The sequence below is a fragment of the Paenibacillus sp. AD87 genome (assembly GCF_001659845.1).
GTDB lineage: Bacteria > Bacillota > Bacilli > Paenibacillales > Paenibacillaceae > Paenibacillus > Paenibacillus marchantiae.
Map to the genome: position 1 here is coordinate 3621190 of NZ_LXQN01000007.1, position 115343 is coordinate 3736532.

A 115343-nucleotide genomic window follows, 5' to 3' on the forward strand; every position below is an offset into this window, starting at 1 on the left:
AAGTCTGGTTCTCGACACACGAACACCCCCTAATCAACCACCTGATTATATCATATATTTCCTTATTATGGTTTACGATCCAAATAAAAAAAGACGCTCCGGTTTTTAACCGAAAACGTCTTTGGTTTTGCAACTCAATTCTACTTTTTCGACAGGAATGCGTCGAGCTGTTCTTGTTTAGCTGCAATGATTTTATCAATACCTGCGGCTTTCAGCTTCTCCAGATATTTCGGGATCATCTCGTTCGGATCTACTGCACCCGATGTCATACCCGGTTTGAACTGTTTGTTCACGTTGTTGACCGCAGCAATTTCGTTTTTGACGGATTGGCTATTGAACGTAAAGCCCAGTGCAGGTGACTTAACGCCTTTGGCATTAAACTCTTTGAACTTTTCCCATTTCTGCGGATCTTCATTATCCCAGAGGTAGTTCAGGAACTGGTTACCTAGCTGCCATTGTGCACCAGGATTATATGTGCGACTGTTCGCATCTACACCTTCCGGCAAGGTAATAATGTTGTTCTGGCCGTCTTTCTTCACATAATGTGTGCCTTCAATTCCGAAGTTGAGCAGGTTGTTGATTTCTTTGTCGGAATGCAGCAAGTTAATGACTTGCATCGCCTTCTCCGGCTGCTCAGAGGAACGGGAGATCGCGAGCATCGCACCGGAAGCATCCCCGGTTGTAATAGTAGGCTGTGTCATCTCGATCTGGGTCAATGGATATCCGACATACCCTTCTTCTTCCTTATCCTTGCCCGGCTTCATGCCATCGGTCCACAGGAAGGCCTTGCCTGCCTTCGCCTGATCTTTCGGGAATACATTGGAAGTTGCTGCATCACTGTTAATGTATCCAGCCTGATACCACTTGCGTGCAAGCTCAGCCGCTTCCTTGAATTCAGGGGTCTCCACTTCATTCAGTACCGTCGTTGTACCCGCTGTTTTGGAGATGACGCCTGGAACGGATGCATCACCAAGATAATCCCAGTCCAGATTTTCTAACAGCCCGTTACCATTGGTATTGGACATATAGAATGGAGTGATGCCTGGTTCGTTTTCCTTGATTGTTTTGAGCAGCGGCTCCAGGTCAGCCCATGTTTTTACTGCGGTCAGATCGAGCTTGTATTTGTCAGCCAGATCTTTGCGTACGAGTACACCACGCGTCGCAGCCAGCTCCTTGTTGGTAGGAACGCCATAGTTTACGCCATCCACCTGAGAACCTTCCAGAAAGGCTGGATCGAGATTTTTCTTGATATCCTGCCCATACTTGTCAAGCAGATCATTGAGCGGCAAGAAAGCTCCTTTTGCCACATTGACGGTATAATTTTGCCAAGCCGCCGTGAAAATAATGTCTGATTTTTCGCCGGAAGAGATCATAAGATTCAGCTTGTTATCCCACTGACCCCAGTCGATCGCATTAATCTTGAGTGTTGCCCCGATCTTGGGCTCCATCTTTTTGTTGATCTCGGCTTCCACCAGAGCTACATCTTTCTGTGGTGTCCCTGGATAATACAACGTCACTTCATAGGGCTTGCCCCCAGTCTCCGCTCCACCGCCACCCTGTGCTTCCGGTGTTGTTCCGCCTTTGTCTGATGAGCAACCTGCCAGCACCAGGCTCAGCGCCATAACTGCTGCCGCGAAACGCGGCCATACCTTAAACGTTCTAACCAAGTGAACCCCTCCCGTCATATGTTGGACCCTGCAACCGATTGCCCCAATTCGCAATGTTCCCCAATCTGCAAAAGTCCGTTCGCTTGCCGGCCCTCCGGCGTGTCTGTACTCGCTGCTTTTTGTATATGCCCTCTCAGGTCCATCTTCAATTATCCGTTGCCCTCTCCGCTAACCGGCCGGAGTTACCCCTTCACTGCGCCTACGGTTAGGCCTTTGATGAAATACCGCTGGAAGAATGGATATGCCAGTACGATTGGACCAATACCGACAACAGCCATCGCCATCTGCAGTGTTTTATTCGGCAGATTCAGCAACCCGCCCTGTGAGGAAATCTGTGAAGAGACATTGGAGTTGGATGTTAAATATTGAATATCGAGCAGCGTCCGGTACATAAGGTACTGAAGACTGATCGTCCGGTTATCAGATATAAAAATCATGCTGAGATACCAATCGTTCCAGTAATTCAATGTGCTGAACAGTGCAACGGTCGCCATCACCGGAAGGGAGAGCGGAAGCACAATACGTGTAAACGTTCTCAATTCACCCGCTCCATCAATTCGTGCCGATTCAAGAATCGATACCGGAATGGAGTTAGCGAAGAACGTACGCATGACCAGCACGAAGAAAGGTGACAACAGCAGCGGCATGATCAGTGCCAGAATCGAGTTTTTCAAATCCAGTACGTTCACATAGACGAGATACCACGGGACTAGACCGCCATTGAACAGCATGGTGAAAAAGATGAAAAAGGCGAACCACCCGCGATACGGCAAATCTCTTCGGGAAAGCGGATATGCGTACAATGCAGTCAGTGCAACACTCGTTATTGTACCTATCACGGTTACGATAATTGAAATGCCATAGGAATGGATGATCTGGTCCATGTCCTTGAACAGAAATTCATAGGCAGTCAGGCTAAACTTCTCCGGAATCAGCTTATACCCGTTCGCAATGACCGTGGTCTCGTCCGAGAATGAGATCGCGAAGACAAGCAGGATCGGCACGATGCAGGCAATGGCATAGAATATAAACATAGCGTGTATGAAAGACGCGGAACGCCGCGACACGGCTAATGGATCACGTGATTTCACAGCTGGCTTGCCTCCTCTCAAAATAATGCATTATCTTTGTCCATTCTCCTAACGATGGTATTGGATACGAGAACAAGTACAAATCCGACAACAGCCTGATACAGCCCGGCTGCCGAGGACATCCCGATATCGCCTCCAATAAGGAAGGTTCGGTACACATACGTATCCAGAACGTTCGTGACCGGGAACAATGCGCCCGATTCCAGCGGAACCTGGTAGAACAGACTGAAATCCGCGTAGAAAATACGACCGATCTGCAGCAATGTCATAATCACGATCAGCGGTACGAGAAACGGAACGGTAATGAAGCGAATCTGATGCCACTTGCTCGCGCCATCCAGCACGGCTGCTTCATAATATTCCTCATCGATGCCTACCACTGCTGCCAGATAAATGACGGCATAATAACCGATATTCTTCCATGTGTTCACCAGTGGCAAAATGTACGGCCAATACTTGGGCTCCGAATACCAGTCAATTGGTTGTCCGCCAAAGAGCTGAAGAATCGTTGAGTTCATGAAACCCGAATCCTTGCCGAGAAACGCGAGCACCAGATAGCTGACTACAATCATCGACAGAAAATACGGAAGCAGCATGAGTGACTGATACAATTTGGACATCGCCTTGTTTTTCACTTCATTCAACAAAATCGCAAGCCCTACACCTACAAATAAATTCAGAGCAATAAATACCGTGTTATATGCGAGCGTATTACGTGTGATCTCCCAAGCATCGCTGGTGGAGAATAAATACTTGAAATTATCCCAGCCGCTCCACGGACTGCCCCAAATACCGTCGGCATAGTTTACATTTTTGAATGCAATCAGAACGCCGAACATCGGCATATAGTTGTTCACCAGCAGAAACAGAATGCCTGGCACAAACATGAGATACAAAACCTTGAATTTACCTAGATTGTACAGGACAGACTTTCGTTTTCGAACCGATATGTCCCTTCCATCCGATAGACGTGCTGCCTTACCCGCCTGGGGTTGTGTCTTCATAACTTGTTCTCCCTCACTCCTCTTGAATTTCATCCTCAGGATGAAACACCGCTGTGTCTCCTGTGGTTCAAGTATACGGCGGGGCGTTCAGGACCAATATCTGCTGTGGTGACCTGTTCACTGATCAAATTATGACTTTAGGGCACAAAAAAACAAAAGACGCAGCATGCTGCGTCAAATCTGTACCGTTCGAGACTGTTTGCGAAACTCCTGTGGGGTAATGCCCGTGCACTTTTTGAACATTTTCGTAAAATGAGAGTAATTGTAGTAACCGACCTTGCCTGCGATATCCGTCACTTTCACAGTAGACTGGGACAATAAGGTCTTCGCTTTGGCTACTCTGCGCTGGAGAATAAATTCGGAAAGCGACATGCCCTTTTCTTTACGAAAAAGGCGGGATAGATAGGCCGGATTAAATCCGGCAAAGGATGCAAGTTCTTCTCGCATCAGCTCTTCACCAATATGATTTTCAATGTAAATGCATAACTGGTCCACAATCGTCATTGGACTGTGATCGTCCGGATACAATACCGGGATGGCACGACTAATCAGATCTGATGTCCACTGTTTCAGTTGGGGCAGCGAACGTGTCACAACGTTTTCTTCCGGCTCCCGTTCTCCAGGATACAGGCTGCGTACAGATACATTTTTCTGATGCAGCAACGGGTAGATTACATGCAGCATCGCATGATAATACAAGCGCAGAATTTCCGGTGACAAACGCTCCTGTGAAGCCAGTAATTCAAAGATTTCGTCCACACGCTCGCGCAGGTCGTCAAACTTTCCCGTTTCGAACAGGATGGACAGCTCGGAGAACCACGGTATTGGCAGAAAACGATCCTCCGTATCTCGGCCGACCTCGTCATAGATAAAGACCCCTTCAAGCTCGTTAATATTGCGACGCTCCATGTCCATCAGCTCATTCAGCATCCCCTGTAAATCTGTAACTGCTACCGGGACTCCGACGTAACAGGACAATCGGCAATAAAAGTAGGTACCGCACTCTTGAATATAACTCTGACATCCTTGTGCCATCTCACTCGCCGTAGGTATGATCCCGTCCTGTTCGTATGCAAGCACAATATTTAGTCCACTGTGATCCTGAAACACTTCCCCAGGTTTGTCACCAAGCAGCATTTCCTTGGCAGCATTGCGGAGCGCATATTCCAGCACCTCCTCGTCACGCAGATCGAAGTCTCGCACCCATTCTTCGACGGAAATGACAATCGGCAACACGCGCACGTGCGGATCAATCTCGGCTCCATAGACCTCGGCCAGCTCCTGCAGCTTTTGCTGGGTTAAGGTTACGCGCTGTGAGATGGCGTCTTTCCAGAAACGCTCGGTCAACAGTGGTTTATGCGTTTGCCAGCGTTTGTACACCGTCTCATATACTTCATTGGTGCGGGAACGCTGCTCGTCATCCTTGATTTTGTCCATTGCCTGGCTCACAACCTTGATCAGCTGGTCTGCGGGAGCAGGCTTCAGCACATAATCGAAGCTGTTCAGCTTGATTGCCGTCTGGGCATAATCGAACAGGGCATGACCTGTAAGAAAAATCGTCTGCATGCCGGGATCATGCTTTAACACCCAGCTTTGCAGATCCAGTCCCGTTTCACCCGGCATCTCAATATCACAGATCATAATATCAATGGGATGGGCTCTCATCAGCATTCTCGCTTCTTCCGCATCACCAGCACTGAATACCTGGTCGATTCCGGCCAGGCTCCAGTTCACCCCTTCCACCATCGCTTGCAAGGCGTATACTTCATCATCCACGATCAACAGGTTCCGCATAGGCTCTCCCTTCTTCTTCTTCCGTCTGAGCGGGCATATGAATATGGACTGCTGCCCCTCCTTCAGTCTGATTGCTGAACTGCAATCCGGCATGTTCGCCGTACTTTACAAGCAGCCGATGAATAACGTTCCAGATGCCAATGTGCTGTCCACCCGGATCTTCGGCGTATTGCCCCTGTTGCAGGCGCTCCAGTATGTCTTGCTCAAATCCAACACCGTTATCTGTAATTGAAAGTTGAAGAACCGAAAACAGTTCAGGATCAGATAACGTTTTCGACTTCCGTGCTGTTATACGAATAACAAAAGGTTCTGTGCGACGCTGAAAGCCATGAATAATGGCATTCTCCACAAAAGGTTGAATCGTTAAGGGCGGCAGCACATAATGCCCCAGATCTGGTTCAACATCCAGAACGAAATCCAGCTTGTTGGGAAACCTCAGCTTCTGAATCTCCAAATAATGACTGATATGTTCCAATTCTTCATCCAATCGAATAACACGTTTGCCTGCACGCAGGCTGAACCTGAAATAATCTGCCAGATGCCCCGCCATCTGCTGCACCAGCTCATGCTTTTGCAACGAAGCCAGGCTATGAATGATATTCAATGAATTCAGGTAAAAGTGAGGATTAATCTGCATCTGCAATTGTTTAAACTCCGCTTCCCTCGTGCGCAATTGTTCCTCATACACATCTATCTTCAGATGCTGGATCTCACTTGTCATCTGATTGAAGCTGTGCGTGACAAACTCCAGTTCAGATGAAGACGGCGTCTCAAGCCTCACATCAAGTTCTCCTCGGCTAACCCTTCTCATCCCACGTATGAGCACATTCATCGGACGGAATAGGAGCTGCCTGAGAAAAATCATAGCTGTGATCAGAATGACCGCTGCACCAATTGGAAGCAGGCGAATGATCTGCTGAAAAAATGGCAGGTTTCGCATCATATCCTCCTCTGGCAGCAGGACAACATAGTTCATCTCAGACATGGCTGAGGGAATGCCAAGCATCAGGTACTGACGTGCACTGCCTATAGACGTCACTTCAGAGATCACCTGGTACGGATTATTCAATCCAGTGATATGGGCTGCGGCCAGTTTGATTTGTGCCGAGTTCAGGGCTGAATCGGACAGCGCCCCGCCATCTGCTCCCAAGATGACTGCACCTCCCCGGTCACCGGACTCCGTGAATTGCTCGGGGTGATTCAGTGCATTCATGTCCACCAGCGCTCCCGCATAGAACTGGGCATTGATCCGCACCGTTTTGACCAAGGCATTCCAAGTGCCTCCCCGAACGATGCTCCACTCTGGCTTCTGGATTTCCCCCTCCAGCTGCTGCATTTGTACCGGCATGCTCTCCTGCACAATCGACATTTTGACATCATAATTGCCTGAGGTAGCGAGTAACAGATCATCATTCACGGCATCGTACAGAAAAAATGAATCGATCAGATTATAAAATCCGATATCGGTCATGAATTTGTTCATAATGCGCTGTTTCGCAATAATATAATCGCCGCTGCCGTATTTGAGAAAAAACAGGGAAATAATGTCCGGGTCTCGCTCGCCCAGACTGTATAAATACCGATTGGTCTCCTGCAGCACACGCTCGTTCTGCTCCACACTCTTTGCAAGATGATTCATATTGGTGAGAGACACTTGATCACGTACAACTTTCATGGCATATACGTTGTTGTAATATAGCAGCATGAATAGTGGCAGCATGATCAATGTCAGACCCACAATAAACTTAAAGCGCAGTGAACGGATGAAATTCATGAATTCCCGCCCTTTTGTTTAATCTAGATTTCAGTTCTTTTGCACATTGTTGTAACCGCTATCAAAATCAAGCGATTTCTCCTGTTTTTTTGATGCTCTACCACTGTATTTCTTCCATCTTATTCCTTATAATGGCATGTTTATTGTAGTCATACTTGCTTGCATCTGTCTATGTGGTTCCGTGACCTGTCAGTGTCAATTCTGGTGACTTGCTCTTGGCTTACAGTACGTGTTCGAGGGTCCATGCTCTAATTAGTTCTCCATCTGTAAAAAAAATCCTGCTCCACACTCCACGAACGCCCGGTGATGACATGCATACGATATATCACTCCTTGGATTGACATCAAGGATGTAAGGAGGCATGTCCGATGAATATACAACTCGTCCCATTGCATTATGTATATCTGGCTTTTATCGTCTTGATTATCGCCGTCATGGTTCGGCGTAGAGACACAACCATCATTTGTGTCGCAGGTATCATGACCATTGGACTCCTGGCGACTGAAACATTAAGCGGATCAGTTTCCGGAATCTTCAGCAGTTTTATCTACGCAGCCAAGGAGCTGCTCAGCACCATTTTTATCATCTCGATCATTGTCGCCATGAGCCGGGTATTAATCCGGACGGGGATCAATGAAGTCATGGTGACACCACTCACCCGGTTCATCCGTTCTCCACAGGTCGCCTATTGGGGAATTGGATTCATTATGATGATCGTATCATTGTTTTTCTGGCCCTCTCCTGCCGTTGCCCTGGTTGGAGCTGTACTTCTTCCGGTAGCAGTACGAGTCGGACTTCCTCCCATCGGCGCTGCCATTGCCATGAATCTGTTCGGTCACGGCATTGCCTTATCAGGGGATTACATTATCCAAGGGGCACCCAAACTGACAGCTGATGCAGCTGGCCTTCCCGTTACCGCTGTTATGACTGCAAGTATCCCACTTGTCATAGTGATGGGGACGGTGTCTACCGTAACGGCATTCTGGATGCTGCGCAAGGAGATGAAGTCAGGTTCCCCCGTTAAACTCAGTGATCCGATCTCTGGTGAAGCAGTAACCGTTCATCCACCTTCGTCAGACTCTGCGCCGATTTCCGAGGAGCCAGCCGTTCAACGTCAAGCAATGCCCCCACGTTTGCAAAAGGCATTCGCTCTGATCATCCCATTGTTATTCTTAGTCGATGTCATTCTGATGTTTTTACTTAAATTACAAGGCGGTGATGCCACAGCACTAATTGGTGGAACGGCCGTGCTCATTCTGATTGCCGTATCACTTGCCGCGCATCGTCATACAGGTCCGGAAGAAACAACAAACTATTTAATTGAAGGATTTCAGTTCGGATTCAAGGTGTTTGGTCCTGTTATCCCGATTGCCGCTTTCTTTTATCTTGGGGATGCTGCGATCACAGAACTGTTCAACAACCCGCTGCCTGCTGGATCACACGGGATTGTGAATGATTTAGGGGTTGCTCTTGCAGGGCTAGTGCCATTGAATAATACGGTAGGTGCTATAACGATGACTGTGACCGGAGCGGTCACGGGAATGGATGGTTCGGGGTTCTCTGGAATATCCCTGGTCGGCTCCATTGCGTCCATGTTTGCAGGCTCGGCAGATTCCGCACCTGTATTGACGGCACTGGGTCAGGTCGCCGCCATATGGGTAGGCGGTGGGACCTTAATTCCATGGGCCTTAATTCCAGCTGCTGCCATCTGTGGAGTCAGTCCATTTGAACTGGCACGACGCAATCTGAAACCGGTACTGCTGGGATTAACAGTTACTACTATCGTTGCTATCTTTCTAATCTGATTACTTAACCGTGCTATTCGAACTGAAAAGACGTACGCAAGCGGGCCAATTGCCAAAGCTCATCCTTACTCATTGCGGCCAGATGAAGCATTTCCTCATACGGGTCTCCCTGAAGTCCTAATACAGTAGCGAATGCAGGCTCCGTCTTCAAGCCTTCCAGCTTCAGTTTGCGAATTTCCCGATGTCCTGCTGCACCCCAGAGTTGCAACAATCCCCACTCTACCAGCATGTGAATATAAGCATTCTGCCTGCGTACAGATAGGGACTGAGCGAAAATCTCTACAGGCCAGTTTCCAATTTCCACACTACAGGTCACATAAGGACGCTGGCCAGCACGGCCATCCCCCCTGTCGCATCGAAAACCCTGCATTCCGCCCAGTTGTTGGTGCACCAATGTTTGGAACGCCTCGAGATCCGCTGCCTCACATAATAGATCAAGATCACTTCCAGGAATATCAATATCAATCGGCACTGTTCCAGCCGGATAAGGCTGATAAGCTGCCAATATGCTTAACAATCCACTGGATTGCAACACCTTATACGCATCCTGCTGACGCTCGTTCCCCGAGGCCAAATGTGCCATTACATCCGTAGTTGTAATCATGTCACACCCTCGGGTAGCGGCTCATTCTGACGCTCCTGTAACGACTTGTTTCACTCGACCCACCTGTCCACTGGTCAAACGTACTTTGATCCCATGCGGGTGTGTGGGCGATTTGGTCAACAAATCCTTCACGATACCGCGTGTCAGTTTGCCTGTCGGCTGATCTTGCTTGAGCACGATATCCACTTCAAGACCCGGTTTGATATTTACTCGTTGTTGTCCATTCATGGGTTTCCCTCTCCTCTTCAACGTATTCCATGTCATGTAGCCATAATTTACAAAGCTTCATCTATTGTAGACGTTTTGGATTGAAAACGAAAGCCATGACCAATGTTCAAAAACATAACTGAACTGTTATTTCCGCTTTGAAGAGGGATCAGAAGATTTGCTTTTCATCACTTTCAGAGCCGATCGATAGACTTCATCTGCACTCTTTTCAGGTTCTTTTGTCTCCGTCAGCACCGTTTCGTCTTCCACTTCGGCAGGTTTACGGAAATGAAGCAATGCTTGGCGATAAGCTTGATCACCATCTGTAGTCTGCGTCTCTCTTTTCTGTGGTGAAGGGGGCACTTCCGATGTAGAATCCATCTGATGAATTTCTGTTTGCCTACGATCCTCATGTTCCAAAACTTCTTTATGCTCTGCCTGTTCGTAAATTCTGTCTTCCTTCCGGGCTCGGTCTTCTTCATGCAGCAGGACAGGCCCTTCATCCACCTCTGTTATTTTGGAAGCTCTTGCTTCTGCAGCCTTGCGGGACGATCTGGAGTTATAAATCATCAGAAACACAACCCCAATAACAACAATTACCACCAAAATGATCAACATATGAGCATCCTCCTTATCATCCGCCTGTAGGCAGCCTTAATCAATATATTGGTGCCCTATTCTGCGAATAATATTTCACCTTGTTTCGTATAGAGCGACAAAGTAGCGGGAATGCTCCAAACAGGATTGTCAGCAGAAGACTTTCAGCACCAAATCAAAGAGAAGGTTTACAGAAAACCGAATTGAGGAGGAATGATCAGCATGAATTCACGTGCCATTTTGATCAATATCATTGTTATACTGGTGATTTTGGGAGCCGGGGCTGCCGGGATCTACTATTACAACCAATCCACCAGCTACGTTAAAACCGATAATGCGCTTGTTACCGGGCAGCCTATCTCCGTGGCTTCCGCTGTAGGTGGTGAACTTCGATCCTGGAAAGGCAAGGTAGGTACAACATTTAATGCAGGGGATACTGTTGCCACCGTCACCGCTGCGGGAAAATCAACATCCGTGACGATGCCTGTTGATGGCACCATTGTACAACAGACCGCCGTCGAAAATTCACTAGTATCTGCAGGTACGCCCCTCGCACGGGCCTATGATTTCAATAACCTATACGTGACGGCCAATGTAGACGAGACCGCGATTGATAAAATTAAAGCAGGTCAGATCGTCGATGTATATGTCGATGCATTTCCAGACACCACATTGACTGGCAAAGTAGACCAGATCGGACTTGTCACTGCGTCCTCCTTTTCACTACTGCCGTCGTCCAATACCAATGCGAATTACACCAAAGTAACACAAGTCATCCCGATCATCATTACGATCGAAGGATATAAAGGACTGGGTGTGGTTCCCGGCATGAGCGCTACCGTGCGCGTTCATATCTAAGGCTGCTGATGGATAATCAAAAAAACCAACTGCCACTTGGAAAAACCATCGCTGTCTTGCTACTTGGCGCATTTATCGCCATTCTGAACCAAACTTTGCTCAATGTAGCCATCCCCCATCTGATGAATGACTTTAACGTCTCAGCAACGACCGTGCAGTGGCTGTCCACAGCTTATTTGCTGGTGAACGGGGTACTCATTCCGATTACCGCCTACTTGATCGAGTCGTTCGGAACCCGCAAATTGTTCGTGACTGCGATGCTGTTGTTTACGTTAGGTTCGTTGATCTGTGCCATCAGTCCTGGATTTACGGTTATGCTCATCGGTCGTATCGTACAAGCCAGTGGGGCCGGTATTATTATGCCTTTGGTTATGAACGTGTTTCTGACTGTGTTTCCTCCAGAGAAACGGGGAACCGCCATGGGTACGATGGGTATTGCCATGATGTTTGCTCCGGCCATTGGCCCGACATTATCTGGATGGATCGTGGAACATTATACATGGCGCATTCTGTTCTATATGGTCATTCCGCTTGCCTTGCTTGATATTTTGTTTGCCTTCATTTGGCTGAGAAATGTGTCCAAGCTTACTTCGCCGAAATTTGATGGTTTTGGCGCATTATTCTCCACCATCGGTTTCGGCTTTCTGTTATATGGATTCAGCTCTGCCGGAGATAAAGGCTGGACCAGCGCGACAGTGCTGTTGACACTCATTATCGGAGTGCTCTTCATCGTCTTCTTTGTCCTCCGAGAAACGGCTATGAAGAACCCCCTGCTGGAATTTCGTGTATTCAAATACGACATCTTCACCATCTCGACGCTAGTCAGTGCAACGATTAACATGGCACTCTTTGGCGGGATGCTGCTGTTACCGATCTATCTGCAAAATATAAGGGGATTCTCTCCCCTGCAATCCGGGTTGTTGTTGCTGCCTGGTGCATTGCTAATGGGCGTCATGTCTCCCATCTCAGGAGCGCTGTTTGACCGGATTGGCTCTCGCCCCCTAGCCATTGTCGGCTTGATCATTACCGCCATCACCACCTTTGAGTTTAGTAAGTTGACGGGGGAGACGCCTTATGGTCACATCATGATGCTCTACACGTTTCGTAGCTTCGGCATGTCCATGCTGATGATGTCTGTACAGACAGAGGGGTTAAACCAATTACCACCTCATCTCACCAGTCATGGTACGGCCATGTCCAATACGGTCAGACAGGTCGCAGGTTCAATCGGGACCGCCCTGCTCATTACTGTGATGGCGACACGTGCAGGTATTCATTTGGCGGATTACAGCAACACCGTGACTACAACCAATGTAGCACTGACAGAACAAGTCGGTATGCTTGGCACACAAATGGCTACTGCGGCAGGAATGCCGCCTGAACAAGGCACCAGTCTAGCATTACAGCAGCTCTATGGTATCGCTGTTCAGACGTCAACCATTGAAGGCATTAATGATGCTTTCATTGTAGCGACCTGGATTTCGATCATTGGTCTGTTTCTGTCGTTATTCCTGCGGCGGGCTCGCTCCCGTCCTCGTAAAGTCAAAACTGAACGCTAAAATGGCGTTGGACCACCCTATATCCCCTATACAACCCTGTATCACAGATCAGATCCGCAAGCTTCACTTAGATCAATTGAAACAATAAAAAACCGCAAGTCTCTTTAATCCAGAGACCTGCGGTTTTTGGCTTGCGCTATGGATGCTGGGGTAAGGATGAATTGTCATCCTTGGCAGCCTCTCTCGCCTTAACAGCAAGCAGTTCCGATACGGTTACAAAACGATAACCTTGCTCCTGCAGCTTAGGCAGAATCGTTTTTAGCGCAGCAACCGTCTGGGACTTGCCCTCCACCTTGTCATGAAACAGAACAATGTCCCCGTTACGTGCGTTCTTCAGCACTTTGTTCACAATGGCTGATACGCCTGGTGAAGCCCAATCACGTGTGTCCTGATGCCAGGACCATAGCACAATCGTATAGCCTTGCTGCTTGGCGACCTGAATGACCATGTCATTGTAATAGCCTCCCGGGGGTCTAAACAACGTAGGACGCTGCGCCCCTGCTCCAACAATGGATTTCTCCGCTATGTTCATTTCATGGCTGTACTTATCCGCCCTTGTTGACCTGACCGCGTACGTATGTGCATACGTATGATTGGCGATTTCATGTCCTTCCCGCTGCTCCTGTTTAATCAGGTCAGGAAACTTTTCCGCCCATTTGCCAAGCACAAAAAAAGTGCCTTTGGCCTGATACTGCTCGAGTAAAGCCAGAATTTGCGGGGTCTGGACCGGATCTGGCCCATCATCAAAGGTCAGTGCGATGAGTTTGTCATGTGTGGGAACCTCCCACACAATCTCTCCCCGTTCCTCATAATACTGTCGGTTCTTCTGCACAGGTTTGGCGTAGGCAGAACTGCTGCCAAGCAAAAAAACCAGCGTACACAATCCGATGCATCGGGCTGCCTTCAGGTTCATGTTTATGTCCTCTCTTTATCTTCAAACGTAAACTCCCTGTTAGCATTTCCCGATTCACCAGAACTATTTAACGAAATATTTGATCAATGACTGCAATTTCCTCAGCTGTGAGCTCAACATCCAGTGTTTTCAGATTGTTGATGACCTGTTCTGGTTTCTTGGCACCAGGGATGAGCGCATCAATGGAGGGCTGAGTCAAATACCAGGCCAGAACCAGATGCGCGACCTCAGCATCCTTGGACTGTGCAATGCTGCGTAGTTGTTCCACTTTGTCCAGATTCTGAATAAAGGCTTCTCCAGTGAATAACGGGTTCTTCGCCCGTCCATCCTGGAAGGTTGTATCCCGATTATATTTTCCACCCAGCAGACCTGCTGCCAGAGGGAAGTAAGGTACAAAAGAAATATCATGCTCTGCCGTATAAGGCAGCAATTCCTTCTCCGCTTCTCTTTTGAACAAATTATATTCAGACTGCAGCACATCCACATCTCCATTCCGATTTGCCTCACGCAGCTGATCAATGGAGAAATTGGAAACTCCGATGGCACGGATTTTACCTTCGTCCTTCAAACGTTTCAGCGCACCTACAGCCTCATCCTTCGGTGTAAGTTCATCCGGGAAATGAATATAGAACAAGTCAATATAATCTGTCTGCAAGCGTTTCAATGCCTCATCTACAGAGGTTTTGAGGAAAGCAGGCGAGTTATCAAAGACTACGTTGCCATCCACGAATTTATGTGCAGCTTTCGTTGCTATAATAGTATCTTGACGCTGACCCGTTTCTTTCAGCACTTCACCAATTAAGCGTTCTGAATGCTCAGGTCCATAGATGAAAGCAGTATCCAAAAAGTTAATGCCCTGTTTCAAAGCTGTACGAACGACATCCTTACCTGTCTCATCATTCAGCATATTCGGATAGATGTTATGTCCTCCTACTGCATTAGCCCCCAATCCAATCGGGTTAACAATCAGTTCGGTTTTGCCCAAGCGAGTACGTTGTTCTGCCATGTCTCATCCATCTCCTTTTCTGAGCGTTGGTAACTCACATATATTATATCAGAGGCTTAAGCATATTTAAAATATCGGGTTTATCGGATTAGGTGTTTTTCAGCGCTGTAGCTTCCACATCATTGATGAAACGGCGGAGTTTTGCAGCCACATCGCGGTTAATTTCGCCATTTTCGTATAGCTGCTGTATGGTATTGCGCTGCTCCTGCATCGCCACCATTTGCAATTCCAGCTTTTCCTGATCAAATGGATCTTCCGTTTTGCCCTGATTCCAGGTGCGTAATTTGGCAATTACCCGCTCATATCTGGAGATGACCGACAGAGCCACAATCCGGTTACTATCGTTCATATGAGCACGAATCGCCTTGATCGCTGCTTCAGAGGTACGCATCTTCACTTGACGGAACAGATCCGCATTTTCAATCATAAATGGCTGATCCGGCTTCCGTGAACGATTCGTAAACACATGTCCAAACACTCGTCCAAATTCACTGAGTGAGAACATCATCTGTGTATTCGTGCGGTTTGCAAGCATCATTTCCTTTCGATCCAACCAGCTGTTACATCTAAAGGCGGCTTCCGAAGCAATTACATTTTCATCCATCATATTCTCAATTTCCTTACGTTCAGCCCGCGTACCGATGAGATTAATTGCTGTTTCCTGTTTTAAAATGTCCTTGCGCTTACCGGCAGTAAGCTCGCCAGCCGCCTGCCTGATATATTTCGACAGATCGGAAACTACCGCAAGCGCAGCAGCTTTGTTCTGGTCGTTCATTTCCGACTTCACTGCACGAATGGCAGCATTCAGCATAATATCCTGTGCTTTTCTTTCTGTCGTTTGCGGTGTACCTTCTTCCGCTTTATCTTCGTTCTTCGCAAGAATAGGAAGGAACACACTTGCAGCAATCAGAGTGAACAGTATCACACCTGCTGCCAGGAAAATGATCAAATCCCTTTCCGGAAAAGGAGACCCGTCTTGGAGAACATAAGGAATGGAGAATGCCCCCGCCAGCGTTACAGCCCCTCTCACACCCGAAAGAGTAATGATCGTAACTTCTTTCAGCCGAGGCTTCCCGCTGGACAACGCCTCACCGGAATTTTCATTTCCTTTCCAGAACAGATAGATCCATACAAAACGAAGTACCAACAATAGCACTGAAATGAGGCCCACATATCCGAGTACTTGAAGGTTATCAAACGAGACATTCTCGAAGATGGTACTCAGCACATCCGGGATCTGTACCCCCAGAATGACAAAGACCAATCCGTTCAAAATAAATAAAATGACAGACCAGGTACTGGCAGATACCACCTGCATCTTCAGTTGTACAGACTCGGTCCGATCACGCTCAATAGCATGAATGATCCCGCCAGCGACGACCGCAAGAATGCCCGAAACACCGACCTCTTCACTGACCAGATAAATGACGAAGGGCGTTAGAATTTGCAATAACATATGAATCGTTACATCTTCCATCCCCAGACGCCGAATCCAGACACCCAATCGGATCAACAGGAATGATAATAAGGCACCAATCAGCAACCCGCCAATCGCGATAAGTATAAAACTAAATGACGCCTGAGCCAGGGAAAATACCCCTGTAACCGTGGCGGCAATCGCAAATTTGAATGCAACCAGACCGGATGCATCATTCATTAATGCTTCTCCCTCAAGAAGCCTATGTATGCTCTTGGGTAAATGCACACGACCTGCCATAGCGCCTACAGCCACAGCGTCTGTCGGGGACAGAATTGCCGCAAGTGCAAAAGCCGCAGGAAGCGGAATGGTTGGAATGAGCCAGTGAATGGCATATCCTGCCACGACAACCGTTACAAATACAAGGCCCAGGGCCAGCAAAAGGATGGGCGCTCTTAGATTCCACAGCTCGTGCCTCGGTGTTCGCTTCCCGTCGTTGTACAGCAACGGAGCGATAAAGAGTACGAAAAACAATTCCGGATTCAGTGGCAGATGCACACCCGCAGGTAATAGTGCAATGGCTACACCGAGAACAATCTGAATCAACGGAATGGGGATAAAGGGTACAAATCGGTTCAAAATATTCGATAAACCGATCAGTACCAGCAAAACAAGCACGGCGATAAATAGTTCCATGATGACAATCCCTTTCCGAATAATGAAGTGGTGAAAACCATTTTGTGTACCTTATTTTAACATAAACCAAAGTTTATTATAAAAATGTTGTCATATTAATACCCGTCCAAAGCGAATGGACAACAGTCCGATTGCAGATTTCTGATTGGTTCTGTTTATAAGATGTTACAATATGCTCAGGACAATACCCGTTTGGAAAGGAACTTGGTGTCTATGGCATTTGGAATTAAACGACAGGAGCTGGCCGAGTGGAAAGAACTTGTATCTCGTGGCGACCTTGCCTATCTCACTCATTTCTGGATCGACAACCGTTTTCCGGGCATTACCAGTGTGACCAAAGTGGGCTGTTCGGATCTGAAACGGCTTGAGGACTGGTGTAGAGAGCATGGACTCGACCCACGTTACATCCATCGGCGTCAGCCTTTCCCCCATTTTGACCTGCTCGGTAAAAAACAGAAGGAAATTCTGATCCAGGAAGGTCTGACCGATCACATTCAACGTTTCCATCTTTAATTGAAAAAATTAAAACGCCAGCCTTCAAGATTCAAGTCCCAAAGCGGGCTCAAATTCTTGAAGGCTGGCGTTTTACACACCATATATTTAGCGATGCGTTTGTTCCAACGTTTTCATTTTTTCCAGCAGTTTCAGCTCAATCTTCTTCAGCATGCCAAACATCTGCAGTTGTTCCTCTTCCGTAAGCGCCTGCAAAAGTTCCCACGTCATCCGACCGCGATTATTAATCAACGTTCTTGCAAGCTGCTTCCCATCTTCAGTTAAAGACAACCATACAATTCTTCGGTCCTCTTCACTGCGCACCCGCTGGATCAGACCTTCGCTCTCCAGTTGATTCAGCACAATTGTGGTTGCTCCAGAAGATAGACTAAGTTGTCTGGCCACATCCACAGCCATACAGCGTTCTTCACGCAAAATCATGCCCAATATATGACTTTTCGTCGGATTCAATTTGCAGTTTGTTTCATTTCTTTGCTGCTGATCTAATACTTTATTTTTATATCTGAAGAAGGCCTCCAACAATTGATCGACATTTGCCAATTGAGAGTTTCGCTCCGTATCCGGGCTCATAAACGTTCCTCCTACCTTTGATCATAACCTACCTTATATTGTAACATATTTGTACTATTTTGTTTGTGAAAAATGCGCTTGTTTCCCAAAACCCTTTACTTGTCTGTAAAGTTCATGCTTATTTTGCCGTTTCATGTGACAAGCTACCTTATAGCATGAACAGATAACCACACAAGGAGGAATCAAGCAATGAACATTTATATTGTTTTCGATAGTGAAGGCGGTCATACACGAGCGCTTGCCGAGTCGATTGCTGCTGGCGCAGCCAGCGTGCATGGTGCAACCGTTCATTTGCATTCCACAGAAGAAGCCGACATTTACAAGCTGGTGGAAATGGACGCCATTATCTGGGGCTGCCCCGGACATTTTGGCTCCATCAGCTCGGGGTTGAAAAATTGGATCGACAAGCTGGGCTACCTCTGGGCTGAGGGCAAGCTTGTAGACAAAGTAGGTGCGGTGTTCTGTACCATCGCAACCGAGCATGGTGGACTGGAGTCAACGTTGATTCATCTGCTGACACCCATGCTCCATCAGGGCATGATCATTACCGGACTACCTGGAAACTTTGCAGATAATGCATTATATGGCTCCTATTATGGTGTTGGGGTGACGTGTCCGGTGGACAGTGATGATCTGCTCAGCGAACAGGGCATAGCACTGGGTAAAGCTCTGGGAGAACGCGTGGCTCGCATAACCAACCGACTGATCACATAGATATCAGAGTATTTCCCTTAAAAGAATTTGCTGTTCTTATCAAGCCTGCGCTCATAAGCTGAAAAGCAGTACCGCAGGCTTGAATCCTCCTTCCTGTAGAGAAATAGAAGGATTCTATTGCATTATTGGATTAAATTTGTTTATAATAACGTATATCTTTAAAGTTACTTTTAGTTACTTAATGATTTTTATAAATCTGTTATTATAAAGTAATAGGTTATTCATCCATTATATTGCAAGGGAATTTTACACATGAATCAAAATGCGTATTTAAAAACTGACGTTTGTATTGTGGGAGCTGGCCCTGGAGGGGCGCTACTCTCATTCCTGCTGAAACGGCAGGGAATATCCACCATTCTGATCGAGCGCCAGCCGCACCTTCTTAAGTCGTTTCGTGGCGAAGTGCTTAATGCAGATGGTGAACATGTATTGAATAAACATGGGTTATACCCTTCTGTCACCCAGCGTGGCGTGCTGCCTCTGGAGCAAATTCAATATTGGGAGAACGGTCAGATCATCCACACCATTTTCCCTGGAGAGCAAGAATCCCATGTGGGCATTCATGTGCCTCAGGATCATCTGCTGGAAGTCATCGTGTCACAATCACAGAACCAGGAAAACGAACAAGTCCTTTATAATACGGTTATGACTGGATTATTACGGAATAAGGCTGACCACACGGTTGGCATCAACATTCGGCAAGAAGGACGGCCTGCTTCCATTGAAGCAGCGGTTATTGTTGGTGCAGATGGCAGATATTCAGCTGTACGCAGACACGCTGGTCTGACCCCGGATATCCGCAAACATGGATACGATCTGTTATGGGCTCGCATTCCTGCTCCAGCAGGCTGGGAACCTGCTGTTCGAATGGCCAGTATGGATGGTCAGCAGTTGGCGCTATTCTCACAATTTGGAGGATACGTACAGATCGGATGGAACATCCCGCAAGGGTCCTTCTCCAAGCTGCGTGAACAGCCTTTTGCTCCCTTTGTACAGAAACTCGTGGCGGCCTTCCCCTGTCTCGCTGATTCGGTAGCTCAACATATCCAGACATGGAGTGATTTTGTTTTGTTATCCGTAGAGAGCAGTTTCGCCGAATTATGGGCGCAGGACAACGTTGTCTTGCTTGGTGATGCTGCTCACACAATGACTCCAACGGGCGCTTTTGGATTGAATGCCGCATTGGAAGATGCGGACGTGCTCGCTGAGCTGCTCATTGATATGGCAGCCGATCAATTCACTTCTACAGAACGGCTGCAAGAGCTGCAGGCCCGACGTGGAGAAAAAGTGAAGCAGCAGTTGGCTAGGCAACTGGAGATGGAGTCTTCGTTCCAGCAGCGGTACGAATCTTTTCAATAATGGGGCGTGTTATTCACGCACCGCGTAAATTAACAAACAGCCGATGACTCCCTGTTGGGGAAGCATCGGCTGTATTGTTCTTTTATAGAGTTAGACTGAATGTCTCTAATTTAGGTCCGTAAACATTCATGAACTATAAATAAATGAATAGATAAGTTCTGATTTATTTCATACTGTCTTTCACAAGTGCTGCAAATGCTTCCGAACCTTCCTTCGTCAGATGTACGCCATCTTTTTCGAAATATTCGTCATGCCCCTCGCTTGCAGTGTGCCAATCAATAAGAGATACATTGCTATAATCGGAAGCCGCTTCGTTCAGTGCTTTATTCACGGTTCGTTCCCATGGGCGAGGAACTCGCACGGTAACCAGATAAACATGTTCTTCATCTTTCAAATAATCCAGCACAGAATTCAGACTTTTGGAATTAAAGGAACCGTTTGTTCCAAGCTCCAGTACGACCTGACTGCCCATTTGGTTATTTCTCTTCAGGCCATCCAGTACATCGGCAGCCTCCCACATCTGACGGCCGATATGACCGTCCACGTGCACGCCCGAAATGGTTTGTTCAAGATAAGGCTTGGCGTCCAAAATAACTGAATCTCCAATGACCGTATAATGAATCTTTCCGTCTTTGGCTGGAGGGGCTGTTTCCTCTTGCTCTTTAGACGAATCTGATGTATTGACAGGATCCTCCGGTTGGTCATTACCGTTGTCTTCTGGATTTCCCGGATTGTCGGTGCTTCCTTTGGGTTTACCAACAGCATGGTTTGAATCGCCAGGAGTTGATCCTTTCTGCTCACCAGAAGTTGGTTCCTCAGATTTGGGAGCATTACCTGGCTTCTCCGTTTGCTGTTCTTCTTTGCCTGGTGGATCTCCAGCGTTCGCCGCTGGTTTGTCGTTTTTCTGTGGCGCAGGTTGGTTGTCTACCCCGGAAGTGCTCACTGTTGCCGGAAGAACGTCCTGCCCCTTTTCCTCCGTTACGGAATGATCTCCATTCAGCGTGGCCGACATCGATACCGAATGGGAATCAGAATTCGCTGCAGACGTAATCATCATCTGTGACACCGTAAAACACATCAATAGTATACTCATCAGCAATCCAGCGCGCTTCCACCATACGTTGAGAATACCTGTTGTATTGCGCCCTCTTCCCCATAACCGGGACCAGGAATCACGGAATCCGTTATGACGAATTGGATTTTCAATATATTTAAGTGACAAGGAGGCCAGTGCAACCGTTGCTGCAACCTGCAAAACCATTTGCACAGGACGTGCTCCACCCGTATCTACTGTTGGACTCGTCAGAATAATGACAGGATAGTGCCACAAATATAATCCATAGGATCGTTCCCCGATCCACCGCAATGGCTTAGCGCCAATGAGTCTTGCCAGGAAGGATGATGGATGAGCCAGTACAGCTACGAGCAATGTCGTCGCAATGGCCTGAAGCACCATTCCTCCTCGATACAATGAAGGGTCGTACTCGCTGCTATTCAGCATCATGTAGATTAACCAAGCCAGCGCAGCTAAACCTAACACATCCAGGACAAGCCGATTTATGCGGGCAAGAGATGACGATAGCTTGCGACTCGGCCATACGACGGCCAGTGCAGCACCAGCTAGTAGTGCAAATGCTCTTGTGTCTGTTCCATAATAAACACGGCTCGGGTCCAGATCCGGATTATACATGATGGCCATTGCACCAGCAGACAATTCAGCTGCCACGACAATAAAGACGACCAGCCATCCCTTTCTTTTGAACAAAACGATTGCTGCGACCAGTAGAATAGGCCATACAATGTAAAACTGTTCTTCCACAGCCAGCGACCAGAAATGTCCAAAGGGTGATGGAGGGCCGAAACTTTCGAAATAAGAAACATTATGAAAGATATACCACCAATTGCTTATGTATAATACTCCCGAGACAATGTCACCACGTAACGCAGCCAGTCGAGACGGATCTGTGCAAAGCAGCCAAATCATCACTACTGCAGTCATCGTGATCATGCCAGGTAACAAGCGCCTTACTCTTCGCACCCAGAAATCACCGAGCGAAATACGGCCATGCTCCTGCCATTGTGTCAAAAGAATATCTGTAATTAAATACCCTGATAAAACAAAGAAAATGCCTACTCCGAGCAACCCGCCCGGAATAAAACCTAAATTCAGATGATACCCTATTACTGCAAGCACAGCGATGGCTCGCAAACCATCCAGTCCGTTCATATGCCGCTTGCTTTTCAACGATTGTGACATGTGAGCCCCTCCTTGACATTGTGAGTCGACATCATCCATGTCTGGGGCGTTCGAGAACTCCTTGTGGTTCTGGTTGTCATTAACATACGTATTGCACCTTCCATCATTCATTTACAACATAAAGAAGACGTGTTACTTAACCATGATGTTTTATGATTACGATTTCTTTATATCTTTGTCGTTATGTCCCGTTTAGCATTATACGCCCGAAAGATTATTCACAAATTACAGTAATAGTTACAATCCAGTGAAACGATGTAACCTTTCCTGCCAAGCATATATAGCTGTAAAATCATACTCTAATTTTATTGTTAAATACAGCATTTTTCATAGAATGGCTAATATTACCTTACCTTTTATTTCATAATATGAGCAGATCCCTCTGAGGGTCTGGAGTGTACACTTATGCCAATAGGAAAAGGCTGCCGACTTGCTCAGCAGCCAATAACCATTATAAACCTATCTCTTGCCGGATTGAAAGTTTTGCTCATAATTGCATCTTGGTGCCTAGGACCCTAGAGGTAAAACGGATGAACCTTCTCCTCCGCACTCCCATCAAGAATCCGATAAGAGGATCGTCCTACGTACATTGGAATCTGCAATTTGTCCAGATTAACCATTCCATTTTCCAAGAAGTATTCCGGGTCTTGATACCGCTGTAACACTTCACCTGCAATCCATTCATGATCCCCATACGTTGTGATATCGATAACCTTGCACTCGTAAGCAAAATAAGCTTCGGTCAGAATGGGTACATTCACTTTGATTCCTTCTTCGTATGTAATCCCGAATTTCGAGAATTTGTCTGTGTCTCTTCCACTGAAGGTTCCCGCAGCCTGAATCCACTCCGAATGATGACCCGGAAGAAAGTGTATCCCGAATACTCCACTCTGATCAATCAATTCATAAGAGTACGTTTCCTTCCTCAGCGATATCCCGTAAATTCCGGGAGACGATCCAATATAAGTATGCCAGCCTGAGGCCATCACATTCTGCATTCCCTTATGACGGGATGTTACTACCGCCACCATGCCGGGATACGAATAAAACATAGGTTCATCTATCGGTTTCCGCACCTGATCACCTCTTCGTTTTCAATTGGCCCCAAAGCTGTAACAGGCCGTTTTCTCATCCATTATTATACAATATAAGTAAAGGATGAAAAAGAATTACTTCCTTCATGCCGGTCTCTAATGCTAATACCCGATAGTTATCTTCATGTCGCAACGTCTTCGACCTTTGCCATTGCCTCGCCAAATACACCACTCTCTTTTTCTAATCTATCTGTAATTTCAATGATTTTGTCGATGACATCCTTCTCCTGATTCGCCACCCTTTCACTCGCAATCTGAGCAAGTTTCTCATGTTGCCCAACACAAATGGAACGACTGGCATACTCAAACATGGGAATATCATTCGCATCATTTCCAAAAGCAATGAAATCATGGGGAGAGACCCCAAGTGCTTGCAAACCTGTCCATTTATTTACACCCTCAGGACTAATATCAATGATATGCTCTGTTCCATGCATGTAGGTCACCACAGGAAGGTTGTGCAATGCCTCCAGCATCTCCTGGTGATTGCGGCTGCTTAAGACCACTATCTTCACAATCTCGGTTAATTCCTCCAGCAGCACGTTCTTCGCTCTGCACTCAGGGTCCAGATTTCTTCGAATGGGATGTTCCGGGTTGCCTGAATAACAGTAATCCCATTGACAATCAATGAGATACTCTGCTTCATGCTGCTTCAATAACGCCAGTATATGGTGAGCAATGGATGCTTCCAAATAAACTGTGGAAATCTCAAGACCACTACGATACACAAAACCTCCATTCCCCCCTACCAGCGGGAATTGTTGCATATGGACGGGCAGTATAGGCAATAGATCGCGGATCGGTCGTGCAGAGGCAAAAATAAGTTCATGACCTTTCTCCACAAGAAAGTCCAATGCCTGAACCATTTCTCTGGTTAACGGTTTTCCCTGAAAACAGATCGTTCCATCGAGATCAAACACAAACTTCATCATCATTCCCCCTCGTTTTTCTAATCATATCAAGTTCATATATAATGAAAAGGACCGATGTCCATTCGAGGTGAAAAAAATGAAAATGTACCGGGAATATGAAAAAATACAATCTTATATGACCCTTTTTAATTTGGAACAAATCTTTGCTGACGCTGCTTCGCTTCCCATTCAGCTTCGGGAGTATGATTCAGATGAATATGTTCTCACGGAAGGCGATGAGCTAGAAGGGCTTTATTTCCAGGTGGAAGGTCTGACCAGAGTCTCCTCAAGTGTTGAGACTGGCAAGTCTCTTTTGCTGCGTTTCTGCCACCCCTTATCCATCTTTGGTGATATTGAATTGATTCAGAAGGTGGTTGTACAATCACAGGTTCAAGCTGTACAGCCCTCCAAATTCCTGTTTATAAACATACAAACCGTTGAACAAAACTTAATGCAGGATTATCGTTTTTTGAATGAATTACTTAAACATCTGTCCTATAAATTGCAGACATGTACAGCGGCATCCCGTATCAACTCACTTTCCTCCGTTGAAGAACGGTTTGCCATCTATTTGATGTCCACTCGTCTACCCAAAGAGTTCGGCAAGGAAATTAGCACGCCTCACATTCCAGAAATAGCATCCGTGATCGGTACAACGCCCCGACACTTAAATCGCCTTATTCAGAAACTGTCCGATCTGGAAATCCTGTGCAAAAAAAGAAAAGGTTTTGTTGTGCTGGATTGGGAGCGGGTGGATGAACTATCAAATGGATTGCGTTATGACTAGTATTCATAGTAATCTTGATTAAACACAACTGAGAAATGGGGAATAGCAGTGATTGAAAAAGCAACGTTTGCCGGGGGATGTTTCTGGTGTATGGTAAGTCCCTTTGAAGAGCAGCCCGGCATTCACGGGATTATATCCGGATACATGGGTGGAACCGTAGAAAACCCTACATATGAGCAAGTATTGACCGGGGAAACGGGGCATTTGGAAGTTGTGCAAATCTCGTTTGATCCAGCCATTTTCCCATATGAGAAATTGCTTGAGCTGTACTGGCCGCAGATCGATCCCACAGATGCCACGGGTCAGGGTAATGATCGCAAAAGCCAATATCGGGCTGCCATCCTGTATCACAATGAAGAGCAACGCCAATTGGCCCTGAAATCACGAGAGGAACTCGGCAAAACAGGCCGATTCGATAAACCTGTCGTTACTGCCATTGAGGAAGCCTCCGTATTTTATCCGGCAGAAGAATATCATCAAAATTTCCATCGCAAAGATCCGAAATATTATAAAGAATCCCGAATTTATTCCGGACGCGATGAAATTATCAAGAAATATTGGAGTTAATCTCTTTAAATAATTAATTAATAAAGCGGCCACATGGGCCGCTTTTTTGTTGCATCCATTTTACAGTACACCGATAAAAGTCTTCAACTCCTCAATGCTATCAATAACCCGATCCGCCTGAGCTATTTCATCGGCTTGAGCAAAGTCAAAATTACATCCAATGGAAATTAAATCATTATCCTTCGCAGCCTTAATGTCAGACAATCGATCCCCGATAACCATCCCATGAGTGATCTTATATTTCTCCACGATGGAGCGTACTAGATCAGACTTATTTTGTGATGAAATCTGCTGTATGCTGAATGTTTCCGTTACCCACTTATCCAGATGATAATAGTTTACGATGGCATTCAAGTATTCGATTTGTCCATTACTCGCTATGTATATCGGTATACTCTTCTCTTTGCAGTAGTGAAAGAACTCTTCTACGTACGGGTACAGGGCACCATGGCCTGCGTCGATATTCGCAATCAACTTCTCATGAAACCATTCATTTGCTTGTTGTCTAATCTGGTCCGAGTATCCGGGCAATAAATTCTCCCAGACGACGGGCAGAGGAACTCCCATAATCTCACGATACTTTTCTATTGGCGTATTCTGCTCCCACAATCCCTTTGATCTCAGATGATTAAAAGTGTCATGCAGAGAAGTTTCCAATATTCGATCTGTCTGAAATAGCGTACCATCCATATCAAAAATCAATGAAAGCATAAACAGATTCTCCTCCTTCATATTCAGGATATAGTTTGAGATATAATAGTCACTCTACTTAAGTAAAGTGACTATTCATCAACATACGTGAATACCTATCATTTTACAACCCTTCCAAACTTTCTGATTGAAATCACCCCTTATTCCAAGGTTGGTTATGAACTGCCTCTCATTCGTCCATACTATTACCTACGAATAAACCGTCATCACGAATGGCAGGGGAGGAAGCACCATGAACCGGAAAAACCCGCATCAAATTAATCAACCTGCAGCAGAACTACCCGTTCCGCTTGAATTCGATCGCAGCTGGATCACCCAACTGGAGTCCAGACTCGATAAAGGCGGCCCTTGGGGCGATTACAGACTCTTTCAACTTGGCATTCAAGCTGAAGAGACGAATCTGATTCCCAACTTTGATGAAATCCAATGTCTGAAGCATTTACAGGGACTCACTCCTCTTCCACACCAGATGGATACTGCACGCAGAGTACTGTTTGAAATGTCAGGCCGTGCCATTCTCGCCGATGAGGTTGGACTTGGCAAAACGATTGAAGCTGGCCTGATTTTGAAAGAATATATGGTCCGTGGACTTGTATCCAAAGTGCTCATTCTCGTGCCTGCGTCCCTTGTACTGCAATGGGTTCGGGAGCTGAATTCCAAATTTGGCATCCCTGCGATTGCACAGAAAAAAGCCTATTCCTGGCAAAATGAAATCGTGGTTGCCTCTATGGATACAGCAAAGCGTGACCCCCATAAAGATATGCTGCTGAATACGGATTACGACATGATTATTATTGACGAGGCTCATAAGCTCAAAAATAAAAAAACGACGAACTATCAATTCATGCTGAAATTGCGAAAAAAGTACTGCCTGCTGCTTACCGCCACACCGGTACAGAATGACATGAGCGAGCTGTTCAACCTCATTAATCTGCTCAAGCCAGGACAGCTTGGCCGTCAGGGTGATTTTGCAGCCAACTTTGTCGTCGACAAACGTATTCCGAAAAATCAGGAGCAGCTCAAGGATGAGTTGTCCAAAGTCATGATCCGTAACCGTCGCGGTGAAGGACCTGTTCAATTTACCAAACGGAACGTGTCCAATGTGAATTTGCAGCTTTCGCCTGAAGAACAAGCCCTTTACGATGGGGTGACTTCCTTTGTGAAGGATCAGTACCAGGAAGCCGGCGGCAATCTGAGCAGCATGCTTTCCCTGGTGACGTTGCAGCGAGAAGTATGCAGCAGCCGGGATGCCGTGTTTGTGACGTTGGTCAATCTGTCGAAGAAGCTTCCACTGGACTCCCCACTGCGGGATAAGATTTGGGAGCTCGTTGCCCATATTAAAGCGATCAAGGAAAATACGAAAGCCGAAAAAACGATGGAACTCGTTCGTGACATGAATGAGAAGGTTATTATTTTCACCGAATACCGTGCCACGCAGGAGTATTTGCTCAATTATTTTCGCAACAACGGCCTAACCGCTGTTCCCTACCGGGGCGGCATGAACCGTGGTAAAAAAGACTGGATGATGGACCTCTTCCGTGGTCGCGTACAAGCGATGATTGCAACCGAGGCGGGCGGTGAGGGTATCAATCTACAATTTTGCCATCACATGATCAACTTTGACCTGCCCTGGAATCCCATGCGTGTCGAGCAGCGGATCGGTCGCGTTCACCGATTGGGACAGCAGAATGATGTGAACATCTACAACCTTTCGACGACAGGCACAATCGAGGAGCATATTCTGAATCTGCTTCATGAGAAGATCAATATGTTCGAGATGGTTATTGGTGGATTGGATGTCATTCTGGAGCGGCTGGAGAAGAAGGAATCGATCGAAAAAAGCTTGTACAAAATCATGCTTGAATCACAAAACGAAGAGGATATCCGCCGTAAAATGGACTCGCTTGGACAATCGTTGAACTCCATTCAGCGCGAAGTCGCAGATGAGGCACCAGCCATATCCGGGCTTGATATTCGTAAAGGAGGCCTCTGATCATGACCATGTCACCCCATGAAGTGCAGGCATATGTGCTCACTTACCTGGAAACACTTGATTGTCAGATTATGGAGCGTTCTCCTGCCCATGTTACGGTAAAACTTTCACCTGAAGCCGACAAGGCATTAACCAACCGTCCGTATTATTGGGGATTTGTGGAGCGAACCGGCGCACCTGCGGAGACGATGTCCTTTACATTCGTCTTTGATCCGGATGCCCATCAGCAAGCGTTGGAAGCTGAAGAAGCAAAAGCTGCACAGTTAGCTCCTCCAACCTCACCAGGTGCCGGTACCCCCGAGGCTCCCAAAGAGACTATTCTAGGTCGATACTTCGGTATTGTCCCTTCTCTGCCTCAGCTGGGACCCGGACGGATTTTGAAAGAAGATGTTGTATATGGCAGTCGCAGGTTGCAACAGATCTTCAATGCAGCGCGTGAAGGCGGCGCATTCGTGAACCTGTTCGAACAGGCTGCAAAAAGGCAATTGCGAGCTACCGCGCCAGCAGTATATGAGCCATGGCTTGGTGTGTGTTTTAAAGTGGAATTCGCCTGTGATCTGAAAAAAGAGGAACTTCATTTTATCGGCATCTCCCTCAGAACAGGGGAAATTGTCGAGAAGTTTGGCTCGAAACTGAACAGGCGTGACCTTAGCCCAAGGCTGGCGGAGAACATGCACGTACAGACCGCCAAAGTATCGCTAGCCGATGCCGGGGCAGCTCTGGAATCGCATTTGACAAATCGCTTGCTGGAACTCGACTATAGCTGGGCAGAGAAAGCCAAAGAACGGCTTGATCTGGAGCTTGCTGTTGTGGATACGTACTATGAAGCAGTTCTTAGAGAGGACACCCCTGAAGTCGACGTTGATACAACCTCTGCCTCCAGCACAGACGGTAGTTCAACGGATCAGGAACATGCAGGGACCGGGCCATCTCCCCAGATTCAGACTTCTCGCTCCGGCCCTACTCGTATCCAGAAAGCACATCTACAGCCCGTCGAACCAACTAGCGTGATGATTGGAGCAGATGTCGAACTCGCTGCTGAAGCTGCTGTTCAGGCAGAACCAGAAACGGACCCGGAACAGGAGAAAGCCCGCCAAGCGGTCCTGGACCGGGAAGCTATGAAGCTGCAATATGAAACACGGCGTACCGAAATGATCTGGCAATACGAGCCCAAAGTGAAGGTGACCGCAATTAGCAGCGGCATGTTTCATTTGAGATAGACGACGAAGACACTACTTTTCCCGCAAATGACGGCAAAAGTAGTGTTTATTCATGAGTGGCAGCCCGACAGGTTGCAGCAACCTTTGCATAACCTGTCCTCTAAAATGGAATTAGAAACGATCACGTAGCGAAAATGGAGTCCGTTTTGTCAGGATATGTACCCCAGAAAAGTAGGTGTTAGCATGAAACGACCCTTCCACAAGGGATGGAACGTGATTCGCCGTATAACCGGCATTGTAATGTGTTTTCTATGTATAATCACCCTGCTCCCCTTACTGCAAGCTGAAGGTGCTGGAATCCAAAATGCAACTAGGTCCGTACTACCCACTACATTGGCCACAAGTACGGCGGAACTTCATTCCGACACACTGGCTCCTGATGCAGTACAACAATTTGCTCGCGAGCAAGCCATCATTCTAAGTACTGAACATGAGGGGAACCATTGGAATCATGCTCAATTGGACTTTTATCCCCTCGGTCCAGGCACACGCAGCTGGTTGGTATACGCTAATGTTGGAGAGTCACCCGTTGGTTATATGATCATTTCCGCTAATGACCAAGGACAATTTCAACTTACCGAGTACGGTCAGGGAGAACAACGACCGTACAACATTTCCTTGTTGGATCAAGCTCTGGATCGACAGCAACTGGACTTGAAGAAGATGATTAATGACGGAGGAGGGCTTCAATTACGTTATGCGCCTCCCCTGCTCGCTTATTGGAAAGTGGAGAGACCTAACGATGATGCAATCTATATTGACGCAACCAACGGCGACACCTTACCAACGGGTATTTTGGATGCACTGGATACGGACTCACGGCAGGCTACGAGTCGAATGAAGTTCATAAGGTCAATATCTGTACAAGCTGTCGTGATGACGCCCGAAGATTCGCCTCAAGTCTCCTCGTTGTCCGTTGACTCCATGGATCTTCAACCTCTCTTTGATCCCGCGGACAATCTCTTATGGATCACGTCAAAAGCACTTTCGATCAATGGCGTAAAGACATTGAATCAGCAATGGAAAGAGCATAAGAAGATCATTTTCTCTGCAGATGAGAAAAATGTCTTGTATGGCGGGGCTTTGCCTGTCAGTGGTTATCAAATCTGGCGTGACGACCGTGGAACCGTTCAAAAACAATATGTAGCTATTGGCGGGAATACTTCGGTAAGACGATTTGTACCTCTTCACACTTTGCTGCGGGACGGGCATTTCTATGCTGTGAAACCTTGACCTATCTATACAACAAATAAGACGCCTTCCTCTGGTTCTTCATAGGAATGCGTCTTTTTCTTTGGAAGAAGCTACTACCTATGTTGGTTCTTGATTCACCCTTTACCTGAAGAGCTTCGTTTCTGCATTTTCCCCTGTGAATTCATTGCTTTTTCCTTTTTTCCAACCCATAGAGATACAGCAAAAGGAATCATTCCAAACCACTTCATTGTCCACGGCTCTTTGGCTTTGGTGCGTCCTTTACGCTCATCCTTCGGAGTGTCGATATAATGAACGACTCGCTCCGTAATGTATTTCACCAGCTCATCACTTTTGGCCATAACCTCTGCCTCCTTAGCTCCGGCAAAGCCGGGGCTTATGTTATCTCTATTGTGTGCAGAAGGGATCATCAATAAACATTTTTTTTGCTGCAAGAGTATGAAAAACAGAAGAATGCACAGTCTAATGCCAAAGGTATCCATCCACTCACTTTATGGCATAAGATGCCTATTTCAAGAAGGAGCGTGTATTCTCATGTATAAGCTGCTGGCCGCATCGATGGCATTGCTAATCAGCATCAGTTCCATCCCTCTGACTTCCCATGCCAGCGCGGCAACATTCGCCCTGACCGACCTGCCTACATTGCATTCACAACAATCACCCATAAGCCCATCCATGTTGCCGGTAACCGATGGGGATGCCTATCACTCCACTCATCATGCGTTTGCAGCACCTGTCATCCTTCTGGACGTTGGTCACGGCGGCATTGACGGTGGAACAACAGACCATGGCGTACTGGAAAAAGACATCAACCTAGCCATTAGCCAAAAGGTGTATCTTCTGCTTCGCAGCAAGGGTTATGCAGTCATCATCAACCGACTCGGCGATTATGCGCTTAGTGACGAGAATCGCTGGTTAAACAGTCGCTCACGCCATCGCAGGGATTTGGCTCAACGCAAAAGCCTTAGCGAAGAGGTCAGCACCGACCTCGTCGTCAGCATCCATGCCAACTGGAGTCCAAGATCAGCTGCACGAGGCCCGGTTGTTTTACATCAGAACGAAGGACGAAGCTACATGCTCGCAAGCTCCATTCAGAATCAGCTTAATCAATTGTACGAGACGGAGCGCGATGTGGTATGGGGTAAGCCCTTTTACCTGTTAAATCATGTGAAGCAACCCGCTGTAATTGTTGAAACCGGATTTCTGAGCAATGCACTCGATCGCGCAATGATCAGCGACCCGGGCGAACAGAAACGGATTGCACAGTCCATTGCTAATGGCATTATTTATTATCTGTCGGCAGTTTAGGCTCAGCTTGCCAATGCCACACATCTCGGACCAGATCGCTAATACCGACGAACTCAATCTGACCTTTGAGCCGAGATACGGATTCATGGACGACAGCAGAGGTATTTAATCCGGTATGACCAACGTGACCGATCACTACACACACATCTTTGTCGAGAGCACGTTGGGCCGCCAAATCCATTTGCTTGCGTATTTGTTGTTTGGAATTGTGGTCATCTAGAAAAATATCGTTGCCGACGGGTGGCATGTTTTTGGTGATGGCCAATTCCCCTACCACAGAGCGAAAATTGGTACGACTGTCCACAAAAAATAGCCCGCGCTCTTGACATACATCCAATACAATGGACATGATCCGTTTATCAGACGTAATTTTGGAACCCATATGGTTGTTCATGCCGACGGCATAAGGAACTTCATCAATGGCTTTCTCGACTCGCTCACGCACTTCCTCATCCGTCAGGTTGGATGTGATCGCACCTGGGCCAAGCCATTCCGGTCTTCCCTTTTTGGGCTCCATTGGCATGTGAACAATCACATCCATTCCTTTTTCATGTGCGGCAATCGCATCTTTCTTCGTCGTTGGCAGGAATGGCATCACGGCCAACGTTAACTTAACCGGGGTCGCCAAAATTTCAGAAGTACCTTTCATGTCATTCCCCGCATCATCAATGATGATCGCCATTCGTTTACGCTGCGATTTGCCTGCCGGAGTTGGTGATATCTGACCTGAAGTTGAACCAGGTATTTGTATTAAGGTTTGCTCCGTTAACATTTGCTCTGGCTGCTCTGAACGAACTTGTGATTCCGCACTGCTGGCAGAAAAGCCAAAACCATAAACCATGAATATCGTACCTGTGAGTACCACTGACATTTTAAATTTCCAGGTGCAGGACCACCCTTTTCGTCCGGCCTTATTCATCCATCGTTCCCTCCTTTGTTCTGTCCCATCATTATTTGAACAATGAAGGGGGAATATGTAGACAAAAAAAGCCTGTTCATTCCAATGGAGCGTTGAAGGTCGCTGTGTTGGAATGATGTAAGCGATATTGGCGAGGAGCCTGACCAGTTAGTTGATGAAAAAGGCGGGAGAAGTAATGAACCGAGCTAAAGTGATATTTTCCAGCAATTTGAGTGATATTTAATGTCGTGTGAAGCAAATCGTACTTCGCCCGTCCAATACGAAAGTGATTCATATACTGGATGGGTGAGTATCCGGTAGATTTCCTGAACAGCTCGAAAAAATGACCACGGCTCATATTGAGGCTTTTGTAATAGATATCCAGCGGCTTGGGTGCTCCGTAAAGTAAGTCCTGCTCCAAAATTTTAAGCATATGGGCTATCCGGCGATCGGGGATTACATGGCCCTTCTCCATGCAGCAGTTCAGAAAGTAGTCGATAAACGTTTGAAAATGACGCTGAATCGTCAAGCTTCGCATAAAAGTCTGCTCATTGGTGTATGAACCACTTTTATAAAAGTCTTGGAACAGATCCTGCCAGATTCGCAGCGACTCCACCTTTGAAATCTCCCTAAGTTCATATGGAAAGGCTGGGCCAACAAAAGCTTGTTGCAACACCTGCGGCGGATAACAGATCGGACAGGCCGTATCAAATACGGCTTTTCGCTCCACATAATGCCAATCAAAGTAACAACACAGGTGAACCATAGGGTTATCCGAATCAGCCACCCATTCATGTAATTGCCCTGCTGGAATATAGACCAGCGAACCAGGACCGAGCCTGCTGCTCAGACCATTTGTACTTAATACCCCATACCCTTCGCTGATCAAGTAAATGGAACTGGTATAACAAATTCGTGTAGAACTCGACTGTCCCTTCGCAAAAGGGTATCGGGTCGCCAAATATACATAGGGATGCAAGGAAGCAAAATTCATTGGAAGTTTCCTTTCCGACTCCGTTTTTCTCGATGTTAACCTTTCATCTCCATCATCGAAAGGTACAATTGGGGACTAGAGGTACATATCAGCAGAGCACCAATTGATCTGACGATCGTGCAAATCATGGACGTCTTGCTAAATACAGCAAACTGCTGTTCAGATACAGTAATAACTGTACATCGCATGACTTCATGAGGAGGACGACTTGTGCAGAAGAATAATAAGCAACCGAAAAGAAGATACGAATTAAACAAGAACAAAGGCTACGAACGTGCCAAGCAGCATCCCATTTCCTTCACTGGTCCTGCTCCGGATTTTTTTGAAGGCGCACTACTGGGCAATGGAGGACTGGGTATTGTCGTAACAACCCGTCCTGACGCTGTGATGCTCCATTTTGGACACAACAATGTATGGGATATTCGTCTCGCCGAAGAACACCGTGAAGAGCTCATGACTTTCCAAGAGGTATATGAAAGATTTGCTGCTCTGCCAGCAGATTTGCCGCAATTAACGGATCATCCGTGGTACAAACAGTATTGTGAGATGGCCGGGCAAAATTACAGTAAGGCATATCCCAAGCCCATGCCCTGCGGGTCACTACTGCTGCGGTATGATCGGCGAAAGGACGAAGTCATCGGCCATACCATGGATATTGCCAACGGCCTTTGCACGATTGATTTCCTGATCGATGGCAAACCTGCTGTATTCGAACTCTTTGTGGAAGGAGCGCACGACCGGGTCTGGATGAAAGTAAGCGATGCCGCGACGGGTGCTCTGGTTCCCTTATTCGAGGAGATCAAGCTCATTCCTGATCCCGAAACACCGCCTGAATTTCCTCAAGCAGCAATCGTAACCAGTGAAATTACGGGTATAAAGTCATTTACGCAAATTTTGCCTCATGTGGAGCATCCCGCTACGCCCTATATCACACATGAAAAAGATAGAGCTTTCCGGCTCGCTGTTCGCTCGTCTGGATTAACAGCATTGAAGGAACATGCTTTGCATCATCAGACGCTCGCATCCAACGGCTGTCCTCTGGGAGAACCTGAACTCGGCTTTTTGGCCTGTGCAGAGCTCTGGGAAGGCCTTTACAGTGAACTCAATATTGAGGCCGACCCGCCAAAACTGTCTTCCTTTAGTCAAGCTAAGGAAGAATCGAATGTAATGTGGCGTGATTATTGGAGCCGCTCCTCCGTCTCTCTGGAAGATGAATTTCTGGAGCGTATCTGGTACCACAATCTTTACTTTTTTAATTGTGCCGTGAGAGAGGGCGTTACCTGTCCAGGCCTATTCGCCAACTGGAGCTACCGTACCATCGGTGCAGACTGGCATGGGGATTACCACATGAATTACAACACACAGCAGCCATTTTGGCTCGCATTCTCCAGCAATCATCTCGACAAACATCTGCCCTACGTGGATATGGTTGATCATGTACTTCCCATCAGCCGAGCATGGGCACGTGATTATTACGGACTAAGCGGAGCTTATTTCCCCCACTCAGCCTATCCTGTTGAGATGTCCATGATGCCCTACCCTGTCCCGCACTGGGGATGGGAAATCTGTGAGACGCCTTGGACCGTACAAAGTCTATGGTGGCACTATCGATATTCCATGGACGAGACGTTCCTGCGTGATCGTGCATTTCAACCCATGAAGGAAGCCGTGCTGTTCATGGTCGATTACATGAATCGTCCGGAAGCACAGGGTGAACGCTGGGGAGATGGTAATTATCACATTTTTCCGACGGTGGTGCCGGAGCTATATGAGATTTCACCCGGCTTTGCCAAAAACAAAGACTGCCTGATCGACCTGACTCTGACACGATTTCTGTTCAATGCGTTCACCCAGGCCTGCGGTGTTCTTGAAAGGATAAAATCGGAGCAGGAACTGCTAGAGAATGTAGAGGAGATTTTAAACCAGTTCCCTTCTTATCCCACAGCCGAATCCCGCAACGGTCCAGTCTTTGTGTCGGTGGAGGGGGAAGATCCTGACGTGGTGTATAACGTCCCGATTCCTATTACGACTGTATTTCCAGGTGAAGATCACGGGCTTCATTCGTCAGAGGAGGAATATCAGACCGCAGTAAACTCCTACCTTAACCACCGCAACGAAGGCGGGAATGAACTGGTATTCTTTCATCTTGCCGGAGCCCGGCTTGGCGTGTTGGATCTGGAACGCTTCAAGCGTCAAATCCAGTATTGTCTGCTACCAAACGGTACTTGTACAGATCGGGTCCTGATGAGCGGTGGTCGCTATGCTGACACGGAGAACTTCGATTTCATGTCACGCATGGGCATCTGGTTCGAAAATTTCTCCCTGCCTGCCGTTATCAATGAATGCCTTCTTCAAAGTTATAATGGCACCCTGCGCTTCTTTCCCAACTGGCCGAATGGACAAAAAGCAGAGTTCCATACTCTCCGTGCTGTGGGAGGCTTCCTTGTCAGCGCGGCTTTTGTGGATGGGGAGACGGATTGGATCGAGATTGAGAGCGAAACTGGTACTTCCCTAACCTTCTATATCCCATGGGCAGAAGGGGCATTGTGCACAGTTTCTTCTGGTGAACAATATATGTTTTCTGGTCAGGTTGGCAAGATCTCAACCGTAGCAGGAGATATCATCTCCATTGTTAAAGCGACGTTTTAGCGTATCTTGTAGAATGTGACCATAAATAAGAAGCGTCCCTGACCATCCCGGGACGCTTCTTAGTACCAAATTTACTCTTCAATTACTTGGAAGACCACAGTTCCATACGCTGAGCATATTTCTCGTTAATGATATCTTCCACTTTCTCATCGCCAGCCTTCTTCATATCCTCCAGCATCTTGTCAAATACGGAGTTGGCTTCAGCTTCACTTGGAGCAATAATGGCTCTCGTAATGCTCTGATCCATAATATCCTTCACCTTCTGGGCCGTCAGTGCTTGAGGTGTTCCCCCATCCGGATTCAGGTTATCATACTGTGCTGTATCCCATACGGAATCACCAAGACTCTTGAGGGCCAGTTCATCCACTTCACTGCGTTGGAATTTAACGGCCATGTCGTACGGCTGTCCATTTGGATCCAGGCCATTTTTGACAAACCATAACCATTTACGAACGCCACTTTTCTTCACCGTATCATCCCAGTTATCCTTGAAGCTTTTCAGGAATGCAGGGTCCGGTTGTCGCTTGCCATCCACCATAGTGTATTGCTCGCCTTCCTTGCCCCACAGCAGCAAATGCTGTCCTTCATCACTCGCCAGATAATTAAACAGCTTTATGGTTTCTTCCGGGTGTTTGTTGTTTTTGGTAATCGCAATGGCATCCCATCCAAGCGAGCTTCTTGGGCCAAATGTTGTTTGAGCCGGGTCTACACCTGGAGCAACAACCTTGTATGCGAACAACTGATTTTTTTCCCCGCCATCTTTCTTCAAGGCGCCATTGCCGTTACCTGGGTCCCAATAGGCACCTGGTGTAGAGAATACTGCGCCAGTCGTCAGCTTTTGAATCCAAGTCTGTGTTTTGCTGATCGCAAATTCCTTCTCAATCAGACCTTCTCTATATAAGCGATTGATATATAACAGCATCTCGCGATATTTGGGGTCTTTAACATCATATTGCAGACGTCCATTGTTGTCATAGTAGGCTTTTAAGCCCCACATGCCTTTGAATGTTCCCAAATTCGCGCCCATGTTCTCACCGTTCATCGTCATGGGAATGGACTCTTTGCCATCAATCGTGTTGTATTTTTCTTTAAAATTTTTCAGGAGTGCTTCAAACTCATCCGTTGTGAGTGGCTTTGAACCATCTGCTTTATCTGGAAGAAACTCTTCCAGCAGGTTTTGTCTCATCAGCATACCGAAGACCGGATCACTGTCAAGTCCATACCAGTTTGCCAGATAGTAGTTCTTGCCGTCTGTATAACGTGTTTTGGTCAAGGTTTCGCCATACATCTCTTTCAAGTCAGAACCATACTTTTCAATTAACTCATCCAGTGGAATGAATGCACCGCTTGAAATGTACTTATCAAGTGAAGCGTCTCCCCGACTCATGACCACCACATCCGGATAGTCACCACTGGCGAGCATCAAGCTTAGTTTTTCCGTTGGATTACCTGTTGGTTGTTGGATGGAGATCTCTATGCCCGTCTTTTTGGTAATTTCCTGGGCAATTGCATCGGTAAATGGTTCTCCTTTGGTATTGCCATCAAACCACGTCAGCGTAATCGGCCCTTGTTTCCCATCTTTACCCGCTGTATTATTCTCCCCATCATTGGAGGAGCAGCCCGCAAGTAAACCAACGACTAATGCAGCCGTAATTCCCATGGTCATCCATTTTTTTGTCTTTATCATTGACACCCTAATTCCTCCCAATGAATAAATTCCTGTAGTGCTAGATTGAGCATTTCCAAAACGATCTTTGCCCACCCCCTTTCAGGGAGAAGCCACCGGACAAGCCTTCCCTGCAACCGGATCACGGAATAGATTAACTCTTAACAGCTCCCAAAGTCATGCCTTTAACAAAGTATTTTTGCAGGAACGGGTACACCATAACGATTGGTAAGGTGGCCACCATGGTAGCAGCCATTCGAATGGTATCACTCGAAACAGCATTTCGTTTAGCAGAGTTGGCCAGCATCTGCGATTGTGAAATCATGCCGCCAGTCTGAAATTGATTCAAGATTTTGACGAGCACGGCCTGCAGGGTCTTCAGGTCCGAGCTGTAGGTGAACGCATAGGAATCAAACCAGGCATTCCAATGCCCAATCGCTTGAAAAAGTCCTATTGTGGCAAGTACAGGTGTTGTCAGCGGCATCACAATCCGGAAGAAAATCGTCAGATCGTTAGCCCCATCTACCCTTGCCGATTCTTCAATCTCATGGGGCAGCTGCTCCATAAAGGTACGGACAATAATCATATAGAAGACATTCATCAAACTTGGCAAAATGAACACCGAAAATGTATCGATCATGTTCAGTGCCTTAAGCACCATGTAGAACGGAATGAGTCCACCACTGAAATACATGGTAAAGATAAAGTACAGGTTCCAGCCTTTGCGGCCAACCAGATTCCGCCGACTTAGCGGATACGCAAGCATCGTAATGACGAGAACCGATAGCGGTGCGCCAATCAGCGTCCGTTTGACGGTTACCCACAGCCCGTTTAAAATCTCACTATCTTTCAAAATCTGCTGATAGCTGTCCAAGGTCAGGTCCCTGGGCCACAAGTAAACGCCGCCCCGTACCGTATCCTCCGCGCTGTTCAATGAAAGAACGAGTATATTCCAAAACGGAAGAAATGTAACCAGTAATACGAGAATAAGAATGAAATACACAATAATTTTGAAAATACGATCCCCGAATCTGTTCAGAATCATCACAAGCGCTCCCCTCTGTCTTTTGTAGTTAGAACAACGCCTGGTCGTTCACTTTTCTGGAAATCCGGTTCACGATGAGGACAAGAATAAAGGCAACAACGGATTTGAACATCCCCACGGCAGCACCGTAAGAGAACATGCTGTTCTGTAGTCCGTATTTGTAAGCATAAATATCAATAACTTCGGAGTATTCAAGCACGGTATTATTTTGCAGCAGATATTGCTGTTCAAATCCTGCATTCAATATGCCTCCAACCGCGAGAATAGCCAATATGACAATAGTAGGGCGCATGGATGGCAGCGTTATATGCCACATTTGCTTAAATCGGCTGGCTCCGTCTACCCTGGCCGCTTCGTAGAGCTCCGGATTTATGGAAGCGATTGCGGCGAGATACATAATGGCGCTAAACCCCATCTCTTTCCACATGTTCGACAATGCGATAATCCACCAGAATAGAGGCCCGTTCTGCAAAAATGCGACTGGTTCTTTGACGATGCCCAGCAGAACCAGAATATTGTTAAGCATTCCATCCGAAGCCAGCAGCGTAATTACAATGTTGGCTGCAATAACCCATGAGATAAAATGCGGCAGATAAGAAACCGTCTGTACAAAACGTTTGAAAAATCCCTGTCTCGCTTCATTAAGTACAAGCGCGAGAATGATTGGCGCAGGAAATCCGAAGAACAGCGTCAGCAAGCTTGTCGCAAGCGTATTACGCATAACCCGATAGAAATCCCCTGTTGTAAAGAAATACTCAAACCACTGGAAACCTACAAATTCGGCATGGAAGAACTGGTATAAAAAAGATCCCCCACCCGGCTGATAATTCGTAAACGCCATATACAGTCCGAACATCGGACCATAGGAAAATAGCAATGTCGCAATGAAGGCAGGAAGCATAAGCACGAATAACCATTTTTGCTCTTTTAGTCTGCTTATCAGATTATTGCTCCTGACTGTTTTGATAGCGCTTACCTTATGCATTAAGTACCCTCCCTTTTTCTATACAGCAGCATGGCCGGCCATATCTTGATTCAACTTCTCTCCTACTTATCATAAATTTGACGCAGATCGCTTGCCATAGTCGAATTCTCCGAAAGATACCGCTTTTTAAAGATGTTTTTGTAAAAAGAGAGGATTGGTTTTCCATATTTACTCTGCTATGATGAATTGTGCAACGAATAATCAGTCAAGAGAGGGCTTCCGAATGCGCCAATTCTATCGAAAATACATATACATGCCTTTTGTTAACCTGAGCTTTCGTTCCAAACTATTTATGGTATTTGTACTCGTCACCATCATTCCAATGATGCTATTGGTTTATTTTTCCTATGAACTTACCAAAACGAAACTTACCGAGCAGATCTACATCAACATGACGAACTCCACAGCTCAGATCACTAAAAATCTGGAGAATAAACTGGATAGCTACGAACATATTTCCGCCTCCATTTATTTGGATAACCGCCTTGCCAATTACCTTACGAACGAGTATCAGGATGATCCGTCTTATTTGGATGTCTATAATTATATTGGCAATCGAATCGATACCGTAATGGCTGCCTACCCTGATTTTGATAGCGCATTCATTTATTCGGACAATCCATCTCTGCCCAAAGACAATTATTATATCCGGCCGATTACATCCGAAGTTAAGAACACGGAACTGTTCCACAAATTGAAACAATCCTATGGGAACATAATTCATCTCTCATCGCCGCAGACAGAGAATAGTCCCGCCATGTTTACGCTTGCCCGGCTGCTGAACAACAATAGTAATCAGTATCCCTACGGGATGCTGGTCTTTCAAATTTCCGAGTCTGTCATCTACTCTCTCATGGAAAAAGAAGCAGGCGGCAAAGATATCTTTATTATAAATGACAAGGGCATTATTCTTTCTTCAGCGGACAAACAGTTAATCAATACAAGCTTGCCCGAATTGCTTCATCAAAATTTTGACGAGACGCCTTCGGGCAGATTTGATACAACGTATCAAGACGTGAAGGCTCTAGCGGTCTATAACACGCTTAAAAATGGCTGGAAAACGGTGTCCATCTTCCCTTACGACAGTATTATCAAAGATGCCAAATCTCTCTCTCAGCTTATTATCAAAATTTCACTGGGCTTCATTGGCGTGGCGCTGTTGCTCATTTATATTACCGCATCGCTGTTCAGCAAACGCATCAGGACGTTAATACGGATGATTCGGCGCATTGAACGGGGGGATTTCAACCCTACCCATGAGGAACAAATGGGCAGTGATGAGATAGGACAGCTTCACTTTGCATTCGAACAGATGACAACCCGGCTGAAAAGTCTGGTTACGGAGGTCTACCAGAAGGAGCTACAGAGCAAGGAAGCCGAGCTTGACCTGCTTCAAGCTCAGATCAATCCTCACTTTCTGTATAACACACTCGGCTCGATCTCCTCTCTGGCCGTAAAGCATCAGGATCCCCAGATTCAGGATATGGTCCTTCACCTGGCCAAGTTTTATCGGATATCCCTGAATAAAGGAAAAAGCATCCTGACTATCAATGAGGAATTGAAATTGACGCAGAGCTATAATGCCATTCAGCTTATTCGATTTAAAGGCAAGCTGAATATCATCTACACGATAGATCAATCGATCCTTCCCTACTCGACCGTAAAGCTTGCGTTACAGCCTTTTGTGGAGAATGCAGTGATTCATGCACTTTGGAACCAGGATCGGCCCCTAAATATCCATATTAAGGGCGTCATCGAGAACAATAGTATTATCTTATCTGTTATAGACGATGGAATGGGCATGCGGCGTGAGACGCTTCAGTCTTTGTTTGAAGAGAAAGAAGGACGCGGCTATGGCATTTCAAATGTGGATCGGAGAATTAAGCTGAAATTCGGTGAATATTACGGTGTAAAAGTGTATAGCAAACTAGGCATGGGAACCACGGTCCAAATCCGTCTGCCACAAAAAGAGATCCAATAAAAAAGGAGTGCGATGCAGCCACTATTGGCTTGCAAAGCACTCCTTTTAATCCATTCTACAGCATCCTTTTATACCTGCTCACGGATACGATACACTAGGCTGTCGAAATCGCCACGTAGAGGCAGCTCCACCCCAATGTTCATCAGCGCACGGCCACTGACCGATAATCCCAGCTCTTCAATGAGATAGGTCTTGTTAGCCTGAAGACCTGCCAAGCGGAGTCTAGGCAACGGTTCACCCAGCTTCTGCGAGTGAAGAAAAGCGAACAGCACATGATCACTTCCTGCAGCATCGCTGTACTGGACAGCCGTAACCCCCTTATGTCGAAGCGCAGTCAGGCGGAATTGTCTGCCGAATTGTACGAGGTGGCGAATGGCTTTGTACTGTCCGATGAATTCCCCGGACTGCCCAATCCATTCATCACTCCACTCGTTCAGATTGGAGCCAATACCAAGCGTGCCCATCATTGCACTGTGGAAACGATACTTCAGGGAGACGTTTCGACCGTTCATTCCTGTAGGTGACTCGGTTACCCAACAGGTCATCATACGTGGTGCATACGTATAGGAGAAGCCTTCCTGAATGCTCAGACGGTCGAACGCATCCGTATTGTCACTCGGCCAGGACTGGTCGGCATAACGGAAGATACCCAAATCAATCCGCGAGCCACCTCCTGCGCAAGTCTCAAACTCCACATCCGGGAACTTGGCTCTCAGCTGTGCCCATATATCATAGAGACTCTGGACATGCCTTACCCATACTTCCTTCTGACGGTTAATAGGGTGACCATTCATGCCAGGCTCCGTGATGGTCCGGTTCATATCCCATTTAATGAACTTAATCTCATGGTTGCCAAGCAGTTCGGTCATAAAATTGATAATGTATTGCTTAACCTCCGGCTTGGAAATATTGAGAAGCAACTGATTGCGAAGCTCCGTACGTCCCCGAGTCTCAAAATGATATACCCAGTCTGGATGTTCTCTATAGAGATCACTATCCGGGTTGACCGACTCCGGCTCTACCCATATGCCGAATTCCATCCCAAGTCCGTGAACCTGGTCAATCAGCTCAACAAGTCCGTTCGGGAACTTCTCTTTATTCACGTTCCAGTCGCCCAACCCCGCACGGTCGGAATGCCGCTGCCCAAACCAGCCGTCATCCACGACAAATAGTTCCACACCCATCTTCGCTGCCCGCTCGGCAAGCGCCATTTGGTCCTGTGCGTTAACATCGAAGTAGGTAGCTTCCCAGGAGTTGTACAGCACTTTCCCGATTTCACTGCGAGGCAGTATGTAATTGTATTGATATTGATGCAAGCGGTGGCTCATTCCGCCAAAGCCTTCTGGGCTGAATCCGCCGACAAAGATAGGCGTCTCAAACGTTTCGCCCGCACCCAGCAACCATTCATTGTCAAAATCATTGATGCCACCTGTTACCCGCACATGTGTGAATGGGGTCTTCTCAGCGACAATCTTCCAGTTGCCGCTCCAGGCCAGAGCACCAAACCATACCCCGCCGCCGCTTTCTGTCGAAAGACCATCATCAATCGCAAACCATGGGTTGGCATGACCGTCCGTGAAACCTCTCCGCGATTCAAGTATCTTTTTCCCCTCTGTCAAAACGGTATTGCGCAGTTGGAATTCACCCGACCATTTCCCCGTAACATGCGTCAGGCGGTAATCCTGGAGATATGGCAAAGTCCAGGCTGCAGATTGCATGCTTTCCAGCACGATATCCTCCTGTCCCGTATTTACGATATTGGCGTAACGCTCCACCAGGTCGAATTCCGGAATGACCCGATATACCAGCTGCGTTTCAAGTGCATACACCTGATCCTTCAACGTGATGATCAACGTCTGTCTGCCATCCTGTTCAATGATCTCATGACGGTCATACCTTACCTGAAGATCGCGGACACCATCAGGCATACGCAGTTTCAGAGATGGCTCTGTATAAGATGCACCTCCCCAGAAGCTATATTCCTCCATCTCTCCTTCCACTTCCGCATCAAAAGAGCTATGGGATTGTAGATGGAGCAACGGAGCGCTGTCCTCGATGTCTACGGGGTCACCCCAATACAGATGCTGGAGGTGTTCTCTCTCATTGATTCCGAAAATGTAGGACGAATTTTGCGTCTGTATTGCAAATATACGTAGTTGTTCATTATATTGAATCGTCAAATTGATCATCCTTTCGAGTTCCTGTTACCCTCGTGCTGTGTGTTGTGAACATACATATTATTGTAGGAAGCAGGAGTTAAATTAGCCATATCGCATTCTTACAATCCATAGGGGAAATCATCTCTCATTTCAAATTATGAAAATAAGGCTGCGATGCAATTCGCAGCCTTAAATCTTACTTCAAAATCAGGTTATAGATGACCTGAGCCGCCTCTGCACGGGAAGCTATCCTTTTAGGCACAAACTGCCCCTGTCTTTGGCCTTGAACTAGTCCTAGTTGGGCTGCATCCTTTACCGAAGCAGTTGCCCATGAAGAAACCTGAGCCATATCTGTAAACAAGATGTCTGTAGAACCAACAGGCACTTTCCCATCATTCAGTTTGTATGCTTTCATCAGCATCACCGTGATTTCCTCTCGGGTAATCCGTGCGTCCGGCTGGAAACTGGTTGTGCTTCGGCCGTTGACAATACCAGCTTGGGTCGCGATCGCGATAGGTTCCGCGTACCAGGCATCTGTCGCTACATCTGTAAATTGTACTTCCCCTGCTACGGTCAGTCCCAGAGAATGAACGAGCATGGCGGTGAATTCAGCGCGAGTGACTGCACGTCCTGGCTCAAATTGATCTTCGTTTGTGCCTTCAACATACCCCTTTGCTGCTAACTCCTTGATTACAGAGCTAGCCCAATGATTGGCCGGAACATCGGCAAACGTCCGATTCAGTTCCAGAACGGCATACTTGCTGAAGTGGCTCACTTTAGTCGTTAATACGCCATTCACGTAATCCGATTTGAGAAATTCCAATTTCCCATTTTCGTTAATATAATAAATCCCCCCCTGTGAAGGGTCGAAGCCTTCAGCCGCTTCCAGACTCAGCGTAACCGGATGATCGAACGCAGAGAGTGTTTCGGTTGTACCAGATTTAGTTGTTACCGAAAGGCTGAATTCATAGATTTCTCCCTTAAGGGAAACCGTTGCCCGGGAAGATGATTCCACTGCAGCAATGACCTCCTTGGCCTTGCTGCCAAGCGGAACCATTTTCAAGGAAATGGTACTATCTTCCTGTTGCCCCGCTGGTAGCTTGCTCAACAGCTGCTGGAATAAACTCGCAGGTACTTGCAGGGTTAATTTGCCTGATTTCACTTCCAGTGCACGGTCGCCGAGCTGGCGTAAAACAGCAGATGACAATTGTAGATCCTGAGTACCAGCCTTGATGTCCACAACGGCTTTGCCTGCCCCATTGTCCACTTTCAGCATATCCGCTGTGATGACCAGTTTTGCTGTACCGTTCTCCGGGGTCGAGCTATTTCCGGAGTTCCCGCTAGTATTATTGGTATTGCCATTGTTGCCAGGGTTGCTTGGATTACCTGGGTTGCCTGGGTTGCCTGGATTTTCCGGATTGACTGGTTTTTCGGTCAATTTAACCAACTTCGATTCAGCCGGTCCAAGCGAGATGGACCATGAACCCATGGCTGACGAAGATTCACCTGTCCACAAATCTTGTAACGTGTAGGATTTGGATTCATTCAATCCGGCACGACCCAAATTAATCGTTTTGTTCGCTGAACTATTGGCGCTGTAATTAAATACGGCAAGGTAATAATTATTGCCGTCTTTCAGAACAAACGTATCCGCAGCATTTGCATTCGTATTCCCTTCAAGCGGCTTGAATGCTTTTCCTTTCAGCGCCACCTGAAGAACATCCGTGTTATTGTACAATGCTGTCATGTATTCCTGTGCCTTGGCATCGTTCACATCATCGGAATCCATCATCACCGTGCCGGCAATCACACCGGAATTTACCCGACTACGGGCTTCCTCCAGGCTTGAAGCACTGCTTAATGCCAAATGATCTGGGTCTGTATAAGAATAGATCGTTCCATTTTGCCAGAAACCATATGTCAATGAATTGAGCATATACTCCGTTTCATTGATTTTGCCATAAGTGTCACAAGAGATCCGTCTGCTATGCGCATATTGACTTGGAAAGATCGGTGCAATGGACGCACTAATAAACATTTTCCCATCCAATCGCTCTTCAACATAACGCATCCCTTCATTGTAAGCCTGTATTCCTGTCGTCACGGTTGTATCATAATGCTGGCCTTCCAGTGAGCCGTGGGTTAGGAAATCCAGTTTGATGAATGTGAATCCAAGTGATTTAAACTTATCCAAAAAATAATTCATACGCATTTGACTTCCCGGATGTGTCACATCCAGTGCATATGCTCCATCCAGTGTAGGCAGAGGTTCCCCCTCAGCATCCTTAAGCACAATATCACCATACGTATATTGCCCGTTGGTACCATCTACTTTTTGGCTCATATCGTTGCCCCAATACACAAATGGCCCCCAATAGATGCCTGCATGCTGACCATTGTCCTTAATTACAGATACGGCTTGAGCAAGCTCAGCATCACTTAGATTATCCCAGTATGAATCCATGTTAATGAATACATTACCATTATTGTTGAACTTCTTAAGATTGTTCTTGAAATAATTGGACACGTCCACTACGTTCTGATACGAAAGCCCGCTATCATAAGCTCCCCAGCTATTCCAACCTACTGGAACGCCTTGTGGCAGCTCCGGATTCAACGCCAGCGGAGGTGTAATAATCGCATTTGCTTTTCCGTATTCTTCAAGTCCTGTGCGGTAATCACTGAAACCACCTACCATAATCAGTGGTGAGGACAGTTCAGTACCAGTCAGGCTGCCATGTGGCTGAGTATCGCGAGTAACGTCACTCGCTGCACCACCATACACAACAAATTCATTCAGACGATTAGCTGAGCCTCTCCAGTCAATACCGGTCTTCCAGGTGTCATGGGTTACTGAACCAATCACGAGACCGTTACGTGTTGAATTATTGAATACCGTTGTCATTTCGTAACTGGTATCCGCCCGGTTCATCGTTTGAGATTTATAGCGAATCCAGGCGTCATTGTCAAAAGGTACTGTAAGCACACGGTTATCCGAGCTGACGCCGATATCCACACCACCCGTATTTTTCACAGTAATTGGTGACATGTAATTACTCTGGATCTCTGTATCACTGATGGCATCCAGACGGTTGAGGAAATACGACTTATCTTCATAAAACCGATAGACCTGCTTCAGGGTTGGTTTGCCAGTTGACGTATGAACGAAATTCAACTCAATGCCTTTGCCAAATCCATCCTGAATCTCCAGCGGTGCTCCACCGCTCGCATGACTCTCATAACCTTTGGTTTCCACAAGGCTCTCACCAAGTTTAATGCTGCTGAAAATGCCCCGCATCTTCTGCCCTTCTGCCCAGCTATAGCCGACGAATCCAGTTTGGGTATTATAAGACACTTCGTATTTTCCGTTCGATACCAGAAGGCCATGCGTGTAATCAGTCACCGTGATATCCCCGTATTGTTGCGAGTCACCCGGTGTTCCCAGATCGTCATCTCCTTCACCTGGATTTTCGGGTTCTGTCTCTATCGCAGGCTCTACGATAATCCGGTCCAGATCGGGAGAATAGCCATTGTTGTCTGAAAAGGTGATTGTATTCTCGCCTTCAGTTAATGGGAGTGTAAGATCATACGTACCTACCGTATCCCAATCCGGGGTTTTAGGCAGGTCATGGAACTGTTCTTCCCCACCATTCGCATGGACATAGAAACTCCGTGGATCACCGGAAAAATAATCTACCTTAACGCGGTAATCACCTGTCATGGGGGCTATAATTTTATTGAATGTCAAGGAGCTTCCGCCATTCAGATAGCCGACCTTTTTGCCGCCGGAAGCATTTGGACTCTCTGTTACACGCGCTTCACCGGTCAGCGTATTGCCCGAATCTTCGGCTTCATAGCTAAGCGTATACGGGATTACTTCAATTCGGTCAAAATCGGGGGAGTACCAATCATGATCCGAGAACGTAATGGTATTAACTCCCTTATGGAGGGAAGCTTCCGCATCATACGTGCCTACCGTATTCCAGCTTGCCGTTTTGGGCAGATCAATCATCTCATCCGTACCATTGTTTACCTGCATATAAACAGGACGCTGGTCACCGGAGATATAAGATATTCGAATCAAATATGTACCATCTGCCGGTACAGTAACATTCGTAAATTGCAGTGAACTGTTTTTGTTCAGATCCGTTACTTTTTTTCCGCCTGAACTGATACTGCTGTCCACCACCTTGGCATTGCCTTTCAAAATATTGTCGGCTGCTTCTGCCTCAATGATTGCACCATGCAGATTTTTCTTCCAGTCATCTCCGCCCCCTTCGCCTGGGTGGCCACTGTCCAAACCGCGGATCACAATCTTGTCGATGTCGGGAGAATACCAGTTGTTGTCATCAATCAGGATTGTGTTGGTACCAGCGTTCAACGGAAGAGTCACATCATATGTTCCCACCGTATCCCAGTCGACTGTCTTGGGTGGTTCTTCAAATTGCTTGTCCCCTCCATTCGCACTAATATTGAACGGCCGCGAATCACCTGAAATGTAGTAAACGGAAATCTTATAATTTCCTGTCTCACTTACAGTAACATTGTTAAATTGCAAGGAACTGCCTTGGTACATGCCTCCGACCTTTTTGCCTCCTGAAGCCGTCGGGCTATCAGAGATTTTCGCGTTGCCAAGCAAAATATTCCCCTCGGCCTCGGCTTCATAGGTATTCATATCATCAGCGTGAGCTGTTCGGACGAACTGGCCCCCGCCAACTACCAAGCAAAAAATGATAAAGAACACAAATCCTTTTTTCATCATCCGTCCCAACATAACATGCCTCCATTTTCTTATGATTGAGTTAGGTCTCCATATGCCTATCCTGCAGTGGTTCACAGCCATTATCTGTAATCGCTTTCATAAAGAGCTGTTAAATCCCATCTCTCCTCCTTCCTTTCCTATATGCCTAATTGTAAAAAGGAGGAGGGGGATGTTCCATACCACAATGTTACTATTCATACAGGAAAGCCTCTTTCATTTGCCATATCATGGGTTAGTAAGAGGGAACCTATCCAAATCATGTTTAAGGAAAACAGGAGGATCAACATCATCATTACCAAACAGCCTGTATCGTTAAATACTTTTCCTGTATTCGTTGGGTGTTACGCCCTGTGTCTTCAAGAACAGAGAAATAAAATAGGATGTACTTTCATAGCCCACGTTCTGCGCGATATCGTGAATCTTGAGAGAACCATCAGCCAGCAGTTCCCTGGCTTTATCCAGTCTGATGCGTGTCAGATAATCGTGAATTGTCATCCCTGTTTTGTCCTTAAAAATGGATCTCAAATAGTTCGGTGACAAATAGACCTGATCAGACAGGCTGTTGATGGTAATCGGCTGATTATAATTCTGATCGATGAGGGTACGGACCCTGTGAATCAACTTTGCATTTTTGTCCATAAACCGCTCACCCAGCATACTCACGGCATCTTCCGCAGTACCGAGAATCAGATCCTCGATCTCATGCAGAGTCAGTGCATTATAGATGGAATGATACAGCTCAGCCCGTTTCGGAACAGGTTTATGAAGCTGCTCCAACAGCTCATTAACGAGATCTATTGACCAGTCGCAGATGATTTTTTTCTTAACTCGCAGTGTTGCCAATCCCTCAATATACCCGTGCAGCTTCTGTGCGGCCCATTCAAAATCCAGTCGGTTAATGGCCTCAAACCATTCCTTTTGTTCAAAAGGGGGCATATGCTCCGTATAAAACTGGTTCGAAAGCGACTCCGCATGAATAATGGTGCCTGTACCTTCATAGAAACGCTCATTCAAAACGATGCGTGTCTGTTCGTACAGACAGTGAATATGGGATAACTCTGTCTCTTGTCCTCCTACAGCTGCCGTCACCGTAAAATCGAGGGCACTACGAATAGCCTCAGCCAAGTCTTCCCACGCATAATGTCCCGGCTGCTGGGCCGCTTCCATAAATACACCCGTCTCTCCTTCCTTGTAATCCACAAAGATCGCTTTCAGGTTCTTCGCCTTGAAGAAATGGTCGAGAAAAGACACCAGCCGTCCTGTACATTCCTCCAGACTTTGCTGTTCCTCTTCAGCCTCCTTGGGATCGATACTGAACAAGGCCATTGCATATCGGGTGGTCTCCGGTTGTCGGGTTAGACGGCTGTAACTAAAAGCGAGATCAAGAGCACGATCCTCATTTTTTTCGTAAGATAACTCCTTCAGGATATTGGCTTTGGCTGCCTCCATGGAACGGTTCTTCATTGCAACTTCTTCACAACGCTGTTTAACTTTACTGATAACGCTTTCAATTTCGTTTAAATCCAAAGGTTTTAGCATATATCCCACGGCCCCTACGTTGATAGCCGATTTTACATATTGAAATTCATCGTGCCCGGTCAGAAACATCACCTGGATCGAGTCGTAGCTCTCATGTATCTTTCTCGCCAGATCAATACCGTTCATTATCGGCATCTGAACATCGGTAAGAACGATATCAGGCTGGGTGGCCTCAATCTTCTCCAAGGCCTCCCTGCCGTTACTCGCCGTTCCCATGATATAGATACCCATCTCTTCCCAACGAATGTAATCCCTCATCATCTCAAGTCCCAGTTCTTCATCGTCTACCAAAAAAATACTGTACATCAACGTCCCCTCCCTTTGTCTCTTTCTGTCTCTATTATATGTTTTTCCCCCCGTTGGACCATGGTCCATATAAATGAAAGTTATTTTCAAGTATAGATCGTTATTTTACCAACTCCAGCTCGCTATTGAAATAGTAACTTTCGCCTGCTTCGGCATGAAGGATCGTTCTATGGTTGCCCCAACAAATGGTGAACGTTCCCGGCGAGAAAGTGTGAATGTTCGTAGAGGTCAGCTTTCCATTCTCCCAGACGATATCAACCTCGGCATTCCCTTTTGCCCGCAGACCGGAGATAGATCCTGTGCTCCATGCCTGTGGCAGCGCTGGGAGGAGGTGAATCTCGCCCTCATAACTTTGCAGCAGCATCTCCGCTACGACAGCTGTACCGCCGAAATTTCCATCAACGACGAAAATATTACTCTCTGCTCCAGCAATTCCAGACTTGGAATAGGTGAACAGATTATCGAAGCACAGGCCGCCGATCAAATGTGAGAGGTGTTTATATGCCGTCTCCCCATCGTGCAATCTCGCAAAACCCAGTCCAAACAAAGCAGCTGTAAATTCAACATCCTCCAGCTCTTCCTGGACCATGCGGTTCTCCAGCGTTACTCGTGCTGCAGTACTGAGTTCCGGTGTATGGTCAGGTGTAATCTGATTGTCAGGATACAGCGCATACATATGAGACAAATGCCGATGCTCCGGCTGCACCTCCTCATAATCCTCCAGCCATTCCTGTAACTGGCCTTTCTTGCCGATCTGTAGAGGTGGTAGCTTGCTGATTGCTTCTTCCAGCTTGCGTCCAAGTTCCTCGTCTTTGTTCAAAAGTTCAACTGAATTAAGACAAAATTCGAAGAGCCTGCGCACCAGCATCTGGTCCATTGTCGTTCCCATGGACAGCTGCTGTGCCCCCTCTCTCGAATTATCAGAATAGAAATGATTTTCCGGCGAATTGGAAGGACCCGTCACCAGCCAACCGTTCCGAGGATGCTCACACATGTAGTCCAGATAGAAAGCCGCGGATTCCTTAAGTACAGGATAGGCCACATTCTCTAGGAAAACACGATCCTGACTGTACTCATAATGCTCAATCAGGTGTGTAGCCAGCCATAATCCGCCTGTAACGTTCAGCCCCCATGAGGTCTCCCATCCAGGCAACGTAAAGCCCCATACATTGGAGAAGACATGAGCGACCCACCCATCGCATCCATATACATTACGAGCCGTTTCCCTGCCCGCCTGTGCCAGATCCTCAACATACCTAAATAACGGAAGATGGCTCTCTCCTAGATTCGTAATCTCTGTGGGGTAATAATTCATCTGGGTATTCATATCAAGGTGATAATCACAGCTCCAGCCCATTCGGCACGCTTCACCATCATTCCAGATTCCTTGGAGATGGAGTGGCAGCGGAGAGTTCTCGCGAGACCCCGCAATGGTCAGATACCGTCCATATTGAAAAAACAATGCGTACAGCTGCGGATCTTCATCCCCATTACCCTGTTCCAACAAACGAATACGTTGATCTGTAGCCAGACCCGATTTCCCCTTGAGCCCCAACTGAATATCAATCTTGTCATATTGCTTGCCGTAATCGCGGATATGATCCTCCCTAAGCAAGGCATACCCCTTGTTTAAAGCCTTCATCAGCGTATACTCGTTCTCTGTTTTCCAATCCTGATCTGTACGGCGATAATCCGTGCTTACACTAAAATAAATCCATGCCTCATCCGCTCCGGTCACGTTCAATCGACCATCTCTACTTACGATGGTACCCCCGGATACAACCAACTTGACCAAACCCTTGGCCCATACGCCGCAAGTCCCATCACTATGTACATTTTCCGTTGCCTGCCCTTGGAATTCAAGCGTGTTGTCATCTAAGGCTACTACCTTGAATGAGTCCGTGCCTGCCTGCAAGCCAAGTGTAAAGGATACGCAACCCTGAACATTGCTCCAAATTCTTGAGGCCACTATATCATCGGCGTGAGAAGCGAAAACTTCACGAAGAATCGTGATGTCATCATCTTTCCAGAACGCCCCGGCCAGCGCATGAGTCAGATCCAGCTCGCGTTGGAAGCTTCCAGTTTCATCAGAACCCGAATTCTTCTTCCCAAAATCAATAACAACATCACATAATCCAAGATGGGTGCCGAAATTACGTTTCTTTGGCTGTAAATGCTGCTTGGCAAGACGGTCTCCTCCATCATAATCCCCAGAGAAAAAATGATCTCGCATCTCTTGAAGTGCAGCCTTACCTCCTTCGGAAGGGTGCTCCGGATCAATTCGACCCGACCAGTAGGTAACCTCGCTCATACTCCATACTTCTCGATGCGAAGACGCCATAACAACCGCCCCTATTCTTCCATTACCCAGCGGCAGGCCTTGAGACCAATCCGCTGCAGGGGTTGAATACCACAAAGTAAAATCGTTCATATCATGTCCTCCAGTCCAATAATGATTATCTTTAGAAATAGACTCATTCCCAAAATAGACAAACGCGCGATCTGTGAGATACAAAAGCGCGCGTTTGACTTTGTTTTTATATCCTAAAACCGATCACAACTCTGGATAGTCGTTTCGCCCAGGTCAGTTTCCCTTCAAGGTCAATCTGAAGATTTTGGATTCCGCCGGTTCCAGTGAGACCGTAAGCTCTCCAGACGTTTCCCCTTGTGAGCCTTCCCACAGATCTTGCAAGCTGTATACGGCATTGACGTTTAGCCCGGCCCGCTCCAGCGAGATGGATTTAACCGCAGCTTGTTCAGCATCAAAGTTGAAGACGGCGAGATAGAAACTTTTCTCTTCCGACGATTCAAGGACAAACACGTCAGAAGACAGCTTCCCAAAATCACCTTCAACTGGTCGGAAGGTTTTGCCCATACGAGCAACGTTCAAAATATCCTTGTTTCCAAGCCATTCTTTTGCTCGTTCGGCAGCTTCCTCTTTACGGAAGTCATCCCCGAGTAGAAGCACCGTACCGGAAATGACTGAAGCAGTCAGACGGCTACGTCCTTCATGCCAGCCGGTAGCTTCCTGGTTGAAGCTCTTGTATAACACCGAATGATCCGGATCATTGTAGCGATAGAGCGTATTGCTCATCCACCAACCGTGTGTCAGCGAGTTCAGCAGATATTCCGTATCCGCAAGTGTACCGAAGACATCACAGGAAATACGGCGGCTGTGGGCAAAAGCATATGGAAATAATGGAGCGATGGACAAGTTAATGAAAAATGGCCGTCCGATTACTTCTGGCGAGAGCTTATGCTGCAAATAAGACATGCCATAATGATAAGCCGCGATCCCTGTTGTAATATTCGGATTGTGGTGCTGTCCCTCCAACGAGCCATGTGCCACGAAATCCAGTTTGATATATTCGAAACCTTCCGAGATGAATTTATCCGTGAACCAGTCGATTCTTTGCAGGTTGCCAGGATGTGTCGGGTCTATCGCCAGACCACCGTCTACATCTGGCAGAATTTCGCCCTCACTGTCACGCAGCAGGATATCTGCATAGGTGTACTTGCCGTTCGTTCCTTCGACCGCTTGACCGAACTGATCAGGTCCTCCCCAGAAGGCAAATGGGGTCCAGTACGTTCCCGCTCTATGTCCGTTTTGCCGTACTCGGTCCAGTGCGCTCTTCATCTCTTCCGGCGTGAAATTGTCCCAGAAAGCATCAAAGTTGATATATAACGTATCCTCATTCTCGAATCCAAGCGGCTGCACTTCATTTTTCAGAAAATCGCTGGTCGCTGTATATAGATCATAGTCCAGATCACTCATAGCCGCAGACCAGCTGTTCCATCCGATGGGGACACCGCCCTCCCAAGGTAATTGAGCCTCAATCCAGCTATTAGCCTGACCGTAGGCTTCAAGACCTTCACGGTAGTCTTCATAGAACCCAACGAATACCAATGGAGATTCAACTCTTTTTCCCTTCACATAACCATGAGGCTGGGAATCGCGAGTCAGTTCACTCACGGCACCGCCATACAGATCAAGTCCCTCGATATGTCCGCTTTTTTCGCTTTGCATACGAATCCCTGTTTTCCATACCTTATGCGTAAGGGAACCCATCACAATTCCCCGGCGGCTGTCGGGCGCGAACAAGACTGTCGCCTCGTAACTCTCCACATCAAGCGGCGGCTTAACCACCGTATATCTGACCCATTTATCGTTGTCAAACGGAACACGCAGAATGCTTGGTTCATTCTGGTCGGATTCTCCGCCGAGTGATATGGTTTTGGATTGGATGACAGCCATGCGATTCGCCTTAAGCTCTTCATCACCGACTATAGCGGTCTGCACCAGTACATACGGTGAGGATTCATACATATAGAAATGCTGCTCCAGTTGCGGCAGCAACGATGCTTTATGCAGAACAACCAAGCGGATGCCTTTTCCAAAACCTTCTCGAACAATATCTTCCTGTGCCGTCAGCTCATGGTTCTGATAATGATCCGTGCTGTATTCCCGGCCCTGCCAGCGAAAAGCACTACGAATGCCCTTTACATGGGAAGAATGGTTGCCGATAAAGGACACTTCACCATTTTCAAGATTGATCTCCAGGCTCACGTGGCCATTTGTAACGCTTACAAGATTAACATTCTGTTGCTGCACTTGTACGGCTGTATCGCTAGTTAGCATCATATGCCTCCTTATTGTTGCATGCTGTGCCCTGAGCGGAGCTGATCATGTCTCTCCTGCCCAAGTCTGCCCTCATTATAAAGACCGAATAGAGCATTTTCCATGCAACGATCTTCCGATCCATAATGCGATTTAACTCAACTTAATCTTGTAAGTACGTCCTGCAAATGTAGGGAAACCTATGATATTTGAATCGGTTTCCTCCGTTTCAACCACGCTGCCGTCAAGCGTTACCACAATTGGACCTTCACCTCTAAGCACACACTCCCGACCCAGGTGTGAAGTGATGTGCGCTTCTGCAAGTTGTCCGTTGTCCCACCGGATACTGACCTCAAATCCGCCTCGGGCACGCAGGCCGGAAACATTGCCCTGCTGCCAAGCATCCGGCAGTGCAGGTAGCAGTTCCATATAAGGACGGTGAGATTGCAGCAGCATCTCAGCTATCCCGGCAGAGGCCGCGAAGTTGCCGTCGATCTGAAACGGAGGATGTGCGCCCAGAAGATTCGGATATACACCGCCATGGTTGTATTGTTCCGACGCTCCATCTCTGACCAGACGCAGCATGTTGGAGAGCAGATGCAGGGAACGATTTCCTTCCCTGAAACGGCTCCAAAGTGCAACACGCCATCCCAGGCTCCAACCCGTGCTTTCGTCTCCCCGCCGCTCAAGGGAGGTTCTGGCGGCGACAAACAACTCTGGTGTCTCTTCGTCCGAAAGCTGTCGACCCGGATACACGCCTACCAGATGCGAGGTATGCCGGTGGTAAATGTCCTCATCCTCATAGTCCTTCGCCCACTCCTGCAATTGGCCATATTTCCCGACTTGCAGCGGCAGCAGACGCTCACGGATGCTCACCAGTTCTTTTCTGAAATCCGGGTCCGCTCCAAGGATCTCCGAGGCTTCAATACAGTTGGTAAACAACTCCCAGATCAATGAGATATCCATGGTTGAACCCGGACTGACCGCTGCTACGCCTTCCTCTGTCCGGAATTTATGCTCCGGCGAAGTTGAAGGTGAAGTCACAAGGTGACCGCTACCATCGTCAATGAGCCAGTCCAGTGCGAACAGCGCAGCTTCCTTCATCACTGGATAAGCGGAATTTCGCAAAAACGTCTCGTCTCCGCTGAAGGCATAATGCTCCCATAAATGCTGGGTCAGCCAAATACCGCCCATCGGCCAGAAGGCCCAGCTTGGATCACCGTCACCATAATTGCCCACCGGAGCCGTCTGTCCCCAGATATCTGTGTTATGATGCGTGGTCCAGCCTCGGGTGCCATAGTTGACCTGTGCGGTCTCAGCGCCCTTCTTCGCCAAATTGCTGATCAAGTCCAGCAAGGGCTCATGGCATTCAGCCAGATTGCATATTTCAGCCGGCCAATAGTTCATTTCAGTATTAATATTCAGCGTATAATTGCTGCTCCAGGGAGGACGAGTTACTGCATTCCATATGCCCTGAAGATTCGCAGCCTGCGTTCCCGGACGGGAGCTTGCTATCAGCAAGTAGCGCCCATAATGAAAGAGAAGCTCCACAAGCCCCGGATCCTCCGCCCCATAGGTCGTAATCCGCTGTTCAGTGGACATCTGCTCCGGAGCAGGTGAATTCCCCAGCTGAAGCTTCACCCGATCGAAGAGCAGACGATAATCCGCAATATGGGAGTCAAGCAGGCTGTCATATGGCTTGGCTACCGCCTCATTCAGAAATGAACTTGCAGTGAAGGAAGCATCTTTCCCCTCGACTCCCGGAATGGCATCCATACCATTAAAACTTGTTGCCGCACTGAAATAAAAAGTTGCCGTTGTCGCACCCAATACATGAATTCCACTGCCATCCACAGTTACCTGTCCGTCCTCTGTCTTTACCGCTAGCTGTCCTTCAAAGACCATGCCCTTGTTATTTCCGGGGTCACCGTATCGGATCGGATCGTCGCTTGCAACATAGCTGGGATCGACATGTTCAGGGGCCGTTCCTTCCATAACAAAGCGGCCTTCCCTAACACTAGTCACATGCCGAAGCGGGCTATCCAGTGACGCATGTACATTCAACGCACCTTCCACACTCGCAGCCAGCCGCAGTACAAGTACCTGATCAGGATGCGACGCAAACATTTCACGGGTATATATAACATGGCCAATCTGATATTCAAGGCTGTGCACTGCATGTTCTACATCCAGCGTCCGCTTATAGGAATGGTAGATGTTCCCGTGCTCAAAACGTAGGAGTAAATCCCCGAAAGGCAGGTACGATTGAGTGTAAGGTCCCATCATTTCTCTGGTCAGCGTGTCCGCTTCTGTATAACGTTCCTCCTGTAACAGCTTGCGGACCTTTGGCAGAGCGTCCTTTGCGCCAGGATTGTTGCCGTTCTTCGGATAACCGGACCATAAAGTATCCTCATTTAAGCTGATTTTCTCCTGCTCCACTCCACCAAAGATCATACCGCCCAGACGGCCATTACCAATGGGAAGCCCTTCCGTCCATACATGTGCAGGTTTGTCATATTGAAGTTTCATGTGCACTCTCCCTCATGATTTCTCAATTGCTAGTCAATACCTTCTGGAACATTAGTGAACGTATTATCCGCAATGTCAACCTCGCTGCAGGCTATTGCATAGACTGCTTCTTCAACGCCGGATAACTTTCCTGTCTCGCTGGAGGAACATATTTTATTCGACTTGAAAACCAACCCACAAGTGGATTTGGCGCTTAGAATCGGGACATCACTACAAGTTTCGAAACGATTATTCAGGATAACGACCTGTCGGTGGACCGGAGCGCTCTCATCAACCACCACATTCTCCGGGGATATGAATATCACGGGATGCTCACTGCCGCCACATTCAATAAAATGGTTATCGGAGATCGTCACATCCTCTACCCTTCCGGACTCATACCAGGACTCCGCATCCACCGCAATCAAAATAGCATTCATGGACATGCGTTCAAACGTATTCCCGCTAATCAGCACTTTCCGACGAGTCGTTACGAGTATGCCTCGTGTTGGTACTCGGGCAAAATGATTATTTGTAATTTCCACTTCAGGTGTCCAGGTTACATTCTCAATGACATCATGGTTGCCAATACCGTCCGGTACCGGATGAGCAAGAGTCAATAAAAGCTCACGAGCACTTAAACGCTCAACCGCAACCACATTGTTGGAGGCGTAGGTCGTCAACGAACCGGAACGGATAAATTCGATTTCATCACCAGGATAAAATGCTGGAAGCCCATACGTCTGGGGATGCATGAATCGAACCTTCACACAATCTACTGCTGGCTGATCTACAATTCGTAAATAGGTACCGTGGACATTGACAGGATCATCATGCGAACCGGAAAAATAGCTGTTCCTTACGGTAACCTTGCCTCTGCAGCTGGAGATGTGCAGAAAATCTGCAAAGCTGGCAACTGTCCGTTCCGTTTCGGTGCGGGGAGCCAGGTTCATCCGTGAGAAGGTCAGATTTGTGCTGAACTGTCCGACGACCCCGAGTCCGTGCAGAAAATGCAGACTCACGTCTCTCCATGTTATATCCGAGCATTCGGTCATAAAAGCTCCAACTTGATCACGAATGCCATCGCGGTTTTGTAGTACATGCCCAGGGACCACATCAGGTTGAAAATTAAAATGCAAACGGATGGTCATGGGCTCAAGTTCTTCCACAGATTGGGTCAACTCCAACCAATTGTCGATTCGCCAGGTTGTATTCTGCAATGGATCATAGGTTTGCATAGGACCTTCCGCAAAACTCCAGCCTTCACCGAGCCAGGTTAGCCTGTTGTCCCGAATGTGATAACGGGAATCGGGGTGAACCCGCGCATCGAAATAATGCTTTCCACTTGCGATAATCGTCATCTCGGTCACCGTCGGCTGGTGATAGTCTGTACGCAGGTTGCGAATCTCTACATTTATGCAATTGTCCAGCAAAAACAGGGTCTGTTTACCGTGGAAAATAAACAGGGAGCCGTTGCCCTCCAGTGTTACATCGTTCAAACCTTTCAGCAAAATGGCAATAGTCTTGGTTACGTCTGGATTCTCTTCTTCACTCGTCGTATTGGAGATATAATAAGGCGCCCGAATCGCCTCCTCCGGGTAGAAATGATATCTGCCTCTAGCACAGTCCAGCACCACCGGACCAGGGATTTCGGCCGCCGCCTGAATGGCACGAGCCATGGCTGGCTGGGTGTCCAACTCAGAGTCCGGCACAGCGCCATAATCCGTCAAACTTATCGTCGTGAAATTCGTGATATCTTCTTGTTCTGTCACAGGAATGATGATCCCACCCTTCTTGGTATGTAACACATCCATTGCTTCTTCTATCATCTATCATCACATATACTCCATCATCATACTTCGCTTCTGCCTAAATACAAGGAAAATCAGGTGCCGGTACATCATAGGCACCTGATTCCGATATCCCTCTTAATTACTTGCTTGTGTCATATGCTTTTTGCAAAATTTCCAGATAACGATCGAGCTTCAGGTTCTGTAAACCTTTCACATAAGCATCCCAGTCCTTATTCAAGTCCTTGTTGCCTGTGATGAATTGCAATTCATTTTGCTCAATGTAGTTTCTGATGTTGGTTTGCAGTAAACTGGCTTCGTCAATTTCGTTTGGATCAATCCAGACGGACCAGATCGGGAACAACTCTTTCGGCTCATGCCCTTCGTACAACAGCGATGCGTCATATAATCTGCGCTCATAACCATTGGATGCATAAATATCTGTGCCTTGAACGAAGGTATCACGATATTCTTTTGGCATATAGAAGTGAGCCATACCACTCCAGCCCGCATTACGTGGTGCCTCACCTTCAGCCATAGGGATTTGTTTCACTACAGGTTTAACGTCTTTACCCAGTGCCACATCACCTTCCACCGGGTCAGTCCAGTCAATCCCCTTCATACCACTTGCACCGTTTGTTTGGCCTTCTGGTGTGAACATGTAATCAACCATTTTGATCAGGGCAATCTGCGCTTCTTCACTTGCCTTGTTTGTGATTACAAATTTCGCTCCTGGAGATACACCGCCCGCATCATGCGTCGCATAGGACACACCCTTTGGTCCAGAAATCGGTGCCAGCGGGTTATAGTGCGCCGAGCGAGTATTGCCTTCGTCAATGTTTACGAAAATTGCGGGATGCATAGCTGCACCAGCACCCAAAATTTCAGCGTCAGCATTTTCACCGATTTTCTTGAACGCTTCTGCATTTTGTGTGAATGCGCCAGGGTCAATCAGACCTGCATCAAAGAGGGACTTGATGTAAGTCAATCCGTCTTTCCATTCTGGTGTAATTGCCGCAGATTGAACTTTCCCATTTTCCATTTTCAGGTAATTTCTGTCATCATCATAGACAAATGCATTCATCAGGAACGGAATAATCCGTACGCCGAACTCCTCTATGGAACCACTCAGCGGCACCTCGTCTGCTTTGCCGTTTCCGTTCGGGTCCTGCGTTTTAAATGCTTGCAGCACGTTTTTGAATTCTTCGGTAGTCTTTGGCATTTCCAGATTCAGCTTTTTCAGCCAATCAGTATTAATCCACATCTTGCTCGGATAGGAGCAGTGGAAACACTCCGTATACGCAACAAGTCCATAGATATTGCCATCAGGTGCTGTATTAAGCGTTTTCAAATTAGGGTTCTTCTCCATAGCTGCTTTGATGTTGGGAGCGTATTGATCAATGAGGTCGTTCAAAGGAACGAGCACACCCTGCTTGCCATACTTCAGCAGATCTGCCTGAGAGAATTGGTCTATATAGTGGGTCAGCAGATAGGCATCAGGGTAGTCGCCGCTTGCCAGCGAGATTTGCCGCTTTTCCTTGGCTCCATCCGATGGGTTGATCTCCCAATTGAATTTGATATTGAATTTGTCTTCCACAAATGCAGTGAATTTATTGGTCGGAATATCAATGCTAGAGTCCTGAACCGCGAACACGCTAATATTCACCTTGCCGCCCTCTTCCGAGCTCCCCTGTTGTGCAGTAGATGAGCTGCCATTGGAACACCCGCTCATGACAACTGTGAATGCCACTACAAGCATCAATAACGTTACCATACTTTTCTTCAAATCTGATCACTCCCTTTTTGTAGTTTACCAGTTGAGACGATGGTACCTTGCGTATGAACTGTCTATATCTTCTTTCTCCATACACCGAATCTAAGGATCAACCCTTAACGGAACCGACCAGCATCCCCTGTACAAAATGACGCTGTACAAATGGATAGATGACAAGTACAGGCAAAGTGGCGACCACAATTAACGAATATTTTAACAGTTCGGTAAGCTGCTGTCTTTCCACCATTTTCGCGACGTCCATGGCACCCGAACCATTATTTTGAATGATGATACTTCGCAAGATGAGTTGCAGCGGGAACAGGTCTGCCGATTTGAGGTAGATCAGGGCATCAAAGTACGCATTCCACTGCCCCACAGCATACATGAGAACCAGCACGGCGATGATCGGCTTCGATAACGGGAGTACAACACTCCAGATAAATCGCATATCACTACAGCCGTCAATTTCACTGGCTTCCAGAAGCTCCCCCGGAATAGAAGATTGAAAGAACGAGCGAGCAATAATGACCTGCCATACCCAGATTGCATTCGGGATCAGTAACGCCCAGCGAGTATCAATCAGATGAAGCTGCTTCACAACCATATAAGTCGGAATCAGCCCACCACTGAAAATCATGGTAAAGGTAATGATCATCATCAGGGTGTTTCTGCCGAAAAAGGTTTTGCGTGACAACGGATAAGCAATCATGATGGTCAACGCTACACTGATCAGGGTACCTGCGACCGTATAGAAAATGGAGTTACCGTAGCCGATGAGAATCTCAGGTGTATTAAATAATGCCTTGTAACCGTTGAAGGAGATATCTACGGGCCACAGCCATACTCGACCGGAAGTTACTGCTGCCGGGCTGCTGATTGAGCTGCTTACGATAAATATCAGTGGGTAAATGACCACCAGCGCCACGATACTGAGCAAAATGTAAATTGTAATCAGAAACGTTTTGTCCACAGCGGACTCTTTAATCTTGGTTTGAACGTTTGCAGCCATAGGTGAACTCCTTTCCTACCAAATGCTATTCTTAGTAACTCTCTTCGCCAAACCATTCACCGTAACCAGTAAGACCAGATTGATCAGTGAGTTGAACAGCCCCACCGCAGTTGCAAAGCTATAGTTGGCATTCAACAGGCCGACTCGGTAGACATAAGTTGCAATGATTTCAGAATTAGCCAGATTGAGCGGATTCTGTAGCAGGTAGACTTTCTCAAAGCCAATCGCCATGACATTTCCGACATTCAGGATCAAAATGATGACAATGGTTGGCACCAGCCCGGGCAGATCCACGTGACGAATTTTTTGAAAACGCGAGGCTCCATCGACTTTGGCCGCTTCGTACAATGTGGGATCGATTCCGGCAAGTGCTGCCAAATAAATAACCGCACTGTAGCCCGCAGTCTGCCAAATATCGGACCAGACATAGATCGAACGGAACATGCCCGGCTCACCCAGAAAATTCACGGAATCCAGCCCAAAGAAGTTCATGGCGATGTTCACAAATCCAAGCCGTGGTGCCAGGAACAGCATAATCATGGACACCATCACGACTGTTGAGATGAAATAGGGTGCAAAGGATACGAGTTGGACGAATTTCTTGAACTTTGCTCCGCGTACCTCATTAATCATGAGTGCGAGCACAATCGGAATTGGAAATCCGGCCAGCACTAAATAGCCGCTAAGTAAAATGGTGTTCTTCACCAGGGTCCAGAATAATGGGTTCTCAAAGAACAGACGAAAGTTTTGAAAACCAACCCAATCACTTCCCCATATCCCCTTGATGACGTTATAGTCCTTAAAGGCAAGAACCGCATTGATCATCGGATAATACTTGAAGATGAGAAAAAATAGCAAGGGCGGAATCACCAGTAGATGTAACTGCCAGTGCTTCATCATTCTTTTGCGGGCATTGGTCAGAAAACCAGGTGCCTTCGGCTGTGTTGATGTCTTGTGATTTAATACGATTTCCTTCTCCAGAACAATCCCCCCTTACTAGCTGTCTGCGATGCGTAATTTATGATAGCGCTTTCTTGATTCTGATCATAGTCGATTTTGATGTCCCATAAACAGGTACACCTGCGACGTTAAACGTACAATTATCCTGTTTTTGGGGGCACACATCCGCAGTACGACAGCCATTTCCCCATTACGGGGGCGTATTTGCAAAAAAAAGACCGTATTGTCCGGAACACGGACAACACAGCCTATAGGTCTTCCTTTCATTTAATCGTCAACCGATTGTCTATACACACTGGGCGAAACGCCATTCAATCGTTTGAAGGCCCTCCTAAAGGAGTGAGAACTATTGTAACCTACCCGTGACGCAATTTCGTCCACCGTATAATTACTCTCTTTTAATAAAATCACAGCCTGATCCATTCGGACTTTGATCAGGTGATCGGAGAAATTAACCCCCGTAAACTCTTTGAATAATTGAGAAATGTATTTCTCAGGCCGCTCCACATGCTCTGCCACCCGATACAGAGTCAGCTCTGTATCTGAATACATTTTCGCAGTATATTCCTTAATCTGTTTGATGATTTGAATATGAGCATCCTTCTTCTTGTTTGCAATAACGAAGCAGAGCTCTTCCATGATTTCATAAAACTCAGCTTTGATCGTTTCGAGCGGCTCCGAGGAACCAATATCAATGACCCTCCGTTTCACATTCTCGATGGAGGCATATTCCGTAAACGCCTTTTGATCCAGCAACTTGAGAAAAGTCCCCTTCATTTCTCCAACAAGTTGATGCTTCATTTCCATGGACAGTTCCCGCTGCTCCATGTTCTGCACAATGATTGCATCGACAATCCGTTTGGCCTCTTCAAGTTCTCCTGCACGAATGGTGCCAATCAGTCGCTGCTCCGAATCCAGCGGGTAATAATACGTTGTATTTTCGGTTTGGGCTTCGTTGTTCCACATCATACCTTTTTTGTTCATGTAGACTGCATACTCCAGCGCTTGGTTGGCCTGATCAAAGGAAAGGCTGACCTCTGTCAACGATGTGAAGAGATTTCCGAATCCTGACTGGATGGTGATCCTGTATTCATTGAACACATACTGTGCCAGATTCTCCATGATATGCGTGATATCTTCCTTTTCACGATCCAATTCGGAGTCGGTTTCCTTGGAAAAGAACAGGATGACCACTTTATCCGAGCCCATATCGGTCATCAGGACGTCCACGTCCAGTTCAGCCAGAGCCTGCTTCAACAGTAATCGGGAGGCATTCAGTTCATTCAGGATCTCGACGCTGTCCATACTGGCATAACCCTTAATCTGGACAATTCCAGCATATCCCGTGCCTTGATACAAATTAATATCTGCCTGTTCGGCAGCGGAAAGAATCTCATCCCGCGATTTGAATTCGCCGGAGATCAGCCGCTTCAGGAAGGCATCCCTGACCAGTGGGAGCTGGCGATTTAATTCGGATTCAAGCAGCTTGTTCTTGGTGAGCATAGCAGCGATATTTCCACTCAAAAAGTCAAATTCATTTTTGGGAGCCGATTCATCCTTCCCAAACTGCTCTTTCATTACACTTAACAGTCGATTGATTGGAACGCTGTTGCGATAAGCCAGCACAAGTCCAACAATCAGTCCGATGAGCAATGTGCCGCCCGTAATCAGCATCGTCATCCCCTTGATCCTGTTTGCATTCTCCATCAGGACATGACGGGGAATACCCGCTTGGTATACCCATCCGTTCTTATCAGATCTTGTAGTGATCACGAGATCATCCCCATAGAACTGGCTGACTCTGCTTGGGTCAAAATGAGAGTCCGAGGCCATTTTCACCATCTCGGGCTCAGAGCTCCCTTGCAGCGCAATGGTATTGCCCTCCGCATCGCTGATATGAACCCAGCCACCGTATCGGTCATTCAGGCTGGACAACAGACTAAGAATCATTTTCTCGTCAATGATTACAACGGCGACTGCCGGTGAAGAATCATTGAAGCTGTCCAGAGGCAATGACTGCATATATGTGATTACCGAAGTCTGCTTCCCCCTACTGACATAGGAACTAAGCGGTTTAATCTCACTCCGGTGGGTCTTCCCCAACACGTCCTTCATCCATTCTTCCAACGAAAGATCGTTATAACGAAAATCAGTATAATAGTGATTCGGTCTGTAAGAAGAGCCCGGGGTCAAAATTAGATTGTAATTCGCAAGATAAATATAATAATTTTGCAGAAAATCATTGGTCTGTCCAAAGGTTAACACATTCTCCATCGTTCTCCATATTCCATATACGTTGGTTTCGTTGTCCCTTTCATTCATCAGAACGTTCAGTTCCTGATTAACTGCAAGCTGTCGGGTGAAGCCCTCCACTTCCGCCATGCGGCCCTCCAATATTTCCTGGCTTTTCTGGAGTTGGGTAACACTATTCTCAATGGAAATGGACTGTGTTACGGAGATGGAAGTTAGATAAGACATATAACCGCCAATGCTGGGTATAACCAAAATGATCACGTAGGAAATTAAAAATTTACGAAAAACATTGGAATATTTAATGGGTAACCCTCCTCCCCCTCCTTGAGGTATTGGTAGCGTTATCAAAGATAATAATATTTTCCGGGTTAGTCAATTGTTTTATCTCATTCTTCAATCGCGTTTCATTCGGGAATGAATAAAAGGCAACGATAAAAAGACGATTATCATTGCTTTTTTTAACATTTCCGAAGTTCTTTGGTTTGAGATGATAATTCCTTATCATTCAGAAAAAAGGGGCCACGATGGCCCCCAATCCTAGTTTACATCATTTCTTCTTTGGTTCTTCCACCTCTGATCGGGCTTTTACAACCTGATCGACAGATGCTGCTTCAACATCGCCAAAGGCCCAGTGTGTGGAAGGAACATCCTTCCACTGTGGCTGCGAAACGTTCGTGAGCGGTGCTCTGCCCAAAGCTCTGTTGATTGCTACAACGGCTTCCGCTCTTGTCAATAAAGCATTCGGTCGAAAAGTTCCATCTTTATAGCCTTTCAGAATGCCTGCGCTTTGCGCTTTCAAAATGGCTCCCTTGGCCCAGTGGCTGCTGATATCAGAAAATCCATCGCCTGAATTCTCGGAATCCGGACCGAGAAGGGCTACGAGAGTGGCCATCTCTGCACGAGTCAATGGCTGATTTGGCTTAAAAGTCCCATCCTTATAACCATTCATCAACCCTATCTTGCTTACCTTGGCAATAGCGTCGGCTCCCCAATATTCTGACTTAACGTCACTGAATGCAACAGCAGATCCTGTGCCTTCTTTCTCAGATACCATTGCGAGTATGGTTGCCATCTCTGCACGGGTGAGTTTGTTATCCGGCTTGAACAACCCGCCCGGATATCCTTGAATATACGCCTTGTACGGAATATCTTGACCACCCTTTGTTCCTGTTGTCCCGTCTGTAGTTACGGATTCAGGAGTTGGCGCAGGCACAGAAGTGTCTGAAGGCTGGACGACTGGAGTCGATGGTCCACTTGGATTGGATGGACTACCTGGATTCGACGGATTCGTTGGTTCACCGTTTCTAGTAGGGACAGTAAACTTCAGTTGATCGGCCAGCATGAGCTCACCGGATTTCTTCACAGCTTTGAATGTATGCTGGCCTTTCGACAGTCCCGAGATGCTGTAAATCTCCTGCTGAATCTGCCGGCTTGGACTGTAGGCGTTCACGGTCTGCACCAGCTGTCCGTCTACATAAATATCCACTTCGCCTTGTTCAGGTCCGGTAGGTGTAATCATGCTTATTCCAGTGCCCTTGAAGGTGTATTCGAAAGAATCCCCGTCCACCACCGTAGAATGCACATCATTGAGATAATCACCGCCGAAGGCAAAGCTGAGGTTCAGCGTCCCCGCTGACTGCGCAGCAAGATACGATTTTTTCAGTGTAACTCGGTTCCCTGCAACTGTATAATCGGACCCCGGAACCAGATCAAGTGATCCGTTAGTAATACCACTAAAACTTTCCGCCTGTTGCAGCAGCGTCACATCAATGTCCGTCTGAGCGGAAGCTGACTTGTCGAAATCCGCGGTTACCGGATTAATTAGATTCGGAAGCTCAACTTTGAGCATATCGAGCAGCATGTAGTCACCCGATTTCTTCACTGCCTTGAGCGTGTGCTGCCCATCCGGCAGCCCCGAGATGCTGTACAGGTTCTGCTGTGCCAGCCGACCGTTACGATGGGCGCTGACTGTTTCCTTGAATTGGTCGTCAACATAGATATCCATGTCTCCCTGTGACTGGTCAACCTCCGTAAATAACTGGATCCCTGTTCCCTTGAAGGTGTATTCAAAAGAATCATCGTTTTTTTCGGTATACTGCACATCGTCTTTATAGTCACCCAAACCTCTGCCAGTGCTTCGTGACCAGGAGCCGTTGTACTTGATTGCCGGATCGTCGTTATTGATCATTATAAATCGAATGCCCGTAGTATCGTTGATCCTTATTGCCAAAGACTGGGGATCACCCGCGCTAAAGATTACGTTTAGACTCGTTGTCCCTATAGGCAGCTGCGTGAGGTACTGCTTCCTGATAGTCAGCTTGTCATTGACCACCGTGTAGTCGTCTTCACTGAGCAGCGCCCCGTCATTTTCAACGCCGGTCAGCGTATTGCCGTTCAAGGACAGCCTCACGGTGACATCCTTCTGTTGTTCCGTCTCCTTGTCAAAATTTGCAGAGGTCGGACTAATGGTGCTATTCTGCCCTCCAGGAGGAATTTCCATGGTTACTCTAAGCGCATCCAGCAACATATACTGGCCCGAGCCCTTGACCACCTTCAAGGTATGTGGGCCGTTGTCCAAATCAAGTTTGCTGTACAAAACCTGCTGGACTTCCCTTTCTCCACTGGTATAGGCGTTTACAGTTTCAGGTACTCCATTATCGAGGGTGACAATCATGTCTCCTTGGTCTTTATCCTTCTCCGTCAGTAGTTCAATGCCTGTGCCCGTGAAACTATACTCAAAATAATCGCCGTCTTTTTCAGTAAAATGCACATCGCCATTGTAATCACCGTAACTTCTGCCGGTATTGGAGTTCCATGAGCCCGTGTATTTAATACTGATGTCATCATCATTAATGTAGACCTCATTGGTAACACTGGCATCTTCCACGGAAATTGAATTTGCAGCATTGTCAGCTTCAGCGTCCAAGGTACCCCCTTGACTGCTATTCGCTGGACCAGTGCCAGAGGAATCCTTAATTGCTATGCTCAGATCCTGTCTCCCATCTGTCTGCTCTTTGCCCCCGTTGCGCTGCCAATCCCCGCTATAGAGCATGCCTGTATCATCGTCATTGACGGCTGATGTGCCGTTCAGTGCGGTTACTTTAAGCATCCGCGAAGCATGGGGTTCCAGCACGCCACCACTGAATTCATGATTAAAATTCCCCAGCTCGGAATGGCTCCAGAGATCACGGACAGAAGCCGGACCGTTGAGGCCAAGATCGCTCCATTTGACTTTAACCTCCGCACTCTGGTCGCCCAAATTGAACAAGGCTACACTGTAAGTACCATCTCCGTTATTGGCATACCAAACCTGCTGCTTGGTCTCCATGGAAACCGGATGGCCTGGACGTCCGGTCTGATTGACGGCAATGACTTCGTCATTCGTAAGCAATTCCAATCCATAGCTGTCCAGCCTTGTTAAATCATTACCTGTATAAAGCGGTGCTGAAGAGATAGACCAGAAGGTCGTGGCCGTTTGCCGCTCAACCTTGGTCAGACCATCCATCGAGCCATTCCCGACATTCAGTGAATCGAAGTCGTTCCAGCCTCCGGGACCTGCATCCCGCCACCAGAGGGCAGCGATGGGGAACAAGCGGGAAATACTCGACCATTCGGTCAATCCCTTACTGCTGTCGTAGGCTTCAACGTCCCAGTCGATCCTCCAGCCGTTTGCATACTTTTTCCAGAAGTCCACGTAATTGTGATCAAGCGCCCAGGAAAGCTCAAACCAGATGTTATTTCTGTCCAGGGCTTTGGACCATGCCTCCACATCACCGCGTGCATCCCGGCTCAGGTTATTAATTCCCGATCCTGGCGTCACACTGTCGAATTTGACAAAGTTGATTCCCCACTCGCCAAGAAGATCCGCGATGGAGTCAATGTACTTCAGTGAGCAAGGGTTCGAAAAATCAATTTTGTACGTGTACGAATCCCAAGCATCCATAACAACGAGCGGTTTTACTGCAATATCTTGCATATGACATGCCCCGCCCGTACCATAAACCTCAAGGTTTTTATCATAGGCTGTGATTGATAATCCAGGAATCAGATAGATTCCGATCTTCTGTCCGTTATTATGGACATAATCAATAACCTCCTGAAATCCATTTGGATAAAGAACAGTACTCGGAATTGGACGGCCGTATTCATCTTCGTCACCGTTCCAGCCAGCATCAATATTAATGTATTCATATCCATGGGCTTGCAGCTTCTCGTGCATGGCATCCGATTGCTTCTTAATACTCTCGGCCGATGTCCAGTTACCCGCCCCGTCATATACCTGCATGCTGTAACTACTCCAACCCATATACGGCTTTTGGGCCAGACTCTTATCTGCTGCTTGTGCCACATTACCTGTCGTTCCCATAATTCCGAACTGCACTGCTGCAATCATGAATACCATGAAACACATTGCCATCCTTTTTCCGATTCGTTTCAAATTATCCCTACCCCCTCTGAATTTGGTCGTTCAAATCCTTGTTGATAGCGCTTCCATACGAGAAGAGAATAGTGGATGATGGATACTCAGGATAGGTACAATTCGGTATTTTACGTACAATAAACCTGAAATATAGGGGCAAACCGTCGCAGAACAAACACATTTCCATTAATGGATAAATAAACAAATAAAACTTCATCTTTGCTCAAGTCGAGGGAAAGGGTTGAAAACAATTATGATGAGCAAATATCAAAATCTGCAAACAAATAAAAAAGGTTCCGAGAGTGGCAGCAATGCCATTCTCGGAACCTTTTTCGTGTTACATATGATGCGGTCGAGAGGACTCGAACCTCCACGGGGGTTAGCCCACACGGACCTGAACCGTGCGCGTCTGCCAATTCCGCCACGACCGCGTATGTCTTATCTCCGAGAAATTATATCGCGGCGACAAGAGATAATATATCATGTGCAGGTAATTAGTGTCAACAAAAAAAATATAATTTCGCCTTCAATGATAAAGCTTTTTATAAATTATATCTTTGAAGGCCAGTTGCCATACCAGGCATACCAACCTCTTCTTTCCTTATCGATATCGCTGAGTTTGTATTTCACAACCCCATCACGTCCTACGAAGATCGGTTTATCCGTTCCAATTTCGTAAAAACGTGCCCAAATTGGCGATGCACCTGAATCAGCTACGAGTTTGCTATCTCCGTTTTCTCTGACATACTTGTATCCTGTAATTTTCACGTTGTTGAACCAGGCTTCTGCCGCTTGAATGGAAGCCTTAATTTTCGAGTTCGACGGTCTTGTTTTCAAAAACTTTACAATCGTACTGCTCTCTCCAGCACTTAGAGAAGGCACTTCATATATCCTTGCTCCTGCAGGTTTTAGGGAGCTGGAATCATGCTGCTGTCCCCATGCAGTCAGTTTACCATTTGCTACAACCTGTGTATTGAGAATAGCATCTACACCTTTGGCAACTGATTTTTTACTGCGATCCGCAAGAGAGCTGTCGATGAATGAGAAATCACCTTTACGTGCACCTACTTCATCCAGCATGTACATGACATTAATCATGGCATCGTCGTTGAAGGTAATGTGTTTGTGATAGCCTGAGCTCTGGTATACTTGTGGCCATCCTCCATTGGAGTACTGCATATTTAACAAAAAGTTGATTCCTTTGATGGCAGCAGCCGAATATCGCGGATCATTTGTCTTTTTAAATTCCTTCGCTAATCTTCTAATTTCTGAGTATGTAGCTTTATTATCAATCGTAGATTTGGCCCACTCACCACTTGTTTCTTTGTAATCCTTCTTCCATCCCCCGTCAGGACGTTGATTCTTCAAAATATCTGAGATACTTGCTGTCGTTCCAGATGCGTCTGCAGCAGATACCTTAGCAGCAGGCTGAAATACCATTCCGACAACAGAGAAAATCATTGTACATGCCATTACCAAAGATGCAAACCTTGCTTGTGCCTTCAACATCGTTTAGAACACTCCCCAATTCATTTTCTGCAAACTGTTTTCCTTGAGCGTCTCCCCTCCTTATATTTGTTTTTAAACTCAAACTATTTCTTTTCATCCAATAAGTGGATTATACAAAAAGAATTCTATGCAAAACAATGAATTTTGTTAATAATTGCAACAATATGTAACAAATTCTTTGTCTTAACCTATAGGTATCGTCTAATCGAAATGTGAGAAAGCCAATAAATTATCCAATTTTTCTCCATTTGAAACAGTAGTTACTTTTTTGTCATCTATTAAAACCCAATATTCGAGTTATTTCTACATAAATAGCGATAATTCCGTTAACATTGAGATGATAAGAAGTGTTCAAAATCGGTTTGACATTTTCGCATTTATGCAATATAGTTTCAAAAGGTTACAAAAACTTAATTATTCATTTGCCGAGTTTCATGTTTGAAAACGGGGGAACCATTTTGGGTGAATTATTCTTATACATAGGAAATATAGGGAACCTTCTACCGAACCCTTAGCTAACTCCGTAGGCATCGAAGGGAGAACAAAAATTTTGAAAAAGCTTATCATCTCCATTTTTGGAGCAGCAGTTCTATTTACATCCGGTGCAGCAAGCACAGAGGCAAGCAGTATTAACACCGTCGTTAACAACATGACTGGCATACCTTACAAATGGGGCGGCACAACAATGGCCGGATTTGATTGCTCTGGATTTATGAGATATATTTTCAACAAATATAGCATTGAATTACCACGCACTTCCCAGCAACAAGCTAAGGCCGGAACTCCGGTATCCAAAGCTAATCTGCGTACTGGTGACATGGTATTCTTTAATACGATGGGCAATGGCATTTCACATACAGGTGTATATATCGGGGGCGGACAGTTCGCTCATGCTTCAAGCAGCAAGGGTGTCAGCATCACACAATTATCCAATCCTTACTTCAACGATCGTTACGTAACAGCACGCCGGGTAACAGGACAATTTATGTATAACAAAATGCTGGGCAAAATATAAGTTTGATTTGATATAGCGCAAAGAGGAGGCTCCGGGTGAATCCGGGACCTCCTCTTTGTTTGGGGCTTTTGTTTACAAATCCGGTGTGCTGTAGACTTCTATACTTAATGTAAAGCCTTCTGTACTCTCATTGCACCCTGAGACAGCGCATGGCCTCCGCCTACCGCTCCAGCCACAGCAACCGTCTCCATAATCTCCTGATCGGTCGCTCCTTTGGCACGTGCCTCTTCCACATGGTAAAACGTACACACCTCATTGTTCGCAAACAGTCCAATACCCAGCGCAATCAGCTGTTTGGTCTTGGCATCAATCGCCCCTGCCTGAAAACATTCTCCAGTGAACTCATGATAAGACTTCACCACAGCTGGCAGCACATCGCTTAATTCACCAATCTGATCTTTATAGGCATGAACCTTATCATTCATCAGTGTCATGGTTACCGCACATCCTCTCGGCTGATATGTTACAAGCTCTCACTGTACCTATCTTCTCTCCGGAGAGGTGTAATTATGCCAAAACATCCATGGTAAATGAACCTAAATAGGCATGTCCTATTCTTCGAGCAGGCTCTCGCGTGGTTCGCTGAACAATTGATATCGGTAATTCCGATCAAGCTTGACCACACGCCGATTCTGACGGCGAATGAGTACCTGCTCCCCGTCCCAAGCCACTACAATACCTGTCACATCATTGGACTGAATCTCGTCCCGTACTACCCTTACTTTTTCACCCGATAAACGCAGTGCATCCAATTGTGCATCACTGATCATATTTATGGCGCCTACTTTCCCAAAAAAATTATTTACAAAAAGAGACCTAAATGAAAAGTCATTTAGGTCTCACGTGACTGTATTGGACTGTCATGTCATTCGAAAGTATGTCCCGACTGAAAGTTACCGCTGCGCGTGCTCTTTGCTGTCGTTCTTCTCAAACCAAAAATCAAGCACTTTGGCGGACATCACACGTTCTTCAAGGTACTCCACTTGATGCGGTGTAAATTGTTCTTTCCAAGAGAAGGACAACTCTTCGCACAAGCCTACAATCGTCAGCAATTCTGACCAGGCAACGTAGCGTTTGTACCAGAAAAATTGAGGATGTTCAATCATATAGGGATAAAGGTCATCGAATTCCGTATGTTTACAATCCAGGGCACGCTCAAAATGTACTTTCGATTCCGCCAGCTTATCAATAAAAAATTGTTCTGTTGCCGGTTGGTTACCCATGGTGTTGCCTCCTCTCCCTAACATAACCCCATTATAAATGAAATCAGCGGTCATGCAAAGGCATTGTTATAAAAATAGGCACTTTTTCCTTTAAAAAGTCACAATTCGTTATCGTCAAATTGCACGGTGCCATCGTTCAGTGAACGAATGCGCACCAACGCTTCAACCGGGATGCCCTGCTCACGAATAGTGCGCGCTCCGGCCTGAAAACATTTTTCGACCACGACACCGAATCCAACCAGTTCCGCACCCGAACGTTCGATAATTTTGATGACACCACGAGCGGCATCACCATTCGCAATGATATCGTCAATAAACAAAATACGGTCATTCTCATGAATATATTCACGCGACACCATAATATCCGTTACGATCCCTTTGGTAAAAGAAGGTACTCTTTCACAGTAGGCGTCGGGGTCAGCCAAAAGTGTTTTTTTGCGACGAGCAAATACCAGCGGAACACCCAGTTCATGTGCGGCAGCAAAGGCGACCGGAATCCCGGAAGACTCCACTGTAATGACCCGAGTTACACCACTTTCACGAAAACGAGCGGCAAATTCACGTCCCATTTCCATCGTCAATGCAGGATCAATCTGGTGATTCAGCAGACCATCCAGCTTCAGCACCTGATCTGACATGACTACACCTTCTTGTAAAATTCGTTGTTTCAATACTTCCATAATTTGACCTCCCAAGCCTATCCTATGACGTAAAAGTATCATAGATCCGGCTATCAGTTCAAGCGAAATTGCCTTTGCTCTTGTCCAGAGCATAGAAATGACCCTATGTCACACTTCAATTGTCATGACTTTGATGGGTCAAGCATACCTTGTACCATGGCACCCGCATGTCCAAACTATTCAGGGGCCTGAGAGGGGAAACGCATGAAACAGGCATTTCGGGTGCTGCAGATCGCATTTACATACATTGGAACGGTAGTAGGAGCCGGCTTTGCAACAGGACAGGAGATATTGCAGTTTTTTACCCAGTATGGCAAATGGGCCACCATTACCATTGGCTTATCGACCATGCTCTTTGTCTGGTTAGGTACAAAAATGATGCTGATTGCCCATGATACCGGCTCGCGCTCATACGAAGATCTCAACAAGCATCTATTCGGTCATAAAGCAGGAAACTGGATTACCTGGGTTACCCTTCTTATTCTCATCGGAGTAAACAGTGTCATGCTGGCCGGAGCAGGGTCGGTCTTTGTAGAGCATCTGGGGCTTCATTACCAGACCGGACTGATTGTTACCCTTATCGGTACATATCTGCTGCTTGGACGGGGCATTCAGGCTATTCTGCAAATGAACAGTATCGTAGTGCCAATGATGCTCCTGCTCTCTCTGCTTATGATCACCAGCACCATACATCATCCCGGCGCAAACCGATTTATTACATTAACCACGGACAGCAATCCAATCCAGGTCTGGTTATCTCCTCTGTTGTATACTTCATTCAACCTGGCACTTGCCCAAGCTGTACTTGTTCCGGTGGGGAATCAGATTCGCAGCCGAAAGGTACTGAAATGGGGCGGCGTTCTGGGCGGGATTGGTGTAGGATTCATGCTTATGGCAGCCCACTTCGCCATGTCAGCCCAGATGCCTGGCATCACGCAATTTGAAATTCCAATGGGCAGCATTGCCTTTCAACTTGGATGGGTAGTCCAGTCTATCTATGTATCCCTGATTTTTATGGAAATCTTCAGTACATTTGTAGCCGATATTTATGGAATGACCCTCCAACTCAGACAGCATGTCCACGTACATCCCAAACTAATCATACTGGCCATCATGCTGCTATGTTATTCGCTTAGCCAGTTTGGGTTCAGCTCCCTGCTCTCTATCCTTTACCCCATTTTCGGCAGTTTGGCACTGGTCTGGGGTGCAAAATTAGTAATGGATCGATGGGGAAGCTTTCGAGGTCGTAACAAACACCTATAACAACGTATTTTTGTTGCGAAGCATCATTTCCCTAAACATAAAAAAAGCCGCTGTTCACACAGCGGCTTCCTTCTTTTCCCTTTCCAGAAGTTAAAACTGGCTCGGGAATTGCAAATACATTTTTTTCAGTTCATTGACCGATCTACCCAAAGAGTAATGGGTTTTGGCCTTTTCGCATGCCGAACGAGCGAGCTCATAACGGTACGCCGGGTCAACCATCACCTTCTCCAGCGCTTCTGCCAGTGCAGACGGATCTTCTGATGGCACCAGCAAGCCGTTACTGCCGTTCTCAATCTGTTCGGGTATGCCGCCAACATCTGTACCTACAAGGGCAAGACAGCTAAGCGCTGCTTCCGCGAAAACAGACCCGAACGCCTCCGCCCGCGAAGGAAGTACAAAGATATCAAAAAATGGCATGAATTCCTCAGGGTGCAGCGTGTAACCATAAAAAATAGTCTCATTATAAATGCCCAGCCGCTGGGCCAATTCTTCCAAGTCTGGACGGATCGGTCCGTCCCCAATAATATGAAGCACATAATCATGTCCCCGGGCTTTCAGTTCGGCACAGGCTTTGAACAGAATATCCAGCCCTTTCGCCGGAACCAGACGGCATACGGTGACCAGCTGTGGTATCGCGTTCTCATGGGGAATTGGCTTAAACCTTTTCTCATCAAAACCATTCGGAATCACACCGATAACTTCGGGGTGCTGTACATAAGGCGCCAGATAACGACGGAAAGAATCCGATACTGTTAACAACCGCTCTGCCTGGTGCTCCAGCTCACCATAGATGGCCAGCAGGAATTGATGCTCCGGTCCGTTCGGCTCAATCCGTCCATTCAGTATCAGCTCTCGCTCATAACTGGAGTGGATCGTTTGAATGAGAGGAACATCCGGGAAAACCTTCTTCATTGCAAGCCCCGCAATAGGATGATGGGCATGAATCAGATCGTAAGGCTTCTGAATACGCAGCTTGGTCCACCACAAATAATCCCGGTAGGTTTGCATATATTTTTGCACGACAGGACTATCCTGATATTGGGTCCAATCGAACGTCTCAAACTGGATATCTTCCCTGCCCTTGTTGCGAATTCGCTTAGGCAACGAGAACAGATCCATCTCCCACCTCGGGGTTGTAAACCTCTCTTGCATATACGGAATCATAGAGGATACACCTCCGGGCTGCTCCGGAGGAAAGAAAAGCGCCTGCAGCAATCTCACCGTTAGTTTCCCCCTTTCTAGCATAAATCTTTTCATTACATCTTCAATCATGATATATCAGAACATATGTTCAGTAAAGGTACAAAATGAGATTTCTTATCACTCGCTCATTTACAGCTGAATAATAGAATTCATTTCAATAGCAATTGTACCATGTTGGTTCTGACGCTGACGACATGACGAATATTGTTAGGTACTGAGTAACTCCACCGGAAATCATCGCTCTTTGGCTGGCTTTATTCTACTATACGTTATCTTTTTCATCTTATTTGAGCGTACGCCCTCACTCCGGAGTCGTATATACAACATATTCAGAAGATGCTCGGCTAAGAAGCGGATGTATGATTTTGAAAGTTAAGCCTCTTTTGCCGACATACAAATGAAAGCCAGTGAGCAATCGTAGCCCCCGGCTTTTTGAATGTACTTCTTATGTTTGAATACAGCGTTTATACAGACAAGTGTGTGATTGCCTTCTCGTACGTACTGAAGCCGTCTGTCTCTCCCACAAAGGTATAGTCGTTACGCCCATAGAATGCGTTCAATGTTGCGTTCTCAGTTCCGCAATCTAATCGGACAATGTGTTTATCCTCAAACTGGATCCCGCTGCTCGACCATTGCAAAATCGCCCGTCCCAGTCCACTCTGGGCGTACTTTCTGCGGATGGCTAATCGGTGCAGATAAAGTGCGCCATCCCCGGCATGCGCTTTGCTTCCCCATAAGTGCACATCCCATGCACTTGGCTGGCTCATCAAAATAACCATGCCAGCTACGTCAGAACCCTTTTTAAATACAAATACGTCGCCACGCTGAATAGCCTCCGCCGTATTATGAGAATCCTCACCTTTTAACAACGCATTCCATTGAGAAGACCCCTGGCTCCGCAACCACTCGGCTGTTTCCATGAGCAGGGACATCACATCCTCCGTGTCTTCCGGCTGAGCCTGCAATGCCTTAAATTCATCATTGATGTAGTCTGTTGTGATACTGAATGAGTGCTTCATGATTCTCCTCCACTTCCAGGTCTCTCTTAAACTAATGGTACTATACCGGGAAATGGCTTGTTCGTCAAAAAGAAAACAAAAAAGGCAAGAGGCTGTGCCTCTTACCCTTCAATCTTCGCTTCATCGATAATTTGATTACGGTATAACATCGTGAGATGTAATGTATCAAACTCAAGCTCTTTGTCCAGCTCTCGCATCAGAACTTCAACCAGACTCTTTCGCTGAACACTTGTGCCGGGTACCTGATAATCAATATAGCCTGACAAATCCGCTTCTGAGGTATCAATCGTTGCTGTACCTACAGGTAACCCTCCGCGTTCTTGTAGAAACAGTTCATATACCCGAAACTCCCGATCTTTGCGCACCAACATTACATAACAGGCTTCTTCAGCAGCTTCAATCTCTTCGAGATCTTCTTCGGACTCTATCTCATCCTCATCCGCAAAATCCCGGTGCACCCATTCCGCCGATTCCATCTCCTGCCCTTGATGCCACATGCGGATCGTAATTGTATCGATGATTTCTTCATCCAGCTCTCGTACCAGCAGCTCGGCAGCCGCATCCTGATAACTCTCTGCCGGTTCATCATACCAATGGATCTCACCCTGCACATCAGCGCCATATTGTTTCAGAGAGGCTTCAGCCAGTTCCTGTCCATTGGCGTCATTAAATACATAAGTAGATATGCTGCGTCCGGCGCTTACAAGCTCCATTTCGAGCAAATGTTCCGGGTCTTCATATGTAAATGATTCAGCTTGTGAGCCAGGAATGATGTGTACTTCATTTACGCCAGCCCGTTCATTCTGTCCATCGTGACTGTAGCTATCTTCAGACCGTGACGACTGAATGAACATATCCGTTTGAGACTCTGGCTTCTGTAACACAGAATACAGTGTACCGCAGCTTACAAGCACTTCATATTCAGCAGCACTTACCGCATCCGCGAGAGAACGAATATATTCGTGCACTTGCTCCACAATATATTGTTCTGTCTCGTCAGGTAGCGAATTTTGCTCAATCTGAAGGCTACCGGATACCCGATCCCCTTCCCTGAACACAAGCAGCAGCGAACCCATATATTGACCGCCCACCATAATATCCTGTACTTCGCCACCTGATGTTCGAAGATCAGGAATCAGCTCTACTTTCAGTTCCATGCACCTGTCCTCCTCGGTTCCTAACGTTATTCTATTAGGTTACCCTTGAGAGCGACAGTTTATAAGATACAACGCTATTCAGATTTTAAGAGCGAACTATTAGACGGACAACACATATTTTTGGATAGCGTGGGCCACACCCTGATCGTTGTTCGAAAGTGTAACCTCGTCCGCAGCAGCCTTAACTTCCTCCGGGGAATTATCCATCGCAACCCCTTTGCCTGCAAAGGTCAACATGGTGATGTCATTGTAGTAGTTACCTACCGCCATGATCTCGGAAGGCAGGATTCCTTTTGCTTCGGCCAGTCTTTTTAGAGCTGCACCTTTGGAGGCTTCGGGATGCATCAGATCAATGAAAAAATCACCGCTACGCGTCATATAATATGGAAGATTCCAGGTCGACCACTCCTGTTGCACCGCATTCATCTGCTCGATGGGTCCAAACGCAGTGAATTTCGCAAGCGGCTCTGTCATATCCGCCCATTGCGGCAGCTTTAATGGTTCTGCCATGAAGTTTTGATACATTTCGCGTACCTGCAACTCCAAACCTTCGGGCTGATCCACATAGAGTCCAAACGCCGTGTTGATGTCAAAATGTACACCTTGCGTACGGCAGTAAGATATGAAAGGCTCCAGCCCCTGTCCATCCATGGCAAAATGGTGCACCACTTCACGAGTCTGAACCTGTGCAGTTACTGCCCCATTATGTGTTATGACATATCCGTCAAGTCCCATCTGCTCCATAAACGGGATCGTATTCGCAGGACCTCTGCCTGAACACAAGACAATCTCAGCTCCCTGACGGGAAGCACGAATTAAGGTCTCTTGCGTCATTTCGGTAAGTTCATGATGATCATTAAGCAGCGTTCCATCGACATCCAGTGCGATTAATTTAATTGTCATTGTCTTCATTCCTTATCTGTAAAAGAGTCGCACCCACCCAAACCCTCCCTTCCGAGGGAGGGCCCCAGAGGGCTCTGCCCTCTGGACTCCCGTCTCGTTTACCGGCGGCGGTTTCGATCTTGCTATGTGACGGTCGGTGTGGGAGCGCTTGGTTGCCGGGTCTGCCGCTTGACAGCGGCGGCCCCGCCCAAGCTCAAGCGGGACCATTACGGGCAGGGCTTCGCCTTCTGCCCGGCTCTCTGCTCCGCTTCGCGAAGGACGGGAGCTGACGCACCTTTGGCGCGGTGGGCAAGGCTTCGTACACTGCCCAGACTCCTTGCTTCGCTTCGCGAAGCAGGGAACTATTACTTCCGCAGACGATCTAACTCGTCAGCGGTTAGTTCGCGATAACTGCCAATTTCCAGATTGGCATCCAGCTCCAGGTCACCCATGGCAACACGTTTCAGATAAACCACACGTTTGCCAACAGCCTGGAACATTCTTTTCACCTGGTGGAACTTGCCCTCATGAATGATCAATGAAATGGAAGAAAACACGCCCTCTTCTGTTTCCTCATGTTCCAGCACAGTCAGTTCCGCAGGCAACGTCTCGTATCCATCATCCAGCTGAATGCCGGCTTTGAATTTTTCAATATCTTCTTCATCAACATTTCCCAGCACACGGGCTTCATACGTCTTGGGCACATGTTTACGCGGGGATAACAGATCATGGGCAAGCGGCCCATCATTGGTTAGGATGAGCAAGCCTTCGGTATCTTTGTCGAGCCGTCCCACAGGGAACAGATCGAAGACACGCTCCTCTTTACGCAGCAGATCAATCACCGTTTTATCCCGATTATCTTCGGTTGCCGACACCACGCCAGGTGGTTTGTGCAGCATCAGGTAGATCATTTCACGATACACAATCCGCTCTCCGTCAGCTTCAATTACGTTTACGTCTGGATTAACCTGCACACCGCTGTCTTTCACCGGTTTACCGTCCACACGGATTCTGCCCTGTTTTACCATCTTTTTGAGCTCACTTCGAGACCCCACACCCATATGGCTCAATATTTTATCCAGACGCAGCGTTTGTTTGCCTTTTCCACTCATACTGATGTCCACCTCCAGCCTGCCGGATATTCATTTTTCAGTACACCATCCAGCCATTTCCCCCAGCCAGCCGCAAATCCGTCCACACACACCAACACATAACCTTTGGCCGCCGTATCTGCTTGACGTTCAACTCGTGTCTCTTCGATGTTCAACGTCTCTCCTTTGAGATACCTTACTGCTTCACCGTCTGCGGAAGATAAGTTAACGTATCTCTGGGCTTCAGCTGCATTCAAAGCACATGCAAGCGGATGAGAGGGCACAAATCGCCCATTCCTCACGGTACCCATAAACCACCCTGGTCGAATAACCTTGAGCCCTTCCAGACGGGCAGCACCCACAGAAGATTGATACACTCGATCGCCATAATACACCGTTTCTCCAGCAAGTTCGATTTCCAGATTTTCTTGTATAAATTGAGCATACACCGTTCCTGGATCGACATTTGCCTGGTCGGTTCCTCGTCCCTGAGCCCGTTCGTTTTTGCGACCACCACGCTCGTTTCTTTTGCCCTGTTTTCCCTGAGCCTTGCCACCACGGGTATGCTTATCATCGCGTTCTCTGGATTCGGTTCTCATTAGACGTTCCCGTTTCCGCTCTTCTTTACTGATTGGTGCAGATACATGGATAAATGGTTCTACCAATTCACTTGGTTCGGTGAAATCTACGCCCACTGCCTGTCCAATTTGTAAAACGCTGCCCTCTTCTTGATTTCCGTCTTCTTCGATAAGAGATTCCGCACGATGCTGCAATACAGCAACATAATGTCCTTCCCCCTCCAAGAGATGAGGCCACAACCTCGCAGTGCCGCGCGTTTGGTCCAGCACAGATTCCGTCTCTTCTGCTTTTTCGGGCAACATCTGACGCACCCATTCCGGTCGTCCTGGAGCAAATCCTGCACTTTCCGGGATGTCATTCACCACAAAATCAGGATTGATGTTCAGAAATTCCGCTATCATCGCTTCATTTTCCTCTGGTGCAAATGTACATGTGGAATATACGATGGTACCCCCTGGAGCAAGCAGTTTGGCCGCAGTCTCCAGAATATCGCGCTGCATCAGCACACATTTTTCCACCGAATGATTCTCCCAGGATTTCACCATGTCCTCATCTTTGCGGAACATGCCCTCACCAGAGCAAGGCGCGTCGATTAAAACTTTATCAAAATAATGAGGAAATGCACTCGCAATCCGTTCCGGTGATTCATTCAATACAACAGCATTGCGTACCCCATACAATTCCACGTTTTTGGCGAGGGCTTTCGTACGTTCCGCATGGATATCATTTGTAACAAGTACACCTTTCCCCTGAAGCTTGGCTGCGATCTGGGTTGTTTTCCCGCCAGGAGCCGCACATAGATCCAGCACACGTTCCCCGGGTTTCACATTCAATAATTCAACTGGGGCCATGGCACTTGGTTCCTGGATATAATACAAACCCGCATGATAATAAGGATGTAACCCCGGCTTAACCCCGTGAGGCACATAAAAACCCGTTCCGCACCACGGAATGGGTCGCATATCAAATGGAGCAATTTCCTTGAATTGTTCCAGCGATATTTTTAACGTATTCACTCTCAGCCCCGCATGTGGCGACTGCTCATAAGATTTCATAAATTGTTCAAATTCATCGCCTAACAAGCTTTTCATTCGCTCGGCAAATATCGAAGGCAGCTGTACAGCCATAATCCCACTCATCCTGTCTTGTTAAAATTGCATATAGTTCTATGTTATCATATCCGGGCAATGCTTTCCTATTGCTTCATACATATTCCACTACAGCGTGTAATGTAGTATAATGGCAAGTAGATTGATTGATGTGCAAAAATTCGGGTGTTTATGCATATTATCCCATCCCGTATTTTTGCCAAAACTATATTTCGATATGATCGATGGGGGATGTCTTAATGAAATCCAAGAAGAAAAAGAAAAGCGCTGCGATCCTTATTTTCCTGGGTATTTTCGTCGTTTTGATTGCAGCACTCGTCCTGGTGAACCAGCAATCCAAGAAACAAATGGACGCCGTGGGGAATGCTTATGGCATCGCCGCCTCCAAGCTTAATCCCGCAACACGCGAATTGCTGGACGATCCGAACTACCAACAAATCATTTTGCCTGATGATCTGAAAGCCAGAATTGATAACAAAGACAGCTTCTTTGTATATTTCTTCGCCTCCGACTGCTCACACTGCCGTGCGACAACACCTCAGTTGATGCCACTGGTCGATGAGGAAGGGATTCAACTGCCTCAGTTCAATCTGCGTGAATTCGATTCCGGTTGGACCGATTATAACATTGAGTACACACCAACTCTGGTATATTATCAGGATGGTGTTGAGAAAGACCGCATGGTTGGCGGGCTGCAGGAAAATGGCAGTGCCAACGGTTATACACTGGATGACTACAAGCAATTTTTCGAGAAATATAAAGGCAGTGCCACTCCATCGGCAAGCTAATCGTATATTCCCTTCGCGGATTTGATGGACCCACATGGATTATATTGTCCTTTTCATGGACAAGCTCTGGAATCATTCCAACCTTTAATGATGTCCTTTAATATCGAACACCCCGGCCAATTCCTCTAGAGGAACGGTCGGGGTGTTTTTTAAAGATCATATGTTTGAGAACATGTTAATGATAAAGTGAATGATGTCTTTCTATTACAAGCTTACTCGCTCTGCAAGTTCTGCTCCTGCTGCAATGCTTTCATCTTCTCTTCATAGATTCGTCCACGTGTAGGACTCCGGCGTTGGGGAATATTAGGCTTCAGCTCAAGAGCTCGTTCTCGAACCTCCTGCACCAGTACCTCATCCTGAATCTGAATATGCAAGTCTCTGTAGGGAAACTTCTGCGGCTCAGGACCCGAAAGTCCATGAACCAGCTCCTGTACTTCCTGCACCAACGGTCCAAGGGCAATACCTCGCGAAGTTTCCGGATATGACTTTAACAGATCTACCGAACTCTGTAACATCATGCGTCCTCCGCGAAGGTTATCATTCCTGAAATGATACAGCCCCACTGCAATCTGTAGCAATCCTTTGTACAGAGAATCTCGATCCCGTTCAAGCCACAGTTCTTCCAATACCTCATGGCATTCAAAGTAGTCCCGATCGCGATTGAAGTAGATCAGATAGTCAACATACAGCGGCTCATAGCTGCTCATCCGGGTTTTCGCCCTTTCTAGCCGCATTCAGAAGTGCTTTTACATCATCCAGAAGGTCTTTTAACCCTTCCATATCATGACGCTCCCAGCAGTCATTGAAGCGCTTTTGTGCCTCTATCGCTTCGTTCACGAGGTGGTAGAAATACAATTGATGTATGATGCTCAGCGTTCTTGATACAATATTGGAGTCATCTTCAAAGGCCTTTTGCGCCTCCAGAATTTGCAGACGGATCGCCGACATCTCATTATCGAGTACAAAAGCGGCTTCCGCCGTCTTTTTCAATCGTGCGCGCATATCATCCGGCAGACTCTCCCGAAACTTGTAACTAAGGGAGTGCTCGATCGTGGCCCAGAAGTTCATCGCCAGCGTCCGAATCTGAATCTCGGCCAGTACATTCTTCTGCCCAAGAGCCGTCTGAACAGGATACTCAATAATCATATGGAAACTGCGGTAGCCGCTTTCTTTGAAATTGGTGATATAATCTTTCTCGATTAATACCGTCAAATCCTTACGTCCACGTATATACTCGGCTACCCGCCGAATATCATCCACAAACTGGCACATAATGCGGATACCTGCAATATCCTCAATGCCTGTTTCCACCTGATCAAGCGGCACATTCAGGCGTCTGGATTTCTCCAGAATGCTGGATATTTTTTTGACACGACCGGTAACGAATTCGATCGGGGCGTATTCTTCCCTTTTCTTAAGCTCCGCCCGCATCGTTTTAAACTTAACTTTCAATTCCTCTACCGCTTGTTCATAAGGAAGTAAAAATGTACCCCAGTCTCTACCGTCCATGCTTATGCCTCCTGTCTCTATAGCTTCCCCTGTTCTTATCCATTATACATGATGTTAAGCGGGGGGAAGAGTCCCGTACGACATTACCCTCTTCCACGCTTCTAATTTCCAATCCGGGGAACTCCGAAACATTTCTTAACGATGCTCTGCACCGACAGCTTCCGAAATATGACTGTAACCGTCTTTGCGCAGCAATTCACGCAGTCCGGCATGAATGCGCCGGTTCACTTCAGGTCCTTCATAGATCAATGCCGTATATATTTCCACCAGGCTGGCCCCTGCTTTAATCTTTTCGTAAGCATCTTCGCTTGTGAAAATGCCCCCCGATCCGATGATTGGCAGTTTGCCTTCTGTCTGGCGATAGATTTGGCGAATGATTTCCGTGGAACGATCACGCAGCGGCTTGCCACTTAGTCCACCTGTCTCCTTGGCATGCTGATGAGACAGACCCTCGCGGCTGATCGTTGTATTCGTTGCGATGATGCCGGCAACTCCACTATCTGCAATGGTACTTACCATATATTCGAGCTCCTGGTCATTCACATCAGGTGCGATTTTGACCAGTACCGATTTAACGGAACCGCCCGCTCTCTTGCGCTGCGTCTCCATCTCATTCATCACAGCGGCAAGCAATTCCTTCAGTTCATTCCCATGTTGCAGATTACGCAAATCCGGTGTATTTGGTGAACTGATATTCACCACAAACAGGTCCGCATAATCGTATAGCGCTCGAATGCATTTTGCATAATCCAAATGCGCTTCTTCATTCGATGTCGCCTTATTTTTACCTATATTTACGGCCACTGGAATACGGCGCTCCGTGAGGCGTGCCAATTCACCCGCCATCGCTTCGGCTCCAAGGTTATTGAATCCCATCCGGTTCACCAATGCCTCATCGGGAGGCAGGCGGAATAACCGTGGCTGGTCGTTACCTGGCTGTGCAAGCGGTGTGACTGTGCCCACTTCCATGAAGCCAAACCCGATGGAAGAAAAGCCCGTTACAGCCTGTCCGTTTTTGTCCAAACCAGCCGCAAGTCCTACAGGTGTAGGAAAATGACATCCAAACATATCCACAGCCAGATCCGATGTTTCACGCACGCCATACATGACACGCAAACCGGAAGGAACCGGGCGAATACTCCCCATTCCACTGAGGCCGCCGATAATTAGATGATGGGCCTGCTCAGGGTCCATTTTGAACAACAAGGGTTTAGCAAGACTTCTGTATAACAAATCACTCACTCCGTTCTGGTCCGGTACGCTGAAAAAACTGCTTTCCGTCTTTTTCATATGTAAAAAAACACTCTATACACAAGTCTATCCGTTTCTTCTTCAAAAGGAAAGTAGTTTGAGCATAGACAGAAGGAATCGTATTATGCAAAATGCTCACAAGAAATCCACCCGCCTACTGGAAATGGCGAGTTGAATTCTTTACAATGGGAGCATGGCTACATCTATATAGCCTTATTCCATGAAGGAGGAACAGCCCATGGCTCCCAAACGCAAACCACCTACTTTGCAGCAAAAGAAAGATGAGGTCAACCGGAAAGCCATTATCTGGACCGCAGCCAGCGTCGGTGGACTGATCATTATCATTGGTGCGCTTATTATTATTGCCAACCTGTAAATGCTTCAACCGATTGTTTCTGCATCTACATACCAATCCAGCATGGATTTTACGTTTTCTTCGGTCTGAATCACTTGGTTTATCGTTTAATTCAACCAATGATACGTCTTATTCGGATTATTTTGCTTGGGAACAAGTGTGTACCGGTAGCGATCCTTCGCTTCTGGAACCATAGCTGTCTCTGGCAGCAGATCTTTCCCGATGCGTACCGGAGTTCCCTGAGGAGCAAGAGCAAATAGCTCTTCCACATCTTCAGTACTCATTCTCACACATCCAAGGGATTCATCCAGCCCGATACTGTTTGGCTCGTTGGTCCCATGGATGGCATAATTCGTGTCCGATAGCTGCATGCCCCTACTTCCAAATTCGCCGTTGGAGCGACCATTTGGATTTACAACCTTGTCTGAAATGACAAACGAACCCTCTGGAGTACGATCTCCGCCAAGCCCCACCTCGTAATTCCGAATAATGGTGTCGCCACTAATCAGCGCAAGCTTATGTCTGCTCTTGTCCACGATGATTTCAAGCCGATCCTGCAAAAAAGGCTTTCCGCCTAACGTATCCACAAATGCAGCGTTTTTGCCTTGCGGCAAATCTGAACCTTCACGTGTTCCCTCACCTGTGTTTTTCCCTTTTCCCATTTGCCCTTGTTGATGCATGGCTAGTAGTGCCGGAAACATCCGGGTCATGCCAGGTGCAGTATCGCCCAGAATATTATTTGGAAACGGCTGGGCAAGTTGCGCCACACTTTTCGGCCAGCTACCGTTTTGTTTTTTATATGTAATCATTGCACTCGACAGAGCTGCCGCGGATTCCTGTTTGGCTGTCCAGGCTTGTGCCAGACGCTTGATCTCCGGTAATACTTCCGGCGGTTCACAGTTACACTGTTTGGCATCATAACTCTGTGCCGTTAATTTGCCACTGCTGTTTGTCTGAACGATGTATTTCACCGCCATATTTCGCTTCCATAATGTCCAGTTACCTGCGACCTGCATTCCAAGCACAGCCGATGTCTGTACCTTCGCACCAGAGCCTGACCATGCAGCTGCAAGTGCAGCCTCACCCTGGTCCCCTCCACCGAATGCTCCAGCTGTAAACACATTGGATTTTGCAACAAGAGCCAAGTCTTCCATCGGGTTATTCCCTGATTCGCTATCCATGGAATCGTCCGTCGATTCCAACGCTGAAGCCAAAGCCTCGGCTGCATCCCGATTGAAACCAGGAGCGTCTGCAGGTGGTAATCCTGCCAGTACAAGCAGCATAAGCAGGGTAAGCCACATCTTGCGAACACGATGTTTTTTCTCCTTTTGCTCAGCCATCTCAACCAGCTTCTCCTGATAATCCACCCATATATCTGCCGGTGCCTTGCTTCGCTCGAAAGCCTCGTAGACTTCACCCGCCTGTTGAAAACAATAGTTCGCCTTGGCTTCCTGCCCTTCACCCAAATATTCCTTACCAAGTAAATACCAAGCCATTTTATTATCAGGATGTTTCTTTACATATGTTCGTAGGTGAGTATTTTGCATCCGATCCTCCATCATTTCGCCTTTTTCCGTTTCTATATATATCGGCAAATGATGACAAGAAATCCATAGGACTTGAGTACCCGGATCTAAGCCTCAACATTCGACAAAAAAAGCACATTCGACTGTCCCAATGACAGAAGAATGTACTCTTGTATGTTCATATGAAAGGAATTAACCTTCTTTGTTGAAAGGTTCATCCGCAACTTTAATGGAGTCCGTAGGGCAGCCGTCGCAAGCATCCTGCATGTCGTCGAACAAGTCATCCGGAATTGCTTTGATCCCTTTGTTGGCATCTCCATCGAAGATCACTTCTGCCAAACCTTCATCATCATAGTCATAAATGTCTGGCGCCGTTGCTCCGCACGCTCCGCACGCAATACATGTATCTTTTTCTACCCAAGTAAATTTACTCATTACCAATCTCTCCTCCTATTATTCAAAAACGTACAGTATTTTTATCTAGAAACATATTAATACAAAGTAAGAGTTATTACAAATAATTTTAACAGCCTCAAGACTCCATTATGCCCTATTTAATCAAGACTTTGCAAATTATCTTTTTGCAGCGATGTTCCCCGGACTTTATGATTGCGCAGTAATACGGAAGGATCATCCCCCAGCATGCCAGCTGTAACGACAGCATTCTCACCAAATTTGTCACGTAACTGATCCATAATGCGAATCAGGTTTTCCTTCTTCGGTTTCTGCTCATATTCAAACAGATCCAGCTGTATCGCTGACTCCTCACGTGGAATCAGCGTTTGGAGGGTCACACCCAACATACGAACAGGCTTCCCGCCGCGCCAATGTTTCGCAAATAAAGCACAGGCCTCCCGGTATATGATGGATGCATCTTCAGTAGGCACTTCCATCATCCGTGATCTCGTAATCGTCTTCATATCCGGTGTACGAATCGTAATCTGAATGCCCTGACTGAGCATTTCGTGCTTGCGCAACCGCCTGGCAACCTGGTCACTTATATTCAACAACACCCGATGTACATCATCCATTTCAGATATATCCGCAGGCAGCGTTGTTGTGTGTCCGATCGATTTGTTCGCTTCACGTTCAGCCTGAACTGCAGAATGATTAATGCCGTTTGCTGAATTTTTTAACCAAGAACCATTAATACCAAACACATCGGTTAACATCCGCTCGTCTGATTTGGCCAGCTGGCCTATTGTTTCAATGCCCAGCTTCTTCAGTTTTTCCGCTGTCTTTTTGCCAATCCCAAACATCTCGTTGCAAGGTCTATGCCATAAAATCTGAGGTACATCCCTCATCCGCAAAATCGAAATGCCATTAGGCTTTTTCAAATCAGAGGCCATCTTGGCAAGCAGCTTGTTGGGTGCAATTCCGATCGAACAGGGCATCCCCAGCTCATCCCGGATTCTGGTCTGAATACTTTCCGCAATCTCCAGCGGTGTACCGAACTGTCTGGACCCCGTAATATCGAGGTAACACTCATCGATTGAGGTCGCTTCAAGCAATGGTGTATAGCTGTAAGCTATTTTCATGAATTCTTTCGAATATCTACGATATAAATGAAAATCCGGACGAATCACAATTAAGTCAGGACATTTCTTCAATGCTTGATGAACGACCATACCTGTGGAAATACCCCTGCTTCGTGCCGTGTAAGAACAAGTTACAATGACACCTTTGCGCACTTCACTACTGCCAGCAACGGCCGTCGCTTTTCCTCTATATAATTCCGGTTCCTCGGCTTCATGTACAGAGCAATAAAAAGCATTCATATCGACATGCAAAATCACTCGTCCGGCGGTAGGATAATATCGATCTACATTAATGTTGTTATGCGTTTGCTCTGAAGACATGATCCACCACCGCCCTTTCGTATACACAATTCCGTTACATGCAATCTCTACTCTATTATATCAAATTCCCTTATGTAAAAATCATTTATATCCCCTTATTATCGGCCAGATTTAACGATCGATCGAATGATACCCCACACGGCAACGACGATAATAGCAATTATAATGAATGAAATAATTGTATTCTCCCACACAAAATGCATCCTCTTCCCTCCATTTATAAAGACAGGATTTGAATCCCTATGCAATCCTGGAATACTTGTATTTAGATGAAGCATAACATATTACAAGACTACGTTTACAACTCACTTAACTCTACAATCCATCATTTGTTACACCAAATGGTGAATTCGATGTAGCATTTGGCGATAATGGTGCTATAATAATTAATTATACAAATTCACGATTTTAGGACAAATCTACACTTTGAATTTAATACAGTGTAGCGGTACAGAATCGAAGGATTCGTCACCAACATGCCCATATGTTTTTTAAACACACCATTAAACTTTCTAAAAAAAGCGTTTCATCTTAAAGGAGGATCTTCATGTCAAAGGCCATCTCCATCTTCGATACGACTTTACGTGACGGCACACAAGGGGAGGGAGTCAGCTTATCGGCAGATGACAAGCTCAAAATTGCCAAGAAGCTCGATGACCTGGGTGCTCATTATATTGAAGGCGGAATTCCAGGCAGCAACACCAAGGACATTGAGTTTTTCAAAAGAGTCAAGGAACTGAACCTGAACGCGAAGGTTGTCGCTTTTGGCAGTACGCGTCGTAAAGGTAGCATCGCCAGTGAAGACGCCAACTTGAAGCGCATGATTGAATCCGGTGCTCAGGCAGCGACTCTGGTAGGCAAGTCGTGGGATTTCCACGTACACACTGCTTTGCAGACCACTTTGGAAGAAAATCTGTCGATGATCTACGACTCCATTGCCTATCTGAAACAAAACGATATGGAAGTCATTTTTGATGCAGAGCATTTCTTCGATGGATTTAAGAACAATCCAGAATATGCACAGGCTGTATTGACCAAAGCCCATGAAGCTGGAGCGGACTGGCTTGTAATGTGTGACACCAACGGTGGAACGATGCCGCATGAAGTGTACGAGATCGTGTCCACTCTCGCTGGACGACTTCCGCAAGCCCAGCTGGGCATTCATACACATAATGACTGTGAACTTGCTGTAGCCAACACCTTAAGCGCTGTACAAGCTGGTGCCAGACAGGTGCAAGGTACGATGAACGGTTATGGAGAGAGATGTGGTAATGCTAATCTGGCTTCCATTATCCCTAACCTGCAACTGAAGCTTGGATATGAGTGCGTTTCTGAGGATTCAATGAGACAGCTCACGAATGTTGCCCGTTATGTCAGTGAGATTGCCAACGTAAATATGCCAATCAACCAGCCTTATGTCGGAAATGCTGCTTTCGCTCACAAGGGCGGTATTCACGTCTCTGCCATATTGCGTGATTCCCGAACTTACGAACACATCGTTCCTGAGTTGGTTGGTAATAAACAGCGTGTGCTCGTCTCCGAACTGGCAGGACAAAGTAACATTGTGTCCAAAGCACAGGAACTGGGTCTTGAATTCGATCCAAGCAGTGCCAACTCACGTCAGATCATTGAGAAAATCAAAGATCTGGAACATCAGGGCTATCAGTTCGAAGGCGCCGATGCCTCTCTTGAATTGTTGATTCGTGAAGCCAACGGTGACATGAAAGAATTGTTTACCTTTGAATCGTTCAAGATGCTTGTTGAAAAAGTGGCTGGCAAGTCTGTTGTTTCGGAAGCCTTTGTTAAACTTAACGTAGGCGGAACAAGTGCGTATACCGCAGCTGAAGGCAACGGTCCGGTCAACGCACTGGATAACGCACTTCGGAAAGCGCTTGTGCAGTATTTCCCTTCCCTTGCCAACATGCATCTGTCCGACTATAAAGTACGTGTTCTGGATGAGAAAGATGCTACTGCCGCGAAGGTTCGTGTATTAATTGAATCTAAAAACACGGAAAACACGTGGAATACAGTCGGTGTATCCGAGAACGTGATTGAAGCGAGCTGGGAAGCCCTCGTACACAGTTTCCGTTATGCCCTTCTTCAGGAAAAATTGCAGGACGAGCCTGGCGTAGTCAACGTCCCTGCTCACGGACTAAGCAACCATTAATGCATATTTCCCGGAAAATAAAAGAAGCGCCTGTCTCCAAAAAACATTGGAAGACAGGCGCTTTTGCTTCTCGCTTGGCTAGCTTCTTGCTTGGTTAATCCGCAATTAACTCCTTGATTTTGCGCTCCAGCTCTTTCTCAGGCAAAATCCCCAAGATAATTTCCTGAACGACACCTCGGGAATCAATCAGTACATTCGTCGGAAAAGCTAAACCGTTATATTTGGCATAAGCTGTTCCGTCTTCATCAAGCAGAATAGGGAACGTCAGTTTGTATTCATCTACAAAAGCTTTGGCATCCCTGATTTTATCGTACGAAGTTACATTCACACCGTAGAGATCCAGTTTATCCTTGTATTTTGCTGCTAATGTATTGAGCGCAGGAGCTTCCTGCTTGCACGGTTCACACCAGGATGCCCAGAAACTGACGAAGATGGCCTTTTCCTTGGCTCCACCTACAGCGTAGGTTTTCCCATCCATGGCTTTCAAAGAGAATGCTGGTGCCAGTAAACCCGCTTTCGGCCCCGTCTCCGTCGGCATTGGCTCCTCTTGCTTAAACACGGCTGCGATTCCGTTATCTGCATTTTGGGCCAAAGCAATGCCCACAAGCAAAACAACACCCAGCAGTATGTATATATTTCGTTTCATGACCAGCCACCCTTTTGTATAATCAAACATATTGAGATTCACGCTCTTCTAACATGTGAGATATTTCAAGATCTCTATCATATTGTACCCTTTTCCTTTAAAATTTTACAATCCGAGTCACACAAAATAAAATAAAAAAGGACTCCTGCCGAAGCAGGAGCCAAAGAGAGAGGGGTGAATACAAATGGCAGCACTTCACGGGCAGCAAAACACCTTATACATCCCTTCCTCCGTAGAACAGGAGATGTCTAAGTACATGTTCGCTTCACTGCCACAGGAAACCTGCGGGGTTGTGCTGGGTGAAGCCGCAGCGGGCGGCATACGAATCAGTCGGTTTCAGCCCATTCGTAACGTAGCGCCTGACCCGCTGCACCATTTTGCATTGGATGATGCAGAATGGATCCGGTGTGTGTTCAATGAGCCACAACTTATCGGACTCTTTCACTCCCACCCCCGAACCACTCCCGTACCTTCCAATGAGGATCTGCGTAACCTACCAATTTTCGCCGGATTACTCAAGGTCTATTTTATAGGCTCGCCTGATCAGACAACTGGTACACAATCAAAGATGCTTCTAAATGGTTATCAAATTCATTCAAATGTTGATTCAAGCATTGGAATGAGCCATGTCCAATCATACAGCTTACAGCCCGCCCAGCTATGCGTGACTTAACTGGGTGTAAAGATCACCCAATGTTTCTACATTTTTGCGAGACATATCCTCCAGATAACAGGACCATAACTGTGCTGTCATTTTGGCGTCCTCCAAAGCGTGGTGGCGTCCATAGATCGGAATACTTTTGGATTCCAGCAATTCATCCAGACCATAGCCCGGCCTGTTTGGTTCTAGCCAACGTGCCAGCATCATCGTATCGATGAGCCGGTGCGTTAACCTTACTTTGGATGTCCGCCACAAGGCCGCATTCAGAAAAGCCCGATCATGCGCGCTTGCATGGGCAACCAGTACACTTCCGCCAACAAAAGACATGAAGTCATGCAAGCCTTCCAGGAGCGACGGAGCATGCATCGTCATTTCCTGAGTAATTCCCGTCAGTTCAGTAATGTGTTCCGGAACGGAGACTTTGGACTGAACCAACGTATAGAACTGCTCATTCTCCAGCATCACACCGCCATTAATACGCACCGCCCCAAAGGAAAGGATCTCATCCCCATGCTGGGGCGAGAAGCCCGTCGTTTCTAGATCGAATACGACAGCATTCAATTCGTTCAAGGGTGTGTGCAGTACCTCGGGTCTGCGCTGTTCTCTCATCATCGAACGGATGAACGCCATATGTTGCGCCGTAGGGGCTCCCATTATGGAAGCGATGGCGGAAGGAACCCCTCCCTGGCGCAGCGAATTCCAGAATCCAGTATTGCCCCTTGCCGGCTCTCTCATGGACGTCTCCTTTCTGCAAAACGAAGTTGTCTTTGCAGCGCACGATGTACTCGCCGCACCAACCCTAACGTATCCCGGAGTTCATAAAGCATTTGTTTTTCCTTCAACTGTCTCTCATTTAGGAAACCACCGCTATGCTGTAACCCCTGTTTCATCACAACGGGTGTACTGCGTCGCAGTTTCAAAGCCGTCATAAAGGCTCGCTGAGCTGAATCCAGCAAAGTAAGCGGAACTGCTTCGAGTGATACCAATCTCTGAATCCGCTTGAGCGTGGACGTTTCTTTGATACCATGCTGTAAAGCCAGAAAACGCGCACTGTTCACCAGCGGAATATACAAGCCGTATTTCACATCGAATCCACCTGCATGTTCACCGAATCGTTCGGTCACTACCCTTCCGAGGATGTTCAGTGTTGCCTTATGTTTAACGGTATTGCGCAGCACAGCATCAGAAAGCTCAGGAACCGATCTGAATCCTTCATAAAATGCAGAAATCCATTCCTCCGCGAGCTGTGGCTCACCTGCAACAAAACGCATGTCTGAAGCGATAATCAGATTGCGAACCGGCTCCCATGACAGGTCCGATCCCCATGCTTTCAGTTGTTCCTTCCATGACTCCAGCGTTTTCCTCCATAAAGGTTCCGAACACATCACTTTGCCTTCACATTTGGCGTAGCCAAGTGCCTCCAACATATCGGTTATCCGGAGTCCGAGTTCGGCAAAATATACCTCTTTCCCCTCATCCGGGGTATCGCTGATAATCATGCCATTATCCTGATCACTCCATAACGTCGCTTCTTGCCTGCCGGAACTGCCAAATACGATAAAGGCATAGGGGACGGGAGGTCGGCCTAAGCCTTCCTCTACCATCCCCTGGATGCATAATTCTACTGCCCGCCGAGCAACCCGGTCATGCAGTTCATTTACCGTCTGGTACCATTCAATCGGCGACAAGGAAGCGGACAACAGTTCCTGGAGCTCATTCTGCAATATCACACGTGCCTGGCGCAGTTCTTGAGAAGATGCCGCACCATCTATTCCCTGATAGGACCAGGATTGATTTATATACGGGATGGGTTCCATCATGTCCAGCCTCCTTGAAGCATGATTCAGCAATCATTCCTCTTAGGAGCTGAACGTACCGCCATTGGATTTAGTTTCTACATTTTTCATTTGTTCAGGGTACCCGTAAGTACCATGCTCACTTAAATCCAGACCCATTGTTTCTTCTTCTTCCGTTACACGGATTCCCATGATAGATTTCATACCACCGAGAATAATGAAGGACATAATCAGTACGAAGGCAAATGCGCCTGCCAGACCCAGAAGTTGAACACCCAGTTGGTGGAAACCGCCACCGTAGAACAGTCCCGCTTGACCTACGCCTGCATTCTCAGCAAGTTCTGGTGTTGCGAACAAACCTGTGGAGATCGCTCCCCACATACCGGCAATACCGTGTACAGAGAAGGCGTAGATTGGATCATCAATTCCTTTACGCTCAAAGAATTGAGCAGTGAAGAATGTGATAATACCTGCCAGAGCACCAATAACCAGTGCTGCCCATGGTTCAACGAAAGCACAAGCACCTGTGATGGCAACGAGTGCCGCAAGCACCCCGTTCAGCATGCTAGGAATATCGGATTTACCCAATACAGCCCATGAGATCAACAGTGCAGCCACACCACCAGCAGCCGCAGCAACGTTTGTAGTCAATGCTACATAACCGAAGAATCCATCACCCATGGCAGATAATGTACTACCTGGGTTGAAACCGAACCAACCGATCCAAAGGATAATTACACCGAGTACGGAATAAACTTGGTTATGACCTGGAATGATGTTAGGTTTACCATCTTTGTTATATTTGCCGATACGCGGCTTCAACAAGATGGTAGCTACCAGTGCGGCAGTTGCACCCGTCAAGTGGACAACCGTCGAACCTGCAAAGTCTTGCATACCAAGCTCAGCCAACCAGCCGCCGCCCCATACCCAGTGAGCAACAACCGGATACATGATAATGGTGTACAGCGTACCGAAAACGATATATACACTCATCTTTGCACGTTCAGCCATACCACCGCAGGCAATGGCCAGGGATACTGCTGCAAAGGCAAGGTGGAATACAAACTTGATTGTTAGCGGAACATCAGAGAAGGCCAGTGATTCGAACGAAGCCGCCATTCCGTCCCCACTCAGGAAAAATCCGGTTGTTCCGAAGAAACTGTTACCATTACCGAAACCAAGACCGAAGCCTAGAGCCCAGAAGGCAATAACTGAAATTCCCAATGTCAGGATTGTTTTACCCGCAATGTGTCCTGCGTTTTTCATTCGAGTTGAACCCGCTTCAAGTAAAGCAAATCCCCCTTGCATCAGGAAAACCAGCACAACAGCCAGAAACGTAAAGGCTGAGTTCAGACCGCTTTGAAGTTCGATGTTAGTCGGCCCCTCCGCAGCTGCAAATGCGCTGACCGGGAAAGCCAATAAAGTAAGCATTATTAACACCGAAACCAACCATTTCTTTCTCATATACCCCACTCCCTCTTATGTTAAGTTTCTTCACATATCGTGAAACTCTTAATGCCATTATAAGCAGAAGACAGGAAAGTTGACAAGAGTATTTTCAGCAAAATTGAAAAATATTTCTGGGAATAAAGTCATACGTCTTTTTCTTGCACTTAAGTACATAATCATGTCCCATGAGTACATAGATATAGAAACGCAGCTTGACAGCCGTCAAAGCGTAACGTTTGACTGTATGGTTAAAGATCATGTATCATAACTAATAGTAAGAAAAAAATTGGGCGGGTTATGCAAAGCCGCAACTGGAATCTACAATTCCCTACATTTGAACTTGCAAGCGAGGTGAATATCATTGGGGATATGAAATTGTTTCGGATTGGCGAACTTGCCAAAACTGCAGGTGTGAGCGAACGGACGATTGATTATTACACAAAGCTCGGTCTCATCGCTCCTGAAGAGCGCACAGAAAAAAACTATCGTCTTTATAGTAATGAAACTTTAACCAGGCTCGAACGTATTGTACACATGAAACAAGAGAAATATAGTCTCGACGAGATTAAGCAATCTCTTGAGAAGTGGAGTCTTGTGAGCACGGAAGAACAGGTTGCCAGCAAACTGACAACATTGGAGCTCCACGTGCAACAGCTGGAGCGAGAGGTGAATGAGCTTAAACCGCTGCTAGGCGAGATGAAACCTGTACAAGCACGCAAGATGATGGCCGGACTGCTCACCAAAAGTGCTGGTACGATGGAAGCTTTGAAAATCTTGCTTGAGAACACCATGATGTAGCTTATTATTTAGAAAGCGGAGGAATGAATATGAGTTTTAATAACGGTATGTTCGTTTTGATCATTATCGCCTTTTTGCTCTCCTTATGGGCGCAATTTCGCGTTAAGAGTACATTCAATCGTTGGTCTAATGTTAAAAACCTGAATGGAATGACCGGTTACGATGCTGCCCGTCACATGCTTGATTCCAATGGCCTACACGACGTTCCTATTGAACCCGTGCGTGGAGCACTCTCCGATCACTACGATCCAATCAATCGTGTCGTGAGGTTGTCTGAGCCTGTATATTATGAAAATTCAATCTCGGCTGTCTCCGTTGCGTGTCACGAAGTTGGCCATGCGATCCAGCACAAGGAAAGTTATCCGATGTTGGCACTACGTCACCGGATTTTCCCGATCGTCAACTTTGCATCCGGACTTGCGCCCTTCTTGCTCATTGCTGGATTCATCTTTAATGCAATGAACCTTGTCGGTATTGGTATTATTTTCTTCTCCGTAACCGTTGCGTTCCAACTCATTACGTTGCCGGTCGAGTTTAATGCTAGTAATCGCGCAAGAGAGATTATGGTATCGGAAGGTTATATCCGGAACGAAGAAGAAAGAGGCGTCGCCAAAGTATTGAATGCCGCAGCATTAACTTATGTCGCTGCAGCGTTAATCTCATTGCTGGAACTGGTTCGTTACATCGGAATTTTCAATAGCCGCGACTAATTCAATACAAAAACAAAAAAACAATACCCCACCGTTAATCGGATGGGGTATTGTTTTGCTGTAAACCGAAATAATTAAGCAAGAATGAACGAAATGACTGCGCAACAAGCGGAAGCTTGTCATCCGCTCGATGGATCAACCCAATCGTACGCGTGACTTTGGGATGAGAAATGGCTACATGTGCCGGTTGCAGCGGATTCGTCTGGAAAAGCGCCATTTCTGGCAGTAAACTCACTCCCATACCGGCGGCAACCAGCCCACGAATGGTATCCGTCTCTTCACCCTCAAAAGCAATCTTGGGCGTAAATCCCGCTTCAAGACATGCGTGCCAAACAATCGGACGCAGAGAATACCCTTTACTGAATAATACAAACTTATCATCTTTAAGTTGCTCTAACGCAATGCTCTCTTCACCAGCCAATGGATGATTGGGCGGAAGGATTGCATGCAGTTCTTCCGTAAGCACAATGTCACCATCTACCTGGTCGTGCTTTTCCGGAAATGGAGATATAAATGCCAAGTCCACTTCAGCCGATAACACATCACGAATGAGCGTTGGGAACATGCCTTGCTTGAATCTGAATTTGACGTTAGGATAACGCTGACGGAACGCTGCTACAACCGAAGGAATCAAGTGAATACCGAGACTATGAGGAAAACCAATACGAATTTCACCATGCTCCGGGTCGAGAAACTCATGAACCTCCCCGACCGCTTTGTCCAGATCTTTCAATATACCTTCAACCCGTTTGCAAAAGAGCTGCCCGACTGCGGTCAACTGCAGATTTCGCCCTTTTTGCATAAAGAGGTCTACTCCCAGTTCTTCCTCCAGCTGATGAATCTGACGACTCACCGCAGATTGCGCTACGTGCAATTCCTCCGCCGCCTGCGTAACATGCTCCTTCTGTGCCACTTTCAAAAAGTAATGCAACTGTCTTAATTCCACTGCCACTGATCTCTCCAATCTGCTATACCCTACTTATCCTTGATTGCATTCCGTCTTCAGATCAATCCGACTACTGCTTAAAGCTGCGGGGTTTCCACAAGCGGATGAGAAGTCCATAAATGAAGAATCCACCTAATAACCCACCCAAATGCGCCATCCAGTTAATGCCTGTCATGGCAAAGGAAAAAATAATTCCGAATACAAGCAGTGTATACAACGTTTTACGTGAGGTCTCGTCCATCATTGTCCGCTGGAACAAAGCTACATACAGAAACGCACCATAGATTGCATAGATTGCTCCTGAAGCACCCACCGAGATTGTCGTCGCTCCAACCGAGTTATACCACGCAACAGCCAGAATGTTGCCCAGAATGCCTCCACCCAAGTACAACACACCATATCTTACCGACCCAAGCAGCCGTTCCATTGGTGGTGCAAATACGATGAGAGCAAAGCTGTTAAACAACAAATGACTGAAACCAGCATGCAAGAACATGGACGTAATGTAACGCCACCAATCTGCTGCAAATAACTCGTGGTTAACAAGCGCTCCAAACTTAAGCAGCGTCATACTGTTTGTGGAACCACCGTTCAAACTCAATACAATAAACATAACAACATTGGCAATTAAAAGAATCGACGTCAAAGGAAAAAATTTCAAATAACTTTTCCAGTTCTCATACCTTATAAATATCATAAGTTTCTGCTTTCACTCCACCCTGTTCAGATCGGCCTGTAAGTCTGACCCATTCTAATGATCCTTCGTCCGAATTGGACAATGCCTTTCATAAAAGATTATAATGGATTTTGGCACGGATCACCAACTTATAAGGAGGAACATTATTATGGCACAAGAACGTACAGGCGCAGCCACCTTTAAAGGCAACCCTATTACATTGATCGGACCCGAATTGAAAGTGGGCGATCAAGCACCCGATTTTACACTGAGTAAAAACCTGGTTGAAGATGCATCCTTGAAAGACTTCGCAGGTAAAATCAAATTAATCAGCGTTGTTCCTTCACTGGATACTGGCGTATGCGATGCCCAAACCCGTCGCTTCAACGTTGAAGCAGGAGATCTCGGAGACAATGTTGTCGTATTGACAGTAAGCGTTGACCTTCCATTTGCACAAGCACGCTGGTGTGGAGCAGCCGGAGTTGATCGCGTCGTAACACTGTCTGATTACAAAACACGTTCATTCGGTGAAGACTACGGTGTTCTGATCAAAGAATTCCAATTGGACATGCGCTCCATCTTCGTGTTGGATGCTGAAGACCGAATTACATATGTGGAATATCTGCCTGAAATGACAGACTCCCCTAACTTCGAGCAAGCGATTTCCGCTGTAAAAGCCTTGCTGTAAAAGGTAGTTCACGTTCAGAACAAAAGCGAGGAAGGTTAACCTTCTCTCGCTTTTTGTTATTCACCCATCTATTTCAATCATTTGACTTATACTTACTCAGCTTCTTATCCAATACGGAGAACAAGTTCATGATCGTGCGATAATTAGAACCCAGATCTCCAAGTGAACCACGTGAAGCCGAATACATATCGACCGCACTGCGTACAGGACTTACCGATATAATGGAAACCGTAATATCCATCGTCCGTCCAAAGGTAGTCCGCTTCTCCAGTATGACCTCTCCCACAGAAGGCACTTCATGCAGCACTTTATAACCTGGAATTTTTTTGAGTGTCGAAGAAACCTCTTCCCAGGCTCTGTCTTTGGATAAGTTATAATACCGTGTTTTTAATTTGGGATCCTTGGCTCGATCGCTGGTTCCCTCCATGCTGCGGATGATACCGACGAGCGTTCTCTTTAAGGTCAAGACCCTTCCTCCTTTGAATGTAACCGTTCCATTTATGTATACTAGTGTAACATTGTTCATGTAGTAACAAAAGGGCAAGCGACACTTTTAACAAAATACAGCCTATTCAACAAAATAAGCTCAAATAAAAAGCACCCTGAAATTCCTCGATTAGAGGAAAGAGTCAGGGTGCTGTACATGATAAAATAGGAACCCGCCTATGCCGTCCGGCTACATTGTCTTATGAACCTGCTTGGCAGGTGGGTGGCCGCAAAAATGTTTTTTGAAGTCCCCATGTCATATAGACAGGGCGTTTCAGCAACATTCTGTATTGATCTCCCGAAGACATCATCATTGGTTCAAAACAACGAATAACCGAAACGTACATCGCAGGATGTACAATTATTATATCCCTAACTGTGTAAAAAGTAAATGGTGACAGCTCATGTTTTATTTTTGGAGATTATCGTGTTTTTCGTCAGATGATTTAATCTCAGATGGTTCAGCCGTCTCTATCGTCTCAACTGACTCCCCTGCCTGTTCAGCGGCTTGTGCAGCTTCCTCTTCTTCTTTCTTCAGCTGCATCTTCTCCATCTGCTCCTGCATCTTATTAAACGTTGCGTAGAAGTTGAAGAAAGCAAACCAGGCAACAATACTAATAATGAAGAAGATGAACAAGACCGGATAACGAAAACCGATATAGAACAACAATCCACTTCCCAACAACGTGGAAAATACACGGAATGGTCTAATCAGCGTCAATAGAACCGCATTTTTGATAATCAATCCGATGGACATGTGGTAATGCACAACCATCGAGAAGAAGTTAAAGAGAGAAACAAACAGCAGCAGCAACAGTACGAGCATAATAATTCCGACCAGCTGCATATTCTTGAATTGTGTCATGTATACTGTGTAATCCAGATACATGATGGCAAACAGCAACGTATAGAAGATGCCTCCGATTAAACTCTGCTTGTAGTTCTCTTTGTAACCTACAAAGAAAGTACGGAAGATCGGTACGTCCGTATCACCCATATTCCATTTACGAACAACCGTAAACAGCGCCGACGTTGCCGGGAATAGTGTAAGCGGTGCCACAATGGCTATAGCCCAGTTCATTTGTAGTGATTCGTTAGCCAGGTTCTGCTGCATCACGAGCAGTTTCATAAACAAGAAAAACAAGAACGGAGACGAACAAATAGCCCACAACAGATTGGTTGCGGCCAGTCTCGTAATCCACTCTGTAAGTCGGTAGATCCCACCCATAGCTCCTTTAAATTCCAAACAATTCTCCTCCTCCGCAGCCTTGCGTCTAGCCTTAATTCTAATAATATTAATATACCTTATTATAGATAGGAAAAGCCAGCCCTTCCCGAAAAGAGATCGACGGCTCACTGGTTTGGCATAATCTGCACATAAAAAAATGGAGCAGTCGCCCTGCCCCATTTTCCAGTTCACACTTGTATATTATTCGAAAGAAGAATCTTTGGCAGGACGACGTCCTTCGTTGTTGCTTGGACGCGGTTTGCGGTCACGGTTGTAACCACCTTCTCTGCTTCCACTTCCACTTCCAGTTCCACTGCTGTTACGATCGCGGTTGTATCCACCACGTCCGCCGCCACTGCTGTTGCGATCACGGTTGTAACTACCGCCACCACCACTGCTGCTGCGGTTGCCGCTGTAACCAGATGGTTTGCGTCCGCCAGAGCGAACATCCGGTTTACGACGTTTTGCACGGATCGGATCTTCAGGAGTCAGATCAACTTGAGCATCTTTTTTGTCACCTGTCAGGAGCTTCAGAGCAGCTGACAACAGTTGAACAGAATCATATTGCTCAAGCATTTGAATCGCGATACCTTTGTATTCGTTCAGTTCGCCAGATTGTACGATTTCGAGCAAACGCTCAGCTGTCAAACGTTGTTTTCCTTCTACAGCCTCAGCCATTGTTGGCAGTGGTTTGCGCGGAATACGGTGACGTGTTACACGCTCGATAAAGTGCAGGTGGTCGATCTCACGCGGAGTAACGAAAGACCAAGCAGCACCCTCTTTACCCGCACGACCTGTACGGCCGATACGGTGAACATAGCTCTCCGGATCTTGCGGAAGGTCAAAGTTCACAACGTGAGTTACGCCGGATACATCGAGACCACGTGCAGCCACGTCTGTTGCAACGAGAACGTCAATGCTGCCGTCACGGAACTTACGCATTACCGCATCACGTTGATTCTGGGACAAGTCACCATGAAGACCGTCTGCAGAATATCCACGTTTTTGCAAAGCTTCAGCCAATTCGTCAACACGACGTTTTGTACGTCCGAATACGATCGCCAGCTCAGGAGATTCCATATCCAACAAACGGCTAAGTGCTTCGAATTTTTGACGCTCAGGTACTTCGATATAGGATTGGTCAATCAATGGTGCACTAACATGTTTCGGGATCACAGAAATGTGCTCAGGATTGTTCAAGAATTGTTGTGCCAATTTTTGAATGTTAGGAGGCATTGTTGCTGAGAACAGCATTGTTTGGCGCTCGTCTGGAACTTGTTTCAGGATGGATTGAATATCCTCCATGAAACCCATGTCGAGCATTTCATCTGCTTCATCCAATACAACAGTTTGTACATCATCAAGTTTGATTGTTTTGCGGTTGATGTGGTCAAGGAGACGTCCAGGTGTACCAATAATAATCTGTGGTTTTCTTTTCAATGCACGAATCTGACGAACGATATCTTGTCCGCCGTAGATTGGCAGGGAGCGCAGACCTTTGAAGCGAGTGAGTTTTTCGATTTCTTCAGCAACTTGGATTGCAAGTTCACGTGTAGGTGCCATAATGAGGGCGCGGATTTTCTCGTCACTTTTAGTGATTTTGCTGATCAACGGAATACCGAATGCAGCTGTTTTACCCGTACCTGTTTGTGCTTGACCAATCAAATCTCTGCCTTCGAGTGCCAAAGGAATCGCTTTGGATTGGATCGGTGTTGCTTCTTCAAACCCGAGCTCAGTGATGGCTTGCAGCACCAGTGGTTCAAGATTGAAATCTGTGAAATTTAAATTTGTCAAAATTATTCATGCTCCTTTTATATGGTGGACATGGTGGACAATCCACTTTGTTGTCTGTATTCTTAAGTAGCGTTAATATTTATAGGGTATCCCATCAAGCCAAATTATTTTCACGAACGAATATAATTCCATGAATGGGTCCCAAACATAAGACTAAAACTACATACATGTGTTTGAAACATTTCAAAATTTTATTGCTCCATTTAGGAAAAGTTTCCTACTCAAGAATATCCACAAATTATTATATCACAAAACAATTCAAGATTACCAGCAATCTGGCTTTAAATATAAATGAGGTGATTAAATTGCCCAAAATGATTTGGCACTTTTTAGTGATCGTATTGGGTGCTGCAGCTATTGCCTGCGGCTTCAACTGGTTTTTGGTTCCCCATCAGCTTCTTAGCGGCGGGGTATCCGGTATTTCCATGCTTCTCGGCTATTTTACGAATTTGAATCTTAGTATAATGTATTTTGTTCTGAACATCCCTCTGCTCATTGCAGGTTGGTTTATTCTTGGACGACGCTTCATTACATTAAGTATTGTTTCGGTAGCAGCCACTTCATGGTTCATCGCGCTTCTGCCTGTTTTTGCTGTGGCAACAGACCCCCTTCTGAGCTGTGTATTTGGCGGCGTGTTAGTGGGACTGGGTACCGGAGTTTCTTTCCGAGTCGGCGGCTCGACGGGCGGTCTGGACATTGTTGGTTCCATTTTCACCCGTAATCGTGATTTCCCGATTGGTACGGTAATGGCTGGCATGAACGGAGCCATTATTATGCTGGCAGGATATCTGAATGATGACTGGAATATCGCGCTTGCCTCCATGGTATCGATCTATATCACAGGTAAAGTGCTGGATCTGATTCATATCAGCCATGTCAAAGTCACATTGTACATTATTACCAATGAAACCGAAGCGATGTTGAAAAAATTGCTTGTTCGCCCTCGTGGGGTCACCAAAATCAAAACCCAGGGAGCATATACAGACATCGAAAAGGACATGTTAATGACAGTGACTACTCGCTACGAACTCGTTGAAATCAAACGAATTATCAAGGAAACGGATCCGAACGCCTTTGTTAATATTGTGGAAACGGTTGGAGTTATGGGCTCTTTCCGCCGAAGTTGAGACAGATGTACGGTTAACAATTCTAAACATTGTGGTATAATAACGGTGTACGGCTCCTAAATATGTTGTATAGCAGAATGTGCCCTTCAATTTCACAGAACCATGTGCTTTTCCGAATCGCGCCGAATGACTTACCATTTTGGAATTCGAGTAGGGAAGGGTGATTATTGTGGATATGGAAACGGTAAAACTGTTTGAAATCGTCAACAAATGGTGCCCGGAAATGCTCCCTTTCTTAAAACCGAATGAGCTCGACTCACTGATTGTTCTCCGGGATGGGCTGGGCATCCTGGAACAGGGAGACGCAATGGAAATCATTCAGTACAGTATTTGTGAGCATCAAAATGAGATCTACATTCAATAATTTTTTTTAGATTGATCACGCCGCTTCTTGTGGGGGTTACCCCTCAACAGGAAGCGGTTTTCATTTTCCCCATGTGTTTCATCACTTGAATAATATGGTTAAAAGCCCAGAGGCTTTATTGTATAATTCAAACATGGAATGCACATAGGGGAGTGGAAATGAATGAACATGTTTTGGGCTTTACTGGCTATGGCCTGGGGAACCTTCAGTGGTACACCAGCTACAGCTGATCAAGGGAATCAACCCTTTCAATCATTAACAAACAGTTTCAACACCGCCATCATTCAATCTCAAAAAGATCAAGTCGTTATTGATGCGGATAACCCACCTGCCAAAATTGACCCACAACCCGATGCACCCGTTGTCAAAGGCATCTATGTGACGGCTTACAGCGCCGGTGGTGCACGGATGACATCATTACTCGATCTGATGGATAACACAGAGCTCAATTCCATGGTCATTGATATCAAGGACGATCTCGGATACATAACTTACCCTACGGAGAACAAGACGTTACAGGAAATGGGCAAATCTCAGCCTTTTATCCGTGATATTGATGCCTTGATGAAACGTCTGCAAAAACATGATGTTTACCCGATCGCACGAGTGGTAGTATTTAAGGATACGATTCTCGCCAAGAAAAATCCGGAGCTCTCTTTCCGCAATAAGGACGGTTCTGTATGGGCCAATGGTAAAGGCGACAGCTTCGTGAATCCCTACAGCAAGGAAGTATGGGATTACAATATAGAGATTGCCAAGGAAGCTGCTAAATTGGGATTTAAGGAAATCCAGTTCGACTATGTTCGTTTTCCGGAAGGTTTTGAAACGCGTGCAGACGCATTGAAATACACCAAGTCTGACAAGTCTCGGGTCGACATTGTAGCCGAATTCGTGCAGTATGCACGCAAGGAGCTCGAACCGCTGGGTGTTCGAGTCTCGGTTGATATATTCGGTTACGCCGCCTCTGTTCCAGCAGCCGAGGGTATTGGACAGGATTTTGTGAAGATATCTGAAAACGTGGATGTCATCTCGCCGATGGTTTACCCAAGTCACTACTCCACCGGCTGGTACGGTGTGAAGGACCCTGACAAAGATCCCTATACAACCATCAAAGGCTCCATGAAAGATACACATAAGAAACTGGATCCAACCAAGGAGCTGAAACCCGTTATCCGCCCATGGATTCAGGACTTTACAGCGAGCTGGTTAGGCAGTGGACATTACATCAAATACGGCAAAAAACAGGTAGAGGACCAAATTCGCGCGATGAAAGACATGGATGTGGATGAGTACCTGCTCTGGAATGCCTCCAATCGATATACACCAGATGTAAACTATAAATAATGCACTCTTTTTTTGTTCACTTTACTCCAATAACCTCGTTCCATATTCTCTGGAACGAGGTTTTTTACTATGCTCTCAACCTTACCTTCCACACAACCACGTTCCCCTCCCTATTCAAATCGGGCAAAATCTACTACAATAAATAGCTGTCCGTACATGACAGTTTAGTGATAACTCTTAAGAAGTGAGGCACTGCCAGTGAACATGACCACCACCAGCTTTTCTCAAAAAGTAAAGCAATTCCTGATTATATTTCTACCCATCTTCACCACACAAATCGCCCTCTCTGCCATGTCGTTTTTCGATACCAATATGTCAGGCAAGTTCTCCCCTGCTGATCTCGCGGGTGTCGCCATTGGCACAAGTCTGTGGTTGCCGGTGCAGACAGGACTAAGTGGTATTCTAATTGGCATTACACCTGTCGTCTCCCACCTGCTCGGTTCGAAGCGTAATGACAAGATTGGTCATAGCGTCATTCAAGCCTTATATCTCGGTGTGGCGGTCGGAATCGTCGTTCTTGCAGCAGGCACATTGCTGCTCAGTCCGATTCTAAACGGAATGCCTTTGGAGCCGCGAGTTGCCCAAGTCGCCTTCTATTTCCTGTGTGCTTTGGCTTTTGGGGTTATCCCCCTTTTCGGCTACACTGTGCTGCGGAGTTTTATGGATGCACTGGGACAGACAAGGATCACCATGATGATTACGCTGGTTTCGCTGCCAGTAAACATCTTCCTGAACTATTTACTTATCTTCGGACGTTGGGGCTTCCCACAACTGGGAGGTGTTGGAGCAGGTGTGGCTACAGCAAGTACATATTGGCTCATTTTTCTCCTCAGCCTCTTTTTCGTACACCGGATTGAGCCCTTTGCCCAATATGGTATCTTTCGGAAAATGCCTAAAATTTCATTGAACAAATGGAAAGAGCTGCTCAAGATCGGCGTCCCCATCGGTTTCGCTACTTTTTTTGAAACCTCCATCTTTGCAGCGGTCACATTATTAATGAGCCGGTTCGACACCATTACGATTGCTGCCCACCAGGCGGCCCTGAATTTCGCTTCTACGCTGTATATGCTGCCTGTGAGTATATGTATGGCCCTTACGATTCTTGTGGGCTATGAAGCGGGCGCAGGGCGTGTGAGAGACGCAAAGCAATATAGTCTCCTGGGTATCGGAGGTGCCATTGGGCTCTCTCTGTTAACAGCTGTGGTATTACTGGTATTCGGGGAACAAATTGCAGGCGTGTACTCGAATGATCACGAGGTTATTGCTTTGACACAGCATTTCCTGATTTACGCCATCTTCTTTCAAATCTCTGATGCCATTGCCACCCCAACGCAGGGAGCACTTCGGGGCTACAAGGATGTGAACCCTGCATTGATCATAACGTTTGTCGCGTACTGGATCATCGGTCTACCTGTCGGCTACATCACGGCTACGTATACTTCACTCGGTGCCTTTGGATACTGGGTTGGACTCATTGCCGGCCTCGCCGTTGGAGCAACGGCGCTTCTCTGGAGATTGTTCCTTGTGCAGAAGCAAGCCTCGGTTCGTATGGCTGAAAATAAATAATGGAAATATAACAAAAAGAGCACAGCCCGCTGTAAATCGGAACTGTGCTCTTTTTGTTTTGAACTTTTGATGATAACTGGATTATTGGGACAAACGCTGTGCAAGCTCGTAAGTCACCATATCGAAGTCTTTTTTCGTATTAACAACTTTATCAATATCGGTCAGGGTCAGTTCTCCCTTGATAATACCGCAACCTTTGTCTGTCTCACCTGCAATCAGACTGCGAACAGCGAAATCTCCCAGACGACTGGCAAGGTTACGGTCAAACGGAGTTGGCGTACCTCCACGCTGAATGTGACCCAAAACAGTTACACGTGGCTCATATGTTGGGCAGCGTTCCATCAGTTCTTTTGCTACATCCTCACCTTTGCCCACGCCTTCAGCAACGATGATGATACTGTGGCGTTTGCCATGTGCAAAGTTGGCTTTCATGCGATCTGCCACTTCGTCCATGTCAAACGGGACTTCCGGTACTAGAATGGTTTCTGCACCCGATGCGAGTCCTGCATGTAAAGCGATATCGCCACAGTGACGACCCATTACTTCAACGATGGAAGAACGTTCGTGTGAAGACATGGTATCGCGCAATTTGTTAACTGCATCTACTACTACGCTTACTGCTGTATCGAATCCGATCGTGTAATCGGTGAAAGAAACGTCATTATCAATCGTTCCCGGAAGACCCATCGTGTTGATGCCCAGCTTGCTCAGTTTGTTGGCGCCGTTGTATGAACCGTCCCCACCAATAACAACCAGCCCGTCAATGCCGCGTGCACGCAGAATGTCTGCACCTTTTTGCTGACCTTCAGCGGTATAGAATTCCTTGCAGCGTGCCGATTGCAGAACCGTTCCCCCACGCTGGATGATATCCCCTACACTCCGCAAGTCCATTGGGAAAATATCGTTATTCAAAAGACCCTGGTATCCACGTTGAACCCCGTACACTTCGAGACCGTGAAACAGTCCGCTGCGAACAACCGCACGAACAGCCGCGTTCATCCCTTGTGAATCACCACCGCTCGTTAAAACTGCGATTTTCTTTACTGCTGTCATGATGTTTCTTCCTCCTCTAGTTTCACTTCAGGCTCCCACCACAATACGCCTGACTTACATATGCTTACGAATCCAGCGGCTAAAGATAAAGAAAAATACTCTTGTCATCGGACTATTCTTCATCAAACGCTTGGAAACGACGCGAACTTCCTGTTGTTCGCTGACTTTGGGATCAGACAGGTAAATGGCAAGCAGTCCTTCGATAATCATCCGGTGAAACGCACTCCCCGGAATTTTCTGCACATCACTGCGGGCCATCTCCACAATAAAAGCAATTCGGTCCAGCATTGTCTCCACATTCTCATAATAATTGCAGAAGTTGAGATCCCCTCCGATGCGATCTTCATCCTGATCGATTAAATAATCGAGCATAATATGCAGTGCGCATACATGAGGAAAATAGGCAGTGTGGATCGAAGCCGCCTGCTCTTCTGTCAGCTGATCATCACTCGCAGCCAGAAACAGCATGAATACGCCCAGCGTAGAGCCGGTAGCGGCGGCAAATTCGTTCCAACGGAACTGAGGTGTGCGGTGACGATGTTCCGACCACCATTCCAGCAATGCCGTTTCTCTCAGTTCCGGCTTGATGTGCTTATATACCTGCAGGTCCGTGTATAGGCCTGCCAGATCCTGAATTTGAGGCTTGGCGGATGCATAGCCTGGCAGCTGACGGGTCAGCTCTTGACATGAGGTCACCAGATTCCTTAGGTATCCACCATCATCCTGCTCCTCACGGAGCGCGTAATAATTGACAGGGGTTGCTTCGGGATCTACCGCATCAAGCATTGATTGATGGAGAAGCCGAAAGTCATTCGGGTCCATCGATGTACTGCGATCACACAGATTGTCCAAATAATCACTAATAGTCTGATATGAAACGATCAGTGGAATCAGAATGTGCCTGTTCGGCAAATCAGGTAAAGCATAAACGGTCCCGCCTTCACAGTGGAACTGCTTGTCCCTGAGACTGGCCAGTGCCTGATTGCGCAATTCCTCATTCGGAATTTTCTCAGCCTGGGCACGCCATCCATCCAATTCCTTCCGCGTTTCCGGAATGGTGTATTTGTACACCCCTCTCATCAATGCCAACGGTCCACGCGGATATTGATGACGATTTCGATTTGATTGGCTCAAAATAAATGTGCCTCCACTTGGTTGAATACGTATTAGAGCGATTTTTAACCAATCCTATTATAATATGATCCCCTTAATTGTACAAATGATCTGCCACATAATCACAGCAAAAAATCACATTCGCGAACAACTTGTTGCAAAATAACTCATCATTCATTTGCGTCACTCGTAATTCAACTTTACAACAATCACTATTAACATGGACTACTTCCACAATGGCTGTCAAAAAATACAATCCATAATCATGCGCGACTCGGGGATATTAAATTCTGCATTACAAATTACCCACAAGGAGGAATTCAAGTATGAATAAAGCAACCATTGTTTCTCTATCTGCATGCCTAATGCTGGCTGTATCCGGTGCATCTGTATCTGCATCCGCTGCAACTGAACCAATGCACAAAATGGAGAAATCCATACACAAAGCAGAGCACAAGGCAGAACACAAGATGCACATGAAATCGCATAAAGGCAAGGAACACAAGCTACATCAGGAATCCGTTAACAAAGAGCATAAAATCCATGCGAAAAGCGTTACACCAAAAGCCCTTCCCAAAACAGGATACGGCGGTGTAAGCGAGTAAAAAAAGTAACAAGAGAAAAGGAAAAGCTTTTTCTTTTCTCTTGTTCTTTAATTTATTTTATAAGGATGAGAAGCGCATGAAAAACTACACTTCATTAGCCGCTATTGTCATTTATCTAATTATTGTGTCCCTGATCTTATCTCCAGCACATGGCTTGAAGGAACAGACCGCTTTCCGAACAACCGCTCCTAACGATCACATTGATGCTGGTACCGAGATAAAAACAATAATTCGCCAAACCATGGTCATGAAGAAGCCGGTCCGTTTGTGCATTCCATCGGTTCATTTGAGTACTTCAATCATTCCTATTCATCTGTCAGAGGATGGACAACTGCAAGTACCCAAGTCCAGTGAGGTGGCAGGTTTATATGCAGATGGAGTTTTGCCTGGAGAAAACGGAAATGCAATTGTTGCCGGTCATGTGGACAACTACACAGGTCCAGCCATATTCTACCCACTCAAAAATCTGAAACCGGGTGCTTTTGTTTTTTTGTTTGACCAGAACAACCAATATATGAAATACGAGGTCTTGGAGGTTCAATCTTATTATACGCAAGAAGCTCCTTTGGACAAAATATTCGGTGACAGCCCTGAAAAGCAGTTGAATCTGATCACATGTACTGGAAAATACGATCGCAAAAAAAAAGAGCACGAAAAGCGTCTTGTCGTGTATACCCGATGGGTTGAATAACATTTAAGAGGAGATAACCATGCATAAATGGATAATCATACTCCTGGTTAGCTGTTTGTTTATGAATATGCAACAATTGAAGCCTGCCGAGGCTTCTTCCACCCCAACAGAACGTGAAATCACTCAACATCTTGAATCTCTTTTTTCACAAAGATCGAAATACTTAGCTGCACAAAATAATAATATGGACCGCTATTATGATATTAAATCTCCCTTGAGCCGTCACGCTCACACCATGGAAGTCAATCGCAAAACCTATCTTCATGCATGGGCCGAACATCGTAACATGAAAATTACCGATGTACTGTCCAAAATCCATATCTCCAAAATTCGTGTTAGAGATAACACGGCGACCGTTTCTTTGGGACATTCGCAGCAGATCACATACGCCTATAATGACCAGTTATCATCAACCCATTCGTTTGGACTCGGAACGTGGCATGCGGTGACACTGAAAAAAAAGAATGATCAATGGATCGTTTGGAAGGAATGGTACCTCGATCCGCTGGAAGAAAATCCTCGTCTGATTGCAGCGGGAATGCCTTCTCCACCGCCCCATCGTCCTGTACTGAAGGACGGCAAGAACTACAAACGAAAACAAGCGGTGGCCTACGCAAACAAATATGCGGGGATCGCTTGGAGAGCGAACGATAATGTCAGATATAATGCCAAATATAAAAATTACAATAATCTCGGGGGCGACTGTACCAATTTTGCTTCCCAGGCTCTTGGAGACCCGGCGGAAGGCGGCGGGTTACCGATGAAAGGCGCGTGGAGATACCATTTTTCCAAGGGTGGCACCAGAACATGGGTACAGACGGATGCATTCAAAAATTTCATTCTGTATTCCGGGTATGGGAAACGAATCGCGACAGAATCTTTTTCGAAGCTGGTGGAAAAAACAGAGACTCACCCCCACGGGTCAATAGGCGAGCTCGCGGCTGGCGATCTGATCGCCCATGTCATGCATAACGATGTAGACCATTTCTCCATAGTTACCGGATTCGATCAACGCGGCTATCCTCTCGTCAATTCCCACACTGCCGACCGATTTCAGGCGCCGTTTGACTTGGGCTGGGACAATAAAACAACGTATATCCTCATTCATATTCGGGACTGATCGCATCACAACACACATACTTGCCCCCCTTTGCTCATATAAATGTTGGACAAGATGTGTTTGTGTTGGATGGAGTGAACTGGATGAACATCCCTCCCGGTCTCAAGCAGACGGGTATTCGTATCGGTGCTGTCTCTCTGGTCAAAGTGATAGGTCTGACTGGACGTATTATCCTCACCCGCATGGCGGGTCCTGAAGGTATAGGATTATTCCAGATCGCCTATTCCTATTTTGGCTTCATACTTATGCTAATAACGGGAGGGCTTCCTACCTCCTTGGGTATGTACACCGCCAGACAGCCAGCAATTGGCTGGTTCTGGTTCAAGCGATTGTCCATCTTGCTCTCGCTTATTGGTGCAACCCTCTGTTTACTTACCCTCGCCTACTCTTCAACCATTTCCACATGGTTAGGTAATCCTGTTCTGGAGCCGTTTATGCGCTCATTGTCCCTTGCTATATTCGTCGTACCTCTTCTAAGCCTGCTGCGGGGGTATATGCAAGGTCTTGAATATTACGGCGCCATTGCTGTCTCGGAGGTAATGGAGCAAGCCGTTCGGATCGGTCTGATGCTAGGTATGACCTGGCTGTGGCTTCCTCAAGGTGTAATGTATGCAGTCGGGAGAAGTTTGATTGGAACAGCAATGGGTGGGATTGCCGCTTTTGTTATGCTGCTTCTTTTCTTGCGCCATACCGGTCAAAAGAATGAAATACATCGTGTTCCCACAGAGAAATCGGACGGCTCTTGGTTCATTAAGAGCTCCTTAGTCATTTCCCTCACACGCCTACTGATTCCGTTCTCCGATATGCTTGATGCGGTCATTATCCCTTCTCGATTGCAAACCGCAGGCTATACCTCCACACAAGCCACTGCAATGTACGGTCTGCTTATGGGGATGGCCATGCTGGTAGTGTATATGCCAACCATTGTAACCGCGGCCATATCACATACCCTGACCATGAAGCTCGCTCTCTCCTGGCAGGAGCTTCGTTATAATTATTTTGCCCAGAAAAGCCGACTAACAATGGAAATAGTGTGGATTTGGGGGCTTACCTCCAGCTCCTTTTTGTGGATTTTCCACCGCGACCTAGCACAGCTCTTGTTCCATTCTACACAAATCGCAGAGCTGATTCGCTGGTTAAGCATCATTCCTCTGCTTGTCGGACTTCGCGAAATTTCTACTAGTATATTATGGGCACAGGATAACAAAAGAGTCAGTCTGATCGGAACGGCTATCGGCATTACTGCGGCCTCCCTCTCCCACTACTTCCTGATTCCTCTGGACGGATTTCATCTTAAAGGTGCAATGGCGGGTGTCATTCTAATGGAACTTATTATCATGTCTGGAAATCTGATTGGATTAAAAGATTTGTTAAAAGACATCCGGATTGGTACTTTGGCTATTCATGTCTTGGCTGTGGTGATGATTTCAGCGTTAGCAATGGGGTTGAGCAAGTGGACCACCCTACCTGTAAACTGGGGAGACTACGCGATTCTTCCAAACATTTTGCTGTTTTTCGTGTTAAATGGTAGCTATATGATGATCCACTATCGCCTGAGAAGCTAATCCCATCTATTTACATCAACTCCCTACAAGAATATAATGTCTTTAATATTTCAAAAGTATCGGAACCTTTTTGACCCGCTGGCATTCAATTGCTGGCGGGCATCTCTTTTATGTAAGCATCATCTGATACTTACCTTAATTCATCCATCAAAGGAGTCGTTGACATGACGTCAAGTGAACCACTTTCGTGGAGACGGTTATTTGCATT

95 protein-coding genes, 1 tRNA gene, 1 other RNA gene and 1 riboswitch (2 of these 98 only partly in view) are annotated in these 115343 nt (G+C 46.6%); of the genes, 32 read left to right on the forward strand and 65 right to left on the reverse strand.

Annotated features, from left to right (window positions below):
* The 6 genes from gpAD87_RS15785 to gpAD87_RS15810 all read right to left on the reverse strand — a co-directional run.
* A protein-coding gene (locus gpAD87_RS15785) for a hypothetical protein (RefSeq protein WP_064639149.1) crosses the window boundary here: on the reverse strand, window positions 1–18 show its 5' end (the start). Its footprint begins 681 nt before the window's first position; only the first 18 of its 699 coding nucleotides appear in the window; the start codon lies at window positions 16–18; its stop codon lies beyond the left edge, outside the window.
* Window positions 19–140: 122 nt separating this feature from the next.
* A complete protein-coding gene (locus tag gpAD87_RS15790; RefSeq protein WP_064639150.1) occupies window positions 141–1667 on the reverse strand; it encodes an ABC transporter substrate-binding protein in 1527 nt (508 codons plus the stop codon).
* 182 nt (window positions 1668–1849) lie between these two features.
* Window positions 1850–2758 (reverse strand): carbohydrate ABC transporter permease, encoded by a 909-nt coding sequence (locus gpAD87_RS15795; RefSeq protein WP_064639151.1) that lies wholly within the window; start codon window positions 2756–2758, stop codon window positions 1850–1852.
* A 17-nt stretch (window positions 2759–2775) separates the two neighbouring features.
* A complete protein-coding gene (locus gpAD87_RS15800; RefSeq protein ID WP_064639152.1) occupies window positions 2776–3762 on the reverse strand; it encodes an ABC transporter permease in 987 nt (328 codons plus the stop codon).
* 174 nt (window positions 3763–3936) lie between these two features.
* Window positions 3937–5556, reverse strand: coding sequence for a response regulator transcription factor (locus gpAD87_RS15805; protein WP_064639153.1), 1620 nt, complete (start codon window positions 5554–5556; stop codon window positions 3937–3939).
* Window positions 5531–7330, reverse strand: a complete 1800-nt coding sequence (locus gpAD87_RS15810) for a sensor histidine kinase (RefSeq protein ID WP_064639154.1) — start codon at window positions 7328–7330, stop codon at window positions 5531–5533. Before gpAD87_RS15810 ends, gpAD87_RS15805 begins: the two co-directional genes overlap by 26 nt.
* Before the next feature lie 368 nt (window positions 7331–7698).
* Here gpAD87_RS15810 and gpAD87_RS15815 point away from each other — a divergent pair, with 368 nt between their 5' ends.
* Window positions 7699–9135 carry a hypothetical protein gene (locus gpAD87_RS15815; RefSeq protein ID WP_064639155.1) on the forward strand — a complete coding sequence of 479 codons (1437 nt, stop codon included), beginning with the start codon at window positions 7699–7701 and terminating at the stop codon, window positions 9133–9135.
* A gap of 13 nt (window positions 9136–9148) precedes the next feature.
* Here the strand turns inward: gpAD87_RS15815 and gpAD87_RS15820 are convergent, their stop codons facing one another.
* The 3 genes from gpAD87_RS15820 to gpAD87_RS15830 form a co-directional block, all read right to left on the reverse strand.
* Window positions 9149–9739 (reverse strand): DUF4269 domain-containing protein, encoded by a 591-nt coding sequence (locus tag gpAD87_RS15820; protein WP_064639156.1) that lies wholly within the window; start codon window positions 9737–9739, stop codon window positions 9149–9151.
* Between the two features lie 21 nt (window positions 9740–9760).
* The gene (locus tag gpAD87_RS15825; protein WP_063564738.1) at window positions 9761–9967 is read right to left on the reverse strand and encodes a YwbE family protein; all 207 of its coding nucleotides are present in this window, start codon (window positions 9965–9967) and stop codon (window positions 9761–9763) included.
* Window positions 9968–10093: 126 nt separating this feature from the next.
* Complete coding sequence (locus gpAD87_RS15830; protein WP_064639157.1) at window positions 10094–10564, reverse strand: hypothetical protein; 471 nt, start codon at window positions 10562–10564, stop codon at window positions 10094–10096.
* 201 nt (window positions 10565–10765) lie between these two features.
* Here gpAD87_RS15830 and gpAD87_RS15835 point away from each other — a divergent pair, with 201 nt between their 5' ends.
* Both gpAD87_RS15835 and gpAD87_RS15840 read left to right on the forward strand, forming a co-directional pair.
* Window positions 10766–11401, forward strand: a complete 636-nt coding sequence (locus gpAD87_RS15835; RefSeq protein ID WP_064639158.1) for an HlyD family efflux transporter periplasmic adaptor subunit — start codon at window positions 10766–10768, stop codon at window positions 11399–11401.
* Window positions 11402–11409: 8 nt separating this feature from the next.
* The gene (locus tag gpAD87_RS15840; protein WP_063564740.1) at window positions 11410–12960 is read left to right on the forward strand and encodes a DHA2 family efflux MFS transporter permease subunit; all 1551 of its coding nucleotides are present in this window, start codon (window positions 11410–11412) and stop codon (window positions 12958–12960) included.
* A gap of 136 nt (window positions 12961–13096) precedes the next feature.
* Here the strand turns inward: gpAD87_RS15840 and gpAD87_RS15845 are convergent, their stop codons facing one another.
* The 3 genes from gpAD87_RS15845 to gpAD87_RS15855 all read right to left on the reverse strand — a co-directional run bounded on the left by gpAD87_RS15845 (window position 13097) and on the right by gpAD87_RS15855 (window position 16992).
* Window positions 13097–13873 carry a polysaccharide deacetylase family protein gene (locus gpAD87_RS15845; protein ID WP_063564741.1) on the reverse strand — a complete coding sequence of 259 codons (777 nt, stop codon included), beginning with the start codon at window positions 13871–13873 and terminating at the stop codon, window positions 13097–13099.
* Window positions 13874–13940: 67 nt separating this feature from the next.
* The gene (locus tag gpAD87_RS15850; protein ID WP_063564742.1) at window positions 13941–14879 is read right to left on the reverse strand and encodes an aldo/keto reductase; all 939 of its coding nucleotides are present in this window, start codon (window positions 14877–14879) and stop codon (window positions 13941–13943) included.
* 88 nt (window positions 14880–14967) lie between these two features.
* Entirely contained in the window at window positions 14968–16992 is a 2025-nt protein-coding gene (locus tag gpAD87_RS15855) for a Na+/H+ antiporter (protein WP_064639159.1), read from the reverse strand.
* Window positions 16993–17205: 213 nt separating this feature from the next.
* Between gpAD87_RS15855 and gpAD87_RS15860 the strand changes: the two genes are divergently transcribed.
* On the forward strand, window positions 17206–17505 hold the full coding sequence (locus gpAD87_RS15860) for a hypothetical protein (RefSeq protein WP_064639160.1): 300 nt from the start codon (window positions 17206–17208) through the stop codon (window positions 17503–17505).
* An 87-nt stretch (window positions 17506–17592) separates the two neighbouring features.
* Here the strand turns inward: gpAD87_RS15860 and gpAD87_RS15865 are convergent, their stop codons facing one another.
* Entirely contained in the window at window positions 17593–18075 is a 483-nt protein-coding gene (locus gpAD87_RS15865; protein ID WP_063564745.1) for a MarR family winged helix-turn-helix transcriptional regulator, read from the reverse strand.
* A gap of 189 nt (window positions 18076–18264) precedes the next feature.
* Between gpAD87_RS15865 and gpAD87_RS15870 the strand changes: the two genes are divergently transcribed.
* Window positions 18265–18789, forward strand: a complete 525-nt coding sequence (locus tag gpAD87_RS15870; protein ID WP_063564746.1) for an NAD(P)H-dependent oxidoreductase — start codon at window positions 18265–18267, stop codon at window positions 18787–18789.
* A 252-nt stretch (window positions 18790–19041) separates the two neighbouring features.
* Window positions 19042–20148 carry an FAD-dependent monooxygenase gene (locus gpAD87_RS15875; RefSeq protein WP_064639161.1) on the forward strand — a complete coding sequence of 369 codons (1107 nt, stop codon included), beginning with the start codon at window positions 19042–19044 and terminating at the stop codon, window positions 20146–20148.
* A gap of 163 nt (window positions 20149–20311) precedes the next feature.
* Here the strand turns inward: gpAD87_RS15875 and gpAD87_RS15880 are convergent, their stop codons facing one another.
* The 3 genes from gpAD87_RS15880 to gpAD87_RS15890 form a co-directional block, all read right to left on the reverse strand.
* Window positions 20312–22405, reverse strand: a complete 2094-nt coding sequence (locus gpAD87_RS15880; RefSeq protein ID WP_064639162.1) for an acyltransferase family protein — start codon at window positions 22403–22405, stop codon at window positions 20312–20314.
* A gap of 515 nt (window positions 22406–22920) precedes the next feature.
* Entirely contained in the window at window positions 22921–23481 is a 561-nt protein-coding gene (locus gpAD87_RS15885) for a flavin reductase family protein (protein ID WP_064639163.1), read from the reverse strand.
* A gap of 140 nt (window positions 23482–23621) precedes the next feature.
* Window positions 23622–24428 carry an HAD hydrolase family protein gene (locus gpAD87_RS15890; protein WP_064639164.1) on the reverse strand — a complete coding sequence of 269 codons (807 nt, stop codon included), beginning with the start codon at window positions 24426–24428 and terminating at the stop codon, window positions 23622–23624.
* Window positions 24429–24561: 133 nt separating this feature from the next.
* On the opposite strand from gpAD87_RS15890, the gene gpAD87_RS15895 reads away from it, so the two are divergent.
* Complete coding sequence (locus tag gpAD87_RS15895) at window positions 24562–25197, forward strand: Crp/Fnr family transcriptional regulator (RefSeq protein ID WP_331710886.1); 636 nt, start codon at window positions 24562–24564, stop codon at window positions 25195–25197.
* Between the two features lie 51 nt (window positions 25198–25248).
* The gene (gene msrA / locus gpAD87_RS15900) at window positions 25249–25764 is read left to right on the forward strand and encodes a peptide-methionine (S)-S-oxide reductase MsrA (protein ID WP_024629294.1); all 516 of its coding nucleotides are present in this window, start codon (window positions 25249–25251) and stop codon (window positions 25762–25764) included.
* A gap of 60 nt (window positions 25765–25824) precedes the next feature.
* On the opposite strand, the gene gpAD87_RS15905 is transcribed toward msrA, so the two are convergent.
* Window positions 25825–26475 (reverse strand): HAD family hydrolase, encoded by a 651-nt coding sequence (locus gpAD87_RS15905; protein WP_064639166.1) that lies wholly within the window; start codon window positions 26473–26475, stop codon window positions 25825–25827.
* Between the two features lie 232 nt (window positions 26476–26707).
* Here gpAD87_RS15905 and gpAD87_RS15910 point away from each other — a divergent pair, with 232 nt between their 5' ends.
* The 3 genes from gpAD87_RS15910 (at window position 26708) to gpAD87_RS15920 (ending at window position 30921) form a co-directional block, all read left to right on the forward strand.
* Window positions 26708–28468, forward strand: a complete 1761-nt coding sequence (locus gpAD87_RS15910) for a DEAD/DEAH box helicase (RefSeq protein ID WP_064639167.1) — start codon at window positions 26708–26710, stop codon at window positions 28466–28468.
* A gap of 2 nt (window positions 28469–28470) precedes the next feature.
* Window positions 28471–29688 carry a YqhG family protein gene (locus gpAD87_RS15915; protein WP_064639168.1) on the forward strand — a complete coding sequence of 406 codons (1218 nt, stop codon included), beginning with the start codon at window positions 28471–28473 and terminating at the stop codon, window positions 29686–29688.
* 156 nt (window positions 29689–29844) lie between these two features.
* Window positions 29845–30921, forward strand: coding sequence for a hypothetical protein (locus gpAD87_RS15920; RefSeq protein WP_064639169.1), 1077 nt, complete (start codon window positions 29845–29847; stop codon window positions 30919–30921).
* A 95-nt stretch (window positions 30922–31016) separates the two neighbouring features.
* Here the strand turns inward: gpAD87_RS15920 and gpAD87_RS15925 are convergent, their stop codons facing one another.
* A complete protein-coding gene (locus gpAD87_RS15925) occupies window positions 31017–31241 on the reverse strand; it encodes a YqzE family protein (protein WP_064639170.1) in 225 nt (74 codons plus the stop codon).
* 193 nt (window positions 31242–31434) lie between these two features.
* On the opposite strand from gpAD87_RS15925, the gene gpAD87_RS15930 reads away from it, so the two are divergent.
* On the forward strand, window positions 31435–32208 hold the full coding sequence (locus tag gpAD87_RS15930; protein ID WP_064639171.1) for an N-acetylmuramoyl-L-alanine amidase family protein: 774 nt from the start codon (window positions 31435–31437) through the stop codon (window positions 32206–32208).
* On the opposite strand, the gene gpAD87_RS15935 is transcribed toward gpAD87_RS15930, so the two are convergent.
* Together gpAD87_RS15935 and gpAD87_RS15940 are read right to left on the reverse strand one after the other, a co-directional pair.
* A complete protein-coding gene (locus gpAD87_RS15935; protein ID WP_231952588.1) occupies window positions 32183–33127 on the reverse strand; it encodes a divergent polysaccharide deacetylase family protein in 945 nt (314 codons plus the stop codon). The two genes, gpAD87_RS15930 and gpAD87_RS15935, sit on opposite strands and share 26 nt — an antisense overlap.
* 76 nt (window positions 33128–33203) lie before the next feature.
* Complete coding sequence (locus tag gpAD87_RS15940) at window positions 33204–34100, reverse strand: AraC family transcriptional regulator (protein WP_064639172.1); 897 nt, start codon at window positions 34098–34100, stop codon at window positions 33204–33206.
* 210 nt (window positions 34101–34310) lie between these two features.
* Between gpAD87_RS15940 and gpAD87_RS15945 the strand changes: the two genes are divergently transcribed.
* Window positions 34311–36749 (forward strand): glycosyl hydrolase family 95 catalytic domain-containing protein, encoded by a 2439-nt coding sequence (locus gpAD87_RS15945; RefSeq protein WP_064639173.1) that lies wholly within the window; start codon window positions 34311–34313, stop codon window positions 36747–36749.
* Between the two features lie 82 nt (window positions 36750–36831).
* Here gpAD87_RS15945 and gpAD87_RS15950 read toward each other — a convergent pair whose 3' ends face one another.
* From gpAD87_RS15950 to gpAD87_RS15960, 3 genes are all read right to left on the reverse strand, one after another.
* Window positions 36832–38436: an extracellular solute-binding protein gene (locus tag gpAD87_RS15950; protein ID WP_064639174.1), complete on the reverse strand. Its 1605-nt coding sequence runs from the start codon at window positions 38434–38436 to the stop codon at window positions 36832–36834.
* 133 nt (window positions 38437–38569) lie between these two features.
* Window positions 38570–39460: a carbohydrate ABC transporter permease gene (locus tag gpAD87_RS15955; protein ID WP_063564764.1), complete on the reverse strand. Its 891-nt coding sequence runs from the start codon at window positions 39458–39460 to the stop codon at window positions 38570–38572.
* Window positions 39461–39488: 28 nt separating this feature from the next.
* Window positions 39489–40445, reverse strand: coding sequence for an ABC transporter permease (locus gpAD87_RS15960; protein ID WP_063564765.1), 957 nt, complete (start codon window positions 40443–40445; stop codon window positions 39489–39491).
* 223 nt (window positions 40446–40668) lie between these two features.
* Between gpAD87_RS15960 and gpAD87_RS15965 the strand changes: the two genes are divergently transcribed.
* Window positions 40669–42426 (forward strand): sensor histidine kinase, encoded by a 1758-nt coding sequence (locus gpAD87_RS15965; protein ID WP_064639175.1) that lies wholly within the window; start codon window positions 40669–40671, stop codon window positions 42424–42426.
* Between the two features lie 68 nt (window positions 42427–42494).
* Here gpAD87_RS15965 and gpAD87_RS15970 read toward each other — a convergent pair whose 3' ends face one another.
* The 14 genes from gpAD87_RS15970 to pelA form a co-directional block, all read right to left on the reverse strand.
* Entirely contained in the window at window positions 42495–44615 is a 2121-nt protein-coding gene (locus tag gpAD87_RS15970; RefSeq protein ID WP_082935144.1) for an alpha-galactosidase, read from the reverse strand.
* Between the two features lie 166 nt (window positions 44616–44781).
* Entirely contained in the window at window positions 44782–49359 is a 4578-nt protein-coding gene (locus gpAD87_RS15975; RefSeq protein ID WP_064639176.1) for an S-layer homology domain-containing protein, read from the reverse strand.
* Window positions 49360–49659: 300 nt separating this feature from the next.
* Window positions 49660–51192 (reverse strand): response regulator, encoded by a 1533-nt coding sequence (locus gpAD87_RS15980; RefSeq protein WP_064639177.1) that lies wholly within the window; start codon window positions 51190–51192, stop codon window positions 49660–49662.
* A 100-nt stretch (window positions 51193–51292) separates the two neighbouring features.
* Window positions 51293–53623, reverse strand: coding sequence for a glycoside hydrolase family 95 protein (locus tag gpAD87_RS15985; RefSeq protein WP_064639178.1), 2331 nt, complete (start codon window positions 53621–53623; stop codon window positions 51293–51295).
* A gap of 153 nt (window positions 53624–53776) precedes the next feature.
* The gene (locus gpAD87_RS15990) at window positions 53777–55834 is read right to left on the reverse strand and encodes an alpha-galactosidase (protein WP_064639179.1); all 2058 of its coding nucleotides are present in this window, start codon (window positions 55832–55834) and stop codon (window positions 53777–53779) included.
* A gap of 129 nt (window positions 55835–55963) precedes the next feature.
* Window positions 55964–58339 carry a glycoside hydrolase family 95 protein gene (locus tag gpAD87_RS15995; RefSeq protein WP_064639180.1) on the reverse strand — a complete coding sequence of 792 codons (2376 nt, stop codon included), beginning with the start codon at window positions 58337–58339 and terminating at the stop codon, window positions 55964–55966.
* A gap of 29 nt (window positions 58340–58368) precedes the next feature.
* Window positions 58369–60147: a right-handed parallel beta-helix repeat-containing protein gene (locus tag gpAD87_RS16000; RefSeq protein ID WP_231952590.1), complete on the reverse strand. Its 1779-nt coding sequence runs from the start codon at window positions 60145–60147 to the stop codon at window positions 58369–58371.
* Between the two features lie 103 nt (window positions 60148–60250).
* The gene (locus gpAD87_RS16005; protein WP_064639181.1) at window positions 60251–61894 is read right to left on the reverse strand and encodes an extracellular solute-binding protein; all 1644 of its coding nucleotides are present in this window, start codon (window positions 61892–61894) and stop codon (window positions 60251–60253) included.
* Window positions 61895–61991: 97 nt separating this feature from the next.
* On the reverse strand, window positions 61992–62891 hold the full coding sequence (locus gpAD87_RS16010; RefSeq protein WP_063564773.1) for a carbohydrate ABC transporter permease: 900 nt from the start codon (window positions 62889–62891) through the stop codon (window positions 61992–61994).
* A 15-nt stretch (window positions 62892–62906) separates the two neighbouring features.
* Window positions 62907–63791 (reverse strand): ABC transporter permease, encoded by an 885-nt coding sequence (locus tag gpAD87_RS16015; protein ID WP_143805411.1) that lies wholly within the window; start codon window positions 63789–63791, stop codon window positions 62907–62909.
* A 327-nt stretch (window positions 63792–64118) separates the two neighbouring features.
* Complete coding sequence (locus gpAD87_RS16020) at window positions 64119–66233, reverse strand: helix-turn-helix domain-containing protein (RefSeq protein WP_231952592.1); 2115 nt, start codon at window positions 66231–66233, stop codon at window positions 64119–64121.
* Window positions 66234–66651: 418 nt separating this feature from the next.
* Window positions 66652–70497 carry a X2-like carbohydrate binding domain-containing protein gene (locus gpAD87_RS16025; protein ID WP_231952594.1) on the reverse strand — a complete coding sequence of 1282 codons (3846 nt, stop codon included), beginning with the start codon at window positions 70495–70497 and terminating at the stop codon, window positions 66652–66654.
* A gap of 374 nt (window positions 70498–70871) precedes the next feature.
* A tRNA-Leu gene (locus tag gpAD87_RS16030) sits at window positions 70872–70955 on the reverse strand.
* Window positions 70956–71073: 118 nt separating this feature from the next.
* Window positions 71074–72033, reverse strand: a complete 960-nt coding sequence (gene pelA, locus gpAD87_RS16035) for a pectate lyase (protein ID WP_064639183.1) — start codon at window positions 72031–72033, stop codon at window positions 71074–71076.
* 413 nt (window positions 72034–72446) lie between these two features.
* A riboswitch (cyclic di-AMP (ydaO/yuaA leader) is annotated at window positions 72447–72578 on the forward strand.
* 5 nt (window positions 72579–72583) lie between these two features.
* Here pelA and gpAD87_RS16040 point away from each other — a divergent pair.
* Complete coding sequence (locus tag gpAD87_RS16040; protein ID WP_064639184.1) at window positions 72584–73048, forward strand: C40 family peptidase; 465 nt, start codon at window positions 72584–72586, stop codon at window positions 73046–73048.
* A gap of 104 nt (window positions 73049–73152) precedes the next feature.
* Here the strand turns inward: gpAD87_RS16040 and gpAD87_RS16045 are convergent, their stop codons facing one another.
* From gpAD87_RS16045 to gpAD87_RS16060, 4 genes are all read right to left on the reverse strand, one after another.
* Window positions 73153–73482 carry a carboxymuconolactone decarboxylase family protein gene (locus gpAD87_RS16045; RefSeq protein ID WP_062322073.1) on the reverse strand — a complete coding sequence of 110 codons (330 nt, stop codon included), beginning with the start codon at window positions 73480–73482 and terminating at the stop codon, window positions 73153–73155.
* A 117-nt stretch (window positions 73483–73599) separates the two neighbouring features.
* Complete coding sequence (locus tag gpAD87_RS16050; protein WP_063564777.1) at window positions 73600–73818, reverse strand: hypothetical protein; 219 nt, start codon at window positions 73816–73818, stop codon at window positions 73600–73602.
* Window positions 73819–73941: 123 nt separating this feature from the next.
* Window positions 73942–74271 carry a hypothetical protein gene (locus gpAD87_RS16055; protein ID WP_024629266.1) on the reverse strand — a complete coding sequence of 110 codons (330 nt, stop codon included), beginning with the start codon at window positions 74269–74271 and terminating at the stop codon, window positions 73942–73944.
* 98 nt (window positions 74272–74369) lie between these two features.
* Window positions 74370–74951, reverse strand: a complete 582-nt coding sequence (locus gpAD87_RS16060; protein ID WP_063564778.1) for a xanthine phosphoribosyltransferase — start codon at window positions 74949–74951, stop codon at window positions 74370–74372.
* Between the two features lie 204 nt (window positions 74952–75155).
* Between gpAD87_RS16060 and gpAD87_RS16065 the strand changes: the two genes are divergently transcribed.
* A complete protein-coding gene (locus gpAD87_RS16065) occupies window positions 75156–76214 on the forward strand; it encodes a YkvI family membrane protein (protein ID WP_063564779.1) in 1059 nt (352 codons plus the stop codon).
* Between the two features lie 90 nt (window positions 76215–76304).
* On the opposite strand, the gene gpAD87_RS16070 is transcribed toward gpAD87_RS16065, so the two are convergent.
* The 6 genes from gpAD87_RS16070 to gpAD87_RS16095 form a co-directional block, all read right to left on the reverse strand.
* On the reverse strand, window positions 76305–77435 hold the full coding sequence (locus gpAD87_RS16070; RefSeq protein ID WP_064639185.1) for a glycosyltransferase family 4 protein: 1131 nt from the start codon (window positions 77433–77435) through the stop codon (window positions 76305–76307).
* A gap of 446 nt (window positions 77436–77881) precedes the next feature.
* The gene (locus tag gpAD87_RS16075) at window positions 77882–78436 is read right to left on the reverse strand and encodes a GNAT family N-acetyltransferase (RefSeq protein ID WP_064639186.1); all 555 of its coding nucleotides are present in this window, start codon (window positions 78434–78436) and stop codon (window positions 77882–77884) included.
* A 101-nt stretch (window positions 78437–78537) separates the two neighbouring features.
* The gene (locus gpAD87_RS16080) at window positions 78538–79593 is read right to left on the reverse strand and encodes a hypothetical protein (RefSeq protein WP_064639187.1); all 1056 of its coding nucleotides are present in this window, start codon (window positions 79591–79593) and stop codon (window positions 78538–78540) included.
* A 99-nt stretch (window positions 79594–79692) separates the two neighbouring features.
* Window positions 79693–80496: a Cof-type HAD-IIB family hydrolase gene (locus gpAD87_RS16085; protein WP_064639188.1), complete on the reverse strand. Its 804-nt coding sequence runs from the start codon at window positions 80494–80496 to the stop codon at window positions 79693–79695.
* A 344-nt stretch (window positions 80497–80840) separates the two neighbouring features.
* Entirely contained in the window at window positions 80841–81587 is a 747-nt protein-coding gene (locus gpAD87_RS16090) for a pseudouridine synthase (RefSeq protein ID WP_064639189.1), read from the reverse strand.
* Entirely contained in the window at window positions 81584–83272 is a 1689-nt protein-coding gene (locus gpAD87_RS16095; RefSeq protein ID WP_064639190.1) for an RsmB/NOP family class I SAM-dependent RNA methyltransferase, read from the reverse strand. Before gpAD87_RS16095 ends, gpAD87_RS16090 begins: the two co-directional genes overlap by 4 nt.
* Window positions 83273–83493: 221 nt before the next feature.
* On the opposite strand from gpAD87_RS16095, the gene gpAD87_RS16100 reads away from it, so the two are divergent.
* Entirely contained in the window at window positions 83494–84042 is a 549-nt protein-coding gene (locus gpAD87_RS16100; protein WP_064639191.1) for a thioredoxin family protein, read from the forward strand.
* 212 nt (window positions 84043–84254) lie between these two features.
* On the opposite strand, the gene gpAD87_RS16105 is transcribed toward gpAD87_RS16100, so the two are convergent.
* The 3 genes from gpAD87_RS16105 to gpAD87_RS16115 form a co-directional block, all read right to left on the reverse strand.
* Complete coding sequence (locus tag gpAD87_RS16105) at window positions 84255–84749, reverse strand: DUF309 domain-containing protein (RefSeq protein WP_063564787.1); 495 nt, start codon at window positions 84747–84749, stop codon at window positions 84255–84257.
* Window positions 84736–85551 carry a GTP pyrophosphokinase gene (locus tag gpAD87_RS16110; protein WP_063564788.1) on the reverse strand — a complete coding sequence of 272 codons (816 nt, stop codon included), beginning with the start codon at window positions 85549–85551 and terminating at the stop codon, window positions 84736–84738. Before gpAD87_RS16110 ends, gpAD87_RS16105 begins: the two co-directional genes overlap by 14 nt.
* 135 nt (window positions 85552–85686) lie before the next feature.
* Window positions 85687–86784, reverse strand: coding sequence for a quinone-dependent dihydroorotate dehydrogenase (locus tag gpAD87_RS16115; protein WP_064640972.1), 1098 nt, complete (start codon window positions 86782–86784; stop codon window positions 85687–85689).
* 256 nt (window positions 86785–87040) lie between these two features.
* On the opposite strand from gpAD87_RS16115, the gene gpAD87_RS32185 reads away from it, so the two are divergent.
* A complete protein-coding gene (locus gpAD87_RS32185; RefSeq protein ID WP_162842436.1) occupies window positions 87041–87178 on the forward strand; it encodes a hypothetical protein in 138 nt (45 codons plus the stop codon).
* An 86-nt stretch (window positions 87179–87264) separates the two neighbouring features.
* On the opposite strand, the gene gpAD87_RS16120 is transcribed toward gpAD87_RS32185, so the two are convergent.
* The 3 genes from gpAD87_RS16120 to gpAD87_RS16130 all read right to left on the reverse strand — a co-directional run bounded on the left by gpAD87_RS16120 (window position 87265) and on the right by gpAD87_RS16130 (window position 90542).
* A complete protein-coding gene (locus gpAD87_RS16120) occupies window positions 87265–88653 on the reverse strand; it encodes a L,D-transpeptidase (RefSeq protein ID WP_231952596.1) in 1389 nt (462 codons plus the stop codon).
* Window positions 88654–88875: 222 nt separating this feature from the next.
* Entirely contained in the window at window positions 88876–89118 is a 243-nt protein-coding gene (locus gpAD87_RS16125; RefSeq protein WP_024629252.1) for a ferredoxin, read from the reverse strand.
* A gap of 119 nt (window positions 89119–89237) precedes the next feature.
* Window positions 89238–90542 carry a DNA polymerase IV gene (locus gpAD87_RS16130; RefSeq protein ID WP_063564790.1) on the reverse strand — a complete coding sequence of 435 codons (1305 nt, stop codon included), beginning with the start codon at window positions 90540–90542 and terminating at the stop codon, window positions 89238–89240.
* A gap of 547 nt (window positions 90543–91089) precedes the next feature.
* Between gpAD87_RS16130 and cimA the strand changes: the two genes are divergently transcribed.
* The gene (gene cimA / locus gpAD87_RS16135) at window positions 91090–92709 is read left to right on the forward strand and encodes a citramalate synthase (RefSeq protein WP_064639193.1); all 1620 of its coding nucleotides are present in this window, start codon (window positions 91090–91092) and stop codon (window positions 92707–92709) included.
* Between the two features lie 94 nt (window positions 92710–92803).
* On the opposite strand, the gene gpAD87_RS16140 is transcribed toward cimA, so the two are convergent.
* Complete coding sequence (locus gpAD87_RS16140) at window positions 92804–93355, reverse strand: TlpA family protein disulfide reductase (protein ID WP_064640973.1); 552 nt, start codon at window positions 93353–93355, stop codon at window positions 92804–92806.
* 184 nt (window positions 93356–93539) lie between these two features.
* Between gpAD87_RS16140 and gpAD87_RS16145 the strand changes: the two genes are divergently transcribed.
* Window positions 93540–94028: a Mov34/MPN/PAD-1 family protein gene (locus tag gpAD87_RS16145; RefSeq protein ID WP_064639194.1), complete on the forward strand. Its 489-nt coding sequence runs from the start codon at window positions 93540–93542 to the stop codon at window positions 94026–94028.
* On the opposite strand, the gene gpAD87_RS16150 is transcribed toward gpAD87_RS16145, so the two are convergent.
* From gpAD87_RS16150 to gpAD87_RS16160, 3 genes are read right to left on the reverse strand one after another with little or no spacing between them, the layout of a single operon-like run.
* Complete coding sequence (locus tag gpAD87_RS16150) at window positions 94014–94751, reverse strand: exonuclease domain-containing protein (RefSeq protein WP_063564793.1); 738 nt, start codon at window positions 94749–94751, stop codon at window positions 94014–94016. The two genes, gpAD87_RS16145 and gpAD87_RS16150, sit on opposite strands and share 15 nt — an antisense overlap.
* Window positions 94748–95842 carry a DUF294 nucleotidyltransferase-like domain-containing protein gene (locus gpAD87_RS16155; RefSeq protein ID WP_442950738.1) on the reverse strand — a complete coding sequence of 365 codons (1095 nt, stop codon included), beginning with the start codon at window positions 95840–95842 and terminating at the stop codon, window positions 94748–94750. Before gpAD87_RS16155 ends, gpAD87_RS16150 begins: the two co-directional genes overlap by 4 nt.
* Window positions 95843–95875: 33 nt before the next feature.
* Window positions 95876–97276 (reverse strand): ammonium transporter, encoded by a 1401-nt coding sequence (locus gpAD87_RS16160; protein ID WP_064639195.1) that lies wholly within the window; start codon window positions 97274–97276, stop codon window positions 95876–95878.
* A 354-nt stretch (window positions 97277–97630) separates the two neighbouring features.
* Between gpAD87_RS16160 and gpAD87_RS16165 the strand changes: the two genes are divergently transcribed.
* Window positions 97631–98059 (forward strand): MerR family transcriptional regulator, encoded by a 429-nt coding sequence (locus gpAD87_RS16165; RefSeq protein WP_063564944.1) that lies wholly within the window; start codon window positions 97631–97633, stop codon window positions 98057–98059.
* Between the two features lie 29 nt (window positions 98060–98088).
* Window positions 98089–98769: a zinc metallopeptidase gene (locus gpAD87_RS16170; RefSeq protein ID WP_063564795.1), complete on the forward strand. Its 681-nt coding sequence runs from the start codon at window positions 98089–98091 to the stop codon at window positions 98767–98769.
* A 34-nt stretch (window positions 98770–98803) separates the two neighbouring features.
* On the opposite strand, the gene gpAD87_RS16175 is transcribed toward gpAD87_RS16170, so the two are convergent.
* On the reverse strand, window positions 98804–99715 hold the full coding sequence (locus tag gpAD87_RS16175; RefSeq protein ID WP_024629242.1) for a LysR family transcriptional regulator: 912 nt from the start codon (window positions 99713–99715) through the stop codon (window positions 98804–98806).
* A gap of 70 nt (window positions 99716–99785) precedes the next feature.
* Complete coding sequence (locus gpAD87_RS16180) at window positions 99786–100412, reverse strand: rhomboid family intramembrane serine protease (protein WP_063564796.1); 627 nt, start codon at window positions 100410–100412, stop codon at window positions 99786–99788.
* 148 nt (window positions 100413–100560) lie between these two features.
* Between gpAD87_RS16180 and tpx the strand changes: the two genes are divergently transcribed.
* Window positions 100561–101079, forward strand: a complete 519-nt coding sequence (tpx, locus tag gpAD87_RS16185) for a thiol peroxidase (RefSeq protein ID WP_063564797.1) — start codon at window positions 100561–100563, stop codon at window positions 101077–101079.
* Between the two features lie 73 nt (window positions 101080–101152).
* On the opposite strand, the gene gpAD87_RS16190 is transcribed toward tpx, so the two are convergent.
* From gpAD87_RS16190 to gpAD87_RS16205, 4 genes are all read right to left on the reverse strand, one after another.
* On the reverse strand, window positions 101153–101545 hold the full coding sequence (locus gpAD87_RS16190; protein ID WP_024629239.1) for a DUF1499 domain-containing protein: 393 nt from the start codon (window positions 101543–101545) through the stop codon (window positions 101153–101155).
* A gap of 186 nt (window positions 101546–101731) precedes the next feature.
* A non-coding RNA gene (gene ssrS / locus gpAD87_RS16195) (6S RNA) lies at window positions 101732–101923 on the reverse strand.
* A gap of 51 nt (window positions 101924–101974) precedes the next feature.
* On the reverse strand, window positions 101975–102811 hold the full coding sequence (locus gpAD87_RS16200; RefSeq protein WP_064639196.1) for a YesL family protein: 837 nt from the start codon (window positions 102809–102811) through the stop codon (window positions 101975–101977).
* A gap of 183 nt (window positions 102812–102994) precedes the next feature.
* Entirely contained in the window at window positions 102995–104587 is a 1593-nt protein-coding gene (locus gpAD87_RS16205) for a DEAD/DEAH box helicase (protein ID WP_063564799.1), read from the reverse strand.
* 314 nt (window positions 104588–104901) lie between these two features.
* On the opposite strand from gpAD87_RS16205, the gene gpAD87_RS16210 reads away from it, so the two are divergent.
* The 4 genes from gpAD87_RS16210 (at window position 104902) to gpAD87_RS16225 (ending at window position 108988) form a co-directional block, all read left to right on the forward strand.
* Entirely contained in the window at window positions 104902–105714 is an 813-nt protein-coding gene (locus gpAD87_RS16210; protein WP_371121400.1) for a YitT family protein, read from the forward strand.
* A 175-nt stretch (window positions 105715–105889) separates the two neighbouring features.
* Window positions 105890–106078 (forward strand): hypothetical protein, encoded by a 189-nt coding sequence (locus tag gpAD87_RS16215; protein ID WP_170867818.1) that lies wholly within the window; start codon window positions 105890–105892, stop codon window positions 106076–106078.
* Between the two features lie 162 nt (window positions 106079–106240).
* Entirely contained in the window at window positions 106241–107422 is a 1182-nt protein-coding gene (locus gpAD87_RS16220; RefSeq protein WP_064639197.1) for a putative glycoside hydrolase, read from the forward strand.
* Between the two features lie 204 nt (window positions 107423–107626).
* Window positions 107627–108988: an MATE family efflux transporter gene (locus gpAD87_RS16225; RefSeq protein WP_064640975.1), complete on the forward strand. Its 1362-nt coding sequence runs from the start codon at window positions 107627–107629 to the stop codon at window positions 108986–108988.
* Between the two features lie 81 nt (window positions 108989–109069).
* Here the strand turns inward: gpAD87_RS16225 and pfkA are convergent, their stop codons facing one another.
* On the reverse strand, window positions 109070–110041 hold the full coding sequence (gene pfkA, locus gpAD87_RS16230) for a 6-phosphofructokinase (RefSeq protein ID WP_053783630.1): 972 nt from the start codon (window positions 110039–110041) through the stop codon (window positions 109070–109072).
* A 54-nt stretch (window positions 110042–110095) separates the two neighbouring features.
* Window positions 110096–111175, reverse strand: coding sequence for a tetraprenyl-beta-curcumene synthase family protein (locus gpAD87_RS16235; protein ID WP_175480778.1), 1080 nt, complete (start codon window positions 111173–111175; stop codon window positions 110096–110098).
* Window positions 111176–111480: 305 nt separating this feature from the next.
* Between gpAD87_RS16235 and gpAD87_RS16240 the strand changes: the two genes are divergently transcribed.
* The 5 genes from gpAD87_RS16240 to gpAD87_RS16260 form a co-directional block, all read left to right on the forward strand.
* The gene (locus gpAD87_RS16240; protein WP_064639198.1) at window positions 111481–111759 is read left to right on the forward strand and encodes a hypothetical protein; all 279 of its coding nucleotides are present in this window, start codon (window positions 111481–111483) and stop codon (window positions 111757–111759) included.
* Between the two features lie 76 nt (window positions 111760–111835).
* Window positions 111836–112450: a class F sortase gene (locus tag gpAD87_RS16245; protein ID WP_064639199.1), complete on the forward strand. Its 615-nt coding sequence runs from the start codon at window positions 111836–111838 to the stop codon at window positions 112448–112450.
* A gap of 19 nt (window positions 112451–112469) precedes the next feature.
* Complete coding sequence (locus gpAD87_RS16250) at window positions 112470–113570, forward strand: amidase domain-containing protein (RefSeq protein ID WP_064639200.1); 1101 nt, start codon at window positions 112470–112472, stop codon at window positions 113568–113570.
* A gap of 83 nt (window positions 113571–113653) precedes the next feature.
* Entirely contained in the window at window positions 113654–115135 is a 1482-nt protein-coding gene (locus gpAD87_RS16255) for an oligosaccharide flippase family protein (RefSeq protein WP_064639201.1), read from the forward strand.
* Between the two features lie 164 nt (window positions 115136–115299).
* A protein-coding gene (locus gpAD87_RS16260) for a hypothetical protein (protein WP_064639202.1) crosses the window boundary here: on the forward strand, window positions 115300–115343 show its 5' end (the start). The gene runs 1297 nt beyond the window's last position; only the first 44 of its 1341 coding nucleotides appear in the window; its start codon is at window positions 115300–115302; the stop codon falls past the right edge of the window.

Excerpts from the sequence above, each read along its gene's own strand:
- gpAD87_RS15800 (WP_064639152.1), bottom strand. The coding sequence starts at position 3,762 with ATGAAGACACAACCCCAGGCGGGTAAGGCAGCACGTCTATCGGATGGA.
- gpAD87_RS15805 (WP_064639153.1), bottom strand. The coding sequence starts at position 5,556 with ATGCGGAACCTGTTGATCGTGGATGATGAAGTATACGCCTTGCAAGCG.
- gpAD87_RS15810 (WP_064639154.1), bottom strand. The coding sequence starts at position 7,330 with ATGAATTTCATCCGTTCACTGCGCTTTAAGTTTATTGTGGGTCTGACA.
- gpAD87_RS15815 (WP_064639155.1), top strand. The coding sequence starts at position 7,699 with ATGAATATACAACTCGTCCCATTGCATTATGTATATCTGGCTTTTATC.
- gpAD87_RS15820 (WP_064639156.1), bottom strand. The coding sequence starts at position 9,739 with ATGATTACAACTACGGATGTAATGGCACATTTGGCCTCGGGGAACGAG.
- gpAD87_RS15825 (WP_063564738.1), bottom strand. The coding sequence starts at position 9,967 with ATGAATGGACAACAACGAGTAAATATCAAACCGGGTCTTGAAGTGGAT.
- gpAD87_RS15830 (WP_064639157.1), bottom strand. The coding sequence starts at position 10,564 with ATGTTGATCATTTTGGTGGTAATTGTTGTTATTGGGGTTGTGTTTCTG.
- gpAD87_RS15835 (WP_064639158.1), top strand. The coding sequence starts at position 10,766 with ATGAATTCACGTGCCATTTTGATCAATATCATTGTTATACTGGTGATT.
- gpAD87_RS15840 (WP_063564740.1), top strand. The coding sequence starts at position 11,410 with ATGGATAATCAAAAAAACCAACTGCCACTTGGAAAAACCATCGCTGTC.
- gpAD87_RS15845 (WP_063564741.1), bottom strand. The coding sequence starts at position 13,873 with ATGAACCTGAAGGCAGCCCGATGCATCGGATTGTGTACGCTGGTTTTT.
- gpAD87_RS15850 (WP_063564742.1), bottom strand. The coding sequence starts at position 14,879 with ATGGCAGAACAACGTACTCGCTTGGGCAAAACCGAACTGATTGTTAAC.
- gpAD87_RS15855 (WP_064639159.1), bottom strand. The coding sequence starts at position 16,992 with ATGGAACTATTTATCGCCGTGCTTGTTTTGCTGGTACTGATCGGTTTA.
- gpAD87_RS15860 (WP_064639160.1), top strand. The coding sequence starts at position 17,206 with ATGGCATTTGGAATTAAACGACAGGAGCTGGCCGAGTGGAAAGAACTT.
- gpAD87_RS15865 (WP_063564745.1), bottom strand. The coding sequence starts at position 18,075 with ATGAGCCCGGATACGGAGCGAAACTCTCAATTGGCAAATGTCGATCAA.
- gpAD87_RS15870 (WP_063564746.1), top strand. The coding sequence starts at position 18,265 with ATGAACATTTATATTGTTTTCGATAGTGAAGGCGGTCATACACGAGCG.
- gpAD87_RS15875 (WP_064639161.1), top strand. The coding sequence starts at position 19,042 with ATGAATCAAAATGCGTATTTAAAAACTGACGTTTGTATTGTGGGAGCT.
- gpAD87_RS15880 (WP_064639162.1), bottom strand. The coding sequence starts at position 22,405 with ATGTCACAATCGTTGAAAAGCAAGCGGCATATGAACGGACTGGATGGT.
- gpAD87_RS15890 (WP_064639164.1), bottom strand. The coding sequence starts at position 24,428 with ATGAAGTTTGTGTTTGATCTCGATGGAACGATCTGTTTTCAGGGAAAA.
- gpAD87_RS15905 (WP_064639166.1), bottom strand. The coding sequence starts at position 26,475 with ATGCTTTCATTGATTTTTGATATGGATGGTACGCTATTTCAGACAGAT.
- gpAD87_RS15910 (WP_064639167.1), top strand. The coding sequence starts at position 26,708 with ATGAACCGGAAAAACCCGCATCAAATTAATCAACCTGCAGCAGAACTA.
- gpAD87_RS15915 (WP_064639168.1), top strand. The coding sequence starts at position 28,471 with ATGACCATGTCACCCCATGAAGTGCAGGCATATGTGCTCACTTACCTG.
- gpAD87_RS15920 (WP_064639169.1), top strand. The coding sequence starts at position 29,845 with ATGTACCCCAGAAAAGTAGGTGTTAGCATGAAACGACCCTTCCACAAG.
- gpAD87_RS15925 (WP_064639170.1), bottom strand. The coding sequence starts at position 31,241 with ATGGCCAAAAGTGATGAGCTGGTGAAATACATTACGGAGCGAGTCGTT.
- gpAD87_RS15930 (WP_064639171.1), top strand. The coding sequence starts at position 31,435 with ATGTATAAGCTGCTGGCCGCATCGATGGCATTGCTAATCAGCATCAGT.
- gpAD87_RS15935 (WP_231952588.1), bottom strand. The coding sequence starts at position 33,127 with ATGAATAAGGCCGGACGAAAAGGGTGGTCCTGCACCTGGAAATTTAAA.
- gpAD87_RS15940 (WP_064639172.1), bottom strand. The coding sequence starts at position 34,100 with ATGAATTTTGCTTCCTTGCATCCCTATGTATATTTGGCGACCCGATAC.
- gpAD87_RS15950 (WP_064639174.1), bottom strand. The coding sequence starts at position 38,436 with ATGATAAAGACAAAAAAATGGATGACCATGGGAATTACGGCTGCATTA.
- gpAD87_RS15955 (WP_063564764.1), bottom strand. The coding sequence starts at position 39,460 with ATGATTCTGAACAGATTCGGGGATCGTATTTTCAAAATTATTGTGTAT.
- gpAD87_RS15960 (WP_063564765.1), bottom strand. The coding sequence starts at position 40,445 with ATGCATAAGGTAAGCGCTATCAAAACAGTCAGGAGCAATAATCTGATA.
- gpAD87_RS15965 (WP_064639175.1), top strand. The coding sequence starts at position 40,669 with ATGCGCCAATTCTATCGAAAATACATATACATGCCTTTTGTTAACCTG.
- gpAD87_RS15970 (WP_082935144.1), bottom strand. The coding sequence starts at position 44,615 with ATGATCAATTTGACGATTCAATATAATGAACAACTACGTATATTTGCA.
- gpAD87_RS15975 (WP_064639176.1), bottom strand. The coding sequence starts at position 49,359 with ATGTTGGGACGGATGATGAAAAAAGGATTTGTGTTCTTTATCATTTTT.
- gpAD87_RS15980 (WP_064639177.1), bottom strand. The coding sequence starts at position 51,192 with ATGTACAGTATTTTTTTGGTAGACGATGAAGAACTGGGACTTGAGATG.
- gpAD87_RS15985 (WP_064639178.1), bottom strand. The coding sequence starts at position 53,623 with ATGAACGATTTTACTTTGTGGTATTCAACCCCTGCAGCGGATTGGTCT.
- gpAD87_RS15990 (WP_064639179.1), bottom strand. The coding sequence starts at position 55,834 with ATGATGCTAACTAGCGATACAGCCGTACAAGTGCAGCAACAGAATGTT.
- gpAD87_RS15995 (WP_064639180.1), bottom strand. The coding sequence starts at position 58,339 with ATGAAACTTCAATATGACAAACCTGCACATGTATGGACGGAAGGGCTT.
- gpAD87_RS16000 (WP_231952590.1), bottom strand. The coding sequence starts at position 60,147 with ATGATAGAAGAAGCAATGGATGTGTTACATACCAAGAAGGGTGGGATC.
- gpAD87_RS16010 (WP_063564773.1), bottom strand. The coding sequence starts at position 62,891 with ATGGCTGCAAACGTTCAAACCAAGATTAAAGAGTCCGCTGTGGACAAA.
- gpAD87_RS16015 (WP_143805411.1), bottom strand. The coding sequence starts at position 63,791 with ATGATGAAGCACTGGCAGTTACATCTACTGGTGATTCCGCCCTTGCTA.
- gpAD87_RS16020 (WP_231952592.1), bottom strand. The coding sequence starts at position 66,233 with ATGGCGGAAGTGGAGGGCTTCACCCGACAGCTTGCAGTTAATCAGGAA.
- gpAD87_RS16025 (WP_231952594.1), bottom strand. The coding sequence starts at position 70,497 with ATGATTGCAGCAGTGCAGTTCGGAATTATGGGAACGACAGGTAATGTG.
- pelA (WP_064639183.1), bottom strand. The coding sequence starts at position 72,033 with ATGTTGAAGGCACAAGCAAGGTTTGCATCTTTGGTAATGGCATGTACA.
- gpAD87_RS16045 (WP_062322073.1), bottom strand. The coding sequence starts at position 73,482 with ATGACACTGATGAATGATAAGGTTCATGCCTATAAAGATCAGATTGGT.
- gpAD87_RS16050 (WP_063564777.1), bottom strand. The coding sequence starts at position 73,818 with ATGATCAGTGATGCACAATTGGATGCACTGCGTTTATCGGGTGAAAAA.
- gpAD87_RS16055 (WP_024629266.1), bottom strand. The coding sequence starts at position 74,271 with ATGGGTAACCAACCGGCAACAGAACAATTTTTTATTGATAAGCTGGCG.
- gpAD87_RS16060 (WP_063564778.1), bottom strand. The coding sequence starts at position 74,951 with ATGGAAGTATTGAAACAACGAATTTTACAAGAAGGTGTAGTCATGTCA.
- gpAD87_RS16065 (WP_063564779.1), top strand. The coding sequence starts at position 75,156 with ATGAAACAGGCATTTCGGGTGCTGCAGATCGCATTTACATACATTGGA.
- gpAD87_RS16075 (WP_064639186.1), bottom strand. The coding sequence starts at position 78,436 with ATGAAGCACTCATTCAGTATCACAACAGACTACATCAATGATGAATTT.
- gpAD87_RS16080 (WP_064639187.1), bottom strand. The coding sequence starts at position 79,593 with ATGGAACTGAAAGTAGAGCTGATTCCTGATCTTCGAACATCAGGTGGC.
- gpAD87_RS16085 (WP_064639188.1), bottom strand. The coding sequence starts at position 80,496 with ATGACAATTAAATTAATCGCACTGGATGTCGATGGAACGCTGCTTAAT.
- gpAD87_RS16090 (WP_064639189.1), bottom strand. The coding sequence starts at position 81,587 with ATGAGTGGAAAAGGCAAACAAACGCTGCGTCTGGATAAAATATTGAGC.
- gpAD87_RS16095 (WP_064639190.1), bottom strand. The coding sequence starts at position 83,272 with ATGGCTGTACAGCTGCCTTCGATATTTGCCGAGCGAATGAAAAGCTTG.
- gpAD87_RS16100 (WP_064639191.1), top strand. The coding sequence starts at position 83,494 with ATGAAATCCAAGAAGAAAAAGAAAAGCGCTGCGATCCTTATTTTCCTG.
- gpAD87_RS16105 (WP_063564787.1), bottom strand. The coding sequence starts at position 84,749 with ATGAGCAGCTATGAGCCGCTGTATGTTGACTATCTGATCTACTTCAAT.
- gpAD87_RS16110 (WP_063564788.1), bottom strand. The coding sequence starts at position 85,551 with ATGGACGGTAGAGACTGGGGTACATTTTTACTTCCTTATGAACAAGCG.
- gpAD87_RS32185 (WP_162842436.1), top strand. The coding sequence starts at position 87,041 with ATGGCTCCCAAACGCAAACCACCTACTTTGCAGCAAAAGAAAGATGAG.
- gpAD87_RS16120 (WP_231952596.1), bottom strand. The coding sequence starts at position 88,653 with ATGGCTTGGTATTTACTTGGTAAGGAATATTTGGGTGAAGGGCAGGAA.
- gpAD87_RS16125 (WP_024629252.1), bottom strand. The coding sequence starts at position 89,118 with ATGAGTAAATTTACTTGGGTAGAAAAAGATACATGTATTGCGTGCGGA.
- gpAD87_RS16130 (WP_063564790.1), bottom strand. The coding sequence starts at position 90,542 with ATGTCTTCAGAGCAAACGCATAACAACATTAATGTAGATCGATATTAT.
- cimA (WP_064639193.1), top strand. The coding sequence starts at position 91,090 with ATGTCAAAGGCCATCTCCATCTTCGATACGACTTTACGTGACGGCACA.
- gpAD87_RS16140 (WP_064640973.1), bottom strand. The coding sequence starts at position 93,355 with ATGAAACGAAATATATACATACTGCTGGGTGTTGTTTTGCTTGTGGGC.
- gpAD87_RS16145 (WP_064639194.1), top strand. The coding sequence starts at position 93,540 with ATGGCAGCACTTCACGGGCAGCAAAACACCTTATACATCCCTTCCTCC.
- gpAD87_RS16150 (WP_063564793.1), bottom strand. The coding sequence starts at position 94,751 with ATGAGAGAGCCGGCAAGGGGCAATACTGGATTCTGGAATTCGCTGCGC.
- gpAD87_RS16160 (WP_064639195.1), bottom strand. The coding sequence starts at position 97,276 with ATGAGAAAGAAATGGTTGGTTTCGGTGTTAATAATGCTTACTTTATTG.
- gpAD87_RS16165 (WP_063564944.1), top strand. The coding sequence starts at position 97,631 with ATGAAATTGTTTCGGATTGGCGAACTTGCCAAAACTGCAGGTGTGAGC.
- gpAD87_RS16170 (WP_063564795.1), top strand. The coding sequence starts at position 98,089 with ATGAGTTTTAATAACGGTATGTTCGTTTTGATCATTATCGCCTTTTTG.
- gpAD87_RS16180 (WP_063564796.1), bottom strand. The coding sequence starts at position 100,412 with ATGATATTTATAAGGTATGAGAACTGGAAAAGTTATTTGAAATTTTTT.
- tpx (WP_063564797.1), top strand. The coding sequence starts at position 100,561 with ATGGCACAAGAACGTACAGGCGCAGCCACCTTTAAAGGCAACCCTATT.
- gpAD87_RS16210 (WP_371121400.1), top strand. The coding sequence starts at position 104,902 with ATGATTTGGCACTTTTTAGTGATCGTATTGGGTGCTGCAGCTATTGCC.
- gpAD87_RS16215 (WP_170867818.1), top strand. The coding sequence starts at position 105,890 with ATGGAAACGGTAAAACTGTTTGAAATCGTCAACAAATGGTGCCCGGAA.
- gpAD87_RS16220 (WP_064639197.1), top strand. The coding sequence starts at position 106,241 with ATGAACATGTTTTGGGCTTTACTGGCTATGGCCTGGGGAACCTTCAGT.
- gpAD87_RS16225 (WP_064640975.1), top strand. The coding sequence starts at position 107,627 with ATGACCACCACCAGCTTTTCTCAAAAAGTAAAGCAATTCCTGATTATA.
- pfkA (WP_053783630.1), bottom strand. The coding sequence starts at position 110,041 with ATGACAGCAGTAAAGAAAATCGCAGTTTTAACGAGCGGTGGTGATTCA.
- gpAD87_RS16240 (WP_064639198.1), top strand. The coding sequence starts at position 111,481 with ATGAATAAAGCAACCATTGTTTCTCTATCTGCATGCCTAATGCTGGCT.
- gpAD87_RS16245 (WP_064639199.1), top strand. The coding sequence starts at position 111,836 with ATGAAAAACTACACTTCATTAGCCGCTATTGTCATTTATCTAATTATT.
- gpAD87_RS16250 (WP_064639200.1), top strand. The coding sequence starts at position 112,470 with ATGCATAAATGGATAATCATACTCCTGGTTAGCTGTTTGTTTATGAAT.
- gpAD87_RS16255 (WP_064639201.1), top strand. The coding sequence starts at position 113,654 with ATGAACATCCCTCCCGGTCTCAAGCAGACGGGTATTCGTATCGGTGCT.